This is a genomic window from Nocardioides dilutus (genome assembly GCF_054779555.1).
In genome coordinates this window covers 727731-838646 of sequence record NZ_BAAGYA010000001.1, presented here as the reverse complement: position 1 = coordinate 838646, position 110916 = coordinate 727731, and the positions used below count along the sequence as shown (strand labels likewise).

Annotated in this window: 115 protein-coding genes and 1 tRNA gene (2 of these 116 running past the window's edge); 58 read left to right on the top strand and 58 right to left on the bottom strand. The window is 71.5% G+C overall.

Annotation, left to right across the window (positions count from 1 at the left end; genetic code table 11):
- A protein-coding gene (gene recD / locus ACYVC6_RS04140; RefSeq protein WP_460711253.1) for an exodeoxyribonuclease V subunit alpha crosses the window boundary here: on the top strand, positions 1-1314 show its 3' portion. It extends 483 nt beyond the left edge of the window; the window shows 1314 of its 1797 coding nt (coding positions 484-1797); the start codon falls outside the window, past its left edge; it ends in the stop codon at positions 1312-1314.
- 45 nt (positions 1315-1359) lie between these two features.
- Positions 1360-1971, top strand: coding sequence for an ACT domain-containing protein (locus tag ACYVC6_RS04135; protein ID WP_460711251.1), 612 nt, complete (start codon positions 1360-1362; stop codon positions 1969-1971).
- A gap of 74 nt (positions 1972-2045) precedes the next feature.
- On the opposite strand, the gene ACYVC6_RS04130 is transcribed toward ACYVC6_RS04135, so the two are convergent.
- Genes ACYVC6_RS04130 through ACYVC6_RS04120 form a run of 3 tightly spaced genes read right to left on the bottom strand, consistent with a single transcriptional unit; the run spans position 2046 to position 4460 of the window.
- Positions 2046-2513, bottom strand: coding sequence for a nitroreductase family deazaflavin-dependent oxidoreductase (locus ACYVC6_RS04130; protein ID WP_460711249.1), 468 nt, complete (start codon positions 2511-2513; stop codon positions 2046-2048).
- A 37-nt stretch (positions 2514-2550) separates the two neighbouring features.
- Positions 2551-3135, bottom strand: a complete 585-nt coding sequence (locus tag ACYVC6_RS04125; RefSeq protein WP_460711247.1) for a hypothetical protein — start codon at positions 3133-3135, stop codon at positions 2551-2553.
- 26 nt (positions 3136-3161) lie between these two features.
- The gene (locus tag ACYVC6_RS04120; RefSeq protein ID WP_460711245.1) at positions 3162-4460 is read right to left on the bottom strand and encodes an MFS transporter; all 1299 of its coding nucleotides are present in this window, start codon (positions 4458-4460) and stop codon (positions 3162-3164) included.
- A gap of 42 nt (positions 4461-4502) precedes the next feature.
- Here ACYVC6_RS04120 and ACYVC6_RS04115 point away from each other — a divergent pair, with 42 nt between their 5' ends.
- Entirely contained in the window at positions 4503-5420 is a 918-nt protein-coding gene (locus tag ACYVC6_RS04115; protein ID WP_460711242.1) for a 1,4-dihydroxy-2-naphthoyl-CoA synthase, read from the top strand.
- Between the two features lie 22 nt (positions 5421-5442).
- On the opposite strand, the gene ACYVC6_RS04110 is transcribed toward ACYVC6_RS04115, so the two are convergent.
- From ACYVC6_RS04110 to ACYVC6_RS04095, 4 genes are read right to left on the bottom strand one after another with little or no spacing between them, the layout of a single operon-like run.
- Positions 5443-6612 carry a vanadium-dependent haloperoxidase gene (locus ACYVC6_RS04110; protein WP_460711240.1) on the bottom strand — a complete coding sequence of 390 codons (1170 nt, stop codon included), beginning with the start codon at positions 6610-6612 and terminating at the stop codon, positions 5443-5445.
- 46 nt (positions 6613-6658) lie between these two features.
- On the bottom strand, positions 6659-7471 hold the full coding sequence (locus tag ACYVC6_RS04105) for a hypothetical protein (RefSeq protein ID WP_460711238.1): 813 nt from the start codon (positions 7469-7471) through the stop codon (positions 6659-6661).
- On the bottom strand, positions 7464-8003 hold the full coding sequence (locus ACYVC6_RS04100; protein ID WP_460713303.1) for an RNA polymerase sigma factor: 540 nt from the start codon (positions 8001-8003) through the stop codon (positions 7464-7466). Before ACYVC6_RS04100 ends, ACYVC6_RS04105 begins: the two co-directional genes overlap by 8 nt.
- Before the next feature lie 6 nt (positions 8004-8009).
- Positions 8010-8639: a hypothetical protein gene (locus tag ACYVC6_RS04095; RefSeq protein ID WP_460711236.1), complete on the bottom strand. Its 630-nt coding sequence runs from the start codon at positions 8637-8639 to the stop codon at positions 8010-8012.
- A 211-nt stretch (positions 8640-8850) separates the two neighbouring features.
- Here ACYVC6_RS04095 and ACYVC6_RS04090 point away from each other — a divergent pair, with 211 nt between their 5' ends.
- The 4 genes from ACYVC6_RS04090 to ACYVC6_RS04075 are packed head-to-tail and all read left to right on the top strand — an operon-like array spanning position 8851 to position 11930.
- Entirely contained in the window at positions 8851-9654 is an 804-nt protein-coding gene (locus tag ACYVC6_RS04090; RefSeq protein ID WP_460711234.1) for a hypothetical protein, read from the top strand.
- Between the two features lie 43 nt (positions 9655-9697).
- Positions 9698-10654 carry a class I SAM-dependent methyltransferase gene (locus ACYVC6_RS04085; RefSeq protein WP_460711232.1) on the top strand — a complete coding sequence of 319 codons (957 nt, stop codon included), beginning with the start codon at positions 9698-9700 and terminating at the stop codon, positions 10652-10654.
- 10 nt (positions 10655-10664) lie between these two features.
- Entirely contained in the window at positions 10665-11351 is a 687-nt protein-coding gene (locus ACYVC6_RS04080) for an NAD-dependent deacylase (protein WP_460711230.1), read from the top strand.
- An 18-nt stretch (positions 11352-11369) separates the two neighbouring features.
- A complete protein-coding gene (locus tag ACYVC6_RS04075) occupies positions 11370-11930 on the top strand; it encodes an HAD family acid phosphatase (RefSeq protein WP_460711228.1) in 561 nt (186 codons plus the stop codon).
- A 3-nt stretch (positions 11931-11933) separates the two neighbouring features.
- On the opposite strand, the gene ACYVC6_RS04070 is transcribed toward ACYVC6_RS04075, so the two are convergent.
- The gene (locus ACYVC6_RS04070; protein WP_460711226.1) at positions 11934-12698 is read right to left on the bottom strand and encodes a TetR/AcrR family transcriptional regulator; all 765 of its coding nucleotides are present in this window, start codon (positions 12696-12698) and stop codon (positions 11934-11936) included.
- Between the two features lie 100 nt (positions 12699-12798).
- Between ACYVC6_RS04070 and ACYVC6_RS04065 the strand changes: the two genes are divergently transcribed.
- Complete coding sequence (locus ACYVC6_RS04065; protein WP_460711224.1) at positions 12799-14988, top strand: MMPL family transporter; 2190 nt, start codon at positions 12799-12801, stop codon at positions 14986-14988.
- A 41-nt stretch (positions 14989-15029) separates the two neighbouring features.
- Positions 15030-15767 carry a hypothetical protein gene (locus ACYVC6_RS04060; RefSeq protein ID WP_460711222.1) on the top strand — a complete coding sequence of 246 codons (738 nt, stop codon included), beginning with the start codon at positions 15030-15032 and terminating at the stop codon, positions 15765-15767.
- Here the strand turns inward: ACYVC6_RS04060 and treZ are convergent.
- The 5 genes from treZ to ACYVC6_RS04035 are packed head-to-tail and all read right to left on the bottom strand — an operon-like array spanning position 15764 to position 23642.
- Entirely contained in the window at positions 15764-17509 is a 1746-nt protein-coding gene (treZ, locus tag ACYVC6_RS04055) for a malto-oligosyltrehalose trehalohydrolase (RefSeq protein WP_460711220.1), read from the bottom strand. The genes ACYVC6_RS04060 and treZ overlap by 4 nt on opposite strands.
- The gene (gene treY / locus ACYVC6_RS04050; RefSeq protein WP_460711218.1) at positions 17506-19638 is read right to left on the bottom strand and encodes a malto-oligosyltrehalose synthase; all 2133 of its coding nucleotides are present in this window, start codon (positions 19636-19638) and stop codon (positions 17506-17508) included. Before treY ends, treZ begins: the two co-directional genes overlap by 4 nt.
- Positions 19635-21824 (bottom strand): glycogen debranching protein GlgX, encoded by a 2190-nt coding sequence (gene glgX, locus ACYVC6_RS04045; RefSeq protein ID WP_460711216.1) that lies wholly within the window; start codon positions 21822-21824, stop codon positions 19635-19637. The genes treY and glgX overlap by 4 nt, the downstream gene beginning before the upstream one ends.
- Before the next feature lie 49 nt (positions 21825-21873).
- Positions 21874-22680 carry an ABC transporter permease gene (locus ACYVC6_RS04040; RefSeq protein WP_460711214.1) on the bottom strand — a complete coding sequence of 269 codons (807 nt, stop codon included), beginning with the start codon at positions 22678-22680 and terminating at the stop codon, positions 21874-21876.
- Positions 22677-23642, bottom strand: a complete 966-nt coding sequence (locus ACYVC6_RS04035) for an ATP-binding cassette domain-containing protein (RefSeq protein WP_460711212.1) — start codon at positions 23640-23642, stop codon at positions 22677-22679. The genes ACYVC6_RS04040 and ACYVC6_RS04035 overlap by 4 nt, the downstream gene beginning before the upstream one ends.
- A gap of 70 nt (positions 23643-23712) precedes the next feature.
- Here ACYVC6_RS04035 and ACYVC6_RS04030 point away from each other — a divergent pair, with 70 nt between their 5' ends.
- The 9 genes from ACYVC6_RS04030 (at position 23713) to ACYVC6_RS03990 (ending at position 30792) form a co-directional block, all read left to right on the top strand.
- Positions 23713-25176 carry an MDR family MFS transporter gene (locus tag ACYVC6_RS04030; RefSeq protein WP_460711210.1) on the top strand — a complete coding sequence of 488 codons (1464 nt, stop codon included), beginning with the start codon at positions 23713-23715 and terminating at the stop codon, positions 25174-25176.
- A 50-nt stretch (positions 25177-25226) separates the two neighbouring features.
- Positions 25227-25538: a hypothetical protein gene (locus ACYVC6_RS04025; protein WP_460711208.1), complete on the top strand. Its 312-nt coding sequence runs from the start codon at positions 25227-25229 to the stop codon at positions 25536-25538.
- Between the two features lie 90 nt (positions 25539-25628).
- Positions 25629-26399, top strand: coding sequence for a VIT1/CCC1 transporter family protein (locus tag ACYVC6_RS04020; RefSeq protein WP_460711206.1), 771 nt, complete (start codon positions 25629-25631; stop codon positions 26397-26399).
- A 12-nt stretch (positions 26400-26411) separates the two neighbouring features.
- Positions 26412-27041: a LysE family translocator gene (locus ACYVC6_RS04015; protein ID WP_460711204.1), complete on the top strand. Its 630-nt coding sequence runs from the start codon at positions 26412-26414 to the stop codon at positions 27039-27041.
- Positions 27038-27628, top strand: a complete 591-nt coding sequence (thpR, locus tag ACYVC6_RS04010) for an RNA 2',3'-cyclic phosphodiesterase (protein ID WP_460711203.1) — start codon at positions 27038-27040, stop codon at positions 27626-27628. Before ACYVC6_RS04015 ends, thpR begins: the two co-directional genes overlap by 4 nt.
- A 19-nt stretch (positions 27629-27647) precedes the next feature.
- Complete coding sequence (locus ACYVC6_RS04005; RefSeq protein WP_460711201.1) at positions 27648-28790, top strand: Re/Si-specific NAD(P)(+) transhydrogenase subunit alpha; 1143 nt, start codon at positions 27648-27650, stop codon at positions 28788-28790.
- Positions 28787-29101 (top strand): NAD(P) transhydrogenase subunit alpha part 2, encoded by a 315-nt coding sequence (locus ACYVC6_RS04000; protein WP_460711199.1) that lies wholly within the window; start codon positions 28787-28789, stop codon positions 29099-29101. Before ACYVC6_RS04005 ends, ACYVC6_RS04000 begins: the two co-directional genes overlap by 4 nt.
- A complete protein-coding gene (locus ACYVC6_RS03995; RefSeq protein WP_460711197.1) occupies positions 29098-30492 on the top strand; it encodes an NAD(P)(+) transhydrogenase (Re/Si-specific) subunit beta in 1395 nt (464 codons plus the stop codon). Before ACYVC6_RS04000 ends, ACYVC6_RS03995 begins: the two co-directional genes overlap by 4 nt.
- Before the next feature lie 87 nt (positions 30493-30579).
- Positions 30580-30792 carry a hypothetical protein gene (locus ACYVC6_RS03990; protein WP_460711195.1) on the top strand — a complete coding sequence of 71 codons (213 nt, stop codon included), beginning with the start codon at positions 30580-30582 and terminating at the stop codon, positions 30790-30792.
- Between the two features lie 7 nt (positions 30793-30799).
- Here the strand turns inward: ACYVC6_RS03990 and upp are convergent, their stop codons facing one another.
- The gene (upp, locus tag ACYVC6_RS03985) at positions 30800-31441 is read right to left on the bottom strand and encodes a uracil phosphoribosyltransferase (RefSeq protein ID WP_460711193.1); all 642 of its coding nucleotides are present in this window, start codon (positions 31439-31441) and stop codon (positions 30800-30802) included.
- A 64-nt stretch (positions 31442-31505) separates the two neighbouring features.
- Here upp and ACYVC6_RS03980 point away from each other — a divergent pair, with 64 nt between their 5' ends.
- From ACYVC6_RS03980 to ACYVC6_RS03970, 3 genes are read left to right on the top strand one after another with little or no spacing between them, the layout of a single operon-like run.
- Positions 31506-32021, top strand: coding sequence for a tRNA adenosine deaminase-associated protein (locus ACYVC6_RS03980; RefSeq protein ID WP_460711191.1), 516 nt, complete (start codon positions 31506-31508; stop codon positions 32019-32021).
- 39 nt (positions 32022-32060) lie between these two features.
- A complete protein-coding gene (locus ACYVC6_RS03975; protein WP_460711189.1) occupies positions 32061-32507 on the top strand; it encodes a nucleoside deaminase in 447 nt (148 codons plus the stop codon).
- Between the two features lie 49 nt (positions 32508-32556).
- Positions 32557-33792, top strand: a complete 1236-nt coding sequence (locus ACYVC6_RS03970) for a hypothetical protein (RefSeq protein WP_460711187.1) — start codon at positions 32557-32559, stop codon at positions 33790-33792.
- Between the two features lie 6 nt (positions 33793-33798).
- On the opposite strand, the gene ACYVC6_RS03965 is transcribed toward ACYVC6_RS03970, so the two are convergent.
- Genes ACYVC6_RS03965 through ACYVC6_RS03955 form a run of 3 tightly spaced genes read right to left on the bottom strand, consistent with a single transcriptional unit; the run spans position 33799 to position 36301 of the window.
- Positions 33799-34443, bottom strand: coding sequence for a 3-oxoacid CoA-transferase subunit B (locus ACYVC6_RS03965; RefSeq protein ID WP_460711185.1), 645 nt, complete (start codon positions 34441-34443; stop codon positions 33799-33801).
- Complete coding sequence (locus tag ACYVC6_RS03960) at positions 34440-35102, bottom strand: 3-oxoacid CoA-transferase subunit A (RefSeq protein ID WP_460711183.1); 663 nt, start codon at positions 35100-35102, stop codon at positions 34440-34442. Before ACYVC6_RS03960 ends, ACYVC6_RS03965 begins: the two co-directional genes overlap by 4 nt.
- A complete protein-coding gene (locus tag ACYVC6_RS03955; RefSeq protein ID WP_460711181.1) occupies positions 35099-36301 on the bottom strand; it encodes a thiolase family protein in 1203 nt (400 codons plus the stop codon). Before ACYVC6_RS03955 ends, ACYVC6_RS03960 begins: the two co-directional genes overlap by 4 nt.
- A 70-nt stretch (positions 36302-36371) precedes the next feature.
- Between ACYVC6_RS03955 and ACYVC6_RS03950 the strand changes: the two genes are divergently transcribed.
- Complete coding sequence (locus ACYVC6_RS03950) at positions 36372-37253, top strand: LysR family transcriptional regulator (RefSeq protein ID WP_460711179.1); 882 nt, start codon at positions 36372-36374, stop codon at positions 37251-37253.
- Here the strand turns inward: ACYVC6_RS03950 and ACYVC6_RS03945 are convergent.
- Together ACYVC6_RS03945 and ACYVC6_RS03940 are read right to left on the bottom strand one after the other, a co-directional pair.
- Positions 37250-38674, bottom strand: a complete 1425-nt coding sequence (locus tag ACYVC6_RS03945; RefSeq protein ID WP_460711177.1) for a sensor histidine kinase — start codon at positions 38672-38674, stop codon at positions 37250-37252. The two genes, ACYVC6_RS03950 and ACYVC6_RS03945, sit on opposite strands and share 4 nt — an antisense overlap.
- Entirely contained in the window at positions 38674-39396 is a 723-nt protein-coding gene (locus ACYVC6_RS03940) for a response regulator transcription factor (RefSeq protein ID WP_460711175.1), read from the bottom strand. Before ACYVC6_RS03940 ends, ACYVC6_RS03945 begins: the two co-directional genes overlap by 1 nt.
- A 138-nt stretch (positions 39397-39534) precedes the next feature.
- Here ACYVC6_RS03940 and ACYVC6_RS03935 point away from each other — a divergent pair, with 138 nt between their 5' ends.
- From ACYVC6_RS03935 to ACYVC6_RS03910, 6 genes are read left to right on the top strand one after another with little or no spacing between them, the layout of a single operon-like run.
- Complete coding sequence (locus tag ACYVC6_RS03935) at positions 39535-41088, top strand: efflux RND transporter periplasmic adaptor subunit (protein ID WP_460711173.1); 1554 nt, start codon at positions 39535-39537, stop codon at positions 41086-41088.
- A complete protein-coding gene (locus ACYVC6_RS03930; protein ID WP_460711171.1) occupies positions 41085-41840 on the top strand; it encodes an ABC transporter ATP-binding protein in 756 nt (251 codons plus the stop codon). Before ACYVC6_RS03935 ends, ACYVC6_RS03930 begins: the two co-directional genes overlap by 4 nt.
- Positions 41837-43147 carry an ABC transporter permease gene (locus ACYVC6_RS03925; RefSeq protein WP_460711169.1) on the top strand — a complete coding sequence of 437 codons (1311 nt, stop codon included), beginning with the start codon at positions 41837-41839 and terminating at the stop codon, positions 43145-43147. The genes ACYVC6_RS03930 and ACYVC6_RS03925 overlap by 4 nt, the downstream gene beginning before the upstream one ends.
- Before the next feature lie 8 nt (positions 43148-43155).
- Positions 43156-43680 (top strand): hypothetical protein, encoded by a 525-nt coding sequence (locus ACYVC6_RS03920; RefSeq protein ID WP_460711167.1) that lies wholly within the window; start codon positions 43156-43158, stop codon positions 43678-43680.
- 43 nt (positions 43681-43723) lie between these two features.
- Positions 43724-44116 carry a hypothetical protein gene (locus tag ACYVC6_RS03915; RefSeq protein ID WP_460711165.1) on the top strand — a complete coding sequence of 131 codons (393 nt, stop codon included), beginning with the start codon at positions 43724-43726 and terminating at the stop codon, positions 44114-44116.
- A gap of 21 nt (positions 44117-44137) precedes the next feature.
- A complete protein-coding gene (locus tag ACYVC6_RS03910; RefSeq protein ID WP_460711163.1) occupies positions 44138-44548 on the top strand; it encodes a response regulator transcription factor in 411 nt (136 codons plus the stop codon).
- 25 nt (positions 44549-44573) lie between these two features.
- On the opposite strand, the gene pcaDC is transcribed toward ACYVC6_RS03910, so the two are convergent.
- From pcaDC to pcaH, 4 genes are read right to left on the bottom strand one after another with little or no spacing between them, the layout of a single operon-like run.
- Positions 44574-45764 carry a bifunctional 3-oxoadipate enol-lactonase/4-carboxymuconolactone decarboxylase PcaDC gene (gene pcaDC, locus ACYVC6_RS03905; protein ID WP_460711160.1) on the bottom strand — a complete coding sequence of 397 codons (1191 nt, stop codon included), beginning with the start codon at positions 45762-45764 and terminating at the stop codon, positions 44574-44576.
- Complete coding sequence (locus ACYVC6_RS03900) at positions 45761-46978, bottom strand: lyase family protein (protein ID WP_460711158.1); 1218 nt, start codon at positions 46976-46978, stop codon at positions 45761-45763. Before ACYVC6_RS03900 ends, pcaDC begins: the two co-directional genes overlap by 4 nt.
- Before the next feature lie 4 nt (positions 46979-46982).
- Positions 46983-47507 (bottom strand): protocatechuate 3,4-dioxygenase subunit alpha, encoded by a 525-nt coding sequence (gene pcaG / locus ACYVC6_RS03895; protein ID WP_460711156.1) that lies wholly within the window; start codon positions 47505-47507, stop codon positions 46983-46985.
- Positions 47504-48271 carry a protocatechuate 3,4-dioxygenase subunit beta gene (pcaH, locus tag ACYVC6_RS03890; protein WP_460711154.1) on the bottom strand — a complete coding sequence of 256 codons (768 nt, stop codon included), beginning with the start codon at positions 48269-48271 and terminating at the stop codon, positions 47504-47506. Before pcaH ends, pcaG begins: the two co-directional genes overlap by 4 nt.
- 62 nt (positions 48272-48333) lie before the next feature.
- Here pcaH and ACYVC6_RS03885 point away from each other — a divergent pair, with 62 nt between their 5' ends.
- The 3 genes from ACYVC6_RS03885 to ACYVC6_RS03875 are packed head-to-tail and all read left to right on the top strand — an operon-like array spanning position 48334 to position 50892.
- On the top strand, positions 48334-49122 hold the full coding sequence (locus ACYVC6_RS03885) for an IclR family transcriptional regulator (RefSeq protein ID WP_460711152.1): 789 nt from the start codon (positions 48334-48336) through the stop codon (positions 49120-49122).
- 33 nt (positions 49123-49155) lie between these two features.
- Positions 49156-50331 (top strand): 4-hydroxybenzoate 3-monooxygenase, encoded by a 1176-nt coding sequence (locus tag ACYVC6_RS03880; protein WP_460711150.1) that lies wholly within the window; start codon positions 49156-49158, stop codon positions 50329-50331.
- A gap of 21 nt (positions 50332-50352) precedes the next feature.
- On the top strand, positions 50353-50892 hold the full coding sequence (locus tag ACYVC6_RS03875) for a cupin domain-containing protein (protein ID WP_460711148.1): 540 nt from the start codon (positions 50353-50355) through the stop codon (positions 50890-50892).
- On the opposite strand, the gene ACYVC6_RS03870 is transcribed toward ACYVC6_RS03875, so the two are convergent.
- Positions 50889-51359, bottom strand: a complete 471-nt coding sequence (locus ACYVC6_RS03870; RefSeq protein WP_460711146.1) for a MarR family winged helix-turn-helix transcriptional regulator — start codon at positions 51357-51359, stop codon at positions 50889-50891. The genes ACYVC6_RS03875 and ACYVC6_RS03870 overlap by 4 nt on opposite strands.
- 106 nt (positions 51360-51465) lie before the next feature.
- On the opposite strand from ACYVC6_RS03870, the gene ACYVC6_RS03865 reads away from it, so the two are divergent.
- Positions 51466-51840: a DoxX family protein gene (locus tag ACYVC6_RS03865; RefSeq protein ID WP_460711144.1), complete on the top strand. Its 375-nt coding sequence runs from the start codon at positions 51466-51468 to the stop codon at positions 51838-51840.
- Between the two features lie 35 nt (positions 51841-51875).
- Here ACYVC6_RS03865 and ACYVC6_RS03860 read toward each other — a convergent pair whose 3' ends face one another.
- Entirely contained in the window at positions 51876-52526 is a 651-nt protein-coding gene (locus tag ACYVC6_RS03860; protein WP_460711142.1) for a TetR/AcrR family transcriptional regulator, read from the bottom strand.
- 110 nt (positions 52527-52636) lie between these two features.
- Here ACYVC6_RS03860 and ACYVC6_RS03855 point away from each other — a divergent pair, with 110 nt between their 5' ends.
- Complete coding sequence (locus ACYVC6_RS03855) at positions 52637-53611, top strand: NAD(P)-dependent alcohol dehydrogenase (protein ID WP_460711140.1); 975 nt, start codon at positions 52637-52639, stop codon at positions 53609-53611.
- Here ACYVC6_RS03855 and ACYVC6_RS03850 read toward each other — a convergent pair.
- Positions 53601-54281 carry a VC0807 family protein gene (locus ACYVC6_RS03850; RefSeq protein WP_460711138.1) on the bottom strand — a complete coding sequence of 227 codons (681 nt, stop codon included), beginning with the start codon at positions 54279-54281 and terminating at the stop codon, positions 53601-53603. The two genes, ACYVC6_RS03855 and ACYVC6_RS03850, sit on opposite strands and share 11 nt — an antisense overlap.
- 307 nt (positions 54282-54588) lie before the next feature.
- Here ACYVC6_RS03850 and ACYVC6_RS03845 point away from each other — a divergent pair, with 307 nt between their 5' ends.
- Positions 54589-55521, top strand: a complete 933-nt coding sequence (locus tag ACYVC6_RS03845) for an MBL fold metallo-hydrolase (protein ID WP_460711136.1) — start codon at positions 54589-54591, stop codon at positions 55519-55521.
- A 3-nt stretch (positions 55522-55524) separates the two neighbouring features.
- On the opposite strand, the gene ACYVC6_RS03840 is transcribed toward ACYVC6_RS03845, so the two are convergent.
- The gene (locus tag ACYVC6_RS03840; protein WP_460711134.1) at positions 55525-56679 is read right to left on the bottom strand and encodes an alpha/beta hydrolase family protein; all 1155 of its coding nucleotides are present in this window, start codon (positions 56677-56679) and stop codon (positions 55525-55527) included.
- A 182-nt stretch (positions 56680-56861) separates the two neighbouring features.
- On the opposite strand from ACYVC6_RS03840, the gene ACYVC6_RS03835 reads away from it, so the two are divergent.
- Together ACYVC6_RS03835 and ACYVC6_RS03830 are read left to right on the top strand one after the other, a co-directional pair.
- On the top strand, positions 56862-58043 hold the full coding sequence (locus ACYVC6_RS03835) for a fatty acid desaturase family protein (RefSeq protein ID WP_460711132.1): 1182 nt from the start codon (positions 56862-56864) through the stop codon (positions 58041-58043).
- A gap of 67 nt (positions 58044-58110) precedes the next feature.
- Entirely contained in the window at positions 58111-58344 is a 234-nt protein-coding gene (locus ACYVC6_RS03830) for a hypothetical protein (protein ID WP_460711130.1), read from the top strand.
- Between the two features lie 21 nt (positions 58345-58365).
- Here the strand turns inward: ACYVC6_RS03830 and ACYVC6_RS03825 are convergent, their stop codons facing one another.
- Positions 58366-59019 carry a response regulator gene (locus tag ACYVC6_RS03825; RefSeq protein WP_460711128.1) on the bottom strand — a complete coding sequence of 218 codons (654 nt, stop codon included), beginning with the start codon at positions 59017-59019 and terminating at the stop codon, positions 58366-58368.
- On the bottom strand, positions 59016-60215 hold the full coding sequence (locus tag ACYVC6_RS03820; RefSeq protein ID WP_460711126.1) for a sensor histidine kinase: 1200 nt from the start codon (positions 60213-60215) through the stop codon (positions 59016-59018). The genes ACYVC6_RS03825 and ACYVC6_RS03820 overlap by 4 nt, the downstream gene beginning before the upstream one ends.
- Before the next feature lie 141 nt (positions 60216-60356).
- Between ACYVC6_RS03820 and ACYVC6_RS03815 the strand changes: the two genes are divergently transcribed.
- The gene (locus tag ACYVC6_RS03815; protein ID WP_460711124.1) at positions 60357-60746 is read left to right on the top strand and encodes a hypothetical protein; all 390 of its coding nucleotides are present in this window, start codon (positions 60357-60359) and stop codon (positions 60744-60746) included.
- A gap of 57 nt (positions 60747-60803) precedes the next feature.
- Here the strand turns inward: ACYVC6_RS03815 and ACYVC6_RS03810 are convergent, their stop codons facing one another.
- The 12 genes from ACYVC6_RS03810 to ACYVC6_RS03755 all read right to left on the bottom strand — a co-directional run bounded on the left by ACYVC6_RS03810 (position 60804) and on the right by ACYVC6_RS03755 (position 73366).
- Positions 60804-61184, bottom strand: a complete 381-nt coding sequence (locus tag ACYVC6_RS03810) for a Rieske (2Fe-2S) protein (protein WP_460711122.1) — start codon at positions 61182-61184, stop codon at positions 60804-60806.
- Positions 61185-61540: 356 nt separating this feature from the next.
- Positions 61541-62110: a TetR/AcrR family transcriptional regulator gene (locus ACYVC6_RS03805; RefSeq protein WP_460711120.1), complete on the bottom strand. Its 570-nt coding sequence runs from the start codon at positions 62108-62110 to the stop codon at positions 61541-61543.
- Between the two features lie 25 nt (positions 62111-62135).
- On the bottom strand, positions 62136-62990 hold the full coding sequence (locus tag ACYVC6_RS03800; protein WP_460711118.1) for a redoxin domain-containing protein: 855 nt from the start codon (positions 62988-62990) through the stop codon (positions 62136-62138).
- Positions 62987-63793, bottom strand: a complete 807-nt coding sequence (locus ACYVC6_RS03795) for an SDR family NAD(P)-dependent oxidoreductase (protein ID WP_460711117.1) — start codon at positions 63791-63793, stop codon at positions 62987-62989. Before ACYVC6_RS03795 ends, ACYVC6_RS03800 begins: the two co-directional genes overlap by 4 nt.
- Before the next feature lie 517 nt (positions 63794-64310).
- Positions 64311-65630 carry a DUF222 domain-containing protein gene (locus tag ACYVC6_RS03790; protein WP_460711116.1) on the bottom strand — a complete coding sequence of 440 codons (1320 nt, stop codon included), beginning with the start codon at positions 65628-65630 and terminating at the stop codon, positions 64311-64313.
- An 88-nt stretch (positions 65631-65718) separates the two neighbouring features.
- Positions 65719-66594: a fumarylacetoacetate hydrolase family protein gene (locus ACYVC6_RS03785; RefSeq protein WP_460711114.1), complete on the bottom strand. Its 876-nt coding sequence runs from the start codon at positions 66592-66594 to the stop codon at positions 65719-65721.
- A complete protein-coding gene (locus tag ACYVC6_RS03780) occupies positions 66591-67346 on the bottom strand; it encodes an SDR family NAD(P)-dependent oxidoreductase (RefSeq protein ID WP_460711113.1) in 756 nt (251 codons plus the stop codon). Before ACYVC6_RS03780 ends, ACYVC6_RS03785 begins: the two co-directional genes overlap by 4 nt.
- 26 nt (positions 67347-67372) lie before the next feature.
- Complete coding sequence (locus tag ACYVC6_RS03775; RefSeq protein WP_460711112.1) at positions 67373-68428, bottom strand: ABC transporter permease; 1056 nt, start codon at positions 68426-68428, stop codon at positions 67373-67375.
- 2 nt (positions 68429-68430) lie between these two features.
- Positions 68431-70020, bottom strand: coding sequence for a sugar ABC transporter ATP-binding protein (locus ACYVC6_RS03770; RefSeq protein WP_460711111.1), 1590 nt, complete (start codon positions 70018-70020; stop codon positions 68431-68433).
- 1 nt (position 70021) lies between these two features.
- Positions 70022-71182, bottom strand: a complete 1161-nt coding sequence (locus ACYVC6_RS03765) for a sugar ABC transporter substrate-binding protein (protein WP_460711110.1) — start codon at positions 71180-71182, stop codon at positions 70022-70024.
- A gap of 161 nt (positions 71183-71343) precedes the next feature.
- Complete coding sequence (locus tag ACYVC6_RS03760) at positions 71344-72363, bottom strand: dihydrodipicolinate synthase family protein (RefSeq protein WP_460711108.1); 1020 nt, start codon at positions 72361-72363, stop codon at positions 71344-71346.
- A gap of 22 nt (positions 72364-72385) precedes the next feature.
- Positions 72386-73366 (bottom strand): ornithine cyclodeaminase family protein, encoded by a 981-nt coding sequence (locus ACYVC6_RS03755; protein ID WP_460711106.1) that lies wholly within the window; start codon positions 73364-73366, stop codon positions 72386-72388.
- An 86-nt stretch (positions 73367-73452) separates the two neighbouring features.
- Here ACYVC6_RS03755 and ACYVC6_RS03750 point away from each other — a divergent pair, with 86 nt between their 5' ends.
- The gene (locus tag ACYVC6_RS03750) at positions 73453-74229 is read left to right on the top strand and encodes a GntR family transcriptional regulator (RefSeq protein WP_460711104.1); all 777 of its coding nucleotides are present in this window, start codon (positions 73453-73455) and stop codon (positions 74227-74229) included.
- On the opposite strand, the gene ACYVC6_RS03745 is transcribed toward ACYVC6_RS03750, so the two are convergent.
- From ACYVC6_RS03745 to ACYVC6_RS03715, 7 genes are all read right to left on the bottom strand, one after another.
- Complete coding sequence (locus tag ACYVC6_RS03745) at positions 74154-74909, bottom strand: SDR family NAD(P)-dependent oxidoreductase (RefSeq protein WP_460711102.1); 756 nt, start codon at positions 74907-74909, stop codon at positions 74154-74156. The two genes, ACYVC6_RS03750 and ACYVC6_RS03745, sit on opposite strands and share 76 nt — an antisense overlap.
- 8 nt (positions 74910-74917) lie before the next feature.
- Positions 74918-75868, bottom strand: coding sequence for a VOC family protein (locus ACYVC6_RS03740; RefSeq protein WP_460711100.1), 951 nt, complete (start codon positions 75866-75868; stop codon positions 74918-74920).
- 75 nt (positions 75869-75943) lie between these two features.
- The gene (locus ACYVC6_RS03735; protein ID WP_460711098.1) at positions 75944-76717 is read right to left on the bottom strand and encodes an SDR family NAD(P)-dependent oxidoreductase; all 774 of its coding nucleotides are present in this window, start codon (positions 76715-76717) and stop codon (positions 75944-75946) included.
- On the bottom strand, positions 76714-77121 hold the full coding sequence (locus ACYVC6_RS03730) for a VOC family protein (protein ID WP_460711096.1): 408 nt from the start codon (positions 77119-77121) through the stop codon (positions 76714-76716). Before ACYVC6_RS03730 ends, ACYVC6_RS03735 begins: the two co-directional genes overlap by 4 nt.
- Positions 77122-77131: 10 nt before the next feature.
- A complete protein-coding gene (locus ACYVC6_RS03725; protein WP_460711094.1) occupies positions 77132-78514 on the bottom strand; it encodes an aldehyde dehydrogenase family protein in 1383 nt (460 codons plus the stop codon).
- Positions 78514-79494 carry a fumarylacetoacetate hydrolase family protein gene (locus ACYVC6_RS03720; protein WP_460711092.1) on the bottom strand — a complete coding sequence of 327 codons (981 nt, stop codon included), beginning with the start codon at positions 79492-79494 and terminating at the stop codon, positions 78514-78516. Before ACYVC6_RS03720 ends, ACYVC6_RS03725 begins: the two co-directional genes overlap by 1 nt.
- A 5-nt stretch (positions 79495-79499) precedes the next feature.
- Complete coding sequence (locus ACYVC6_RS03715; protein ID WP_460711090.1) at positions 79500-79790, bottom strand: putative quinol monooxygenase; 291 nt, start codon at positions 79788-79790, stop codon at positions 79500-79502.
- Between the two features lie 183 nt (positions 79791-79973).
- Here ACYVC6_RS03715 and ACYVC6_RS03710 point away from each other — a divergent pair, with 183 nt between their 5' ends.
- Both ACYVC6_RS03710 and ACYVC6_RS03705 read left to right on the top strand, forming a co-directional pair.
- Positions 79974-81107: an FAD-dependent monooxygenase gene (locus tag ACYVC6_RS03710; protein WP_460711088.1), complete on the top strand. Its 1134-nt coding sequence runs from the start codon at positions 79974-79976 to the stop codon at positions 81105-81107.
- The gene (locus ACYVC6_RS03705) at positions 81107-82462 is read left to right on the top strand and encodes an FAD-binding oxidoreductase (RefSeq protein ID WP_460711086.1); all 1356 of its coding nucleotides are present in this window, start codon (positions 81107-81109) and stop codon (positions 82460-82462) included. Before ACYVC6_RS03710 ends, ACYVC6_RS03705 begins: the two co-directional genes overlap by 1 nt.
- Here the strand turns inward: ACYVC6_RS03705 and ACYVC6_RS03700 are convergent.
- Positions 82459-83388, bottom strand: a complete 930-nt coding sequence (locus ACYVC6_RS03700; RefSeq protein ID WP_460711084.1) for a LysR family transcriptional regulator — start codon at positions 83386-83388, stop codon at positions 82459-82461. The genes ACYVC6_RS03705 and ACYVC6_RS03700 overlap by 4 nt on opposite strands.
- 14 nt (positions 83389-83402) lie before the next feature.
- On the opposite strand from ACYVC6_RS03700, the gene ACYVC6_RS03695 reads away from it, so the two are divergent.
- Positions 83403-84365, top strand: a complete 963-nt coding sequence (locus ACYVC6_RS03695; RefSeq protein ID WP_460711082.1) for a LysR family transcriptional regulator — start codon at positions 83403-83405, stop codon at positions 84363-84365.
- A gap of 74 nt (positions 84366-84439) precedes the next feature.
- The gene (locus ACYVC6_RS03690; protein WP_460711080.1) at positions 84440-85372 is read left to right on the top strand and encodes an MBL fold metallo-hydrolase; all 933 of its coding nucleotides are present in this window, start codon (positions 84440-84442) and stop codon (positions 85370-85372) included.
- A 4-nt stretch (positions 85373-85376) separates the two neighbouring features.
- Here the strand turns inward: ACYVC6_RS03690 and ACYVC6_RS03685 are convergent, their stop codons facing one another.
- Positions 85377-86399: a LacI family DNA-binding transcriptional regulator gene (locus ACYVC6_RS03685; RefSeq protein WP_460711078.1), complete on the bottom strand. Its 1023-nt coding sequence runs from the start codon at positions 86397-86399 to the stop codon at positions 85377-85379.
- A 185-nt stretch (positions 86400-86584) separates the two neighbouring features.
- Between ACYVC6_RS03685 and ACYVC6_RS03680 the strand changes: the two genes are divergently transcribed.
- The 13 genes from ACYVC6_RS03680 to ACYVC6_RS03620 all read left to right on the top strand — a co-directional run bounded on the left by ACYVC6_RS03680 (position 86585) and on the right by ACYVC6_RS03620 (position 101508).
- A complete protein-coding gene (locus tag ACYVC6_RS03680; RefSeq protein ID WP_460711076.1) occupies positions 86585-88105 on the top strand; it encodes a sugar ABC transporter ATP-binding protein in 1521 nt (506 codons plus the stop codon).
- The gene (locus ACYVC6_RS03675; protein WP_460711074.1) at positions 88102-89181 is read left to right on the top strand and encodes an ABC transporter permease; all 1080 of its coding nucleotides are present in this window, start codon (positions 88102-88104) and stop codon (positions 89179-89181) included. The genes ACYVC6_RS03680 and ACYVC6_RS03675 overlap by 4 nt, the downstream gene beginning before the upstream one ends.
- Entirely contained in the window at positions 89178-90248 is a 1071-nt protein-coding gene (locus tag ACYVC6_RS03670) for an ABC transporter permease (protein ID WP_460711072.1), read from the top strand. The genes ACYVC6_RS03675 and ACYVC6_RS03670 overlap by 4 nt, the downstream gene beginning before the upstream one ends.
- 23 nt (positions 90249-90271) lie before the next feature.
- The gene (rhaS, locus tag ACYVC6_RS03665) at positions 90272-91312 is read left to right on the top strand and encodes a rhamnose ABC transporter substrate-binding protein (protein WP_460711070.1); all 1041 of its coding nucleotides are present in this window, start codon (positions 90272-90274) and stop codon (positions 91310-91312) included.
- Positions 91313-91402: 90 nt separating this feature from the next.
- The gene (locus tag ACYVC6_RS03660) at positions 91403-91747 is read left to right on the top strand and encodes an L-rhamnose mutarotase (RefSeq protein WP_460711068.1); all 345 of its coding nucleotides are present in this window, start codon (positions 91403-91405) and stop codon (positions 91745-91747) included.
- Positions 91748-91786: 39 nt separating this feature from the next.
- Positions 91787-92950, top strand: a complete 1164-nt coding sequence (gene rhaI, locus ACYVC6_RS03655; RefSeq protein ID WP_460711066.1) for an L-rhamnose isomerase — start codon at positions 91787-91789, stop codon at positions 92948-92950.
- Positions 92951-92956: 6 nt separating this feature from the next.
- A complete protein-coding gene (locus ACYVC6_RS03650) occupies positions 92957-94996 on the top strand; it encodes a bifunctional aldolase/short-chain dehydrogenase (protein ID WP_460711064.1) in 2040 nt (679 codons plus the stop codon).
- Positions 94997-95003: 7 nt separating this feature from the next.
- On the top strand, positions 95004-96383 hold the full coding sequence (locus tag ACYVC6_RS03645; RefSeq protein WP_460711062.1) for a rhamnulokinase: 1380 nt from the start codon (positions 95004-95006) through the stop codon (positions 96381-96383).
- 8 nt (positions 96384-96391) lie between these two features.
- Positions 96392-97618 (top strand): alpha-hydroxy acid oxidase, encoded by a 1227-nt coding sequence (locus ACYVC6_RS03640; protein WP_460711060.1) that lies wholly within the window; start codon positions 96392-96394, stop codon positions 97616-97618.
- 118 nt (positions 97619-97736) lie between these two features.
- Positions 97737-98339: a TIGR03086 family metal-binding protein gene (locus ACYVC6_RS03635; RefSeq protein WP_460711058.1), complete on the top strand. Its 603-nt coding sequence runs from the start codon at positions 97737-97739 to the stop codon at positions 98337-98339.
- Between the two features lie 24 nt (positions 98340-98363).
- A tRNA-Ser gene (locus tag ACYVC6_RS03630) sits at positions 98364-98453 on the top strand.
- A gap of 134 nt (positions 98454-98587) precedes the next feature.
- Positions 98588-99997: an AAA family ATPase gene (locus ACYVC6_RS03625; protein WP_460711056.1), complete on the top strand. Its 1410-nt coding sequence runs from the start codon at positions 98588-98590 to the stop codon at positions 99995-99997.
- A gap of 233 nt (positions 99998-100230) precedes the next feature.
- On the top strand, positions 100231-101508 hold the full coding sequence (locus tag ACYVC6_RS03620) for a nucleoside hydrolase (RefSeq protein WP_460711054.1): 1278 nt from the start codon (positions 100231-100233) through the stop codon (positions 101506-101508).
- A gap of 37 nt (positions 101509-101545) precedes the next feature.
- On the opposite strand, the gene ACYVC6_RS03615 is transcribed toward ACYVC6_RS03620, so the two are convergent.
- Entirely contained in the window at positions 101546-101845 is a 300-nt protein-coding gene (locus tag ACYVC6_RS03615; RefSeq protein WP_460711052.1) for a hypothetical protein, read from the bottom strand.
- Between the two features lie 121 nt (positions 101846-101966).
- Here ACYVC6_RS03615 and ACYVC6_RS03610 point away from each other — a divergent pair, with 121 nt between their 5' ends.
- On the top strand, positions 101967-102728 hold the full coding sequence (locus ACYVC6_RS03610) for a crotonase/enoyl-CoA hydratase family protein (protein ID WP_460711050.1): 762 nt from the start codon (positions 101967-101969) through the stop codon (positions 102726-102728).
- An 18-nt stretch (positions 102729-102746) separates the two neighbouring features.
- On the opposite strand, the gene ACYVC6_RS03605 is transcribed toward ACYVC6_RS03610, so the two are convergent.
- Positions 102747-103067 carry a hypothetical protein gene (locus ACYVC6_RS03605; RefSeq protein WP_460711048.1) on the bottom strand — a complete coding sequence of 107 codons (321 nt, stop codon included), beginning with the start codon at positions 103065-103067 and terminating at the stop codon, positions 102747-102749.
- 110 nt (positions 103068-103177) lie between these two features.
- Here ACYVC6_RS03605 and ACYVC6_RS03600 point away from each other — a divergent pair, with 110 nt between their 5' ends.
- Together ACYVC6_RS03600 and ACYVC6_RS03595 are read left to right on the top strand one after the other, a co-directional pair.
- A complete protein-coding gene (locus ACYVC6_RS03600; protein WP_460711046.1) occupies positions 103178-104044 on the top strand; it encodes an AAA family ATPase in 867 nt (288 codons plus the stop codon).
- Positions 104045-105427, top strand: coding sequence for a vWA domain-containing protein (locus ACYVC6_RS03595; RefSeq protein ID WP_460711044.1), 1383 nt, complete (start codon positions 104045-104047; stop codon positions 105425-105427). It abuts the gene before it with no gap.
- On the opposite strand, the gene ACYVC6_RS03590 is transcribed toward ACYVC6_RS03595, so the two are convergent.
- The 6 genes from ACYVC6_RS03590 to ACYVC6_RS03565 form a co-directional block, all read right to left on the bottom strand.
- The gene (locus ACYVC6_RS03590) at positions 105424-106737 is read right to left on the bottom strand and encodes a hypothetical protein (protein WP_460711042.1); all 1314 of its coding nucleotides are present in this window, start codon (positions 106735-106737) and stop codon (positions 105424-105426) included. The two genes, ACYVC6_RS03595 and ACYVC6_RS03590, sit on opposite strands and share 4 nt — an antisense overlap.
- Positions 106734-107675 (bottom strand): hypothetical protein, encoded by a 942-nt coding sequence (locus tag ACYVC6_RS03585; RefSeq protein ID WP_460711040.1) that lies wholly within the window; start codon positions 107673-107675, stop codon positions 106734-106736. The genes ACYVC6_RS03590 and ACYVC6_RS03585 overlap by 4 nt, the downstream gene beginning before the upstream one ends.
- A gap of 5 nt (positions 107676-107680) precedes the next feature.
- The gene (locus tag ACYVC6_RS03580) at positions 107681-108061 is read right to left on the bottom strand and encodes a hypothetical protein (RefSeq protein ID WP_460711038.1); all 381 of its coding nucleotides are present in this window, start codon (positions 108059-108061) and stop codon (positions 107681-107683) included.
- A gap of 36 nt (positions 108062-108097) precedes the next feature.
- Positions 108098-109468 (bottom strand): hypothetical protein, encoded by a 1371-nt coding sequence (locus ACYVC6_RS03575; protein WP_460711036.1) that lies wholly within the window; start codon positions 109466-109468, stop codon positions 108098-108100.
- Entirely contained in the window at positions 109465-109941 is a 477-nt protein-coding gene (locus ACYVC6_RS03570) for a hypothetical protein (RefSeq protein WP_460711034.1), read from the bottom strand. Before ACYVC6_RS03570 ends, ACYVC6_RS03575 begins: the two co-directional genes overlap by 4 nt.
- Before the next feature lie 65 nt (positions 109942-110006).
- Positions 110007-110916 carry the 3' portion of a pyridoxal phosphate-dependent aminotransferase gene (locus ACYVC6_RS03565; RefSeq protein WP_460711032.1) on the bottom strand. Its footprint extends 275 nt past the window's final position, so the window shows 910 of its 1185 coding nt (coding positions 276-1185); its start codon lies beyond the right edge, outside the window; the stop codon is at positions 110007-110009.

Here is a 110916-nt window from a genome sequence, read left to right as displayed (position 1 = left end):
CCCGCAGCGGGCTACGACGAGCAGCGCGCCGCCGCCCGGGTGGCCCTGACCCACGCCACGACCGTGCTCACCGGTGGCCCCGGCACCGGCAAGACGACGACGGTCGCGGCCCTGCTCGCCCTGTGCGCCGAGCAGGCGGAGCTGGCCGGCGACCCACCGCTTCGGATCGCTCTCGCCGCACCCACCGGCAAGGCGGCCGCGCGTCTCCAGCAGGCGGTGGAGCACGAGGTCGCCGACCTGCCCGCCGCCGACCAGGCCCGGCTCGCCGGCGTCCGTGCGGTCACCCTCCACCGGCTGCTCGGCGCCCGCCCCGACACCTCGTCGCGGTTCCGCCACCACCGCGACAACCGGCTCCCGCACGACGTGGTCGTGGTCGACGAGACCTCGATGGTGTCGCTGACGATGATGGCCCGGCTGCTCGAGGCCGTCCGGGGCGGCAGCCGGCTGATCCTGGTGGGCGACCCGTTCCAGCTCGCGTCGGTGGAGGCCGGCGCCGTGCTGGCCGACCTGGTCGACGCCGTGCAGCAGAAGACCCGGATCGCGGTCGCCGCGCTGGTCACCTCCCACCGCTTCGGGGAGTCGATCGGTGGGCTGGCCGAGGCCGTCCGCCGGGGAGACGCCGACGAGGCCGTTGCGCTGCTGGAGGCCGGCGGTGACCACCTGGCCCTGATCGACGTCCCCGACCCGGCCGCCGCGATCCGGGGCCTGGTCGCGCCACACGCGCTCGAGGTGGTCAGGGCCGCCGAGCGCGGCGATGCCCCCCTGGCCCTGTCGCTCCTGGAGCAGAGGCGGCTGCTCTGCGCCCACCGCGAGGGCCCCTACGGCGTACGCCACTGGAACACACAGGTCGAGCGCTGGCTCGGCGAGGACACCGGTGAGCCGATCTGGTCTAGCTGGTACGCCGGCCGGCCGCTGCTGGTCACCGCCAACGACTACGGCATCGGCATCTACAACGGCGACGTCGGGGTCGCCGTCCGGCCACCCAGCGCCAGTGCGTCTCGCGCGCTGCGGGCCGCGATCGACGCGAGCACCGGTCTCCTCGACCTGGCCACCAGCCGGGTGGCGCAGGTCGAGACCATGCACGCGCTGACCATCCACAAGAGCCAGGGCAGCCAGGCCGACGAGGTCGTCGTGGTGCTGCCGCCCCCCGAGTCCCGCCTGCTCACCCGCGAGCTCTTCTACACCGCCGTCACCAGAGCCCGCACCCGGGTGGTCGTCGTGGGCTCGCCGGAAGACGTACGCGCGGCGATCCAGCGCCGAGCCGTGCGCGCGACCGGTCTCCGGCAGCGGCTGGCCGGCCCGTCCACCCCCTGACCACCCCGAAACCTCTTCGACACGGGGCTCACGTAGCGTGATCGCGTGCCCTACCTCCTGCGCGTGGAGCTCCCCGACGTCCCCGGTTCGTTGGGGCGCGTGGCGACCGCGATCGGTGAGGCCGGCGGCGACATCGAGGCCATCGAGATCGTCGAGAAGCGCCACGACGACGGCACCGCTGTCGACGACGTGCTGCTCGAGATGCAGGGTGGCGCCATGCCGGACTCCATCGTCTCGGCGTGCAACAGGCTCGACGGCGTGCAGGTGCTGTGGATCAACCGCTACGCCGCCGGCGGCAACCTGTTCCTCGACCTCGAGGCCGTCGAGGAGCTGACCACCGACCCCGAGAAGGCTCTCGACCGGGTCGTCGACCTGTTGCCGGACGTGTTCCGCGCCGACTGGGCGGTGCGGGTGCACCGGCTGCACGGAGTCACCCAGCGCACCGGGGCGGCCCCCGCGGACCTGCCGTTCGTCGAGCTCGAGACCGCCGCCCGCGTCGACCTGGACGGTGACGAGGTCAACATCTACGCCGGCGCTCGCATCGACGGCAACGAGCTCATCGTGCTCGGCCGCCGCGGCGGACCCGAGTTCGTCGACGCCGAGCTGGCCCGGCTGAGCCACCTGGTGTCGTTGGCCGCCTCGTTGTCGCGGCCGTAGCTTCTTCCGTCCCAGCCGCAGCTTGCGAGGTCTCGTGACGGTCGCTGCGCGACCTCCTCGACCACCGCCACTCGCTAGCTCGCTGCGCTCGCTGCGCTCGTTACCCGCTCGAGCAGGAACACCGGGATCTCCCGGTCCGTCTTCTCCTGGTAGTCCGCGTAGGGCGCGAACTGCGCCACCGCGCGTTCCCACCATTCGGCCCGCTCCTCGCCCTCGGCGAGACGTGCGACGTACTCGTGCGGCTCGGGGCCGTCCTGGAGGTCGACCCGCGGGTTGGCGAGGAAGTTGTGGTACCACTCCGGGTGGTCGGGGGCGCCGCCGTAGGACGCGATCGCCGCGTAGACACCGTCGTGCTCGACGCGCATCACCGGGTTCTTCCGGAGCTTGCCGCTCTGGTGGCCGACCGAGGTGATCACCACGATCGGCCACTCCGGGCGGCCACGGAGGATGTTGGCCCGCTCGCCGCCCGAGGCCTCGTACTCCTCGACCTGGTCGCGGACCCACTTCGCCGCGCTGGGCTCGTACTCGCCTTGCAGGGTCATGACAGTCCGGAACCCGATCGGCCCCCGGGGCATTCCTCTACTGCTCGACGCGCAAGCCGGGGGTGGTGTCGAACCAGTCGCCGGTCGTCGCCGCCGGGTCGCCGTCGTCCCAGTGGGCCGCCTTGAACTTCCGTGTCGAGGCGTAGCTGGTGATGTAGCCCCTGCCGTCGAGGAAGCGCGAGCACCGGTTGGGCAGCTTGTACTTGATGAGGTCCTTGTCGAAGTCCGGCTTGATCTTGATGCCGCGGCACTTCTCGGCGTGGTAGCCGTCGAACTCGTCATCGGGCCCGAACACCCAGTTGACCTTCCTGATCTTGCCCTTCTCGTTGATCCGCAGCTCGAGGAAGTTGCCGTATCGGGGCGAGAACGGGTCGTCGTTCGGCTGGTTGTAGAACTGGACGAACAGCCGGAGCCGCTTCTGGCGACGCAGGTCCTTGAAGCGCAGCTTGGCGGTCGCCCCTCTGCTGTTGTAGGTCACCGTGAGGGACTTCATGTCGATGTCCTTGTGGACGACGTCGAACTCAGAGGTGTCCTGGACGGTCTCGCGGCCGGCGTTCGCCGGCGCCGGGACCAGGGCGAGCGAGGCGGCCAGCACCAAGGCCGCCAACCGAGAGATGCGCATGGGCCACGGTAGTACGGAAGTGGCCCTCAGCGGACGCCGCGGATCCGGGTCACGAACACCGAGCCGAGCACGCTGGCGAGGAACGCGACGGCGTAGACGACGAGGTAGCCGGTCGAGAACCCCTCGCCGTCGGTGTCGACGGCACCACCGGTGGCCTCCACTACCGCCAGCAGGACACCCGCCAGCACCGGTGCGAAGACCTGGGGCAGGGCGTTGGCGATGTTGATGACGCCCAGGTCCTTGGCCCGGTCCTCCGCCCCGGGCAGCACCTCGGTGATCAGGGCGAAGTCCACCGAGGTGTAGATGCCGTAGGAGCACCCCATCACCGCCGCGGCCGCGACCGCCATCGGCCAGCTCTGGCCGGCGCCCAGCAGCAGCGACGCGGACCCGGCCACCAGGCCGGACCAGATGACGAAGACCTTGCGCCGCCCGAGCCGGTCGCTCCAGGCCCCGAACACGACCGTTGTCAGCACCAGGGTCCCGGCGTAGATGGCGGTGAGGGTGAAGACCCGGTCCTCGGCCTGGTCGGAGGTGAAGCCGAGCACGTCCTGGAGGAAGTAGAGGAGGTAGAGCAGGCCCAGCGCGTTGCCGAGGTTGACCAGGAACCGGGTCAGCCAGGCCCAGGCGAAGTCCGGGTGCTCGCGCGGCGAGATCCAGAACGAGCGCAGGAAGCGGCCGGCGTCGAAGGGCTCGCGATACGCCACCGGCAGCGCGGCGTCGTTGGCGTTGAAGCAGAACGGGGCCACCGTCAGGAGCAGGAACGCCGCCGTCGCGAGGTAGCCGGTGGCGATGCTGCCGGTGGCGGCCGCGATGCCCGTCCCGCCGACCACCCCGATGGTCTGCGCGACCGCGACGATGCCACCCACCCGGCCGCGCCGCGAGACCGGGACCTGGTCGGGGATCATCGCGGTCACCGCGGCGAGCAGCGCGTTGAGCGACGCCTGTACGCCGCACCAGCCGACGACCATCCACCACACGCTGTCGGCTGCGGACAGGAACGCGAGGGCCAGAGCGCCGCCGAGCGCGCCGCCGATGATCCACGGCAGCCGCCGACCGGCCCGCAGCGTCGTCCGGTCCGAGAACGCCCCCGCGACCGGGTTGCAGATCACGGAGGTGAGCGCACCGAGCCCGGTGACGAGCGCGAGCACCTGCTCCTTGTTGGCGGGGTCGATCGCCTCGGCCTGCTGGGCGAGCAGCACCTGGATCGGGCCGAAGAACCCGGCCCACAGCCCGATGCTCGCGACGGTCAGCAGGCCGACCCAGCGCGCGCCCGGGTTGTCGGTGGGCTCGGCCAGCGCCCGCGGCAGCGCAGTGGGGGTGCTCACCGGGACATTCACCCACAACCGCCGGGACTACGGTGAGCAATCGTGAGTGCCCTAGACGGAGTGTCGGAGACCTTCGACCCGCAGGCCTGGGACGACGTCCCCGGCTTCACGGACCTGACCGACCTGACCTACCACCGGGCGAAGGCCCACGGCACCGTCCGGATCGCCTTCGACCGGCCCGACGTCCTCAACGCGTTCCGGCCGCACACCGTCGACGAGCTGCTCCGGGTGCTCGAGCACGCCCGGACCTCCAGCGACGTCGGCTGCGTGCTGCTCACCGGCAACGGGCCGAGCAGCAAGAACGGCAAGCGGTCCTTCTGCACCGGCGGTGACCAGCGGATCAGGGGACGCACCGGCTATCAGTACGCCGAGGGCGAGACCGCCGAGACCGTGGACAAGGCCAAGCTCGGGCGGCTGCACATCCTGGAGTGCCAGCGGCTCATCCGGTTCATGCCCAAGATCGTCATCTGCGTCGTGCCCGGCTGGACGGCCGGCGGCGGCCACAGCCTGCACGTGGTCTGCGACCTGACGATCGCCAGCGCCGAGCACGCGCGGTTCAAGCAGACCGACGCGGACGTCGGCTCCTTCGACGGCGGGTTCGGGTCTGCCTACCTCGCCCGCCAGGTCGGCCAGAAGTTCGCCCGCGAGATCTTCTTCCTCGGCCAGGAGTACTCCGCCGACGACGGCGTCCGGATGGGCGCGGTCAACAGGGCGGTGCCGCACGCCGAGCTCGAGGCGACGGCGCTGGAGTGGGGCCGGCTGGTCAACGGCAAGTCCCCGACCGCTCAGCGGATGCTGAAGTACTCCTTCAACCTCATCGACGACGGCCTGGTCGGCCAGCAGCTGTTCGCCGGCGAGACCACGCGCCTGGCCTACATGACCGACGAGGCCGCCGAGGGTCGCGACCAGTTCCTGGAGAAGCGCGAGCCGGACTGGTCGCCGTTCCCTTGGTACTACTGAACGTCCGCGCGCATGTGCGGCGTCAGCCGCAGGCCTGCCGAGCGACAGAGTGGCCGATCAGGTACGCGTCGTCCATGGCGTCCCGGAAGTGGATCCCGCCCCAGATGCGGGACATGAACGCGTCGTGCTCGAGCGTGTCCAGGCTGCTGTACGTGCGCCGGGAGCCGGCGCCGTTCAGGGTCAGCGGGATGTCACCCAGGTGGCAGCGAACCGTCTCGGCGAACGCGCCGGTCAGCGTCCCGTGGCCGCTCGGCCAGTCGGGGTAAGGCGGGACGGGCAGCACCGGCGTCCAGTCGGGCACCGGTTGGGTGAGCGGGTCTCCGTCGTCGGAGGTGATCGCCGCCGTCGGACGCCAGAATCCCTCGGTGAGCTTGTGACGCCAGGTCTGGCGCATGCCCTCGGCCGTGGCGCGATCCAGGTCCGCGAAGAGGTCGGTGGTTTCCTGAAGTCTCAGCGGATGCGCCCGGAGGTGGGCGATCAGCGCGTTGCGGTAGAGCGCGAAGGCCGGGACGTTGAAGAACGTCGCGGTCGCCGCCTTGTCAGGGTCCGCGCCGGCCCGGCCCTCGTCCCGGACCTCGGCCAGGTCGGCGCGGTAGGCGGGGCTGCCGACGGGGTCGGGGCCGTCGACGACAACCGGGCGGCCTCCGGCGATCCGGTCGACGAAGCCGTACCACGGCACAGCCATCGGCCGTGGGTCCGCCCAGACCCCGATGCCTGGCTGTCTGCTGTAGACGATCGTCGGGTCCCCCCGCCCATCGTCGGCGCGCGAGGCGATCACTGCGGCAGCGGCCTCCGCCCCGATAGCGACTCCGGCGTCCTGTGCGGGACCGTCGGGGACGTCGGAGAGGCTCTCGTCGAGCTTGGCGTCGAGGGTGCCGGCCGACGCCGGGAAGTACTCCGCGAGGACGTCGTGGGCGGCACGGGCCACCGCCGCGGCCTCGGAGGAGCTCGCGGTCTTGAGTGACTTCCCGACCGCCCTGTCGACCGCCGTGCTCGTGAACGACAGGTACATGCCCTGGGCTGGCGAGAACGGCACCGTGGTCAAAGCGGTGGCCTGCCAGACAAGCGCGATCTCCGCGGGTTCAAGCGGCTCTGCGGCCGCTCCCTCCGTGCCGGGAACGGCGACGAAGACGAGCCCGGCGGCGACGGCTGCTGATGTGAGGACAGCCACTCGGCGATGTATGAGGTTCATGCGTTTCTCCTTCTGTGAAGTCTGGGCCGCCCGCGTGACCTGGCGGCTACTTCTGGATCTGGATGGAGTCGAGGACCTGCTGCAGCTCGGCCATCTCCTCCGGAGACATGCCGCCGGGCCGGTAGTGGCTGGTGAACACCGCGCGTTCGCCGTCCACGTCGACGACGTAGATCCTGAGCAGGCCGTCGGGGGCCAGCCACAGGTAGTTCTTGGGTCCGTTGAGCCAGATCTGGACTCCGGTCCCGGGCCCCACGAAGCAGTCCCTGGTCTGCAGACGGTCGGGGACCCGCAGGTCGACCCGGGTCGCGGGGTATCCGCCCAGGGTGGTCTCCACGGTGGTCTTGGCCGGGCCGGTCTGGGCGAGCAGCGCGTCGACCAGGTCCTCGACGCCGGGGCCGACCTGGACCTCGGCGCCCTTTTCGCCGCTACAGGCATCGGCGTAGATCTTGGTCACCACGAACGGTTGGATACCGAACTCGTCGTCCTGTTCGCTGTTGGTGTCGAACAGGTTGCCCTCTCGGACCCTCCAGTCCTCCGGGAAGGTGATGGTGAAGTCCACCGCCGACCACATGCTCCTCGGCACCAGGTAGGTCCCCGGTCCGACCACCCCGTCCTCGCTCGGCAGCGACCGCGGCGGCTGGTCGACCACGGGGGGCGCGCCGGAGTCGTCGCGGTCGAAGGTCCGCAGGCCGCCCAGCGCCCCGAGCAGCACGACCACGACTGCCGCCGCGGCCCAGACGGTCTGGGTCCGGCGGCGCCGGACGCCCCGGCGCTCGATGGGCTCGAACTGCGGCGGTTCGACGGCCTCGGACGCGACGTGGGCGATGTCGGAGCGAAGCAGCCGGTCGAGGTCAACCACGGTGAGCCTCCTCACTGGAGTCGGGAAGGTCAGCGAGCAGGACGGCCAGCGCAGCTCGTCCTCGAGAGAGCCGGGACTTGACCGTCCCGACGCTGGCACCCGTGGCGCCGGCCACCTCGTGGATCGGGAGGTCGGCCAGGTAGAACAGGGCGATCGCCTCGCGCTGTGCCGTCGGCAGTCTGCGCAGAGCGGCCATCAACGCCATCCGTTCGTCGTCGAGCGCCGGCGGGCCGGCTCTGTCGTGCTCCCGGTGCACGAGCCGCATGCTCCTGCGGTGGCGCGTGCGGCTCACGTTGACCGCCACCGTCCGCAGCCAGGCCTCCGGGTTGTCCAGCCGCGCGAACGTGCGCTGGTGCTGCACGGCTCGGGCGAAGGCCTCGGCAACGACCTCCTCCGCCTCGGTCAGGTCGCCGCACACGGCGTACAGCTGTCCGACCAGGCGACGGTACGACGCCTCGAAGACAGCGCGCACGGTCTGCACGTCGGCGGTGCGTGGCACACCAACGACCGGTTGCATCGGGTGCGCGACCATCACGGCCTACTTCTGGATCTGAATGGAGTCGAGGACCTCTTGCAGCTCGGTCTGGTCCTCCTGGGAAGTATGCGCGGGCCGGTACTGGCTGGTGAACACCGCGCGTTCGCCGTCCACGTCGACGACGTAGATCCTGAGCAGGCCGTCGGGGGCCAGCCACAGGTAGTTCGTGGGTCCGTTGAGCCAGATCTGGACTCCGGTCCCGGGCCCCACGAAGCAGTCCCTGGTCTGCAGACGGTCGGGGACCCGCAGGTCGACCCGGGTCGCGGGGTATCCGCCCAGGGTGGTCTCCACGGTGGTCTTGGCCGGGCCGGTCTGGGCGAGCAGCGCGTCGACCAGGTCCTCGACGCCGGGGCCGACCTGGACCTCGGCGCCCTTTTCGCCGCTACAGGCATCGGCGTAGATCTTGGTCACCACGAACGGTTGGATACCGAACTCGTCGTCCTGTTCGCTGTTGGTGTCGAACAGGTTGCCCTCTCGGACCCTCCAGTCCTCCGGGAAGGTGATGGTGAAGTCCACCGCCGACCACATGCTCCTCGGCACCAGGTAGGTCCCCGGTCCGACCACCCCGTCCTCGCTCGGCAGCGGGGCCACCGCGGCCGACGACGTCTGCGAGGTTTCAGCAGGTGGTGTCACCTGCGGAGCACCAGCATCTGCGTCGCCTCGGCACGCGGACAGGGTCGCGGTCAGCAGCAGGCCGCACACGACGGCGCCTGCGGGTGAGGGTGGCGTTCCCCGGAATGGCTTCCATGTCATGCCCCCACGACCAGCCAAGGGGCTGAAAGGTTGCATGGATCTTCTTCGTCAGGTCGTGCATCCTTTCGGGCGACTCGGCAGTCGTGTGGTCATGAACCTGAACCTCCGACTGGGGACGGTGTCGGTGCGCGGCGGGCCCGAGCTGGCCGGCCTGCTGCTGGTTGTCAGCCTGGCCGGATGCGGGGGCGACTCCGAGCCTTCGGCGGCGGCACCTGTGCGCTCAGCGTCGCCGCCGGCGGGGGCGACAGCCTCCACCACACTCCTCTCGATCCCCGAGTGGGATGCCCAGGATGAAGGTGCGCACGTACCGATCGAGCCGGGCACCTATCTGATCCCGAGCTCGGACTGGTCGGTCGCGAGCTTCACGGTCACCTTCCCGGAAGGCTGGACGGTGCAGTACGGCCACGTGTACGCCAAGCACTCCGATCAGCCTGACGAGTTCGGGTTCTACGGAGTCGTGGTCGAGGAGATCTTCGCGGACACGTGCCGAGGAGAAGGCGGACCGACCAGGGCCGTCGGGCCAGGCGTGGACGCCCTCGTCACCGCCTTGCGGGAGCAGAAGGGCGGGGCGCTGACGACGAATGTCACGGAGACTACGTTCGGCGGCTACCCAGCGACCCGCCTCGACCTCAGGATCCCGGAGCGCCTTGATCTCAGCAGGTGCCAGATGGCCGAGTACGGGTTCACCGGGCTCCAGGTCTGGTACAGCGAGCCCACGGACAAGTACTTCGTCCTCCTCCCCGGTGGCGCCGCGACGGTGTACGTCGTCGACGTGGAAGGAGAGCGCCAGGTGTTCCTGACGCAGGTCGGCAACCCCGACTCGGAGGCCGACCTGGCCGAGCTCGAGACGGTGCTGGACTCGATCGACATCGAAGGACAGACGGCTCCTGGGTGAGCAGCGCCCTCGGTTGTACCGGGGCCAGACCTATCCTGTCTCGGTGTTGGACCTGATGACGCTCGTCGCGGAGGGCGCGGTCGTCTGCCCGCGCTGTGGCGCCGTCCTCGGGGCGGACACGGGTGGCTGGCGCTGCTCCAACACCGCCTGTGCCCACGCCACCGACCTGTTCCCGGTCGTCGCGGGCGTGCCGGCCCTGGTCGACTTCGAGCACAGCGTCCTCTCGGCCGAGTCGCTCACGGCCACCTCGGCCGCCTCCCTGGTCACTCGCCCGGACCGTCCCGGCGTCGTCAAGCGGATGCTCCACCCGGCCAACAAGCAGGCCCCGCGGCTCGCCGGCCGGATGGTCGACCTGCTGCTGGCCGACGCCGCCGCGACCGGCCGCCGCCCACGCATCCTGGTCATCGGTGGCGGCACGGTGGGCGACGGGTTGGAGGCGTTGTACGCCGACCAAAGGGTCGATCTGGTCGCCTTCGACGTCTACGCCAGCGCCAACGTCCAGCTGGTCGCCGACGGTCACCGCATCCCGTTCGCCGATGGGGTTGTGGACGGCGTGATCATCCAGGCCGTGCTCGAGCACGTCCTCGAGCCGACCGTGGTCGTCGGCGAGATCGGGCGCGTGCTGCGCGACGGTGGCCTGGTCTACGCCGACACGCCCTTCATGCAGCAGGTGCACGAGGGGGCCTACGACTTCACCCGCTTCACCGAGTCCGGCCACCGCTACCTGTTCCGCGAGTTCGAGGAGGTGGAGAGCGGCCAGGTGGCGGGCGCGGGGACCTCGCTGCGGTGGTCGGTGAACTACTTCGTCCGAGCGCTCACGCGGTCCGCCACGCTCGGCCGGCTGGCCGGCCTGGCGTTCTTCTGGCTGAGCCACCTCGACCGGTTCCTGGACCCGAGACACTCGCTCGACGGCGCCAACAGCGTCTTCTTCCTGGGCCGCAAGGGCGGGCCGGCGATGACGCCGCCGGACGCCATCGCGCACTACCACGGCGGGATGTGATGTCGCACCGATGAAGGTGGTCGTCCTCACCGGAGCCGGCATCTCCGCGGAGAGCGGGGTGCCGACGTTCCGCGACGCCGACGGCCTGTGGGAGGGCCACCGGGTCGAGGACGTGGCGACGCCGGAGGCCTTCGCCCGCGACCCGGCCACGGTCCAGCGGTTCTACGACGCCCGCCGCGCCGCTCTCGCCGCGGTCGAGCCCAACCCGGCGCACAGGGCCCTGGCCCGGCTCGAGCAGTGGCTGCACGACGACCTGCTGGTCGTGACCCAGAACATCGACGACCTCCACGAGCGCGCCGGGTCGACCCGAGTCCTGCACATGCACGGTGAGCTGCTCTCCGCGCTGTGCGGGGCCTGCGAGACGCGCACGCCGTGGCATGACGACCTCGGCCACGGGCCGGAGTGCCCGCAGTGCGCGGCCGCCGACCTACGGCCGGACGTGGTCTGGTTCGGCGAGGTGCCCTACGAGATGGAACGCATCTTCGACGCCCTGGAGGTCTGTGACCTGTTCGTGTCGATCGGCACCTCGGGCGCGGTCTACCCGGCCGCCGGCTTCGTCAGGGCCGCCCGCGCCTACGGCGCCCGGACCCTGGAGCTCAACCTCAAGCCCAGCGAGGGCAGCCTGTTCTTCCACGAGTCGAGGCAGGGGCCGGCCGGCCTGCTCGTGCCCGCATGGGTGGACGAGCTGCTCGCCTGAGGCGGTTACGGTGCGGGTATGACGAAGCTGGTCGCACTGCTCACGCTCCTCACCCTCGCACTCGGCTCCGCAGCCGGTCCGGCTTCGGCCGCGGAGCGCAAGGTGCCCAGCCGCGAGCAATGGCTCAAGGACGTCAGCAAGGTGATGAAGGGCTCGGGTGCCTACCTGCGTGAGCGCACCGAGTCCGGCGACACCGGCCTCGCGGTCAACTTCGACATCGACAACTCCTCGATCGCGTCCTACTACGACGGCCCCCAGGCCGGCGCGATCCCCCGGATCCTCAAGTTCGCCACCGTCGCCCAGGGACTCGGCGTCGCCCTGGTCTTCAACACCGGACGACTCAATGTCCAGCGTCAGCGCACCCGCACCCAGCTCAGCGACGCCGGATACGACGTCGCGGCCCTGTGCATGCGGAGGAAGGGCGAAACGATCCGGCACGGCAAGCAGCGCTGCCGCAACCGCTTCATCGCGGCCGGCTACACCCTGATCGCCAACGTGGGAAACAACCCGACGGACTTCACCGGCGACGGTTACGAGAAGGCCTACCGGCTCCCCAACTACGGCGGCGAGCTCGGCTAGGGGCTAGCCCCGTGCCAGCCGATCCCGCATGATCCGCTCGAGCCGGTCGACGTCCTGCTCGAGACCCAGCTTGGGCGCGAAGCCGCGCACCGCCTGGATGAACATCTCGCCCGACTCGATCACCCGCGGGTCCATGTGGCCGAACACCTCGAGGGCGACCACGCCGTAGAGCACTGTCCATCCCTGCATGTAGAGCCACGCGAGACCCCGGTCCTCCTCGGCCAGGTCGTCGACCTTCGCGGGGATCAGCGGGTCGAGCACCGCCTCCCGCACCGCGGGCGGGAGCTCGTCGAGAGACGGGATGGGATGACGGTTGTGCTCCCACAGCGCGCGCATCTGTCCGGTCATGAGATGGCCCGAGCTGGCCTGGGTGATGAGCTCACGCCGGATGCAGTTGGCGTCGGCCACCGGGTTGGCGAAGACCAGCCCGAACTCGCGGGGGTTGGCCAGGGCCCACATCCTGAACTCCATGCTGGAGGCGACCAGCCGGCCCGCGTAGTCGTCCTCGGGCAGCGCGTCCGCAGCGGCTGCGAAGGTCACGGTGGCCGCCTTGTCGATCTCGAACGCGACCAGGTCGACGAGCTCCTGGTAGTTGGCGACGTAGCGGTAGAGCGCCGGTGCGGTCAGGCCCATCTTGGTCGCGACCGCACGCAGTGACAGCTCCGCTCCCTCGGCGAGCAGCTCCCGGGAGGCGGCGACGATCTCGTCGTAGGTCGCCTCGCGCTGGCGTTCCCGCCGGGACTGGGCGGGGGTCTGGACCTGGGTCACGCATTCCTCCCCTGGGTGGTTGACAGCCGGAGTTTACACCGTTTACGGTGAACGCCGTTCACTTACTTTACATCAATCACTGGAGTTGTGGGGAGTCACCATGATCGAGCGTTGGGGGTCCTTCGTGGCCCGTCGGTCGCTGGCCGTGCTGCTGGCCGGGCTGGTGGTCGCGGTGGCGGCCGCGGCGTACGGCTTCGGGGTCTTCGACTCGCTGTCGCGGGGCGGTTTCGACGACAAGGACTCCGAGTCCGCGCGCGAGCTGGCCCTCGAGCAGGACACCTTCGGCAACCAGGGCGTCGACGTCGTCGCGATCTACTCCAGCGAGGACCTCACCGCCTCCGACCCGCAGTTCCAGGCCGAGGTGCAGCGCCTGGTCGAGAGCTACGCGCCGGGCACCACCAGCCGGGTCGTGCCCTACTACGCCGCCCCCGACCCGTCCGAGCTGGTCAGCGAGGACGGCCACGCCGCGCAGGTGCTGATCTCGCTGGCGGGCACCAGCCAGGACGACTACCTCACCAGCTACGACGAGCTGGCGCCGACGCTCGAGGCCGATCGCGAGACGGGCCTCGAGACCAACGTCGCGGGCGCGTTCGCGGTCTTCGACGACGTCAACGAGATCACCAGCAAGGACCTCAAGCGGGCCGAGATGATCTCGATGCCGATCGTGCTGATCCTCGCGCTCCTCATCTTCGGAAGCCTCGTCGCGGCCTCGATGCCCGCCCTGGTCGGCCTGCTCGCGATGGTGGGCGCCCTGGCCCTGGTGCGGGTGATCACCGGTTTCACCGAGGTGTCGATCTTCTCGGTCAACGTCATCTCGCTGCTGGGCATCGGGCTGGCGATCGACTACGCGCTGTTCGTGGTCAGCCGGTTCCGCGAGGAGCTGGCACAGCTGCCGTCCGACGATCCCGACGCCGCGGCCACCGCGATCCGCCGCACCATGTCGACGGCCGGCCGCACCGTGCTCTTCTCCGGCCTGACGGTCGCCGCCGCGATGTCGAGCCTCCTGATCTTCCCGCAGGCGTTCCTCAGGAGCATGGGCTACGGCGGCATGGCCGCGGTCCTCGTCGCGATGCTCGCGGCCCTGACCGTGCTCCCGGCGGCACTCCGGCTGCTCGGGCGTCGCGTCGACGCCGGCCGGCTGCCGTGGCGCCGCCGTCGGCCCGTCGTCGTCGAGGACGAGCACGGTCGCTGGGCGGCGCTGGCCCGAGGGGTCATGCGCCGGCCGTGGCTCGTCATCGCCGTGACGGTCACCGGGCTGCTGCTCATCGCCTCGCCGTTCCTCGGGGCCACCTGGGGCAGCGTCGACCACAAGGTGCTGCCCGAGGACGCACCGGCCCACGTGGCGGCGGCGAAGCTCTCGGAGTTCGGCCCCGAGACGTCCAGCGCCGAGCTGCTGCTCACAGGTGCGTCCGAGGCCGACGTCTCGGCGTACGCCGGCGACGTGGCCGCGCTCGACGGGGTTCTGGACGTGCAGCCGGTCGCCGCGGAAGAAGGCAGCGCGCTGCTGCGCGCCACCTGGGAGGGCAACTCGCAGACCGAGGCCAGCCAGGCCCTCGTCGAGGACATCCGGGCGGTCGACCCGGCGTCGGGCCAGGTGCTGGTGGGCGGTCAGTCCGCGGCGACCGTCGACCTCATCGACTCGGTGGGCTCCCACCTGCCGACGATGGGGCTGATCGTGGCCGGGGTGATGCTGCTCCTGCTGTTCCTGGCCTTCGGTTCACTTGTGCTGCCGGTCAAGGCGGTCGTGATGAACCTGTTCTCCATCACCGCCTCGTTCGGGGTCGTCACCTGGATCTTCGCCGACGGACACCTTTCCGGGCTGCTCGGCTTCTCGCCGCAGGGGTTCCTGGACGCCACCAACCCGATCCTGATGCTGGCCATCCTGTTCGGTCTCTCGATGGACTACGAGGTGTTCCTGCTCTCGCGGATCCGGGAGCAGTGGGACCGCAGCGCCAAGGGCCCGGGCGACAACGACCTGGCCGTGGCCACCGGCGTGCAGAAGACGGGCCGGATCATCACCAGCGCCGCGGTGCTCCTCGCGGTCGTGATCGGGGCGTTCGCCACCAGCGGCATCGTCTTCATGAAGATGCTGGGCATCGGCATGCTCGTCGCCCTGCTCGTCGACGCCACCATCGTCCGGGCCCTGCTGGTCCCCGCGACGATGAAGCTCCTCGGCCGCTGGAACTGGTGGGCACCGGCCCCGATGGCCCGGTGGTGGAGCCGCTACGGGTTCCGTGAGGACGAGGCCCCGCCGGCTCCCGACCCGGACCGCGAGCTGGCGTCCGTGTGACCGTCTCTGTGACCGGGCCGGCCACCCCCTAGGGTGACCCAATGCGCTCACGAGCACGGGGATCCCTTGTCGTCGTGACGGCCCTCGCGGCTGTCCTCACCGGCTGCGGTGACAGTGGCGACGGCGGCGGGGAAGACGGAGGGGACTTCGCCGGGCAGTCCGCGGACAAGATCGCCGAGGCCGCCAAGGACGCCATGGGAGACCTCACGGGGGTCACCATCGACGGCACGCTGAGCTCGGACGACCAGGTGATCGACATCGAGATGTCGATCGGCGAGGGCGGCAACTGCTCCGGATCGTTCGGCACCCAGGGCGCGACCGCAGAGATCCTCGGCGTGGACGACACGACCTGGTTCAGGCCCGACGAGGCGTTCTGGGAGCTGTCCGCCGGCCCCGAGGCCGCACCGCAGATCATCGCGGCCGTCGGGGACAAGTGGGTGACGCTGCCCGCCGACGACACCTCGTTCAAGCCGTTCTGCGACCTCGAGGAGTTCCTCGGCGAGCTGATCGACGACAAGGGCGCCAAGTACGAGAAGGGCGAGCTCAAGGAGATCGACGGCGAGGAGACGATCGAGATCATCTCCGACCGGCCGGAGCAGGGCACCTCGAGCGGCTACGTCCTCGTGGACGGCGACCACTACCTGGTCAGCATCGTCAAGGAGGAGGGCGAGGACCCGGGTGAGGTCACGTTCTCCGGCTTCAACGAGCAGCCGGACGTGGAGGCACCCGCCGAGGACGAGCAGATCTCCCTCGACGAGCTGGAGTCCGGCGGCTACTAGACCTGGCCCACGAGGCAGCCGGCGTGCGGAGGCAGGGTGACCGAGCCGTCCCGCAGGTCCACGCCTGACTCCGTCTCGAAGAGCAGCTCGCCCGCGGCGACGTCGACGACCTGCTGCTGCTCGCCGAAGTTGACCACCACGGTGAGCCCCCCGCGACGCATGGTGAACACCCGTGTCTCCTCGTCGGCCGTGCACTCGGCGAACGTCGGTGAGGTGAGCTCGGCATGCTCCCGCCGCAGCGCCGCCAGCCGTCGGTAGACCGACAGCATCCGTCGGCCGCGAGGGGTGGCCGGCTCCGACCAGTCGAGCTTGGAGCGGTCGTACGTCGCCTCGTCCTGCGGGTCGGGCACGGTGTCGGGGTCCCAGCCGTGCCTGGCGAACTCGGCGAGCCGGCCCTCCGAGGTGGCCCGGCCGATCTCCGGGTCGTTGTGGCTGGTGAAGAACTGGAACGGCGTCGAGGCCGCCCACTCCTCGCCCTGGAACAGCATCGGGGTGAACGGCGAGCACATCGTCACGAGCGCGGCGCACGCCAGCTGGTCGTCGTCGAGCGCCTCGGTCAGCCGGTCCCCGGCCGCGCGGTTGCCGATCTGGTCGTGGTTCTGGCTGCAGATAACCAGCCGCCACGGCGGTACGGCGTCGGTGTCGATCGGGGCGCCGTGCTCCCGCTCGCGGAACGACGACCACGTGCCGTCGTGGAAGAACCCGCGCTCGCAGACCTTCACCAGGGCGGCGAGCGGCGCGAAGTCGGCGTAGTAGCCGTGCGTCTCACCTGTGAGGGCGACATGCAGGGCGTGGTGGAAGTCGTCGCTCCACTGCGCGGCCAGTCCGTAGCCCCCCTCTCCACGCGGCGTGATCATCACCGGGTCGTTGAGGTCGGACTCCGCGATCAGCGTCAGCGGCCGGCCCAGCTCGGCCGCCAGCGCGTCGACCTCCGCCGACATCTCCGCCAGCAGGTGCACCGGCGAGGAGTCGACCAGCGCGTGCACGGCGTCGAGCCGGAGGCCGTCGACGTGGTAGTCCGCCAGCCACATCCGCACGTTGTCGAGGATGTAGCGGCGCACCTCGGCCGAGCCCTCGCCGTCGAGGTTGACCAGGTCGCCCCAGGTGTTGCGACCGGTCTTGAGGTAGGGACCGAACAGCGGCAGGTAGTTGCCCGACGGGCCGAGATGGTTGTGCACGACGTCCTGGACGACCCCCAGCCCCGCCTGGTGGCAGGCGTCCACGAAGCGTTGGTAGGCGGCCGGGCCGCCGTAGGTCTCGTCGACGGTGAACCAGCCGACGCCGTCGTAGCCCCAGTTGTGCGTGCCGTCGAACCCGTTGACGGGCATCAGCTCCACGAGGCCGACACCCAGGCTCAGCAGGTGGTCGATCCGGCCGATCGCGGCATCCAGCGTGCCCTCGGGGGTGAACGTCCCGACGTGCAGCTCGTAGACGACGGCCCCCTCGAGGGGGCGCCCGGCCCAGTCTCCGTCGCCCCACTCGTACGCCGCGAGGTCGACGGTGCGCGAACGCTCGTGCGGCCCGTCGGGTTGGCGGCGCGACCTCGGGTCGGGCAGGACGCGGTCGGACTCGTCGAGCAGGTAGCCGTAGTCCACCTCGCCGTCGGGCACCGGCCCGGCCGGGGTCCACCAGCCATCCTCGCTCCGAGCCATCTCGACGACGTCATCCCCCACGGCGAGCCGCAGCCGGTGGGGGAGCGGCGCCCACACGTCGAACCGGCCGCGCTCCGGCGCCGAGGTCATGAGTCGCGCACCAGGAGCGCGACCGGGTAGGGCCCGAGGAGCTCCGTCATCCGGTGGCTCGCCGGCCTCCCGGTGAGCACGTCGGTCCAGGTGCCCGCCGGCAGGGCGAGCTCGGTGTCCCCCCAGCCACGCGCAGCGAGCCCGACCGGCAATCGGGTGGCGACCGCGACGACGCCGCCGCGGTCGAAGGCCAACACGTGCTCGGCGGCCTCACCGGCCGCGGCCACGGGCGCGTAGGTCGTGAAGAGCTCGGGCCGGTCGCGGCGCAGCGTGAGCGCGGAGAGGACGACCGCGGCCTTGAGCCATGCCGGGTCCTCAGCGCCGTCGAGCACGGCGGCTCGGTGGGCGAAGTCGACCGGACGCCGGTTGTCCGGATCGACGAGGCTCTGGTCCCACAGCTCGGTGCCCTGGTAGACGTCCGGGACGCCCGGCATGGTCAGCGCGACCAGCTTGGCGGCGAGCGCATTGCTGCACGCCGGGCCGTCGACCCGGTCGGAGAGCTCGCCGAGGACCGCCACCACCCGGTCGTCGTCGAAGGCGGCGTCGACGGCGGCCCGCATGGCCGTCTCGTAGTCCTCGTTGGGGTCGGCCCAGGTGGTGCGGTCACCGGCCTCCCGCATCGCCTTCTCGGCGTAGGCGTGCAGGCGGTCGCGCAGGGCCGGCTGGGGGGACCCGGACCAGACGCCCAGCACGGCCTGCCACAGCAGCGACCCGAAGGCCTGGTCCGGCACGGGCACCAAGCGGAGCAGCTCGTCGAGGGCCGCCTCCCACGCGGTGGGGATCTCGGCGAGCACGGTGAGCCGCGCCCGGGTGTCCTCGCTGCGCTTGGTGTCGTGGGTCGTGAGGGCGGTCATCGCCTGCGGCCACTCCGACTGGCGCCGTGCCAGCGCGGTGTGGAAGTCCGCGACCGGGACCGAGAACACGCTCGGGTCCCCGCCCACCTCGTTGAGCGAGGTCAGCCTCGGGTAGCGGTAGAACGCGCAGTCCTCGACGCCCTTGGCCATGACCATCCCGCTGGTCTGCTGGAAGCGAAGGGCTGCCGGATGCCGTCCGTCGCGCAGCATGGGCTGGATGCGGTCGAACGCCGGCTCCAGGTCGGGCCGGCGGCGGCGCGCGTCGGCGAACGCGTGGTCGAGGTGGGCCCGACCCTCGGGCAGGTAGGAGCGGTAGACCGGGAAGCAGGCGAGCAGCTCGGCGACCGCGTCCACCAGGGACGGTGGCTCCGGTCGGGTGCTGCCCTCGACCTCGGCTCCCGACAGGTCGCGCACGATGCGGCGTACCTCGGGGTGCAGGGCGCGGTCGGCGACCGCGCGCTTGGTGCCGTGGACGAGGTCCGCCCAGTCGGTGGGGGCGCCGAGGCTCTCGGCCAGCCGGGTCAGGGGCTCCTCCCCCGCCGGGTCGGTCAGCACCCGGTCGACCAGGGCCAGCGCGTCGTAGCCCGTCGTGCCGGCGGTCGACCAGGACGTCACGAGCCCTTCGCCCGGCTCGAGGATCTTCTCGACCACGACGTAGGCGTCCCCGGTCAGGGTCGCGAGGTCGTCGAGGTAGCCGCCGGGGTCGCGCAGGCCGTCCGGATGGTCGACCCTCAGCCCGTCGACCAGGCCCTCGTCGAACCAACGGCGGATCTCGACGTGGCTGGCGTCGAAGACCTCACGGTCCTCCACCCGGATCCCGGCCAGCGAGTCGATGGTGAAGAAGCGGCGGTAGTTGAGGTCCGCACCGGTCCGGATCGAGCCCCCGCCGGCCGTCCAGTCGACGTCGAAGAAGCCGGCGTAGGCCGACTCGCGGCCGTGCTCCAGCACGTCGGCCCACCAGGGGTTCGCCTCCGGGGTGGCCACGCCGACGTGGTTGGGCACGATGTCGACGAGCACCCCCATGCCCAGCCCGCGCGCCTGCGCGGAGAGGGCGGCCAGTCCGTCGGCACCGCCGCGGGCCTGGTCGACGCGGTCGTGCCGGACCACGTCGTAGCCGTGCTCCGAACCCGGCTCCGCCTCCAAGATCGGAGAGAGGTAGACCCAGTCGACGCCGAGCTCGTGGAGATAGGGCAGCACGGCCGCCGCCGCGTGCAGGTCGAACGACGGCGAGATCTGCAGCCGATAGGTGCTGGCGGGGGCGCGGGCGGGGGTCACTTCGTGCGGGTACCCACCGGGGCCTGGGCGGCGACGGACGCGGCCACGGACAGGTCAGGCTCGGCCTCGGGCGTGGAGTGCTGCCGAAGGACGAGCACGCTGCGGTGCTCCATGTGGAAGGTGCTGCCGGCCGCGCAGGTCGCGGCGGCGTCGGCGGTGCCGCCGGTGTTGATGACGACGTCCCAGGCCGCGGCGTACTCCTCGGGCGGCAGGGTGAGGTCGACCGACCCGTCGGCGTTGAAGTAGATCAGGAAGTGGTCGTCGTGGATGGTCTCCCCGCGGGCGCCCTTGCCGGCGATGCCGTCGCCGTTGAGATACATGCCGATCACCTGGTCGTCGCCGGCCCAGTGGTCGTCCTCCATCGCGTGCCCGTCGGGGTGGAGCCACACGATGTCGTTGAGGCGCTCCTGGCCCTTGGGGCCAGTGCGGACCGTGGAACCGGTGAAGAAGCGCTTCCGGCGGAACGTGGGGTGGCTCTGGCGCAGCTGGACGACGGCGGCCGTGAACTCGAGCAGCGGGCGGTCGATGTCGTCCCAGTGCACCCAGCTGAGCTCGTTGTCCTGCGCGTAGGTGTTGTTGTTGCCGTGCTGGGTCCGGCCCAGCTCGTCGCCGTGGAGGAGCATCGGCACCCCCTGACTGAGCAGCAACGTGGCCAGGAAGTTGCGCTGCTCGCGGGACCGGGCGGCCAGGATCTCCGGGTCGTCGGTCGGCCCCTCGACGCCGTGGTTCCACGACCGGTTGTGGCTCTCGCCGTCCTTGTTGTTCTCGCCGTTGGCGTCGTTGTGCTTGTCGTTGTAGGACACCAGGTCACGCAGCGTGAACCCGTCGTGGGCGGTGACGAAGTTGATGCTCGCGAACGGACGACGCCCCGAGTGCTCGTAGAGGTCGGAGGAGCCGGCCACCCGGGAGGCGAACTCCCCCAGCGAGGGCTCGCCACGCCAGAAGTCCCGGACCGTGTCGCGGTAGGCGCCGTTCCACTCCGACCACTGCGGCGGGAACCCGCCGACCTGGTAGCCGCCGGGCCCGATGTCCCAGGGCTCGGCGATCAGCTTGACCTGGCTGACCACCGGGTCCTGCTGCACGAGCTCGAAGAACGTCGCCAGCCGGTCGACGTCGTAGAACTCGCGGGCCAGGGTCGAGGCGAGGTCGAAGCGGAAACCGTCGACGTGCATCTCGGTGACCCAGTAGCGCAGCGAGTCCATGATCAGCTGGAGCGAGTGCGGGTGGCGGACGTTGAGGGAGTTGCCGGTGCCCGTGTAGTCCATGTAGTAGCGCGGGTCGTCCTCGACGACCCGGTAGTAGGCCTGGTTGTCGATGCCCTTCATCGACAGCGTCGGCCCGAGGTGGTTGCCCTCGGCGGTGTGGTTGTAGACCACGTCGAGGATGACCTCGATGCCCGCCGCGTGCAGCGACTTGACCATCGACTTGAACTCCTGGACCTGCTGGCCGAGGTCGCCTGTCGAGGAGTAGTCGGAGTGCGGCGCGAAGAAGGCCAGTGTGTTGTAGCCCCAGTAGTTGCGCAGGCCCTTGTCGAGCAGCGTGCTGTCCTGGATGAACTGGTGGACCGGCATCAGCTCGATCGCCGTGATGCCGAGCTTGGTGAGGTGGGCGATGACGGCGGGGTGCGTCAGCGCGGCGTAGGTGCCGCGCATCTCCTCCGGGACCTCGGGGTGCAGGTAGGTCAGCCCCTTGACGTGGGCCTCGTAGATGACCGTCTGGTTGTAGGGGATCGCCGGACGCCGGTCGCCCTCCCAGTCGAAGAACGGGTTGATGACCACGCCATAGGTCATGTGCGGGCCGGAGTCGTCGTCGTTGCGCGAGTCCGGGTCGCCGAAGTCGTAGCCGAAAAGCGCCTGGTCCCAGTCGATCTCCCCCGTGGTCGCCTTGGCGTAGGGGTCGAGCAGCAGCTTCGCCGGGTTGCAGCGCTGGCCCTTGGTCGGGTCCCACGGCCCGTGGACGCGATACCCGTAGCGCTGGCCGGGCTGCACGGTCGGCAGGTAGCCGTGCCAGACGAAGGCGTCGACCTCGCTCAGCTCGACCCGGGTCTCCACGACCTGACCCCCCGCGCCGAGGTCGAACAGGCACAGCTCGACCTTCTCGGCGACCTCGCTGAACAGCGCGAAGTTGGTGCCGCTGCCGTCGAACGTCGCCCCCAACGGGTAGGCGTTGCCTGGCCAGGTCTCCATGCTCCGCACCCCTCCGTAAGACCCCCGATTGGAACGATCAAACCACAGGTCAGCGGCTGGCCGTCCTTTGGTAGCGGCTGATCGACAGGGGCGCGAACACCCCGATGATGAGGGCCACCCACGCGAGCGTGTAGACCTCGGGATGCTGGAGAGCCCAGACATCGGGCACCACCGCGTCCGGGCCGAGGTTGCCGAACCTCTCCCGGGCGACCTGGGCCACGGCGGAGACGGGGTTCCAGTTGGCGAACGTCGCCAGGGCGCTCGGCATGTAGCTCGTGGAGACGAACGTGTTGGCCAGGAAGGTCACCGGGAAGATCACGATGAACGAGGCGTTGTTGACGACCTCGGGAGTCCGGACCACCAGCGCGACGAAGGCCATGACCCAGGAGATGGCATAGGCGAACAACAGGATGAAGAGGAACCCGAGGACCGCATCGACCACCGACGTGCGGATCCGCCAGCCGATGAGCAGGCCGGTCGTCGCCATCACCACGAGGCTGAGCACGTTGATGCCGACGTCGGAGGCGGTGCGGCCGGAGACCACTGCGGAGGACGACATCGGCAGCGACCGGAACCGGTCGATGATCCCCTTCTGCAGGTCCTCGGCCAGGCTGTAGCCGGTGAACGTGGCCCCGAAGATCACGGTCTGGACGAAGATCCCCGGCGTGAGGAACTCGCGGTAGCCCACGCCGGTGTCCTGGGTGCCGATGGCTCCGCCGAACACGAACGCGAACAACAGGACGAACATGATCGGCGAGATGAGCGTGAAGACCAGGAGGTCAGGCACGCGCAGGATCTTCTTCAGGTTGCGCCGGGTGATGGTGACGGTGTCGCCGACCGCTTCGACCACGTTCATGACCGGTCCTCCTCGGTCTCGTCCACCGCACCGTGACCGGTGAGGTGCAGGAACACGTCGTCCAGCGTGGGCCGGCGCAGTCCCACCTCGTCGAGGCGCACGCCGTCGGCGTCCAGTCGCCTCAACAGCTCCACGAGGTCCTGGGACCCGCCGTCGACGGGAATGGTGAGCCGGCGGCTGCGCTGGTCGGGCCGGGCCTCGCCGACGCCGAGCCCGCGGGCAGCGGCCACCGCTCGGTCGAGGTCCACCGGGTCGCTGAGCGTCGCCTCGATGCTCTCGCCGCCGACCTGCGACTTGAGCTCGTCGGAGGTGCCGAGTGCGATCACCCGGCCGTGGTCGATGACCGCGATCCGGTCGGCGAGCCGGTCGGCCTCCTCGAGGTATTGCGTGGTGAGGAGCAGCGTCGTGCCGCCGGCCACGAGGTCGGCGATCACGTCCCACATGCCTGCCCGGCCGCGGGGGTCGAGCCCGGTCGTGGGCTCGTCGAGGAAGAGCACGGGCGGCGCGGCCACGAGCGCCCCGGCGAGGTCGAGCCGCCGGCGCATCCCCCCGGACCACCCCTTGACGACCCGCCCGGCCGCCTCGGTGAGGTCGAAGCGCTCGAGCAGCTCCTCGGCCCGCGCCCGGCTCGCGCTGGCGCCGAGGTGGTAGAGCCGGCCCACCATCTCGAGGTTCTCGAACCCGGTCAGGTGCTCGTCGACGGCGGCGTACTGACCGGAGACGCCGATCCGGCGGCGCAGCTCCTGACCGTCCCTGACCACATCGAGCCCGAGCACCGTCGCGGTGCCCGCGTCGGGCTTGAGCAGGGTGGTGAGCACCCGGACCGCTGTCGTCTTGCCGGCGCCGTTGGGGCCCAGGAGACCCATGACGGTCCCCTCCTCGACCTGGAGGTCCAGCCCGCCGAGGGCGACCACGTCGCCGTAACGCTTGTGAAGCCCCGAGGCCTCGATCACGTTCGCCACGACTCCATGCAAACATCCCCTGCCGACACCCGGAGGAATGGACCCCGTTGACGATGGGTTGGGACACAGCGTGACGTCCACGCCGCCGGTCAGCCGCGCCGACGTGGGCCTGCGCAGCGAGCGCGGGCCGGTCCTGCTGGCCGTGATGCTCAGCGTGGGGTTGGTCGCCATCGACGCCACCGTGCTCGCCACCGCGGTCCCGGCCGTGGTCGAGGACCTCGGTGGGTTCACCCAGTTCCCCTGGCTGTTCTCGGTCTACCTGCTGACCCAGGCCGTCACGGTTCCGCTCTACTCCAAGCTGGCCGACCAGTACGGCCGCAAGCCGATGATGCTGACCGGCCTCGGCATCTTCCTGCTCGGGTCGCTGCTGTGCGGGCTGGCGTGGAACATGACCTCGCTGATCGCGTTCCGAGCGGTCCAGGGCATCGGCGCGGGCGCCGTGCAGCCGATCGGCATGACGATCGTGGGTGACATCTACTCGATCCAGGAACGGGCCAAGGTACAGGGCTACCTCGCCGGGGTGTGGGCGCTGTCCGCGGTGGTCGGCCCGACGCTGGGCGGTCTCTTCTCGGACTACATGTCCTGGCGCTGGATCTTCCTCGTCAACCTGCCCGTCGGCGCGGCCGCCCTGTGGATGTTCCTGCGCCGTTTCGAGGAGAGGGTGGAGCCGGCCCGGCACCGGATCGACGTGCTGGGCTCGCTGCTGCTCACGGGCGGCGGCCTCACCCTGCTTCTCGGGCTGCTCGAAGGCGGGGTCCGGTGGTCGTGGTCGTCGTCGACCAGCATCGGTCTCTTCACCGCCGCGGCGGCGATGCTGTCGGCGTTCGTGCTGGTCGAGCGCCGCGCCAGCGAGCCGGTCCTGCCGCTGTGGGTCTTCCGGCACCGGGTGATCCTCCCGGCGACGCTGACCGCGCTGGTCGTCGGCGTCCTCCTCATCGGGCTCACCTCCTACATCCCGCTCTACGGCCAGTCCGTGCTCGGCCACAGCGCCCTGGCGGCCGGCTTCGCCCTGGCCGCCCTGACGCTGGGGTGGCCGCTGTCGGCGGCCAACGCCGGCCGGCTCTACCTCACCATCGGCTTCCGCTCGACGATGGTCCTCGGTGCCGTCCTCGGTCTCGCCGGGTCACTGCTGCTGCTCACGCTGGACGGCGACAGCTCGCTGTTCCACCTCGCGGTGCCGTGCTTCGTGATGGGGATGGGGTTCGGCTTCGCGGTGGCGCCGTCGGTCATCGCCGCCCAGTCCGCGGTCGGCTGGGAGTCGCGTGCGGTCACCACCGGCGTAACCATGTTCGCCCGGACCGTCGGCAGCGCGATCGGTGTCGCGGTCTTCGGAGCCCTGGTCAACGCCCGGGTCACGGACGCCGCCGGCCTCAGCGGCCCCGACCTCGAGCACCTGTCCCCGGAGATCCTCGAGCCCGCGATCCGGACCGTGTTCGTGGGGTCGGCGATCGTCGCGGTCGCCCTGGTCGCGGTGAGCCTCCTGATGCCGCGCCGGATCCATACCGAGGAGTCGGCCCAGGAATCCGGCCAGTGACCGTCTAGCGACCCCTTTTCAAGCTGGCTCGGCAGTTGGATGATCGGCGCATGACCACGCCGGCGATGCCGCCGTTCGCGCGGGCGCACCACGTGCCCGAGGCGGTCTACGGCCTGGCCGCGGCCGTCGCCCTCCTCGGCGCCAACGCCGCAGGCATGGCGGTGTGGTGGTGGGGCGAACAGGGCACGAGCACGCCGACCCGCACCTGGATGGCCGGCATCCTCACCGCGCTGCTCGTCGGGTGCGCCCTGTCCCTGATGGTGCGGCACCCGATGGCTCGGCGGGCGGCGGTCGGCGCGCTCGCACTCGCGGTCGTGGCTGACGCGATCCTTGTCGGTTACCAGCTGGCGGGCCTGCGCTGACGACCGAGCCGGTCGACGTCAGGACCGAGAATTCCTGAGCACAGCCTGTCCTTCGTTGCAGCACCGGCCGTCGGTCGCGACGATCGAGCCATGACCACGGACGCGCCGGACATCGACCCGGGGTTGCCCGACGAAGGCGCACTGGGCGACCTGCAGGCCCAGCCGCACGATGACGAACCGCACGAGGCCGGCTTCCGAGGACGCCTCAACTGGCTACGCGCGGCCGTGCTGGGCGCCAACGACGGCATCGTGTCGACCGCCGGGATCGTGGTGGGCGTCGCGGGCGCCACGCCCGACCGGACCTCGATCGCGATCGCGGGCATCGCGGGGCTGGCGGCCGGCGCGCTGAGCATGGGGACCGGCGAGTACGTGTCGGTCAGCACGCAGCGCGACTCCGAGCTGGCCCTGTTGGAGAAGGAGCGTCGCGAGCTGCGCGAGGAGCCGGAGGAGGAGCTGGAGGAGCTCGCCGGCCTCTACGCGGCCAAGGGTCTGACCGAGGACCTGGCTCTGCAGGTGGCCCTCCAGCTCACCAAGCACGACGCGCTGGGTGCCCACGCCGAGGCCGAGCTGGGGATCGACCCCGACGACATCACGAACCCGTGGAGCGCGGCGTTTGCGTCGATGGCCGCCTTCACCCTGGGCGCCCTGCTCCCGCTGTTCACCATCTTGCTGGTCGGTGCCGACACACGGGTCGCCGTGACGGTCGTGTCGGTCGCGGTGGCGTTGGCGCTCACCGGCTGGAGCAGCGCCAAGCTGTCCTTCGGACCCGCGGGCCGGGCGGTCGTCCGCAACGTCGCCGGCGGCACCATCGCCATGCTCGTCACCTACGGAATCGGCTCGATCGTCGGCACCCAGATCTGAGACCCTGCGGGCATGCTGACCATGGAGCAGGCCGCGACCTTCGGGGTCGCCTCGGTCCTCCTGACCCTGATCCCCGGCCCGACGGTGCTGTTCGTCATCGGGCGGTCGCTCTCGCTCGGCCGCCGGGCCGGCCTGTGGAGCGTCGTCGGCAACACCCTGGGCCTGCTGCCGATCGTGGTCGCGGTGGCGTTGGGTGTGGGGGCGCTGGTCGCCGACTCGGTGGTCGTCTTCACCGTCGTCAAGATCATCGGTGCGGCCTACCTCGTCCACCTCGGTGTGCAGGCCATCCGGCATCGCGGCGCGGACGTCGACGCCGTCGAGACGGCACCGCGCAGCACGCTGCGCATCGTCCGGGACGGGTTCGTGGTCGGGGTCAGCAACCCCAAGGCGGTCGTGTTCCTGGCGGCTGTGCTTCCTCAGTTCGTCGACCACTCGGCGGGCGGGGTCACCGGCCAGCTGCTCGCCCTCGGCCTGGTCTTCATGGCCGTCGCGCTGGTCTCCGACAGCGCCTACGCCTACGCCGCGGGCACGGCTCGCGAGTGGTTCAGTGGCTCGCCCCGCCGGCTGTCACGGATGCAGGGCACCGGCGGGCTGATGATGATCGGGCTGGGAGGGTCGCTGGCGCTCACCGGCCAGAAGTGACCAGGTCACGTGGAGTGAGCCGGATGTTCGTGGCGGTCCAACCGCCCGACGAAGCGGTCGAGCACCTCGATGAGTTCCTCGACGTACGCCGCGAGGCCGCCGACTTCCGGTGGGCGACGACCGAGCAGATGCACGTGACGCTGGCCTTCCTCGCCGCGGTGCCCGAACGCCGGGTGGACGACCTTGTCGAGCGGCTGGCGCGCGCTGCGACAAGGCGCACTGCATTCGACACCCGCATCGCCGGCGGCGGCGCCTTCCCCGGTCCTGTGGACGCCAGGGTGCTCTGGGCGGGCCTCGAGCTCGACGAGCACGGCCGGACCGAGCTGGCCCGGCTGGCGACCGGTGCCCGGGCCGCGGCGGCCAGGGCCGGGATCGAGGTCAGTGGTGGCCGCTTCCGGCCACACGTCACGGTGGCCCGGCTCCGCAGACCCGCCGAGGCCACCCGCTGGGTGCGCCTGCTCGAGGGCTACGCCGGGCCACCCTGGCGGGCAGACCGGATCGAGCTCGTCGAGTCCTTCCTCGGCCAGGGGCCGCGTGGACGTCCCCGTTACGAGACAGTCGACACATTCCCGCTGACGTCCCCCTGAGGTAGGTAGGGTCCGCCACGTGAAGATCGCCGTAGCCAAGGAGACCCGGGAGGGCGAGACCAGGGTCGCGATGGTCCCCGAGCTGGTCGGCAAGCTGACCAAGCTGGGCTATGACGTCGCGGTGGAGCCCGGGGCCGGTCTGCACGCGCTGGTCTCCGACCAGGAGTTCACCGACGCCGGGGCGAGCCTCGACGGCGAGGCCATCGCCACTGCCGACGTGGTGCTCTCCGTGCAGCCGCTGGCCCCGGACGCCGTCCGTCGCCTGCGTCGCGGCGCCGCGACCATCTCCTTCCTCCCCGTCAACCAAGAGCTCTCCCTGGTCGCCGACCTGCGCGACGTCGGCGCCACCTCGTTCGCGATGGAGCTCGTGCCGCGCATCTCCCGCGCTCAGTCGATGGACGCGCTGTCCTCGCAGGCGCTGGTCTCCGGCTACCGCTGCGCGATCGTCGCTGCCGGGATGCTGCGCCGCTTCTTCCCGCTCAACATGACTGCTGCCGGAACCGTCCAGCCCGCCGACGTCGTCGTCCTCGGCGCCGGGGTCGCCGGACTCCAGGCGATCGCGACCGCGAAGCGGCTGGGCGCCGTCGTCCGTGCCTACGACGTCCGCGCGGCCGCCGCCGAGGAGATCCGGTCGATGGGCGCCAAGTCGATCGACCTCGACCTGGACACCCTCGAGGGCACCGGCGGCTACGCCCGGGAGATGACGGAGGACCGCGCGGCCCGCCAGATGGAGCTGCTGACGCCGTACGTCGCCGAGGCGGACGCCCTGATCACCACCGCCGCGGTCCCGGGTCGCAGGGCTCCGCTGCTGGTGACCAGCGCGATGGTCGAGCAGATGAAGCCGGGATCGGTGGTCGTCGACCTCGCGGCCGAGACCGGGGGCAACGTCGAGGGAGCAGTCGCCGGCGAGGTCGTCCGGATCGGCAACGCCCAGGTGTGGGGCGGCAAGAACGTGCCCTCCCAGATGCCCGGCCCCGCCTCCAAGCTCTACGCGCAGAACCTGGTCAACATCCTGACCCTGATGACCACCACCGGCGAGGACGGCGTGGGGTCGTTCACCCCGGACTTCGAGGACGAGATCGTCGCCGGCGCGTGCGTCACCCACGACGGTGAGGTCCGGCACGAGGCCACCCGCGAGGCCCTACAAGGAGGCCCGGCATGACAGAAGGCGTCGTCTGGCTGACGATCTTCATCCTCAGCGTCTTCGTCGGCATCGAGGTCATCTCCAAGGTGTCCTCGACCCTGCACACCCCGCTGATGTCCGGGGCCAACGCCATCCACGGCGTGATCCTGCTCGGGGCCATCCTGGTGACCGGCAGCACCGACAACAACGTCGCGCTGGTCGTCGGGCTCGTCGCCATCGTGCTGGCCGCGGTCAACATGGTCGGCGGCTTCGTGGTGACCGACCGGATGCTGCAGATGTTCGTGCGCAAGAAGCCTGCCAAGGTCGAGGCCGGGAAGGGCGACGCATGATCCCCACCTGGGCCCAGCTGCTCTACCTCGCCGGCGCGGTCGCCTTCATCCTCGCCCTCAAGGGGCTCTCGGGGCCGAAGACCGCCCGGGCCGGCAACCTCATCGGTGCCGGTGCCGCGGTCCTCGCCTGCGCGATCCCGTTCTTCTACGTCGACGACATGCAGCACGTCCCGCTGATCCTGGCGGCGATCGCCGTCGGCTCCGCCGGCGGCTTCTACGGCGCCCGGGTCGTGCAGATGACCCAGATGCCACAGATGGTGGCGCTGTTCAACGGGGTCGGCGGCGGCGCCGCTGCGCTGGTCGCGCTCGTCGAGCTGCACGAGATCGTGGAGCTCGACCACCTCGGCCTGGATGTCGAGACCTTCGTGCTCGTCGCGACCGCGTTCACGGTCCTGGTCGGGTCGGTCTCCTTCGCGGGCTCGATCGTCACCTTCGCCAAGCTCCAGGACCTGATGACCTCGCGGCCGGTGGTCTTCCCCGGCCTCCCGGTCGTCTTCGGCGCCAGCCTCATCGGCGCGGTCGTGCTGAGCGTCCTGCTGGTGCGCGAGCCGTCCATGACCATCGGCATCGTCCTGGGGCTGGTCGGGCTGCTGGTCGGCGTGCTCCTGGTGCTGCCCGTGGGCGGCGCCGACGTCCCCATCGTCATCTCGCTGCTCAACGCGTTCACCGGCCTGACCGTCGCCGCCGGCGGCTACGTCCTGAGCAACACACTGCTGCTCGTCGCCGGCACGCTCGTCGGCGCGGCCGGCACGTTCCTCACGCTCCTGATGGCAGGCGCGATGGGCCGCTCGGTGGCAAACATCCTGTTCGGTGCACTCAAGGGTGGCTCGACCCTCGGTGCGGGCGAGGCCTCGGACCGGCCGGTCCGCTCCGCGGGTCCCGAGGACGTGGCGATCCTGCTCGGCTACGCCGACAAGGTGATCATCGTGCCGGGCTACGGCCTCGCCGTGGCCCAGGCCCAGCACACCCTGCGCGAGCTCGTCGACGTGCTGGCGGCGCGCGGCACCGAGGTCGACTACGCGATCCACCCGGTCGCGGGCCGGATGCCCGGCCACATGAACGTGCTCCTCGCGGAGGCCCAGGTCCCCTACGAGCAGCTCATCGAGATGGACGACATCAACGGTGAGTTCAAGAACACCGACGTCGTCCTGGTCGTCGGCGCCAACGACGTGGTCAACCCGGCGGCGCGAAACACGCCCAGCGCCCCGATCTACGGAATGCCGATCCTCAACGCCGACGAGGCGAAGCAGGTCGTCTTCCTCAAGCGGTCGATGCGGCCCGGCTTCGCGGGTATCGAGAACGAGCTCCTCTTCGACCCGACGACGACGCTGCTCTTCGGCGACGCCAAGGACACGCTCGGCAAGGTGCTGAGCGCCGTCAAGGCCCTCTGATCCGGCTTCTTCCGTCCAGACGTTTACACCGCCGGGGATCGCGGTACACCCTGGATCAGGGAGGGACTACCCCCCGAAGGTGGTCCGATGCTGAGCCACGACGCACCGAAGAACGAGGCACCGAAGACCGAGGCACCGAAGAACCTGGTCGAGGAGTCCTACGAGGCCCTCAAGGACCCGGAGCGCGGCTACGAGAGGCGCGACGCGGTCTGCGGCGCCATCGGGCTGCTGGTACTCCTGCTGATGCTCCTGATCGCCACCGGCACGGTGCCGCTCTACGACTGGCCGGCCCGGGCATAGGAACCTGCTAGCCGACGACGCCGTACAAGCGGTCCCCCGCGTCGCCGAGGCCGGGGACGATGTAGCCCTTGTCGTTGAGCCGCTCGTCCATCGCCGCCGTCACCACCGTGACCGGGGTGTCGAGCCCGGCGAGCTCCCTCTCGAGCCGCGCGCACCCTTCGGGAGAGGCCAGCAGACACACCGCGGTGATGTGGTCCGCGCCGCGCCTGGTCAGGAAGTGGATGGCCGCGGCGAGGGTGCCGCCGGTGGCGAGCATCGGGTCGAGGACGAAGCACTGGCGCCCCTCGAGGCTCTCGGGCAGCCGCTCGGCGTAGGTCACCGCCTCGAGCGTCTCCTCGTCACGTGCCATCCCGAGGAAGCCGACCTCCGCCGTCGGCAGCAGCCGCATCATCCCGTCGAGCATCCCGAGCCCGGCCCGCAGGATCGGCACCACGAGGGGCTTGGGTGCCGCGAGCCGCACGCCCGTTGTCGGGGCGACCGGCGTGACGATGTCGACCGGCTCCACGCGCACCTCTCGGGTGGCCTCGTAGGCGAGCAGGGTGACGAGCTCGTCCGCGAGGCTGCGGAACGTCGGGGAGTCGGTGTCCTGGTCACGCAGAGCCGTCAGCTTGTGGGCCACGAGAGGGTGGTCGATGACCTGGGTGCGCATGGCGGAAACCCTAGTGGGCGCTATACCTCTGGCCGCGTGGGCAGGTGTCTGACACTGTTGAGGGGTGACCACCGTGCCCGGCCCCGGAGCAGACGACGGCGTGGACTTCGCCGTCGCCGCTTTCCGCGCCGACGGCGAGTGGCGCGTCGAGGACCTGACCCACGACCACCTCGGTGACATCGCGACCCTCGCCTCCGCTCTGCGGCGCTTCCCCGGTGACGCCGGCGCGCTGGCCATGGTCGCCATCGACGAGGACTTCTTCGTCCTGGTCCGCGTCGAGGGCGCCGACACCCGGGTGCTGCTGTCGGACATCACGGCCGCCGACGAGTGGGAGCTGGCCGGCTCCGCGATCGAGCACCTCGGACTGCCGGCGCCCGACGGCCTGGGCGACGACGACGACGTCGAGCCGGTCCCTGCCGGCCACCTCGACCTGCTCAGCGACCTCGGCATGCCGGCGATGGATCTCGGGGTGCTGCTGGACGACCCCGACCTCTACCCCGACGAGATCCTCTCCGAGGTCGCCGGCCGGCTCGGCTTCGGCGAGCAGTTCGACGACATCGTCGGCTTCGCCTCGGCCTGAGGCGGGCGGGCCGTGCAGGTCGACCCCTGGTTGGCACCCATGCGTGCCGCGCTGGACGAGGCGCGCGCCGCGCTGGCCACCGGCGACGTGCCGGTCGGTGCGGTCGTGACCGACCCCGACGGGCAGGTGATCGGCCGCGGCCGCAACGTCCGCGAGGCCACGGCGGACCCGACGGGCCACGCCGAGATCGTCGCCCTCCGCGAGGCGGCCACCCATCGCGAGGGCTGGCGGCTCGAGGGCTGCACGCTCGTCGTGACGCTGGAACCCTGCACGATGTGCGCCGGGGCCGCGGTCCTCAGCCGGGTGGACCGGGTCGTCTTCGCGTCGTTCGACCCGAAGGCGGGCGCGGTCGGCAGTCTCTGGGACGTGGTCCGGGACCGCCGGCTCAACCACCGGCCCGAGGTGGTGAGCGGCATCCTGGCCCACGAGGCGTCCACCCTTCTGGGTGACTTCTTCGCAGCACAGCGGGAGACAGCAGCGGAATAGGGCACCTAGGCCATACCCGTCCTTGGCGGATCGGGGTAAGAATGCGCCCATGGGAGGGTTTCCGCTGTCGCGCGCGCTGGTCGCGGCCGGCTTCGCTGCGGCGGTGACGGTGGGGCTGTCCGCGCCGTCCTACGCCGACGACACCGTCGTGGTCCGCGGCACCGCCTTCCCCGATGCGTCGACCCAGCTGGCCTATGTGGGCTGCACCGACCTGCTCGCCCCCGACGAGGGGTGGGGTCAGCAGGCGCCCCAGCCCTACATCGGCCGGGGACCGGGTCAGGCGCCGGCCGGCCAGCGCAGCCTCGGCTACGACCTGACCGGCGGCACCGCGATCGGCTCCCAGCACGTCGTGTCCTCGATGGTCGCCACCACCACGGCATCGCTCAGCGTCTTCGCCGAGGAGGGTGCCCAGGGTCTGGCCGTCGCCGGCTACCAGGAACCCGCGGACGCCGGGACGCACCTGATCTGGTTCGGCATCGCGCCGGTCGCTGCCCCCGCCGGCGTCTGGCACACCGTCGACGCGGCACCGCTGGCCTACACCTGGACCAAGTACGACATGTCGACCCGCACTCCGGTGGCAGTGCAGCCGACCGCCGCGGCCCAGACGCTCGCCGAAATGGCTGCGGCGCACGGCGGTGACGGCCCGGGCCTCTACGCGATCACCTTCGGGTGCGACGGCGCGCCGTTCTCGATGGACGCGATGCGCATCGGGTCCCCCGGTCACGTGACGACCTACGACATCGAAGGCCTTGCGACCTCCCTGTCGATGTCGGGGTCGACGACCCACGTCACCGCCGGCCGCGACGTGATCCTGCGCGGCGTCCTGCGCTCGTCGACCGGCACCCCGATCCCGGCGGCGACGGTGATCCTCGAGCGACGCGTGGGCGAGAGCGGACCGTGGGAGGCCGTACGCGTGGTCGCCGCCGACGACGCCGAGGTCGTCGCCCGGCTGTCCCCCACGCAGACCGCGGACTACCGCTGGAGGTTCGTCGACCGCCCGCTGGCCGAGGGCACCGTGTCCCCGACGTTCTCGGTCACGGTGTCCGAGCCCACGCCGGACCCGACACCCGCACCAGAACCCACGCCGGACCCCACCCCGACACCCGCACCGACACCGACACCGACACCGACACCCACACCCACACCCACGCTGCCGCCGCCGCCGTCGCCGTCGGAGACGCCCGCGCAGGAGCCGGTCCCGGCAGACACCCCCTCGGAGGGGGTGTCCCCCGAGGTTGCGACCGGTTCGCCCACCGCGACCGGACAGCCGTCACCGGACGCCTGATCGAGTTCAGCCCCGGAGCACCTGGACGCGTTCGGTCAGCTCAGCCTCGGAGATCCCGTAGGTCTCCCTGATGCTGACCCCGTCGGCGGTGATGTCGAAGGACGCGACGTCGGTGTAGACGCGGTCGACGCAGCCGAGACCGGTCAGCGGGTAGGTGCACTCGGGCACCAGCTTGGGGCTGCCGTCCTTGGCGAACAGCGTCATCATCACGAGCACGCTCCGGGCCCCGATGGCCAGGTCCATCGCACCGCCGACGGCGGGGATGGCATCGGGTGCCCCGGTGTGCCAGTTGGCCAGGTCGCCGCCGGCCGAGACCTGGAAGGCGCCGAGCACGCACACGTCGAGGTGGCCGCCGCGCATCATTGCGAAGGAGTCGGCATGGTGGAAGTAGGAGGCCCCGGGAAGCTCGGTCACGGGCTGCTTGCCGGCGTTGGTCAGGTCCCAGTCCTCCTCGCCCGGGACCGCGCCCGGGCCCATGTGCAGCATCCCGTTCTCGGTGTGCAGCACCACTCCCGACTCCGGCGCCAGGTGGTCGGCCACCAGGGTGGGTAGGCCGATCCCGAGGTTGACGTAGGACCCCGGCGCGATGTCGGCGGCGACCAGCGCGGCCATCTCCTGCTTGCCCAGCGGCTTGCTCAGCGGCGTGCTCATACGGTCACCACCCGGTCCACGAAGATGCCGGGGGTGACCACGGCCTCCGGGTCGATCCCGCCGGCCTCGACGACCTCGGCGACCTGAGCGATCACGGTGGTCGCGGCGGTGGCCATGACAGGACCGAAGTTGCGGGCGGTCTTGCGATAGACCAGGTTGCCGACAACGTCGGCCCGATGGGCACCGACCAGCGCGACGTCACCATGGATCGGATACTCCAGCACGTAGGTGCGGCCGTCGATCACCCGGGTCTCCTTGCCCTCGGCCAGCGGCGTGCCCACCCCGGTGGGGCAGAAGAACGCGCCGATGCCGGCGCCCGCCGCCCGCATCCGCTCGGCCAGGTTGCCCTGCGGCACGAGCTCCAGCTCGACCTTCCCCTCGCGGTAGAGACCGTCGAAGACCCACGAGTCGTGCTGGCGGGGGAACGAGCAGATCATCTTGCGCACCCGGCCCTCGGCGAGCAGGGCCGCCAAGCCGGTGTCGCCGTTGCCGGCGTTGTTGCTGACGACGGTCAGGTCCGACGCCCCCCGGCGGATCAACGCGTCGATCAGCTCGACCGGCATCCCCGCCATCCCGAAGCCGCCGATCAGCACGGTCGAGCCGTCGGCGACGTCGGCGACCGCTGCGTCGGCGTCCTCGAAGAACGTGGTGCCGCTCATGCCGTGCTCGCCGGGTTGTCCAGGACGACAGCCAGCGCCTGGCCGACCCCGATGCAGATCGCGGCGACCCCCCAGCGGTCGCCGGACTCGCGCAGCCGGTGGGCGAGCGTGGCCAGGATGCGTCCGCCGGAGGCGCCGAGCGGGTGTCCGATCGCGATCGCGCCGCCCTTGGCGTTGACGATCTCGGGGTCGATCATCCCTTCCTTCAGCCAGGCCTCGACGCAGGCGAGTGACTGGGCGGCGAAGGCCTCGTTGAGCTCGACGGCACCGACCTCGGCCCAGCTGATGCCAGCCCGGGCGAGCGCCTTGTGCGCCGCCTCGACCGGCGCGAAGCCGAAGTCCTGCGGCGCCAGCGCGTGGGTGCCCCGCCCGGCGATCCTGGCCATCGGCTCGAGGCCTCCGAGCCGCGCCGAGCCGGCGGCCTCCGAGCCGATCAGCAGGGCCGAGGCGCCGTCGTTGAGCGGCGAGGCGTTGCCGGCCGTGATGGTGCCGTCCGGACGGAACGACGGCTTCAGGCCGGCCAGCTTCTCGACCGTGGAGTCCGCCCGGATCCCCTCGTCGCGGGCGAGCTCGTCGAGAGGCGCGACCAGCTCGTCGTAGAAGCCGGCCTCCCACGCCGCGTGGGCCAGGACGTGCGAGCGGACCGCGAACTCGTCCTGCCGTTCACGGGAGATCCCGAACCGGTCGGCGAGCAGCTCGTTGGCCTCACCGAGGGAGACCGTCCACTCGGCCGGCATCCGGTGATTGACCAGCCGCCACCCCAGGGTGGTCGACACGGCGGTGACGTTGCCGGCGGGGAAGGCCCGCGACGGCTTGGGCAGCACCCACGGCGCCCGGGTCATGGACTCGACGCCCCCGGCCAGGACGACCTCCGCGTCCCCGGACTCGACGGTGCGCGAGGCCTGCATCGCCGCGTCGAGGGAGGAGCCGCACAGCCGGTTGACCGTCACCGCGGGAACGGAGACCGGCAGGCCGGCCATCAGCACGGCCATCCGGCCCACGTTGCGGTTGTCCTCGCCGGCCTGGTTGGCACAGCCCCACACCACGTCGCCGATCGACTCGGGGTCGAGCGCCGGCGCCTTGGCCAGGACGGCTGTCACCGCGGTCGCAGCGAGGTCGTCGGGACGTATGTCGGCGAGCGCCCCGCCGAACCTGCCGAACGGCGTACGAGTGGCGGCATAGAGGAAGGCGTCGGTCACCCTGGCAGGGTAGGCCGAGGACGTCGATGTATTCCAAGGCTGAATGTTGATCGATTGATAGCCTGGATGCATGGATCTCGAACGGCTCCGCTCGTTCGTGGTCCTCGCCGAGCAACGCCACTTCGGCCGTGCGGCGCAGCAGCTGAGGATCGCCCAGCCCGCCCTCTCCCGTCAGCTCCAGGTGCTCGAGCGCGAGGCCGGGACCGCGTTGGTGCTGCGCTCGACCCGGAGCTTCGAGCTCACCGAGGCCGGCGAGCTCCTGCTGGGCCGCGCACGCCAGCTGCTGGACGACGTGCGTCGGACCCAGGAGGACCTGCGGCTCGTGGCCCAGGGTCGGATGGGCGTGTCGTCGGTCGGCTTCGTCGGCACCGCGACCTACGATCTCCTCCCCCGGGTCGCCAGGCTGGCCAGGGCGGAACTCCCCGATCTCGACCTGCACGTGCACGGCGAGCTGTTGGCCCCCGATCTGGTCGACGGCCTGCTCGACCGGACCTACGACGTCGCGGTCACCAGACCCGTCGGGCCGGGGCGGGGGATCCTCACCAGCCTCCTGCGCCGGGAGCGGCTGGTGGCCGTCCTGCCCGCCCACCACCGGCTCGCCGATCGGCAGCGCATCGCGCTGCGTGACCTCGCCGGGGAGACCTTCGTGATGCACCCACTGGCACTCGCGTCGAGTCTCACCGAGGCCGTGCTGGCCGCCTGCTCCCGGGAAGGGTTCACACCGCCGGGCATCGTCGAGGTGACGGAGACGTCCACGCTGGTCGTGTCGGTCGCGGCCGGGCTCGGCGTCGCCGTGGTCCCGCAGCCCGTGCGCACCCTGAGGCTCGACGGCGTGAGCTATGTGTCACTGCGCGAGGCGCCGTCGATCGACCTCTGCGTGGCCGTCCGCGAGGACGACGCGCGGCCCTCGACCGGTCGGGTCGCCGACCTCATCGGTCGTTCGATCCACTAGGACCTGTGTCTCGGCAGGCACACCCGGAAGGTGGTGCCGTCGGCCGTGCTCCGACAGGTCACCGACCCGTCGTGCGCGTGGACCAGGGACTTGACGATGGCCAGGCCGAGGCCGGTGCCGCCCTGGCTCCGGTCCCGACCCGGGTCGGCCCGGTAGAAGCGATCGAACACCCGCGGCACCACCTCGGCCGGCATGCCGGGGCCCGCGTCCGCCACGGCGAGCTCGACCACGTCGTGACGCACGTGCACCGACACCACGACGGGCGACGACACAGGCGTGTGGTCGAGTGCGTTCTCGAGCAGGTTGGTGACGACCTGGCGCAGCCGAGCCTCGTCGCCCATCACGACCGGCGGCTGGTCGGCGGGGCTGTGCCTGAGCGTGATGTCGCGCTCCGGCTGGCGGGCCTCGGCGTCGATGACGGCGTCCGTCGCCACGCTCAGCAGGTCGACGGGTCGTCGTTCGAGCGGCCTGGCCTGGTCGAGGCGCGCGAGCAGCAACATGTCGTCGACCAGCACCCCCATCCGCGTCGACTCCGACTCGATCCGACCCACCAGGGTGTCGAGGTCGCGTCCTTCGCGCATGAAGCCGTTGCGCCACAGCTCGGCGTGCCCACGGATGGTCGCGAGCGGCGTACGCAGCTCGTGGCTGGCGTCGGAGATGAACCGGCGCAGGGTGTTCTCGGACTCGGTCCGGGCGCCGAAGGCCCGCTCGATCTGGCCGAGCATGCCGTTCAAGGCACCGGCCAGCCGTCCCACCTCGGTCTTCTCGCGGAACGACGGCACTCGCTCGGACAGGTCTCCCTCAGCGATCCGCTCGGCGGTGTCCTCGATCCGGGTGAGCGGTCGGAGCCCGAGGCCGGCGATCAGCCAGGCGGCGACGCCGGTGAGCGCCAGCACCAGGACGCTGATCAGGGCGGCGATCCGGGTCAGTCTGCTGACCGTGGCGTCCGCGTCCGCGAGCGAGACCGCCAGCACGAGACGCTGGCCGCTGGTCTCCTCGCTGATCACGCGCAGGCGCCACCTGTCCTCGTGGTCGAGCGACGGCACGGTGAGGACGTCCGTCGTCGTCGTCGGCAGCGAGGCCAGGTCCGGCGCGGCGTCCCCCAGGTCAGGCCCCAGCGAGCACGCCACGTCGCCCTGGGCGTCGAGGACCAGGAGGACGAAGTCGCTGCGCAGTCCGCGAGGGTCGCGTGGGTTCTCGCAGAGCTCGTCGGGCGGCGGTCCGGAGGTCGGGGGACCTTCCGCCGATGCGGGGTCGCCCGCTGAGATGGAGGCGACCTGGCCGTCGACCCGGTCGACGAGGTAGGAGCGCAGCAGCAGGATGCCGGTCACGTTGGCGACGGCGAGGCCGATGGAGACGAGCAGGACCATGCCGAGCACGAGGCGGGCGCGGATCGAGATCCCCGTCGAAGGTCGCGACATCATCCCGGCCTGGTCCGCAGCACGTAGCCGACCCCGCGCACGGTGTGGATCAGTGGCGGGTGGGCGGCGTCGACCTTCCGGCGCAGATAGCTGATGTAGGACTCGACGACGCCGGCGTTGCCGTTGAAGTCGTAGTGCCAGACGTGGTCGAGGATCTGCGCCTTGGTCATCACGCGGCCCGCGTTGCGCATCAGGAAGCGGAGCAGGGAGAACTCGGTGGGCGAGAGGTCCACGAGCTCGCCGGCCCGCCAGACCTGGTGCTCGTCCTCGTCCAGGACGAGGTCGGCGTAGGTGAGCCGGTTGGCCGGGCGTTCCTCGGTCGACGGGTGTGTCCGGCGGAGCACGACGCCGACCCTGGTCACGACCTCCTCGAGGGAGAAGGGCTTGGTGACGTAGTCGTCGCCACCGAGGGTCAGCCCGGCGATCCGGTCCTCCAGGGCGTCCCGAGCGGTCACGAACACGGCGGCCATGTCCGGGTTGACCGAGCGGAGGCGGCGCAGCAGGTCGAAGCCGTCGGTGTCGGGGAGCATCACGTCGAGCAGGGCGAGGTCGACGCGGTGCCTGCGCGCCAGCTCCAGGGCCTCTGACCCCTGGCTCGCCCGCAGGACGCGGTAGCCGACGAAGCCGAGGCTCATGGAGAGCATGTCGAGGATCGGCGCCTCGTCCTCCACCACCAGGATCTGCACGTCGGCCGCCGCGGGGTCAGGCGCGATCGTCCCCATGGTCGTCGACCCTGCGGGGCCAACCTGCGAACGTCCTCGGAGAACCCTGGCAGTTCCCTGTGAGCGAACCGTGGACTGCCAGGGAACTGGCAGAGCCGTCCCAGCGCGGTCGTAGGTTGCCCGGCCAGCCTCGGCTCCGTGAGTGCCGACAACCCCGCTCCTGTCCTCCCCGGTTCTCGGTGGCGCGGCCGCTCGGGCCTCGTCGTCAACGCGGTGATCCTGCTCGCGGTGCTGATCGTCGCGGCGCTGACCGTGTGGACGGTGCGCGGCTCCGACGACGAGGGTGGCGCCGGGGACACCCAGACGGCCACCGTCGACACGGGCGACGTGACGGCGACCGTGTCGGCGAACGGCAACGTCGCCTCGGGACGCACGGTCAACGTGGACTTCGAGGGCAACGGCGGCGTCGTCCAGGCGATCTACGTCAAGGCGGGACAGAAGGTCCGCAGGGGGCAGGTCATCGCCCGCGTCGACCAGACCTCGGCCAGGCAGTCGCTGCGGATCGCGCGGGCCCAGCTGTCCTCCGCGGAGGCGTCGTACGCCACGACCGTCGAGGGCCAGACCTCGCAGGAGCGGGCGCGCGACGCCCAGACGGTGCGTCAGGCGGAGCTGCAGGTGCGCACGGCGCGAGAGAATCTCCGGGCTGCCCAGCAGAGTCTGTCGCTCACGCGTCAGCAGCAGAACGCCGCGCTGCGCCGGGCGCGCACCTCCCTCCAGCGGGCCGAGGAAGCCCTCGCACAAGCCAGTGCGGCCCACCAGGCCAACCCGACGGCCGAGACCCAGCAGGCCGTGACCGAGGCCCGGGCCACCGTCTCCGCGGCCCGCACCTCCTTGGTCCAGACCCGGGACACCCGGGCCTCGAGCCTGCTGCAGGCGCGCCAGCAGGTCTCGTCGCAACAGCAGCAGCTGTCCTCGGCGCAGGCCAGTCTGGCCTCCACCAAGGCCGGCGTGGCGGTCAACCAGCAGGCGCCCCGGTCCGGCACCGTCGCCGCGGCCCAGGCGCAGATCGAGAACGCGCGGGTCGGCGTCGACCAGGCGCTGACCACCCTCGAGCAGACCACGCTCCGGGCCCCGGTCGCCGGGACGGTCGCCCAGGTCAACGGCTCCGTCGGCCAGCCCTCGACGTCGACCGGCTCGAGCACGTCCACCACGACCGACTCGTCGTCCACGACGTCCAGCACGGGTTTCGTGACCCTGACCAACGTCAAGCTCCTCCAGGTCACGGCGGACGTCGCCGAGGCCGACATCGCCGACGTCGCGGTCGGCCAGCCGGCGACGATCACCCTGTCCGCGAGCGGCGAGACGTTGCAGGGGTCGGTGACCGCGGTGGACGCGGTCGAGACGGTGACCAACAACGTCGTCGAGTACGGGGTGACGGTCACGCTCGAGAACGCCAAGGGCGTCAAGCTCGGGCAGAGCACGCAAGTGGTCGTGACCACCGGCTCGACGCAGGGGGTCCTGCGGGTGTCGAGCAGCGCACTGACGACGATCGGCGGGCGCACCACGGCCACCGTGCAGCACGACGACGGCACCACCAGCACGGTGACCGTGGTGACCGGACTGGAGGGGGACGGCTTCACGGAGATCCTGGACGGTCTCGCCGAAGGTGACGTGGTCGTCCTGCCCCAGCAGGCCGACTCCTCAGGTGGCTTCACCTTCCCCGGCGGCGGCGGGCTCGGGGGGCTCGGATGACCGAGGCCCGCCGTCGCCGGCACACCGTGGAACTGAGCGGCCTGCACAAGATCTACGGCCACGGCGATGTCGAGGTACGCGCTCTGGACGGCGTGGACCTGCAGATCGAGCACGGCGACTACGTCGCGGTCATGGGACCGTCGGGCTCCGGCAAGTCGACGCTGATGAACATCATCGGCTGCCTCGACGTGGGCACCTCGGGCCGCTACCTGCTCGACGGCATCGACGTCCGCCGACTCGACGAGTCTCGGCTGTCGCTGGTCCGCAACCGCAAGATCGGCTTTGTCTTCCAGAGCTTCAACCTGGTCGCCCGCACCTCGGCCCAGCGCAACGTCGAGCTCCCGCTCGCCTACGCCGGTGTCCGTGCGGCCGAGCGGGCCCGACGCGCCGCGGCTGCGCTCGCCCGGGTGGGGCTGTCCGACCGCGCCCACCACGTGCCCGCGGAGCTGTCCGGGGGCCAGCAGCAGCGGGTCGCGGTCGCGCGGGCGATCGTCACCGAGCCCGTGCTGCTGCTCGCCGACGAGCCGACGGGCGCGCTCGACAGCCACAGCACCGCCGACGTCCTGGGTCTCTTCGACGAGCTCGCCGTCGGAGGCCGCACCGTGGTCGTCATCACCCACGAGGACGAGGTCGCCGCGCATGCCAAGCGGGTGATCCAGATGTCGGACGGGCGGATCGTCGCCGACGTGCGCCAGGCCGAGGTGCACGAGCCACCCCCGCGGTGGAGACCGGCCGAGGTGCCGGTCGCATGAACGTCCAGGAGAGCGCACGCTTCGCCTGGCAGGGCGTCACCGCCAACAAGACCCGCTCGGCGCTGACCACGCTGGGCATCCTCATCGGGGTCGCGGCAGTGATCGTCCTGGTCGCGGTCGGGACTGGCTCGAGCCGAGCCGTGCAGGAGTCCATCAGCTCGCTCGGCAGCAACACGCTGACGGTCACGGCCAGCGCCGGCGGTGGCGGCGGTCCGGGTGGCGGTCCCGGTGGCGGCTTCGCCGGGCCGCCGGGCGGTGGTGGGTTCCCGGGTCTCGGCGGAGCCGAGACCACGACCAGCGAGACCGCCACGTCCACCCGGGCAGCCGAGATCACGATGGAGGACGCCGAGGCGATCGCCACCAGTGAGGACACCACCCATGTGCTCGGCGTGGCACCAGTGGTCAGCGCACAGTCGGTCACCGCGACGTACGAGGGCGCCTCTCACGACGTCAGCACGTTCACCGGAACCACCGCGAGCTATCTGCTGATCGACAACTCCGAGGTGCAGTACGGCCACACCTTCACCGACGACGACTACACCTCACACCGGCGGGTCGCCCTGCTGGGCCGCACGGTGGCCGAGGAGCTCGTCGGTGACGACGTCAGCGAGGCGATCGGAAAGCTCGTCTCGTTCAACGGGTTCCAGTTCGAGGTCGTCGGCGTGCTCGCCGAGAAGGGCAGCACAGGTCCGCAGGACCAGGACGACCGGGTCATCGCCCCGGCCACGTCCGTGCGCGACACGCTGTCGGGGTACGGCCCCCTCGACTCGATCTCGGTCAAGGCCAGCTCCGCCGACGCGGTCGAGGACGCCCAGGCCGAGGTGGAGGCCGTCCTCGACGCCCGCCACGACGTCACGTCGTCCAGCCGCGACTACAGCGTCAGCAGCGCGTCGTCGATCCTCGAGGCGGCGACGTCGTCCAACGAGACGTTCACGGTGCTCCTCGGTGCGGTGGCGGCGATCTCCCTGCTCGTCGGCGGCATCGGCGTCATGAACATCATGCTCGTCACCGTCACCGAGCGCACCCGCGAGATCGGCATCCGCAAGGCCATCGGAGCGAGCAAGGGCGACATCATCGGCCAGTTCCTCGCCGAGGCCGTCCTGCTCTCGTTGTTCGGCGGTCTCGTCGGCGTCGCCGCCGGCCTGGTCGGGTCGCAGTTCACGATCCTCGGCGTCGACCCCGTGGTCGCTCCCTACTCGGTCGTCCTCGCCTTCGGAGTCGCCATCCTCATCGGCCTCTTCTTCGGCCTCTACCCCGCCAACCGGGCCGCCTCGCTGCGCCCAATCGAAGCCCTGCGTTACGAGTGAGGACCCACATGACCCGCAACCCCAGCGACGAGTCCATCCTCGAGGAGGAGTGGCTGGCCGCCCCACGACGGCGCTCGCGACTGCGAACGGTCCTCGCCGGCCTGCTCGCCGCCTCGGTCTGCTTCCTCGGCGGGACCCTGGTGCAGAAGCACTTCGGCACCGACTCGTCTGCGGCCGCGGCCGGACCTGCAGGGCTGCCCGAGGGGCTGCCCGAGGGCTTCCCCGGAGCCGGTGGCCAGCTGCCCGGCGGGGGCGGCGTACCCACGAGCGCGGACGGTCCAGCGGACGCCACAGCGGAGGGCGCGGCGGACGACGCGGGCGCCGTCGTCGGCACCGTCGTGGGCATCGACGGCGAGGTGTGGATCGTCGAGGACCTCGGCGGAGAGCGTCACGAGGTGCTGGTCACCGACGACTCCGACGTGGTGCGCGAGACCCCCCTCACCCGCGACCAGGTCGCCGTGGGCGACCGCGTCGACATCTCCGGCACGAGGAGCGACGGCCAGCTGACGGCCGAGGACGTGACCTTGCGCTGACCACCACGACGCCCCACCCACCAGCACCACCGAGAGGAACGACATGACCATGCTGCAGCCCATCGCCGTCGCCACCGCGCTCGGCGTCCTCGCCCTCGTCGGCTGTGGCTCCGACGAGCCCGATGCCGCCGACGACACCGGCACGACCCAGACCGACCGGCCGAGCGGGGCTCCGAGCGGCGCCCCCGGCCTCGGCAACGTGGACCTCGAGGCGATCCAGGAATGCCTGGCCGCGGCCGGGCTGGACGACGCACTGCCGACCGACCTGCCCACCGACATGCCCACCGACTTCCCCACCGACGGCACCCCGCCGGAGGGCTTCCCGTCCGGCGGACCCGGCGGCGGTCTGGGGGCCCTCCAGGACCCGGAGGTGCAAGCGGCCCTCGAGGCGTGTGGGATCGACCTCCCCCAGGCTCCCGGCGCAGGTCAGTCCTAGCAGGCTGGGGAGGGCAGGGTCATGACCGCCGCTCGTCGCGGCATCGCGTGGGGGGAGGTCGGCTCCCCGCCCAGGCTGCTGGTGGTCGAGGACGACCGGAGCATCGCCGAGCTCATCGCCTTCTGGTTCCGGTCGAGCGGCTGGGACGTCGCCGTCGCGCACTCGGGCCCCGAGGGCGTGGCCCAAGGGGTGGCGTTCCATCCGGACGCGGTGGTCCTGGACGGCATGCTCCCCGGCTACGGCGGGCTGGAGGTCATGCGTCGTCTCCGGGTGACCAGCCCGAGGCTGCCGATGGTGCTCAGCACCGCCATGGACTCCGACGAGGACCGGCGCGCGGCCCTCGACGCCGGGGCGGACGCCTACCTGGTCAAGCCCTGGTCGCTGCAGACCCTCCAGGAGACCGTGGAGTCGCTGGCCGGGCGGCCCCGATGAGGGTCCGACGCGCCGTCGCCGGTCTCTAGTCCTCGAAGACCTGCTGGGCGATCCGGAACGCCGTGTTGGCGTCCGGGACCCCGCAGTAGACCGCGGTCTGCAGCAGGATCTCCTTGATCTCGTCGTGGGTGAGCCCGTTGCGCACCGCCGCCCGCAGGTGCATGGCGAGCTCCTCGTGGTGGCCCCGGGCGATGAGGGCGGTGAGCGTGATGATCGAGCGGCTGCGCCGGTCCAGGCCCGGCCGCGTCCAGATGCCGCCCCAGGCGTAGTCGGTGATGAGCTCCTGGAAATCGCGGGTGAACTCGGTGGTGCCGGCGATGGCCCGGTCCACGTGCTCGTCGCCGAGCACCTCCCGCCGGACCTTCATCCCTGGTGAGATCTCCTCGGCGGCGTCCGGGTCGTCCGACCCGAGGACGTGCCGCCGAATCAGCGCTGCGACGTCCTCGGGCCGCTCCGCGGGCGCCAAGTGCGAGGTGTCAGCCAGCTCGACCAGCGCGCCGCGGCGTACGCCGGTGGCGATGGCCTCGAGGTGCGCCACGGTCGTGACCGGGTCGTCGGCGCCGGCCACGGCCAGGAGCGGGACGTCGATCTCGCCGAGCCGGTCCCGCACGTCGAAGCCGGCCAGCGCCTCGCAGACCCGGACGTAGCCCAGGTCGTCGGCGTCCTGGAGCGCGTGCAGCAGGCCCGACACCGTCCCCGGGTCTCGGTCGGCGAAGCCCGGCGCGAACCACCGGCCCGCGGCCGAGCCGACCAGGGCCGAAGTGCCGGAGGCCTGGACCTGGCCGATCCGGTCGGCCCACACCGACTCGTCGCCGATCCTGGCGCCCGTGCAGAGCAGCACGGCCGACCCCACCCGCTGCGGGGCGTCGAGCAGCAGCTGGAGGCCCACGCAGCCACCGACCGAGACACCGGCGTAGGCGAACGGGGCGCCGGGCCGGTGGTCGGGCCCGCCGCGCTGGGCCTGCACCTCGTCGACCACGGTCAGCACGCCGGCGGCGAGGTCGGCCATGGTGATCGGCTCGTCGGGCACCGACCGGTTGTGGCCGTGCCCGGGAAGGTCCCAGGCGAGCACGTCGAAGTGGTCGGTGAGGCCCGCGGCGGCCTCGGTCCACAGCGTCGTCGCCGAGGTGCCCAGCGACGGCCCGAGCACCAGCAGCGGCAGCTCGGCCCGGTGCGCCGCGCCGGTCATCCGGACCGCGGTGATGGCAGGGGTCACGGGATGGTCTCCACGGGGGTCTCGGTGAGCGTGACCTTGGCCCGCTCGAGGACCGAGTCGACGAGCTCGGTCGCGATGCCGAGGTAGGCGAACGACGGCACCTTGCCCGCGAGCTCGGCCATCGACCACTGCTCGGCACCGACCGACTCGCGGGCCGCGTGCAGGGTCGTGGCCATCCGGCCCTGGTCGACCTCGAGGTCGGCGACCAGGTCGAAGGCGTGGGAGCCCGCGACCAGGGTGCGGCGCACGAGCTCGCGCAGCGTCGCCCACTCGGCGTGCCACGCGCCGTCGGCGCGCTCGTCGTTGTGCTGGGCGGCGGCCAGATGGAGGGTCGCGCCCAGCATCGGCGTGGTCATCGCGGCCCTGCGGACCAGGACCGACAGAACCGGGTTGTGCTTCTGCGGCATCGTCGACGAGCCGCCGCCGGTCCCCTCGCTGAGCTCGGCGATCTCGGGACGGCTCAGGGTCAGCACGTCCTCGGCGATCCGGCCCCACGCGTCCGTGCAGCGGACCAGCGCATCACCGAGTCGGGTGACGGGGGTGCGCCTGGTGTGCCACGGCGCGGACGGGGCGAGGTCGAGCCGCTGGGCGACCTGCAGGACGAGGTCCTGGGGACTGCCGCCGAGCTCCACGACCGCGGCGTGCGTGCCGGCCGCCCCGCCGATCTGCACGGGGAACACCAGGCGCTCGAGGTCGTCGTAGGCGTCGAGGACGCCGGCCAGCCACTGCGCGGCCTTGAGCCCGAAGGTCGTCGGCACGGCGTGCTGGGTGAGCGTGCGGGCCACCATGGGCGTGCCCCGGTGGGTGGTGGCCAGGACCGCGAGCCGCTCCGCCTGTCCGCGGATGTCGACCTTGAGCTGGGCGACCGCGTCCTGCGCCATCAGCATGAGTGCGGTGTCGACGACGTCCTGGCTGGTCAGGCCCCGGTGCAGCCAGGCCGCTGCCGTGGGCCGCTCGTCCTCCAACGTGCTGCGCAGCAGTCCGACCAGCGCCCCCGCCGGGTTGCCACCCGCCTCGGTCTCCTCGGTCAGCCACTCCTCGTGGTAGTCCTCGATCAGGCCCGAGAGATCGGCGCGCGCATCCCCGGGAGCGATGCCTGCCTCGACGAGCACGTCGAGCCAGACCATCTCCACCGCGAGCATCGCCTCCCGGAAGGTCTGGTCGCTGAAGTGCTCGTCGGCGCGATGGTCGCCCGGCCAGAAGGAGTAGCCCACAGCGTCAGTGTCGCGGATAGGTGAGGAACACGGTCTCGCCCTCGCCCTGGATGCGGATGTCGAAGACGAAACCGGACGCGTCACGCTCCGCGACGAGCGTGCCGCGCCGCTCGGGGTCGACGGTGGCGAGGAACGGGTCGTCGGAGTGCTCCGGGAGGTAGGCCCGGGTGAAGAGCCGGTTGAGCAGCCCGCGGGCGAAGACGGTCAGGGCGAAGAAGGGCGCTCCAGGGGTGAGCGTGGAGAACGAGTAGTGACCCGTGTCGTCGGTCGAGGCTCGGCCCCAGCCGGTGAACGTGAAGCCGTCGCGACGCAGCGAACCGGCACCGGACGGTACGTCGCCGTCGGGCGCGGCCTGCCAGAGCTCGATCAGCGCGTCGGGCACCGGGTCACCGTGGCCGTCGAGCACGCGTCCGTGCAGCTGGACCGCGTCGGGGTGGCCGGCTGGGACCAGCACCGAGTCGCCGTCGAACGGGAGTGCGTAGCCGAAGAACGGGCCGATCGTCTGGCCTGGGGTGGGGATCAGAGTCATGCGTCGACGTCCTCCTCGAGCGGCGTCCGGTGGGTGCCGGTCAGCACGATGTCCCAGCGGTAGCCGGTGCACCACTCGGGCTGGGTCACGTCGTGGTCGTAGGTCGCGACCAGCCGCTCGCGGGCGGCCGGGTCGACGATGCCCTGGTAGATCGGGTCGAGGGCGAACAGCGGGTCTCCGGGGAAGTACATCTGGGTGACCATGCGCTGGGTGAACTCGGTGCCGAAGAGCGAGAAGTGGATGTGCGCCGGCCGCCAGGCGTTGCGGTGGTTGCGCCACGGGTAGGGACCGGGCTTGATGGTCGTGAACCGGTAGACGCCGTCGTCGTCGGTGAGGCAGCGCCCGGTGCCGGTGAAGTTGGGGTCGATCGGGGCCGGGTGCTGGTCCCGCTTGTGGATGTATCGCCCGCCGGCGTTCGCCTGCCAGATCTCCACCAGTTGGTGGCGCACCGGTCGCCCGTCGCCGTCGACGACCCGGCCCGTGACGACCATCCGCTCGCCGATCGGCTCACCGCGGTGCTGGATCGTGAGGTCGGCCTCGAGGGCGTGGACGTCCTGGTGCCCGAACGCCGGCGCCCACAGCTCGACGCCCTCCGGGTCCGCGTGGTGCAGGTCCTTGGTGGGATGGCGTAGCAGGCTGCTGCGGTAGGGCGGGTAGTCCAGGCGCGGCTGCGTCTCGGGCCCGGTCTCGGCTCGCGCCGCGACGTACTCCTTGGCGATGGCCGCGATCTCGTCGTCGACCTCGGCCTGGGTGGACAGGTTCACGCCAAGTGACGCTAGGGGCCAGGGGCCCTCACCCCTAGCGCTTGCTTCCGTTGAGTGGAAGTGTGAGGACGAGCATGGCCGGCCGCACCTCCACTCCTGGCGCCAGCGTCACCAGCAGGGCGCTGGCACTGCTCGGCGCCTTCGACGAGAAGCACCGCCGGCTGTCGCTGACCGAGCTCGCAGCGCGGGCTGAGCTCCCACTGCCCACCGCGCACCGGCTCGTCGCCGAGCTCGTCGACTGGGGCGCGCTCGCGCGCACCACCGACGGCCGCTATGTCGTGGGGCGCAGGCTGTGGGACCTCGGGCTGCTGGCGCCCATGCAGACCGGCCTGCGCCAGCTCGCCTCGCCCTATCTGCACGACCTCTACGGCGCGACGCTGGCCACCGTCCACCTCGCCGTGCGCGACGACCTCGAGGTCCTCTACGTCGACCGGCTCGCGGGTCACGCATCCGTGCCGGTGGTGAGCCAGATCGGGTCGCGCCTGCCCATCCACGCGACGGGGGTCGGGAAGGTGCTCCTGGCGCACGCACCGCCGGAGGTCCAGGCGCGGGTGCTCGGGGCGAGGCTGGCGCGGCTGACGCCGTACACGATCACCCAGCCGGGGGCGTTGCGCCGCCAGCTCTCGCGGGTGCTGCGCGACGACTACGCGACCACGGTCGAGGAGATGTCGCTCGGCGCGTGCTCGGTCGCGGTGCCGATTCGGCGCGACGAGTCAGTGGTCGCCTCCTTGGGCATCGTGCTGCCGCGCCTCGGCAAGGACCGGCCCCGCCTGGTGGCCGCGCTCCAGGTCGCGGCGCGCGGCATCGGACGCTCCCTGAGCGAGCTTCCGGCCAGTGGAAGTGGGTCGTAGGCCCTCCCGCCCCGGCGGCGCCAGACTGACCGCATGAGAACCGAGGTTGCGATCATCGGCGCCGGACCGGCCGGGCTGCTGCTCGCCCACCTGCTGGCCGCCGACGGCATCGAGTCGGTGGTCGTCGAGAGCCGCAGCGAGGAGTACGTCGCGGCGCGGATCCGCGCCGGGATCCTCGAGCAGTCGACGGTGGACCTGCTGCGCGACAGCGGCCTGGGTGACCGGCTCGAGCGCGAGGGCGACGAGCACCGCGGGATCTACCTCCAGTGGCCCCACGAGCGCCATCACCTCGACTTCGTGGACCTGACCGGCCGCTCGGTCTGGGTCTACGGGCAGACCGAGGTGCAGAAGGACCTCGTCGCCGCGGCCCGGGCCCGGGGCCAGGAGATCCACTACGAGGTGAGCGACACCGCGCTGCACGACCTCGAGTCCGAGCGGCCGTCGGTGACCTTCACCGACTCGTCGGGGGCCGCCCAGCGCCTCGAGGCCGACGTCGTCGTCGGGTGTGACGGCTCGTTCGGCCCGTCGCGCACCTCGGTTCCTGAGCCCCTGCGGCGTTCGTGGGAGAAGGTCTACCCCTACTCCTGGCTCGGGGTGCTCGCCGACGTCGCGCCCTCGACCGACGAGCTCATCTATGCCTGGCATCCCGACGGGTTCGCCTTGCACTCGATGCGCTCGGCCACGGTGTCCCGGCTCTACCTCCAGGTGCCCAGCGAGACCCCAGTCGAGGAGTGGTCCGACGACCGGATCTGGGAGGCCCTGGCCACGCGCCTGGGCCACGGCCAGGACGGCTGGACGCTGACACCGGGCCCGATCACCGAGAAGTCGGTGTTGCCGATGCGCTCCTTCGTCCAGTCGCCGATGCGGTACGGCCGGCTGTTCCTCGCGGGCGACGCCGCCCACATCGTGCCGCCGACGGGAGCCAAGGGCCTCAACCTCGCGGCCGCCGACGTGGGCCTGCTCGCACCCGCCCTCGTCGCGCTGCTGCGCAAGGGGGACGACGGCCTCGCGGCGGCGTACTCCGACACCGCCCTGCGCCGGGTGTGGCGGTGCACCCACTTCTCCTGGTGGATGACCACCATGCTGCACACCAGCGGCGACCCGTTCGACGCCCAGCTGCAGCTGTCCCAGCTGAGGTGGGTCACCTCGAGCGAGGCCGGCGCGACAGGCCTGGCCGAGAACTACGCCGGCCTCCCGATCGGTTTCTGACCCCACAACCCCGGGAGCCCCATGTCCACCGTCCCCCGCCGAGTCGTCACCGGCCACACCGCCGACGGCGTCTCCGTCGTCCTCTCCGACGGGCCGGTCCCGGTCAGCCGTGAGCTGCCCGAGGACGGCGTCGCGTTCCACGAGGTCTGGAACACCACGGGGGCGCCAGCGCCGCTCACCGCGGCCGAGGATGCCGACCCGACCGAGCGCGAGCTGGCCGTGCCTCCCCCGCCGCTGGGGACCAAGATCCGGATCAACGAGTTCGCGCCGGGGTTCCTGGACGAGCGCGGACTGCAGTCCCCGATGCATCGGACCGCGTCCGTCGACTACGGCATCGTGCTCGAGGGCGAGATCACCTTGGTCCTCGACGACTCCGAGGTGACCCTGCGGGCGGGCGACATCGTCGTGCAGCGCGGCACCGACCATGCTTGGGCCAACCGCGGCGACACCGTGGCCCGGGTCTGCTTCGTGCTGGTCGACGGTGAGTTCACCCCGGAGCTGGCGGCGACGCTGCCCGACGGCGCCCTCGACCGGCTGTCTCGGAAGGGCCCCCGGGACTAGGGCGCGTCGCCGGGGACCAGCCCCGCCAGCAGCTTGTCGCCGATCCGGCGCAGGTCCACGAGGTCGCGCGCGGTGAGCCGGTCGATCACCAGCTCACGCACACTCTCGAGGTGGTGTGGCCAGGCCTCCTCGAGCCGGCGCAGACCGGCGGCGGTCAGGGTCACCAGCCCGACCCGGGCGTCCTCACCGGCGGCCCGACGCACGACGAGGCCGTCGTCCACCAGTCCGGCGATGATGCGCGTCAGCCGGCTCGGCGAGACCGTGGCCCCGAAGGCGAGGTCGCCCATCCGCAGCGTCCGCTCCGGCGCCTCCGACAGCCGCATGAGCACGCCGTAGCGGGTCAGTGAGATGTCGCTGCGCCGCTCCAGCTGGTCGTCGATCGCGCGGGGCAGCAGGACCATCAGCTTCGCGAGCGACCGCCAGGCGGCCTCCTCGGACTCGGTCAGGGGCACCGGCTTCGACGTCACGCCTCCAGTCTCCGCCAAAAACTTGCGATAGCAAGGAATAGGGCCGCGGGATCACTTGCTAGAGCAACTATTCCGCCCGCAAGCCCTCAGCGAATCGAGCATCACGATGGACGTCCTCACCTGGATCCTCTCCGGCCTGCTGGCCGCGGTCTTCCTCGCCGCCGGCCTCAACAAGCTCGCCGGCCCGCGGGAGCGGCTGCTCGCCAACCCCCAGATGGGCTGGGTCGAGGACCTCACGTCCCCGCAGGTCAAGGCGATAGCCACGCTCGAGGTGCTCGGCGCCGTCGGAGTGGTGGTGCCGTGGCTCGTCGACGTCGCCCCGGTCCTCAGCCCGGTTTCCGCGCTCGGCCTCGGCGCGATCATGCTCGGTGCGCTGGTCACCCACCGCCGCCGGGGAGAGCTCGCCAAGGTCGGCCCCCTCAACGGCGCCCTCCTCGTCCTGGCCGTCGGGGTCGCGGTGCTGCGGTTCGCCCAGCTCTGACCGCCGAGCCCACGGCTTGTCCCCGCCGCCTCGGCTCAGCGCCCCCGGCTGCGCAACGCCTCCAGGCCGTCAAGGACCAGCTCACGGCCGATCTCGAACTCCTCACCGAAGTCGTAGCCCGGCTGCATGACATGCTCCTTCGCGATCTCCGTCATGTAGGGGTAGGCGCCCTCGAAGGTCGCCATGATCCCCCTGGCCAGCTCACCCGCGTCCTCCGGCCTGCCGATCGGGAGCGAGGTCTCCTGCACGGCGAACCCGTAGACGTAGCTGTCGATCAGCGCGTAGGCGTGGGCCGCCGCGGCCACCGAGAAGCCACCCCGACGCAGGGTCGCCAGCGTCGCTTCGTGCCGGCTGAGCGACGCGGGGCCCGGCGTGGTGCGCGACTCCATCAGGGCGATCGCCCACGGGTGGCGCCGCAGCGCCTCGCGCGCCGAGCCCATCCGGCGGGAGATCTCGGGGCGCCACGGTCCCTCGGGCGACGGCGGGTCGATCTCGGCGAAGACCAGGTCGACCAGGCCGTCGAGGATCTCCTCCTTGGTGGAGACGTAGTGGTAGACGGCCATCGGTGAGGCACCGAGGCGCTTGGCGACCGACCTGATCGTCAGGCCTGCGAGGCCGCCCTCGTCGGCGGTCTCGAGGGCTGCCTGCAGCACCCGGTCGCGGCTCAGCTGTGTCTGTCGCGGCAAGTCGTCATCCTTCCGGGTCGGCCTTCCGGGGTGGCGGTCTCGTACTTTGTACAGTACCGTGGCTTTACTAAGTACGAAACCCCGACGCGACAACGACCCTAGGAACCGCCATGAGAGCCATCACCCAGGACGCCTACGGCCCGCTGGAGGTCCTGCAGCCGGCCGACCTCCCCCGCCCGACGATCTCGCCGGACGAGGTGCTCGTGGAGGTGGCCGCCGCCGGCCTCGACCGCGGCACCTGGCACGTCATGCACGGCAAGCCCTACCTCGCTCGCCTCGCTCTCGGTCTGCGCCGGCCGAGGCGGCGGGTGCCCGGGCTCGACCTGGTCGGGACCGTGGCCGAGGTGGGCGCGTCGGTCCCGGGCTGGTCGGTCGGCGACGAGGTCTACGGGATCGGCAAGGGCAGCTTCGCGGAGTACGCCGCGGCCAATCCCGGCAAGCTCTCCCGCCGCCCGGCCGGGCTGACCGACGAGCAGGCCGCCGTCGTTCCCGTCTCGGCACTGACCGCCTGGCAGGCCGTCACCCGCGCCGGCCGGGTCGAGCCGGGACACCAGGTGCTGGTGACCGGAGCCTCCGGCGGCGTCGGCACCTATGCCGTGCAGGTCGCGGTCGCCCTCGGCGCCGAGGTCACCGCGGTCTGCAGCGCGGGCAAGGCCGACCTCGTCCGCTCACTGGGCGCCACGCACGTCCTGGACTACGCGACCGACGATCTCGCCGACGGCACCAGGCACTACGACGTCATCGTGGACATCGCCGGCAACACGCCGCTCAAGCGGCTCCGCCGGGTGCTCAGCCCTCGTGGCCGGGTCGTGATCGTCGGCGGCGAGACCGGGTCGGCGCTCGCAGGCGGGCTCGGGCGACCGATCTGGGGCGCCCTGACCTCACCGGTGCGCAAGCAGAAGGTCGTCATGTTCCTGGCCAAGGAGACGGGCGCCGACCTGGGCCCGATCACCGACCTCATCGAGTCGGGGCGGCTGACCCCGGTCGTCGACACCGTGTTCCCGCTGGAGAAGGCGGCCGACGCGATGGCCCACCTGGAGTCCGGCCGGACCCGGGGGAAGATCGCGATCTCGGTCAGGCCCTGACGAGGACCTTCTTGGGAGCGAGCATGCCTTCCTTGCGGGCGACCAGCACCGCGGCGGCGATGGTCACAGCCGTCGCGAGCACGTTGAAGGTCACCACGGAGACTCCCTGGACGAGCACGAAGGTCTCCAACGACTGCGAGTAGAGGAGCCAGAGCACGAAGACCGCCTTGCCGAGACACAGGGTCGCCCACATGATCGTGAGGTTCCGGAAGAGCCGCTGGACCCGCGGTCGCAAGGACAGCTCCTTGTCCATCGGGTAGAAGTCGCCGGCGAGGCGGGCCACCATCGGCCGGGCCGAGGCGAGCGAGAGCAGGAACGCCGCGCCGACGACGGCGTCGCTGATCACCGGCTGGAGGAAGTAGAGGAAGGTGCTGTCCGCGGCCAGGGCGATCAGTGTTCGGCCGGTCAGGATCGTGGCGGTCAGGATCAGCAGACCGGAGGTGCGCCGGCCCGTCAGTGCCCGGAACGCGATCGCCCCGTAGGCCCAGCCGAGCGCCGCGACCATCGCGGTCCAGACGCCGGTGGTGGCGAAGAAGGCGTAGAAGAGCGCGATCGGCACGACACAGGCGACCAGCAGGCTCTGCGCGACCCGGCGGACGATCTCGCCGAGGTGCGGACGTTGGGCAGGCTCCAGCCCGGTCTCGGTGGGGGAGAGGCCGGGGGGAGCCATGTGGCCGACTCTCGCCGAAGCAGCGGGAGCGCGGGACGGAATCACGGAAACCGGGACCCACTGGTCCTGACCTGCTCGTCCACCGCTCGTGCAAATCTCGGCGGTTCTCGCACCTGATGCCACCGGCGCGCCTATCCTGCTCCGCTCGCCGTCCGAGATGTCGACCACCAGTGACTCCAATACACCCTGCGTTGCCGTGCTGTGTGCAAGGGCATGTCCCGGGTGAGATCTCTACCCAGGACACCACACAACCGGCGCGGGACCGCAAACGGCGACTCCCCATCCCAGGGCTGATTAGCCTGCTGGCATGCGCCTGAAGCTCGGCCGGCCGGACATCGAGCACTACCGACAGCGCTTCGACGTCCCCGCCGCCGAAGGCGACCTCGCCGTCACCTTCCTCGGCGTCGCGACGCTGCTCTTCGACGACGGCGAGTCGGCGGTGCTGTTCGACGGGTTCTTCTCCCGGCCGTCGCTGCTCAAGGTCGCGCTGCGGCCGATCCCCCCGGACCACGACCGGATCGACGCAGCGCTCCATCGCATCGGCTTCGGCGACGGACGACGCCGGCTCGGCGCGGTGGTCCCCGTGCACACGCACTTCGACCACGCCATGGACTCGGCCGTCGTCGCGGGGCGGACCGGCGCGACGCTGGTCGGTGGCGAGTCCACGGCGAACGTCGGCCGCGGCGGCGGCCTCGCCGACGACCGGATCCAGGTCGTCACCGACGGCGAGCGGGCGACGTACGGCGCGTTCACGCTCGACTTCGTGGTCTCGGAGCACTGCCCGCCCGACAGATTCCCCGGCACCATCGACGCGCCGGTCGTGCCGCCGGTCAAGGCCACGGACTACCACTGCGGTGAGGCCTGGTCGGTGCTCGTCACGCACACCAGCGGCCGGTCGGCCCTCGTCCAGGGCAGCGCCGGCTTCGTGCCCGGCGCCCTCCAGGGCCGGAGCGCGGACGTCGTCTACCTCGGCATCGGCCAGCTCGGCGTCCAGAGCGAGGACTACATCCGCACCTACTGGGCCGAGACCGTCACCGCCGTCGCCGCCAAGCGCGTCGTGCTCATCCACTGGGACGACTTCTTCCGCGGCTTGGACAAGCCGTTGCGTGCTCTCCCCTTCATGGGTGACGACCTCGACGTGACCATGCGGGTCCTTGGGGAGCTGGCGGCACAGCAGCAGGTCGCGCTCCACCTCCCCACGGTCTTCCGGCGCGAGGACCCCTGGACGGACCTGGGCTGAGCGTCAGGCCGACAGCTCGGCCAGGGTGTCCTCGACCCAGTCGGCGACGAAGGCGTTGATGTGCGGCATGTGGTCGAGCCCCACGTGCTCGGCGGCACCCTCGTCCACGGTGAAGATGCGCAGCTCCCGCTTCGGGCTGTTGACCGCCTGGTCGTACGACTGGTGGGCGTAGTCCACAGAGATCTGCCGGTCGTTCTCGCCGTGCGCGATGAGGAAGGGGACGGTGATCTTCTCCACGACGCCGTTCAGGTGGATGCCCTCGGCGTACTCGATGAACTTGTCGACATCGTCGAAGCCCCACACCCAGAGCACGTGCTCCCAGTAGTGCGGGACGGGGTTCTCGCCCTCGCGCTGGAGCCGCTTCTTCTGCACCTCGCCCCAGTTGTGGTTGGCGCCCCAGACGGCGACGAACCTGAGCCGCTTCTCGTACGCCGCCGCGCGCGGGCAGTAGTAGCCACCGAGGCTCCATCCGGCCAGGCCGATCCGGTCGGCAGCCACGTCGCTGCGGGTCTCGAGGTAGTCGACGCAGGCCGAGGCCCAGTCCTCGGTCTCGATGCGCGCCTTGAGGTCCTGGAAGCGCAGCGCCTCGCCCGAGCCGGGGCAGTCGACCATGAGCACCGACACCCCCCGCGCCCGCATCTCCTGCGGCCAGCCGGAGGTGTACATGTGCTCCTTGGTGGAGTCCAGGCCGTTCCACATGACCACGCACGGCACCGGCTCGCCGTCGGTGCTCGCGTTGGAGAAGTAGGCCGGCAGCGTGGTCCCCTCGAAGGGGACCTCGACCCGGGTCGTCCACGGATCCGCGATCTCGAAGACCTTGGCGAAGGCGTCCAACGCCTGCTGGTAGAAGGCACGACGGTCCGGGTCGGCGTTGCTCAGCATCCGCTCCGCCTGGCAGACATAGAGCCCGGAGCGGTACCACTGCTGGCCGGCGGTGCGCAGGTGGCCGGCGGCCTCGGAGGCCCGGGCCTGGGCGGCCACCTGGTCGGCCACCGCCTTCCACGACTGCATGAACAGGCGGCTCCCGGAGTCGACGTCCGGCGCCTCCCGGGCCGGCCGGCAGGCGCGGTCGACCTCGTCGATGGCGCCGCCGTTGTTCAGGGTCGCGCACACCCCGAGGTTCCAGATGTACTTGGGCCCGGTGAAGTACTCGAACATGGCTCCGACTGTGGCCCGTGGCGGCTCCGCCCGGAAGCCGGACGTCGTGATGCCGGTCATCGGTGGGCGCGATGCCTGCCGATGACGACTGCCTATCCTGGGCACACAGTGGCATGCTGGAAGGAGTCACCCTTGTCCCCGCTGGCGTCTTCACTCTCGCGCCCAGGAGAACGGTGACTCGCATGTCACAGACCCAGCAGTCCCGAGCCACGCAGTCACCAGCCGGGCACCTGAGCGCCGACGACGTCGCGAACATCGAGCGCGAGCTGGACGCACTGCGACAGCGCGTTCTGGACAGCCGGGGCGCCCGCGACGCGGCGTACATCCGGCGCGTGATCCTCGTGCAGCGCAGTCTCGAGCTGGGCGGTCGCCTGGTGCTGCTGGCGGGCCGTCGCCGCCCGGCGTGGCTCCTGGGCACCGCAGCCCTCTCGCTCGCCAAGATCCTCGACAACATGGAGATCGGGCACAACGTGCTGCACGGCCAGTGGGACTGGATGCGTGACCCGAAGATCCACTCGACGACGTGGGAGTGGGACCACACATCGCCGGCCCGTCACTGGCAGCGGACCCACAACGACACGCACCACAAGTTCACCAACATCGTCGGCAAGGACAACGACCTGGGCTGGGGCATCATGCGGGTCGACGAGAGCCAGCCGTGGCAGCCGAGGCACCTGGCGCAGCCCGTCGTGAACTTCGTGACCGCGTGCATCTTCGAGTGGGGCATCACGACCTACGACCTCGACCTCGGCGCGACCCTGCAGGAGAGGCGCAACCCGTCACCCGAGACCCGGGTCCGGCTGCGCGAGGCCATGCACAAGGCCGGCCGCCAGCTCGCGAAGGACTACCTGGTCTACCCGCTCCTGTCCGGGCCGGGCTTCCGGCGCACGCTCGCGGCCAACGCCACGGCCAACCTGGTCCGCAACCTGTGGAGCCACTCGGTGATCATGTGCGGGCACTTCCCCGAGGGTGTCGAGACCTTCGAGCAGGAGGTCCTCGACGAGCACGAGACGCGCGGCGAGTGGTACCTGCGGCAGATGCTGGGCTCCGCGAACATCTCCGGCGGCCCGTTGCTGCACCTGATGACCGGCAACCTGTCGCACCAGATCGAGCACCACATCTACCCGGACCTGCCCAGCGTCCGCTACGGCGAGGTCGCCGTCGAGGTCGAGGACCTCTTCGAGCGCTACGGGCTCAGCTACAACGCCCGCCCGGTGGTGCGCCAGGTGGCCTCGGCCTGGCACCGGGTGGTCCGGCTGTCGCTGCCGAACGGCTGGCTCGAGGAGACCAACCGCAGAAACCTCGGGCGCCAGCTGGTGGCGCTCGGCCGGATGGTGAGGCGCGGAGTCCCGAACCCGGAGTGAGGCGAGGCGGCCGCGTCGGCCCGGAGCTGTCGGTGTCACCACCTACTGTCAGCCCGGTGATGACTCCATGAGCAAGGAAGCAGCAGTCCGGGCGATGCGGGAGGCCCGTTACGCCCGGAGGTCGGCCACCGCGCCGCTCCCCGCCAAGCCGTTGAAGCTGGTCAAGCCGGGCGCGGAGCTCCCGGTCGCCCCGCCCGTCGTGGACACCTCGGCAGCCGAGCTCTGCGGTCACCGGTCGATGAACGGCCGCACCTGCACCCGCGAGCAGGGCCACACGGCCAAGAGCCACCGCTACGGCTGACCCTCGTCCGCCCACCTCGGGTCAGGGGCTGACCAGCCCCGACTCGTACGCCGCGATGACGGCCTGGACGCGGTCGCGCACCCCGAGCTTGGCCAGGACCGTCGCCACGTGCGTCTTCACGGTGCCCGGCGAGACCCCCAGCTCCGCGGCGATCTCGGCGTTGCTCTGGCCCCTGGCCAGGTGGACCAGCACCTCGCGCTCGCGTGGCGTGAGCGCGAGGTCGGGGACCGCGCGGACCGGGCCCCGGTGGTCGCGGAAGTGCGCCACCACCGCGGCGGTGACGGCCGGGTCGAGACGGCTCTCGCCGCGCGCCACCGCGGCGACGGCCTCGAGCAGGTCCTCCGCGCGGACGTCCTTGAGCAGGAAGCCCGCGGCACCCGCGGCCAGCGCCGCGAAGACCAGGTCGTCGGTGCCGAAGGTCGTGAGCACGAGGACGCGCGTGCCGGGCAGCTCCGCGGTGATCCGCCGCGTGGCCTCGATGCCGTCCATCTCCGGCATCCGCAGGTCCAGCATCGCCACGTCGGGCTGGGTCCGGTGGGCCTCGGCCACGGCTCGCACGCCGTCGCCGACCTGCGCGACGACGACGAAGTCCTCGCGGCTCCCCAGCATCGTCACGATGCCGTCCCGCACGAGCTGCTGGTCCTCGGCGACCAGGATCCGGGTCCGCTCGGTCATACCCGAGCCCCCGAGCGCAGCGGCAGCCGAGCGGACACGACGTACTCGTCGCCCCGCACCCCGGCCTCGAACGTCCCGCCCAGAGCGGCGGCCCGCTCACGCATGCCGGCCAGTCCGCGGCCCGCGGCCCGAGGGTCCCGATCGGCTCCCGACGCCGGCTCGTGGGAGTTGGCGACCGTGAGGCACAGCCGCGAGCCGCTCAGCTCGAGCTCGACACGGGTCGGGACCAGGCCCTGGTGACGCATCACGTTGGTGAGCGCCTCCTGCACGATGCGGTACGCCGCCAGACCGGCGCTGGAGCCCGCGACCGGGTCGCCGGTCAGCAGCTCCGGTGGCCTGCAGACCAGGTCGACGGGCAGACCCGCCTCCTTGACCCCCTCGACCAGACCCGCCACAGCCGCCAGTCCGGGCAACGGCGCGTGCAGCTCGCCGGCCCCGTCGCGGAGGACCCCGAGCATGCCGCGCAGCTCGGTCAGCGCCGTGCGGCCGGACTCCTCGATGGCGGCCAGCGCGTCGCCCGTCCTGCCCGCCTCCGCGCCGAGCCGCAGCCGCTCGGCGCCGGCCTGCACGACCATGACCGACACGGCGTGCGCCACGACGTCATGCATCTCGCGGGCGATCCGGTCCCGCTCGGCCTGGGCGCTCTCGGCGGCCGCGGTCCGTGCCTCCACCTCCAGGAGCGCGGAGCGGCCCGCGTGCTCGGCGGCCACCTCGGTGCGGCGGCGCACGAACGTGCCCGCCGCCCACGCTCCGGCCCATAGCATCCACGGCCAGAAGTCGTCAGGATGCCCTTCCTCCGTGACGATCCACGCGACGCCCGTGAGCACGGCGGTGACCGCGCCAGTGGCCACCGCCCGGACCCCGCGGGTCAAGGACGAGGCCGTGTAGAGGGCGACGAGCACCGGCAGGATGGCCAGCTGCGGGGCGAACTCCCCCGTCGCCACCGCACTCACGGCGAAGTGCCCTGAGCAGACCACCACCGCGACCAGGGCTGGGTGCGACCGCCGCCAGGCCAGCGGCACGGCGACGACGACGGATCCGAGCAGCAGCGGTCCGCGCGGTGTCATGTCGGCGTTCGGTGCGACCTCGGTGACCAGCAGCACCAGGAACAGCGTGGCCAGCGCGGCGTCGACGGCCGACCAGCCAGCCGGTCGCCGGTCGGCCGACCAACGCGACGCGGACAGGGTCTCGGTCACGCCTGAATGCAACCGCGTCGGTGCCGCTCCGGCCTCTGCCGGACGGGCTAGTCCCGCCGGTGGTCCTCGCCCGGACGGCAGAGGGCGATGGAGGTCGCGCGGCCGATGGCGCGCGCTCGTCGCGCTCCTAGCGTCGACGGCATGACAACTCTCAGAAGGACCTTCATCGCCCTGTCCCTCACCTGCGGCGCAGCCTGGCTGCTCAAGCAGGTCGCCATCGTCGCCTCCGGAGGAGGGGACGCCGAGTCGACGCTGATCGCCGCCCTCTGGGCGACCGGGATGATCACGTTCGTCCTGGCCTCCGCGACCGGAACCGCGCTAGTGCTACGCGCGCTGCCCACGTGGGCGCGCGTCGTCGTCGGCATCGTGGCCGCGCCGGTCTCGTTCCTGGTCCTCGGGGCCCTCGACCCCGTCGTCGACGCGATCTACACGGCCGACGGCTGGTTCGCCCAGGAGATCCCGCTCGTGCTCGCCGCGCTCGTCATGGCAGCTCTGGGTGCGCGGACGCTCAGCGGCACCCGCGACGCCTGAGCTCCCGGCGCTCTGGCCCCGTCCAGCCTTTCGATCCCGGCGCTGGCCGGTGGTCGTTCAGAGCTCGACGTACACCTCGTCGCCCTCGACCACGACGTCGTACGTCGTCAGCGGCGATGGCTTCCTGCCGAGTGCGATCATCCTGCGCGACCAGCGCGGCATGTCCCTCCCGGCGAAGCCGGGCGCCCAGTCGAGGTTCTCGCCCGATGCGAGGTCGAACCGGGAGTTGTGCCACGGGCAGACGACCTGGCCGTCGGCGTACCTCACGCCACCTGGCCCTTTGGTGAGCGAGAGGCCCAGGTGGGGACAGCGATTGCGGGCCGCACAGAGGGAGTCCCCGGCCAACCCGACCACGACGGGCGTGCCCGCAACATCGACGGCGTGCAGCTCGCCGTCGGCGAAGTCCGCCACGCTGCCGACCCTGACTCGACCAGGCATGTCACGTCTCCTCACCTCGGGTGGGTGGTTCCGTTCTACCAGTGGGACGTGGTTGAACGTGGCTGTCGTGTGTGGCGGCAAGCCCGGTGAACGAGAGCGCGATCCCGGCAGTAGGGCTGGTTCAGCCTTGGCGTCAGCCGCGCGTGAGCCGACCGTCAAACGCGGCGGAGTAGGCGCATCGCCGAGCAGCAGATCCGGTCAGGGATCGTCATGCGGACCTTGCCGATCCGTTAACGGGTTGTGCAGGCAGCGCGGTGCGAGTCGCGCGACATCAGCTCTGCGTGGTTGGTGGGCAGGTCAGAGATTGCGCTCGTGCTCAGCACCTTCGGCGGGCCGAAGTTGGGCCGGAACGTGGCTCAGTCGCCGTCGCGCAGGGCGAGCAGCTCCACCTCGGCACGCTCGCACTCCGCGCGGAGCACCTCGGCGTCGCCGAGGGCGTGGGCTAGTACTGTCGCGCCCTGCATTTTGGCGACGAGTTGGGTCGCGGCGTCGACGGGGCGCGGGTGAGCCATGGCGGAGTAGTTGACGGCCGCCCAGGCGATGGTGGCGGCGAAGATCTCGCCGGCCTCCGCGCCGAGGTCCGGACTGGTCCTCGTGAGGTCGCTGCAGAGCCCGCCGATGGGGCAGCCTCGCGCGGTCAGCAGGTCTGCGCCTTCGCTGGCATGGCGGACGAAGCTGATCAGCCGCTGCGCCGGGTCATCGCTTTCCGCGTCCCAGCGCCTCCGCAGGGCGTCGTACTCCTCTCGGCGTGTGCCGACGACGGCCGCGGCGAGCTCGTCCCTGGACTTGAAGTAGTAGTAGACGTTGCCGATCGGTACGTCGGCTTCCTCGGCGATGATGGCCAGCGTTGCGTTCGACAACCCGACCCGGTGGCTCAGCTCGGTCGCCGCGGCGACCAGGCGCTCGCGCTTGTCCTTGACGGGCATCGTCTTCCTCCGTGGGCGGGGTCGGTCAGAGGGCGATGACAAGAATGATCGCCGCGACAGCAGAGGTGGCCGCGACCAGCAGCGCGGCGGCAAGCGGGCCGCGACGTTCGACCGGGACCGACGGCATCAGCCTCGAGAGACTGGCCAGGACGGCGAGCGGCGGGGCGGCCCGCCAGACGTCCCGCTCGATCTTGCTGCCTCCGGCGCGCACGATGCCGGGCAGGTGCCCTACTGCGCGCATCAGCGGGCCGACCATGGCGCGACTCGTGCCCCGCACCTCCGCGCCGGCGAGAAGGGCGGTGACGGCTCGACGCAAGCCGGCGTCGTCGTTGGCCCAGTGGGCGCGGTACGCGACGGTGCCGTCCGGTCGGACGAGGTAAGCGGAGTTCGGCTTGGGGCTGAACCGGCGGTGGACCGTGCCGTCGATGTCGTCGACCGCGACCTCGTACGCGATCCCGTGGTGCTGCCTCAGCGCCTCGGCGTGGGCACGCTTCTGCGCGGGCGTGCTCGGCTGCGGGATCAGGTCGCCCGGGTGGGCTTCGCGGGTGTTGATGAACACGAAGCGTACGTCGTCCCCGAACTCGCGGTGGAGCTGCGCGAGCCGCGGAGCCGCGCTCTCGGTCACGGGGCAGGTCCGCGACCCGAAGACCATCAGCACCGGTCGCGACCCAAGGGTGGAGTCGGAGAACGTGCCGCCGTCGAGGAGGTCCACGGCGAAAGCGGGCACCTGGTCGCCGGGGCCCGGGTCCTGCGAGCTGAACCACAGGTCGTCGATCAGCAGTCCGGTACGAAATGACTCGAAGCGATAGGCCGGTCCGGCGTCGTGGGATGGGCGCGGCATGGCAGGGCCGCCGGTGGAAGCGGAGCTGCGCAGGGTCATTGGTGGTCTCCTCTGGGGGGTGCGGTCAGGACGTGTGGTCGTGCGTGGGCATGGGCTTTGAGGGAACGGGTGACGCCGAGCAGTCGGACGGCGGTCTCGCTGAGGCGACGGGAGGCGGTGCCAGCCCGGCCGCCCGGGGCGATCACGACCTCGCTCCGCCTGCGCTCCATGGCACGGACGATCCGGCGGGCGGCGCGGGTGGCGGTGACGCTTGGCATCCACGGAAGCTCGCCGACCATGCTCGCGTCGAGGCGGTCCAGCATCGTGTCGCCGCGGAGCGGCCCCGGGATGGCGGTGGTGACGTGAACGCCGGACCCGCGCAGCTCCAGCGACAAAGACCAGCCCACAGATCGCAGGGCCGCCTTGGTCGCGCCGTACCCCGCCAGGTACGGCGACCCGGCGAGGCCGAAGGTCGAGGAGATGTTCACGATGCCTCCGAACCCGCGGGCGACCATCTCAGGCAGCACGGTCCGGGTGAGGAGAAGCGGCGCGGTGAGGTTGGTGGCGATGACGGACTCGAGCTCGTCGGGCGAAGACTCGGCGACCGAGCCCACTGTGGCGACGGCTGCGTTGTTGACGAGGACGTCGATCTTCCCCCACCGGTCCAGGGCGTCGTCAACCAAGCGCCCCCTGTCCGCCGCGACGGTGACGTCGCCGGGGTGCACGGACGTAGAACCCTTGCCGAGTCGCGCGGCCACCTCGAACAGGGCGGCGCGGTCGCGCCCGCCGAGGGCGACGCGGTAGCCGCGCGAGACGAGAGTCGTGGCGATCGCCGCACCAAGGCCGCGGGAGGCACCAGTCACAACCGGAGGAAAGGGCGTCATGACTTGCATGTTAGTCAGACAACTAACTAACATCAAGTCGGGATGCAGACGCCTCCATGGTCCAGCGTTGTCGGCGCTCAGTGGGGGCGCCCGAGCCGGTCGCCTTTTGGGGGCGGGGCGACCCTCGGCCCGCTGCGACGGGGACACAGCCTCGAAGCGCGCCGCGGGCAGGACGCTGCAGAACAGCGCAGGGCCACGCGCCGTCATGCCGAGCGCAAATGGGACGTCCGGCTCCGCGCCATCGACCACCTGCTGCATCCCCTTTGCGCGCGTCTTGTCACCGTTGCCGAGCATCCGCTGGGAGCTGCGAGACCTGGTTGCCGACTAGCGCAACGCCAGGACGCACTGCGGTTGGGCCTCGATGCCGCTTCCAGCTCGTCCTAGGTTTGCCCCTGAGTGGCCTGTTGACGCCTGTCTGAGTCCTCAACGCGGAAGCCGCCGCGTCATCGTGGGCGGAAGGACGCATGCCGCTCGGCCTGGGCGTTGTTGGTCTGAGTCAGGCGGCCCAGTCGAGCCGGATCTCGGGCAGGTTGCGGTAGATCTCGACCACGAGCGGGAGGTCGCTGGTGCAGCCTTTGAGGGCTCGGGTGCCGGTGTGGTCGACGAGGTAGTGGCCGCCGTGGGGGTCGCGCCAGAGATAGATCCCGGCGAAGGGCTGCCGCATCTGCCAGCCGCCGTGGGTCTTGATCCGGTGGTGGGTGGTCGTCATCGGGCCGTAGTTGCCCACTCCTGAGACACCACCCTGGTCGTGCGGGATGGTGTGGTCGACCTGCTGCTGGCGCGACAGGCTGGAGGAGAACGGGAAGACATCGGCCGGCGTCATCAGATGCACGGCCTGTCTATGTCGATCCGGGATCTCGTAGGCATCGACCGGCGCCATCCCCTCCAGGTCGAGGACCGGGGTGATCTTGAACCGGCACATCGGGCCCAGGACGTCGCGGACCCAGGCCTCGGTGACCGGGCCGTGCCCCTCGAGCCGGGCGATCCCGGTGCTGTCGGCGCCCGGGTAGAGGTGGACGTAGAGGTTGACCACCGGGGCACGGTCGTCCAGCTTCGCCCCGGGGTCCTGGTCGGCGCCGGGGGTGAGCAGCATCAACACCGCCTGGACGGTGCGTTCGTCCTCGGTCAGGTCGGGGAAGTCCTCGGCGATCGCCTCGCTGTAGGCATCCACGCTCGCGGCGATCTGCTCGATCACCGGGACCGGGCCGCGGACCAGGAAGGAGGCCATCCCGTGCGCCTCGGCGCGGAGCTTCTTCGCGAACGTCGCCTTGCGGGCGCGTTCTTCCTTCTCCCGGGCCACCGCGGGGTTGGCCTTCGCGATCGCCGCTACGACCAGCGCCTCGAACCTGGTCCACGGGATCCGCCCGTCCGCGGACTCGGCGACCGCGGCGTCGACATATGCGGCCTCCTCGGCCGGCAGGTCACGGGTCTGCCGCACCACGAACCGGGCGTAGGAGGCCTTCACCTCGCCCGCCTCCACACGCGCCCACAACCGCGGCGACCGGTGCACCAGGTCCAGCGCGTCGGCCATCAGCTGACCCGCCGCGAACGTGGTGATCCCCATCCGGGCCCCCAACGCGGCGGCGGCGAACTCGGTCACCTCCGGGGTCCCGTCCCCGCCATAGCACCGGGCCCGCTCCCGCCCCGGCCGGTCACGGTCCCGCGGGTCCAGCCGGTCCCGGGAGTGGATCAGCGCCCACTTGTAGGCACCCCTCAGCTGGTCGACCTGAGCGGTCCGCTCCCGCTCGGCCGCGTCGCCGGCAAAGGCGAGGACATCGTCCCCACCCATGTCGTCCAACGCCGCCGTCCCGACCATGCGCCAACCCAAACAGAGACCACCGACACTGAGGGTCCGGCCGCCGCGGGTCTTCCACACCCCTGCCGTCGCGGCTTCGAGAGGCAGCTCAGCTGACCGTCGGACTGACCCGTCCGGACAGGGCCCCGAGCCCCTCGACCTCCAACCGGACGACGTCGCCCGGTTCGAGCGGCGGCGGAGTCCGGGAGCCGTTCCGACCCCAGAGCTCGGCCAGGCAGCCACCGCCACCGGTCGTACCGGAGGCCAACAGGTCGCCGGCGACCACCAGGGAGTCGCGCGAGGCGTGGCTGATCATCTGCGCGAACGACCAGCCCATCGACGACAGCCGGTCGCGACCGACGAGCTCGGCGTTGACGTACGCCCGGCACTCCAGGTCCAGCGAAGGCAACTCGTCGGCGGTGACGATCGTGGGGCCGATCGAGGTCGCGAAGTCCTTGCCCTTGGCCGGGCCCAGCCCGACCTGCATCTCACGCGCCTGGAGGTCGCGAGCGGACCAGTCGTTGACGATGGTGTAACCGAAGATCGCCGTCTCGGCCTCCTCCTCCGTGACTGAGCGGCAGTCGGCGCCGACGACGACGGCGACTTCCATCTCGAAGTCGAGAGCCCGGCACGAGGCCGGCCGTGGGATCGCCTCGCCCGGTCCGTAGAGCGCGTGCGGGTTGGTGAAGTAGAAGTGCGGCGCGTCGTACCACGCCTCCGGGACGCCGGTGGCGTTGTCGATGGAGCGGCGCACGCCCTCGACGTGGGACTCGAAGGTCACGAAGTCGCGGATGCTCGGTGGCTTGTAGGGCAGCAGCAGGTCCGACTCCGCGAACGGGACCGGCTCGTTGCGGACCGCATCGGCACCGACCTCCAAGGCGCGCTCCAGTCCGAGCTCGACCATCTGCAGGACCGAGAGCGGCAGCAAGTAGGCCGCGTCGCCCTCGAGCACGGCCGCCCCCTGGCGCAGCGTGGCGAGCCTCATGCGGGAGGACGGGTCGCGTCGGCGATGCGCTTGTGCGAGACGTGCGCGGTCAGGCCTCCGTCGATGACGATCTCGGCGCCGTTGTAGTAGGCGGAGTCGTCGGACACGAGGAACACGATCGTGGGCGCGATGTCCGCGGGCACGCCGACCCGCCCCAGCGGGATCTCGGCCAGCGCCGCGTCGGTGAACGCCGGCGACGCGTCCGCCATCAGCGGGGTGTCGACCAGGCCGGGCATCACCGCGTTGACCCGGATCCCCCGCTCCCCCAGCTCGAGCGAGGCGGACCGGGTCAGACCGCGCAGCGCCCACTTGCTCGAGGTGTAGGCCGCCGCCGCGTGTCCGGACATCGCCGCGACCGAGCAGATGTTGACGATCGAGGAACCCCGCGGCATCAGCGGGACCAGGGCCTGGATGCCCAGCAACGGACCGGTCACGTTGATCTCGAAGGTGCGGCGCCAGGTCTCCACGCTCACGTCGGGTAGCCGCTCTCGGGCGGCGACCCCGGCGTTGTTGACCAGCGCATCGACCCGGCCGTGCTGCTCCTCCAGCCACCCGGCGAGCGCGGCCCAGTCCGACTCCGAAGTGACGTCGAGGCGACGCTGCGTCACTCCTGCGGCAGCAGGCGCCGCGAAGTCGAGCACGTCCGTCGCCACGACCTGAGCCCCGGCAGCGGCCAGCGCGTCGACCTCGGCCGCGCCCTGTCCACGCGCGGCGCCGGTGACGACGACGACCTTGCCGTCCAGCCTTCCCACGTCGATGTCCTCTCCGGGTTCGGCCGTCACTGACGCGAACGGCGCCGGGCGCCCAGCCAGGTCGACAGGCCGACCGCGATGAGGAGTGCGATGCCGTTGAAGACCGGCGAGACCCACGAGTCGGCACCCGAGAGGGTCAGTCCGGAGACCGAGAAGGACACGAAGAGCGCGCCGATCACCGTGCCGACGACGTTGAAGAAGCCGGGCCGGATCGCCGTGGCGCCGAGGAAGACCGCAGCCAGCGCCGGGAACAGCAGCGCCGTCCCGGAGTCCGCGGTCGCCGAGCCCGTGCGGGACAGCTGCAGGACTCCGGCGGCACCGGCGATGGTGCCGGCGATGACGAACGCCAGCAGCACGTTGCGCCCGACGCGCAGGCCGACGAGCCGCGCGGAGACGGGGTTGGAGCCGACCGCGTAGAGCGAGCGACCGTAGGGCGTGTGCGACAGGACGTACCACGCGACCAGCGCTACGACCGCGACCACGGCCGTCACCTGGGGCAGGCCGGCGATCTTCGAGGAGCCGAAGATCCGCAGGTCCGGCGAGATGCCCTGGAAGATGGTCTGCCCGCCGGTGTACCAGAGGATGATCCCGCCGAGCAGGGTCGCGACCCCGAGTGTCGTGACGAACGGGTTCATCCCGAACACCGTGACCGCGACTCCGTTGACCAGCCCGACCAGTGCACCCATGGCGAGGCAGGCGATGACGCACACGGACAGCGGCATGTCGTGGCGCGCCATCAGTCCGGCGGCCAGCACCATCGAGGCGGCCGTGGTGGCGCCGAGGGAGAAGTCGATGTGGCCGGCGACCAGGGGGAAGACCGCGGCGATCGCGATCATCAGGACCGCGGTCTGGCCGCCCAGCACGACGTTGACGTTCGAGAGGGACGCGAAGATGTCACCGCTCTTCGGCGAGACCGAGAAGTAGAGACAGATGCCCGCGGTGAGCAGCAGCAGCGCGTAGCGCTCGGCCAGCCCGAGCAGCGGGATCCGTTGCTCGACCGGCACGTGCACGGGCTCCACCCGGTGTGGGGCGTGCTCCTCGACCTCGGGCGGAGCGGGGAGTGGCTGGTTGTCAGTGCTCACGCTCATCGTTCCTCCTGCTGGGCACCGGTCGACCGGAGCAGCTTGCGGGTCAGTACGTCGGGATCGAGACCGTCGGCGTCGAGCTCCTCGTCGGCCCGGCCCTCGCGCAGGATCACGATCCGGTCGCAGAGGGCCAGCAGCTCGCTGGCGTCGGAGGAGGCGACGAGGACGGCGCTGCCGCGGCGCGCCGCCTCGCGGATCGTGGCGTAGATGTCGACCCTCGACATCACGTCCACTCCTTGTGTCGGCTCGTCGAGCAGCAGCAGGGCGGGGTCTCGCTGCAGCCAGCGCGCCAGCACCACCTTCTGCTGGTTGCCGCCCGACATGGAGGAGAAGAGGGCCGAAGGACCGGCGGCCTTGACTTTGAAGTCGGCCATCAGCCGGCGACCCACGTCGCTCTCCCGGCGCCGGTTCATGCCACGTATCCCCCAGTAGCTGCGCAGGTGGGTCACCGACAGGTTGTCGGTGATGGCGAGATCGGGGAACGCCGCTTCCCGTCCGCGGTCCTCGGGCACGTAGGCGACCCCCGCGACCATTGCGTCGGCGACGCCATGCGGCCGGTAGCGCCGCCCGTTGAGGGTGACCTCGCCGGCATCGGGCTGCCGGTCACCGAAGAGCATGCGCAGCAGGGTCGAACGACCGGAGCCGACGAGCCCCGCGATCCCGACGATCTCGCCCATCCGGGCCTCGAGGTCTACGCCGCGCAACGGCCCGCCGGCCAGGCCGCGCACGCGGAGCCGCTCGCGCGAAGTGGCGGTCGTGTCGCCGACCGGGCGCAGCGCGTTGACGGCGCGGCCGGCCATCAGCTCGACGAGCTCGTCCTCGGTGGGGCTCGCCTCGACGAGCGTCGAGACGGTGCGGCCGTCGCGGAAGACCGTGAAGTCGTGGGCGACCTCGAGCACCTCGGTCATCCGGTGCGACACCATCAGCACGGTCTGCCCGAGCTCGGCCCGGCGGCGCAGCTTGGCGAGCAGCAGCGCGGACTCGTGCTGGGCCAGCGACGCGGTCGGCTCGTCGAGGACGAGCACGAGGCCTTCGTCCGCAGCCGCCGGGCGCCCGCCCGAGCCGGCGTCCTGGAGCGCCCGGGCGATCGCGACCATGGTGCGGTCGGCCGGCCGGAGCTCGTTGATCGGCGTCCGGGGGTCGACGTCGAGCTCGTAGTCCTCGAGCACATCCCGCACCCGGGCGTGCAGCGACCCCCAACGGATCGCCGAGCCGGCCCGGGTCGGGTAGCCCGCGTCGAACGCGAAGTTCTCCGCGATCGACAGGCCCTCGAACAGGCCGAGGTCCTGGTGCACGAAGCGCAGCCCGGCCTCCCGGGCGTCGGCCGCCGTCCAGGAGGCGAGGTCCTGGTCGCGACCGGCGACCTGCACCCGGCCGGCGTCGGCCTGGTGGACCCCGGCGAGCACCTTGATCGCGGTGCTCTTGCCCGAGCCGTTGCCCCCGAGCAGTGCGTGCACGGTGCCGGGTCGCACCGCCAGCGAGGCGTCGTCGAGGGCCAGGGTCGCGCCGAAGCGCTTGGTGAGACCCGCCACGGAGAGCGCCGGGACGCTCCCCGTGACGGGTGACACCGAGCCGGGCAGCAGGGTCATGTCAGCTGACGCCCCACAGCGCCTTGTACTCGGACTTGAAGTCGACGTTGCCCTGGTAGTCCCCGCCCTCGGCGGGGAGATTGTTGTCGGCGTCGACCATTTGGAAGCCGTCTCCCTCGACGACCGGCTCCTCGCCGTTCAGCACCCGAATGGCCGTGTCGACCGAGCCCCAGGCACCCCACTCGGTCGCGTAGCCCAGCACGCCGTTCTGTCCTGCGTCGGTCCGGACCAGCTCCATGTTGGCAGCGTCACCGAAGCCGGACGCGACCACCAGGTCCGCCTGCCGGCCGGAGGCGACGACGGCCTGGGCGAAACCGGTCGGCATCCAGCCGCCGACGGGCACGTAGACGGCGTTTGCCTCGGTGGCCTTCTGCAGCGCGGACGCGAACTTGTCGGTGGCGGTGCCGCTGACGAAGTCGTTGTTGGCGAGCTCCAGGGTGTCGACCACCTCGCAGTCCTCGCAGGTGGCGAGCTCGGTGTTGAAGCCCTCGGAGAGCCACGGGCCCCAGAGCGGGTCGGTGAACTTGACCTCGAGCACCTTGGCCGCCGCGTCGGTCGAGCCGATCAGGTAGTCGGCGGCCGTGGCGCCGGCCTGCGCCCAGTAGTCCTTGACCGAGAGGCCCTCGAGCTGGAGCCGCTCGCTGGCCCACAGCTTCTCGCCGCCGACGGAGTCGCAGTCGGCGCCGCCGCCGCCGATCACCTGGACGCCGGCCTGCTTGGCCTCCTCGAACGGCTGCTGGATCGCCGGGCAGTCGATGCCGATCGGGATGATCACCTCCGCACCGGCACTGGTCGCCTGCCGGACGCAGTTGCCCCAGCCGTCCGGGTTGAGCTGACCGTCGCAGGTCTTCGCGGTCCAGCCGACGAGCTCGGCCGCCTCGACGGCCGCCGCGGTGGGCGTGGCGCAGGACGGCACCTGCTGGCCGCACGAGACGACCCAGAGGTTCACGCCGGGCTTGGGCGTGGTCGGCGTGGTCGGCGTCGTGCCGGTCGTTCCCGCGAACGCCGCCTCCAGGGCCTCCTTGGCGGTGTCGCTCGTGGCGTCCTGGACGGCGCTGTCCCCGTCCGCGGTGCCCTCCGAGCACCCGGCGGCGAAGAGCGCGACCAGCGCGACCCCCACCAGTGCCAGGGACGTGCGGCCCGGCGTCGACTTCCTGCTCATGCGTAGCTCCTTCGTGTGTGGCGGCCTTGCCGCCTGGATGTTGCTGATGTGAGCCCGATCACCACCGTGCGAGGGTGACATCGCGGGAGGCCACCCGGAACGGGCCGCGTGCGGATGGCAGGCATTCGCCGACCCAATGGGGGCTCGTGCCTGCCCAGGACTCATCCGGGGTTGCGACCGACGAAGAACTCGCGGAACGGATCCGGCGTCGGTTCGAGTCCGGCGTCCACGAGACCCTTGCGCAGGGCGGCCATCTGGGCGTCGTGGATGCGTTGCGTGGGCAGCCGCAGCGGGCCGCCGTTGTAGCCCTGCAGCCAGCCCTGGAACTTCCACGCCTGTCGGTTGATGAACGCCCCTCCGTGGAGCGCGGGCGACAGGCTCGCCTTGATCTTGCGGGCCGGGTGCAGCTGCCAGTAGATCTCCGTGGCCGCGTCGTACTGCCCCGTCCTGAGCAGCTCCATCACGCGAGGGATGGTCGGGCCGTAGTACTCGTGGTCGCTCGTCGCGGACAGCTGGATCGGCATGACCTGACCGAGCGGGATGAGCTCGCTCTCGATGGGCACGGAGATGACCACCTCGTCGCCGAACAGGCGGTGGCACTCGATCACGCCCTGGATGCCGGGGAAGCCTCCCTCTGCCTTGATCACCGCGATGTTCGGGCAGTCGTCGAGGAGCCGTCGGACCAGCCGGGCCGGAATGTCGGAGGGATGGATGCGGGAGCTGAAGCCCCACAGGAACATCGGGAACAGGATGACGGCCAGGTCCGTGGCGTCGCACACGGCCTTCGTGTAGTCGTAGATCTCCTGCTCGGTCTCCGGGTAGAAGTTCGGTGGGTAGGAGAGCAGCACCAGCTCGGCACCTGCTCTCTCCGCGCCTTGCACGGCCTCGATGTTCTGCTCGAGGTCGCTCCAGCTGCCGTGATGCACGACCACGAGGTCGTCGCCGGCCTCGTCGCGCATGATCCGCAGGAAGTCGAGGTACTCCGGCAGCGTGATGCTCACCTCGGACACCCCGAGGGTCCCGAGGAAGCCGTGCTGCTTGGCGAGGCGTACGTCGTGGCGCACGGCCACCTCGTTGAGCCCCCGTAGGTCACTGGTGAACGACGGGATCGTGCAGCTCACGGCGCCCACGAGCTTCTCGCGGGCCCAGTCGCGGGCCTCGGTCCGGGTGTAGGTGGGCATGGTCACGCCTCTCGTGGTCGGGTCACTTCTGCTGGGGGTGGATGTCCACTGGGAGCCGCGCCCCCAGGCCGAGGCGTTCGGCGTTCCGCGCGCACATGGCCGCGACCGCAAGGTCCTGGACCGCGGATCCGACCGACTTGTAGAGCGCGATCTGCTCGCTGTGGGTGCGTCCGGGATGCCGCCCGCCCACCAGGTCGGCGAGCGAGACCGTCTTGGCGGCGACGTCGACGCCGGCGTCTCGTGCCGCGATCAGGTCGCCCGTGTCGTCCAGGACCTCGTCACGGGCATCGGCGACCACGAAGTCCGCACGCGCCAGGACGTCGGCGTCGACCTCGCGCTGCTCGGGGAGGGTCGAGCCGACCGAGACGACGGTGGCGCCCGGGCGCAGCCAGGCGCCACGGAGCGTCGGGGTCTCGTCGCGGGACCGGGCAGCGCAGATGACCAGTGACGCGGCCTCGACCGCGGACTCAGCGGACTCGGCAGCGGTGATCGGCACCGGCAGGTCGGCGAGGTCGGCGACGAACCCGGCACGGCTCTCGCTCCGGGGGCTGTAGGCCTGCACCGCCTCGAGGTCGCGGATCGCGGCGAGGGCCCGCACGTGGTTCCTCGCCTCGAAGCCCGAGCCGATGACCGCGACGCTGAGCGGACCCGGGCCGCCCAACGCGTCGGCCACCAGGGCCGAGGTCGCCGCGGTGCGGAACCCGGTGACCGAGTGCCCGTCGAGGATGGCGACGAGCTCCGCGGTGCGCTGGTCGAACAGCGTGATCAGGTAGGACACCCGCCCGGCACCCGGTGCGGCCGCGATGAGCTTGAGGCCCATCAGCCCTGGCTCCGCTGGAACCCCGCTCAGCGTGCGCAGCCAGCCGTGGTCGCCCCGAGCCATCGTCCGGCCCGGGAAGCGGGCGTCGTCCGGGTCTGCCGCATAGGCCTCCCGGATGGCGGCGACGGCCAGGCTCCACTCGAAGACCTCGCGCACCGTCTCGTCGTCCAGCACCCTCGTCATGAGCATATTGGACATTGGATATTCTTGTTCGGGAAGCCGGCCAGGGCGCATGCCTGGCATCAGCGACGGCTGGGGAGGTGCGGGACATGGCCGGGATCCACCGACGGATGGCCGACGAGGTGTTCGACCGGCTGCACGAGCGCATCATCACGGGCGACCTGGCCCCCGGGGACCGGGTCGACTCCACTGAGATCGCCGGGTCGCTGGGGGTAAGCCGGACCCCGGTCAGGGAGGCGATCCTCCGGCTCGATGCCCAGGGTCTGGTCGAGCGGCAGCCCTACCGTGGGGTCGTCGTCACCGCCGTGGACGAGGCGGCGGCCGAGGAGGTCGCGGCGCTGCGCATCCACCTCGAGACCCTCGCGGTCCGGGCGGCGGTCCCGCGGCTGCAGGCAGCAGACCTGGCGCGTATGCGCGATCTCCACCGCGAGCTCGAGACCGTGATCGCGGGACCCGACGCGCAGCGAGGGTTCGCCGAGCTCAACCGGGAGTTCCACCTCACGCTCTACAGGGCCGCCGGGTCTCCGACCTTGGTCCGGCTGCTGAGCGAGCTGTCGGGGCGGGCCGAGCGGATGCGCCTGCACTTCGACGTACGCCAGGGCCGGGCGCTGGACGACCACGCCGGGATCCTGGCGGCATGCGGTGCCGGCGACGTCGAGGAGGCCGTCGCCGCCACCCGCGAGCACATCCTGGGCGCCTTCCTGATGATGATGCCGGAGGGGTACACACCCACGGCGGGATCAGTTCTGGAGATCGCTGTGGCGACCAGCGCAGGGTCGCCCGGCGAGGGTCACGCGACCACTCCACCCCCGGGGAGCACCGCGGACCAACCACCGTCCACGACGAGGTTGGCCCCGGTCACGTAGGACGCCTCGTCGGAAGCGAGGAAGAGCGCGCACCGCACCGCCTCCTCCGCCCGGCCAATTCGGCCGAGCGGTATCGCCGCGGCGATCGCTCGCATGGGATGGTCCTGGGCCAGCAGGTCACCGCGGGTCGCCGGCGTCTCGATCATCCCTGGACTCACGCAGTTGACCCGGATCCCGTACGGCGCGCCCTCGGCCGCCAGCTGCTGGGTCAGTGCGATGACGCCGGCCTTGGTGACTGTGTGGGCCACCCTGCCGTTGGTCATCGAGCCCCTCATGCCGGCGGTCGAGCCCACCAGGACGACGGCAGCGTCCGCGGACGCTTTGAGATGCCGCCAGGCGTGCTTGACCGGGTAGAAGACGACGTCGAGCTCGTGGCGGAGCACGAAGTCCCACTCCTGGGCGGTGACCTCCTCGAGTGGGTGGAAGCGGGTCGCACCCGCATTGGCGTAGAGGATGTCGATGCGCCCGTGCTCCTCGGCGGCGCGATCGACCCACTGCCGGACCGCGTCCTCGTCGGTGAGGTCGACGCGGGCCACCCCCGGGGCTTCCTTGACGTCGCAGCCGACGACGGTGGCACCCTCGGCGGCGAAGAGCTCGGCCGCGACCGCGCCCTGCCCTCCGGCGGTCCCGGTGATCAGGGCGACCCGGCCGGCCAGGCGACCTCCGGACGGCGCGGTCATCTCCGGCCTCAGACCGGTGGCGCGACGAAGAGGCCCCGGTCCGGGTCGTTGAAGCTCTCCCTGGCGATGATCTCCGACATCGGGTCGGCGGTGCCCCAGACGTCCTGGGTCATCGGGTCGGCGATGTCGTAGACCGAGGGGTGCCACGGGTCGGTCTCGATCTTCTGGAGCTCGGTCGTGTACTCCATCGTGTTGCCGCTCGGGTCCAGGAAGTAGGAGAACGTGTTGTTGCCGGCGTTGTGGCGGCCCGGCCCCCAGATCTTCTTGATCCCGGCACGCATCACCCGCCCGGTGCCGCGCATGTATTCGTCGAGCCCGCGCATCTCGAACGACACGTGGTGGACCGAGGGGTGCGGACCCTGGGCGATCGCCAGGCTGTGATGCCAGTCGTTGCAGCGCAGGAAGTGCATCAGCTCGCCCATGTGCTCGCTCCAGAGGCTGTCGGACAGCTTGAAGCCGAGGGTGTCGACATAGAAGTCGCGGGTGGCGTTGACGTCGTTCGAGTTCATCACCGCGTGCGAGATCCGGACCGGGATGGCCTCGCCCTCCTCGATCGCCCGGTGCTGCCGGGTCTCGACGTCGGCGCTGATCTCGACCGTGCGACCGTCGATGTCGAAGAAGCGGAAGCCGTAGCCGCCACCGGCGGACTGGAGCTTGTCGGGCTCGCTGACGATCTGGACGCCCTCGCGGCCGAGCCTGGCGGCCAGCGCATCGACGGCCTCCGGGCTCTCGGCCCCGAACGCCACCAGGTCGAGCCGCTTCTCCTCGGACTTGCGCAGCCGGACGACGTACTGCTCGGGCGAGCCCTCGGCCGCGAAGTAGGAGAGACCGGAGTCGGTCCCCTGCTCGGTGAGGCCCCAGGTGTCGCGGTAGAACGCGCGCTGGGTCTCGTAGTCGGTGACGGCGAGGTCCACGTGGCGTAGGTGGGTGATGCCGTGCTCGTTGAGGTGGCTGCTCATGCTCGCGACGCTACGAAGGATCCGCCCTACCTGGAACGCGCCAGGTGTGATGCCAGCCATCCACGGCATCGGCGGTCAGCCGAGGACCGACCCGCCGCCGTCCACGACGATGTTGGTGCCGCTGACCCACGACGACTCGTCGGAGGCCAGGAAGATCGCCGCGTTCACCACGTCCGCAGCCTGGCCGTGCCGGCCGAGCGGAATCCGGTCGAGGACGACCCTCCGCATCCGCTCGGACGGGTCGGCCAGCATCGGTGTGGTGTTGGGGGTCTCGACCAGGCCCGGGCTGATCGCGTTGGCGCGGATGCCGTGCGGCCCACCCTCGACGACGAGCTGCAACGTCAACGACAGCACGCCGCCCTTCGCCGTCGAGTGCGCGTTCTGCGGCATGAACTCCACGCCGCGCAGCGCCGCGATCGAGCCGACGTTGATGATCGAGCCACCGCCGTGCGCCTTGAGGTGCGGCCACGCGGCCCGCACCGTGTAGTAGACGAGGCTCAGCTCGTTGCGCATCGTGAAGTCCCACTCCTCGACGCTGAGCTCGTCGATGGCGCCGAACCGCTGCGCGGACGCGTTGTTGTAGAGGACGTCGATGCCGCCGTACGTCGCCACCGCCGCGTCCACCCAGGCGCGGGCGGCGTCGGCGTCCCCGAGGTCCACGCCACCCATGCAGGTGATCTCGCCGCCCTCGGCACGCACCGCGGCCTCGGTGGCCGCCGCCCCTGCGGCGGACAGGTCGCATCCCACGACCCGTGCCCCCTCGGCCGCGAACATCGACGCCGCGACGACACCGATGCCGCCACCGACACCGGTGATGAGTGCGATCTTGCCGGCGAGACGGCCGGTCATGCACGGCTCCGGTCGAGCAGCTCGACGAGGTTGCCCTCCGGGTCGGCGACGTAGGCCATCCGGACGCCGGGCTCGGGCGAGGGCCGTGGGGACATCCGGTCGGAGGCCCCAGCCGTGACCAGGGCGGCGTACGCCGCGTCGACGTCGGCGACGTCCAGGGCAAAGTGCCCGAAGCCCCGGGTCAGGGCGGCGTCGACCGGGTCCTTGGCCTGGAGACCCGCGACCGAGCCGGGTCGGTGCAACAGCTCGAGACGCCAGCCGTCGGGCGAGCGCAGCATGACTCCGGAGAAGTCGACGTGGTCCAGGGCGAACTCGAGCTCGACCCTCAGGTCGAAGGCCGAGCAGTACCAGCGCGTCATCGCCGGCAGGTCGGCGACGTTGAGGCCCACGTGGTCGAACCTCATCCCGCGAACCTCATCCGACGAACATCGTTCTGACGTTCGTGAACTCGCGGGTCCCCTCGGCCGAGAGCTCGCGGCCGTAGCCGGAGCGGCCGACGCCGCCGAACGGCAGCCGTGGGTCGGAGGCGACCATCGCGTTGACGAACAACGCTCCGGACCTGATCCTCCGACCCACGGCCAAGGCGTGCTCCGCATCCCCCCAGACCGAAGCACCCAGGCCGTATTCGGTGTCGTTGGCCAGTCGGATTGCCTCGTCGTCGTCCCGGGCCCGGACGATCGAGGCCACCGGGCCGAAGGTCTCCTCGACGAACGCGGTCATCCCCGGCACGACGTGGTCGAGCACGGTCGGCTCGAAGTAGAAGCCGGGTGCGTCGACCGCGGACCCGCCGCAGACCAGGACCGCGCCCTGGTCGACCGACGCGGACACCTGCGCGGCGAGTCCGTCGCGCAGGTCGTCGCGGGCCATCGGCCCGACCGTCGTCACGGGATCGGTCGGCGAGCCGACGACCAGCGCCCCGACCCGCTCGACGAACAGCGAGACGAACTCGTCGGCCACCGACCCCGCCACGATGAAGCGTTTGGCGGCGATGCAGCTCTGCCCGGCGTTGCCGAAGCGCGACTTCACCGCGGCGTTCGCGGCGGCGACCAGGTCGGCGTCGTCGAGGACGACGAAGGGGTCGGAGCCACCGAGCTCCAGCACCGCCTTCTTGAGGAACCGCCCCGCCGCGGCGCCCACGGCCTCGCCGGCTCGCTCGGAGCCGGTCAGGGTGACGGCGGCCACGCGTGGGTCGCCGATGATCCGCGGGGTCATCTCGCCCAGCTGCGAGTCCGCGAGCACGACGACACCGAAGAGACCGTCCGGCGCACCGGCGTCCTCGAACAGCGCGGCGATCGCCAGCGCGGAGCCGGTCACGTTCGGCGAGTGCTTGAGCACGCCTGCGTTGCCGGCGACCAACGCGGCGCACGCGAAGCGCAGCACCTGCCAGAACGGGTAGTTCCAGGGCATCACGGCGAAGACGACGCCGAGCGGCTCGTAGGACACCCACGAGCGCGAGGCCGCGGACGCGAGCTCGTGGTCGGCCAGCCAGCCCGCCGCCGAGTCCGCGACCACCTCGCAGTTCCACGCGCACTTGTCGACCTCGGCCAGCGCCTCGGTGAGCGGCTTGCCCATCTCGGCGGTGATCAGCGCGGCGTACTCCTCCCGGCGCTCGGTCAGCAGCTTGCCGACCGCGCGCATCAGGTCTGTTCGCTCAGCCAGCGGTCGCGTCGACCAGGAGCGGTACGCCGCGTCGGCGGCCGCCAGGACGGCATCGACCTCGGCCTCGCCGTGTGCGTCGTACGTGGCCAGGTCGGCCCCGGTGGCGGGGTCGACCGTCGTGATGGTCGGGCCGGACATCAGACCGCTTCCACGACTCTGCGCCGCGCGGCCGGCACGGGGGGCACGGTCTCGGTGTCGACGACGACGGTGTTGCGGATGGTGCCGAGCCGCTCGATCGTCATCTCGACCACGTCGCCGACCTGGAGCGGTGGCGGGGTCAGGGTTCCGGTGCGCCCCCACGACTCCGCGAGCGACCCACTCGCACACGTACCGGACGCGAGCACCTCGCCGGCCTTGACCCAGGAGGCGCGGGAGGCGTGGGAGACCAGCTCCTCGAAGGTCCACCCCATGTGGCCCGACCGGTCACCGCCCACCCGCTCGCCGTTGACCTTGACGGTCATCTCGACGTCGAGGAAGCCATCGGCGTCCCGGCAGCCGTCGAGCTCGTCGGCCGTGACGACCCAGGGGCCGATCGTGGTGGCGAAGTCCTTGCCCTTGGACGGACCGAGCCTGAGCTTCATCTCCTTGCCCTGGACGTCGCGTGCCGACCAGTCGTTCATCACGCAGTAGCCGCCGATGGCGGCACCGGCCTCCTCCGGGGTCACGTTGCGGACGTCGCGGCACACGACCGCTGCGATCTCGAGCTCGAAGTCGAGCCGCTCGGTGCCGGGCGGCATCGCGACGTCGTCGTAGGGGCCGGTCACCGCGTGCGGGGCCATGAACAGGAAGGCGGGGGCCTGGTACCACTCCGGCGGCGGGCCAGGGTTGCCCTGCCCGCGCTCCATCCCCTCGACGTGGGCCTCGAAGGTGAGGAAGTCACGCATCGCGACGGGGTAGACCGGCGGCAGCAGGACCACCTGGTCGGAGGTGAAGCCGTCGCCCTGGGCGGCGACGTCGGCCGCCTCCTCGCGATCCGCCGGGTCCGCGGCGAGCAGCGCGACCAGGTCGGTGCCGTCGGGGAACGGGTGGACCCACCAGCTCGGGCCGTCACCCACGACGAGCCCGGTTCGGCGGGTCCCGACCGGCTCGTCGGTACGCCGGAAGGCGGCCAGCTTCACCTGGATCAGCCGATCGTCTCGAAGAACGCGCGCTCGCGGTCGGCCAGCACCGGGATCGCCTGCTGGAGGGCGTACTCCTCGAAGTGCGCAGAAGCGCCGTGCGCGGCGTAGGCCTCCTCGTCGTCGTAGATCTCGAAGAGCCGGAAGATCCCGGGCTCGGCGGGGTCCTGGTAGGCCTGGTAGAAGCGGTTGCCCAGCTCCTCGCGCGAGGGCGGGGTGAGCTTGGCGATCGCGTCGCGGACGACGTCCTCCTTGCCCGGCTGGGCGGTCCAGGTCGCGCAGACGACGTAGGCCATGGATGCTCCTCGTGCTGGGGTTCCGGTGGGGGGCGGGCGAGCGGCTCACTCACGCTAGGCCCGGGTCCGCGCGGGCGGGAAAGAGCGGACGCCGATGGCTGGCATCACGGCGACCAGGGTTCCGGCGCAGCCGTCGGGAGAGTTTCCTGTGACCGACCGCACACAGTCGTCAAGGAGTCCCTCATGCCCGAGTCCCAGGTCAGCCGAGTCCTCGTCGTCGGCGGCGGTATCGCCGGCGGTGTCCTGTCCCTCGCCCTGGCCCAAAGGGGTGTCGAGGTCGTGCTCGTCGACCTGCGGCGCACCCTCGGCGGGGTCGGGCACGGCATCACCCTGCAGGGCAATGCCCTCAAGGCGTTCCGGGCGGTCGGCATCTACGACCGCCTCGCCGAGCGGGGCTTCCCGTTCAGCCACCTGCGGCTCAAGACCGCAGACGGGCACGTCATCGCCGAGATCCCGACGCCCCCGATGGGGGGTCCGGACCTGCCCGGCACGATGGGCGCGGTCCGCGGCGACATCGCCGACATCCTCGCCGAGGAGGTGGCCGCCGCCGGGGTCGACGTACGGCTCGAGACGACGGTCACCGACATCGACGACCGCGGTGACTGCGTCGTCGCGACCCTGTCCGACGGCAGCACCGAGACGGTCGACCTCCTGGTCGGTGCCGACGGCATCCGGTCCAAGGTCCGCGCCATGATCGGCATCGAGGCCGAGCCGGAGCCGGTGGGCATGGGGATCTGGCGCACCGTCGCCGAGCGACCGGCCGAGATGGACTGCTCCGAGATGTACTACGGCGGCCCGAAGTACAAGGCCGGCTACACCCCCATCTCCGAGGACCTCTGCTACGCGTTCCTCCTCGAGGAGAACCTCGACCGCTCCTTCGTCGGCGAGGGCCCCAACGGCGCCCTGCTCAAGGAGCGCGGCCAGGGCTACGGCGGCATCTGGGGCCAGGTCCGCGACAGCCTCGCCGACGACGCGATCGTGAACTACCAGTGGATCGAGGCGATCCGCGTCGACTCACCGTGGTACCGCGGCCGGACGATCATCATCGGCGACGCGGCGCACGCATGTCCCCCGCTGGTCGCGCAGGGGGCGGCGATGTGCGCCGAGGACGCCGTGATCCTTGCCGAGATGCTCACCTCCGGCGACAAGGTGGAGGACGTGCTGCCCGGGTTCATGGAGCGTCGGTTCCCGCGGGTCAGCATGGTGCTCGACGCCAGCCTGACCCTCGCCGAGTGGGAGATCCACCCGGACACACCGGGCGCCGACCCGGGCCGGGTCATGGGCCAGACGCTGCACGCGCTGGTGGAACCGGCCTGATGGCCCTGCCGCTGGTGGGGCGCGGGGAGGCAGGGTTCGAGGAGGCCCGGTTCGCCCGGGTCTTCAACCGGCGGCTGACCGGCCGGCGGCCGGCCGCGGTCGTCCGGCCCGAGACCGAGGCGGAGGTCGTGGCCGCCGTCCGCCTGGCGCGGGAGCGCGGCTGGCAGGTGGCGGTCCGGTCGGGCGGGCACAGCTGGGCGCAGTGGTCGGTGCGCGACGACGCCCTGGTGATCGACCTCGGCGCCTTGCAGGACATCTCCTACGACGAGCAGAGCGGGATCGTCTCCGCCGGTCCGGCGACCAAGGGCGGTGCCGACCTCTCCCCCTTCCTGGAGTCGCGAGGCCGGTTCTTCCCCGGCGGTCACTGCCCCACGGTGGGCATCGGCGGCTTCCTGCTGCAGGGCGGCCAGGGCTGGAACGCCCGCGGCCTGGGCTGGGCGGCCGAGTACGTCGAGGCCGTCGACGTCGTCACCGCTGCCGGCGAGCTGGTGCGCGCCTCCGCCACCGAGAACAGCGACCTCTTCTGGGCGGCCCGCGGGGCGGGGCCGGGCTTCCCCGGCGTCGTCACCCGGTTCCACCTGCGCACGCTCCCCCGGCCGGGTCATGTCGCCCAGACCGTGCACGCCTACGCCCTCGACGACTTCGACGAGGTGATGACCTGGCTGCACGAGACGCACGCCTCGGTCGCCGACACCGTCGAGATCGTGGCGCTCACCAAGACCGACCCGACCCTGGCGCCCACCCCGGTCCTGCTGGTCACCGCCCTCGCCCTGGTCCCGTCAGCGGCCGAGGCCTCCACGGCCCTGGCGCCGTTCCGACGGTCCCCCGCCATCGACCGGGCGCTGCTGGTGCTCGACGCCGTCCCGACCACGCTCGGCGAGCAGCGCGAGCGACAGCTCGCCGACAACCCGGAGGGCCACCGCTGGGCGGTGGACAACGCCTGGCTCAGCGGTCCCGCGTCGTCCGTGGTGCCGGCGATGCGGCGCGCCTACACCACCCTGCCCACCGACAAGTCGTTCACCATCTGGTTCTCGATGGCGCCGCTGCGCCCGCTGCCCGACATGGCCTTCTCGCTGCAGTCGGAGATCTACCTGGCGTCGTACGTCGTGTGGGAGGCGCCGGAGGACGACGAGCGCTGCGTCGCGTGGCTCGACGGCGCGATGGCCGACCTGCAGCCGGTCACCGTGGGCCAGTACCTCGGGGACAGCGACCTGTCCCGCCGTCAGGTGCGGTTCATGTCCGACGAGGCGTGGGCGAGGTTCGAGTCGATCCGCGCGGCCCGTGACCCCGATGTCCTGTTCGTGGGCTATCTCGCGGGTGCCGACGGGCCGACGAACCGCAACCACTGGGACTAGGGAGTGGCCCCCGCGCCGGTCAGCTCGTCGCGCACGGCGTCCAGCCGGCCGAACAGCCAGCGGTGCGCCGGGTCGGAGAGCCGGTCGTGGTCGAACCAGTAGCCCTCGGCCAGCACGATCTCGCCGAACGGCGGTTCGACCACCACCAGCGGGCTGTCGTCGCGCACCTGCATCCGGGCCAGCAGCTCCGGCACGACGGCGACCATGTCGGTGCCCTCGATGACGAACGGCAGCGGCAGGAAGCCGTAGACGGTCAGCGCGATGCGCCGGTCGATCCCCAGCTCTCCGAAGGCCCGGTCCACAGGCGTCAGCACGCCCGGCCCGAAGGACGCTGCGGCGTGCGGCAGCACGGTGAGGTCCTCCCGGGTGAGCCGGCCTCCCGCCAGGCGCGGGTTGGAGCGGTCGGCGATGACGACCATCCGGTCCCGCCACAGCGGTCGCGACTCACCGGGGAAGCCGTAGCCCATCGGCGCGATCAGGGCGTCGTGCTCGACCAGCGCCGTCGACGACGTCGTGACGTACGGCCCCAGGTGCCCGATCGAGAGCCGCACGCCGGGCGCCTCGGCCTCAACCAGGCGCACCAGCGGTTCGTGCACGACCGCGATGGCGTAGTCGCTCATCGCGAGCCGGAAGGTGCGCGACGACGTCGCCGGGTCGAACTCGTCCTCGAGGTGCAGCGCGGAGCCCATCAGGCGCAGCGCGTGCTGGACCTCGGGCAGCAGGTCGCGGGCGAACGGCGTCAGCTCGTAGTCGCGCCCGGCCCGGACGAGGAGCTCGTCGTCGAACCGCCGCCGCAGCCGCGCCAGCGCCGCGCTCATCGCCGGCTGGCTCAGCTCGAGCCGTTGCCCGGCCCGGGTCACGTTGCCCTCCTCGAGCAGCACCTTGAGCGGCAGCAGCAGGTTGAGGTCCGTCCCTCCCAGCGCCATGCGGTCACACTAGAGTGACGGCGGTCACTCGAGGAGGAGTCCTGAAGGAACGGCTGCGCGAGGTCGACGCGAACCTCCTGCTCTCGCTCCACGCCCTCCTCGAGGAGCGCAACCTCACCCACGCCGGCGAGCGGATGACGATGAGCCAGCCGGCGATGAGCGGTGCCCTGGCCCGGCTCCGCAAGCACTTCGACGACGAGCTCCTGGTCCGCTCGGGTCGCGGCTTCGAGCTGACCCCGCTGGCCGAGCAGATCCGGCCGGTCGTTGCCGAGGCGGTGGAGGCCGCGGAGGCCCTGCTCGGCACCCAGCGTGCCTTCGACCCGGGCAGCAGCACCAAGCGCTTCACCGTCAGCATGTCCGAGTACGCCATGACCGTGCTCGCCGAGCCGCTCATCAACGCGCTCGCCGAGCAGGCCCCCGGCTGCACGGTCGCCCTCGACCCCTACGACGTACGGCCCGACGAGTTCGAGGCGCAGCTCATGCGCCGGGACCTCATCGTCGGCCCCCTCGGGTTCGACTTCCCAGGGCGGCTGCAGCCGGTCTTCACCGACGAGCTGGCCTGCCTGGTCGCGCGGGACCACCCTCGCCTGAAGGACGGCGCGCTCACCCTCGACGACCTGCAGCACATGCCGCACGCGGTGGCCGAGTTCGCCGCGGCGGGTGAGCGGCGCCGCCCGCTCGAGGTCGAGCTGGATGCGAAGGGCGTCCACGACCGGGTCGTGCTGGTCCGGGTCGCAAGTCTGCTGACGCTCCCCTTCGCCGTCTCCGGCACCGACATGTGCGCGTTCGTGCCTTCCCGGCTGGCACGGCGCTGCCTCGACGTGCTCGACCTGGTGATCGCCACCACGCCGCTCGACCCGATCACCATCACCGAGGCCGCGCACTGGCACCCCCGCCGTGAGAACGAGCCCGCGGTCGTCTGGCTGCGCCACCTTCTCTACGACGTCGCCATCACCCTGGAGGACGCGCGCGGCTGAGCGGATGTCAGGGATCGTCCTCGACGATGGCCACGGCCCTTGTCGTCCCGGCCCCCGTGCGGCTGACTGGTGCCATGACGTGGGACGACGGCACGCCGTACGTCGAGCAGCTGGCGCCCGGCGTGCATGCCTACGTCCAGCCCGACGGCGGCTGGATGGTCAACAACTGCGGAGTCGTCGTCGACGACGCCGGCGCGGCCGTGCTGGTCGACACGACCTCGACGGAGCGCCGCAACCGGGCCGTCCTGGCCGAGGTGGCCAAGGTCAGCACCGGCGCGCCGTACGCCGTCGTGAACACCCACCACCACCCCGACCACACCTACGGCAACGGGTTCCTGCCCGCGGAGACGCTGGTCATCGGCCACGACAAGTGCCGCGAGAAGGTGGTGGAGGCCGGGCTCGAGGCGACCAGGGTCATCACCGCGCCGGACTACGGCGACCTGGTGCTGCGCCCGCCGGAGATCACCTTCTCGGAACGGATGACCCTGCACCTGCGCGACCGGACCGTCGAGCTGCTCCACGTCGGCGTCCCGGCGCACACGACGAACGACGTGCTCGTGTGGCTGCCCGAGCACAAGGTGCTGTTCAGCGGCGACCTCGGGTTCAACGGCGGGCAGCCCTTCGTGCTCGAGGGGTCCGTCGCCGGTTTCCGCAGCGCGATCGCGCAGATGCAGGAGCTCGCGCCCGAGGTGCTGGCGCCGGGCCACGGCCCGGTCTGCCGTGGCGAGGAGGTGGCCGCCCTGCTCTCCGGCATGGACGACTACCTCGCCTTCGTCGAGCATGTGGCCGCCGAGTCGCACGCCGCCGGGCTCACGCCGCTCGAGGCCGCGCACAAACACCGCGACAATGCCTACTCCAGCTGGGCGGAGACCGAGCGCTTCGTCGGCAACCTCACCCGCGCCTACGCGGAGATCGACGACCCGGACAACTGGGCGCCGCTGACCGTCCCCCAGGTGTGGCCGGACATGGTCGCCTTCCACGGCGGCCCGATCGCCTGCCACGCCTGAGCGCTCACGACCGGGTCGACTCGCGCGCCACCAGCTCGGGGGTGAACAGCACCTGCCGGTGCTCGTGCTCGGGGTTGGCTGACTCGTCGAGCACGAGCTCGGCGGCGGCGCGGCCGAGCTCGCGGCGTGGCTGGCGGACCGAGGTGAGCGGGACGGCGGCGGCGGCCGCGAACTCGATGTCGTCGTAGCCCACGATCGCGAGCTGCTCGGGCACCTGGACGCCGGTGCCGATGGCGTGCTGCAGCAGGCCGAGCGCCGTGAGGTCGTTGCCGCAGAAGGCCGCTGTGGGACGGCGCCCGCCCGGCAGCCCGGACAGCCGGGCCCCGGCCTCGCGCCCACTGGCGACGTCCAGTGACTCCGTCTCCACGAAGACGAGGTCCTCCGCCGGCAGCCCCGCATCGGCCCACGCATCCCTGGCTCCCTGGAGCCGCTCGCGCACCTGACCGAGGGTGAGCGGTCCGCCGACGAACGCCACTCGTCGGTGGCCGCGGTCGATGAGGTGCTCGGCGGCGAGCCGACCGCCGAGCAGGTCGTCGACGGAGACCGAGCAGAAGGACCGGTCGGAGCGGGTGCGGTCGACGATCACGACCGGCGTGCCGCGCCGGCGTACCTCGTCGAGCTTCGCCGAGTCGGGGTCGACCGGCGTGACCAGGATGCCCTGGACGCGCTGCTGCTGGAGCAGGTCGAGGTGGGCGACCTCCCGCTCGGTCCGCTGGTTGCTGTTGCACAGCACCACCGACAGGTCGACGGCCTCCGCCGCAACCTCGATGCCGTGTGCGACGTCGGTGAAGAACGGGTTGCCGGCGTCGAGCATCACGTAGGCGAGCGTCCGGCTGGTCCCGGCCCGCAGCTGGCGCGCCGACTCGTTGCGCACGAAGCCAAGCTCGGCCATCGCCTTCTCCACCCGGTCCCGGGTGCTGGCACTGACCCGCTCCGGGCGGTTGAGAACGTTGGAGACGGTGCCGAGCGAGACGCCCGCCAGCGCGGCGACGTCCTTGACCGAGGAGGAGCGCGCGCCGTTCGCCATTGGCACTCCTCCCACTCAGCCGTCCACTCAGGCGTTGAAACGTTGGTCACACCGTAGTGGGTCCGCTGACCTGGTGCCGTCGTCAAGGGTGATGACACTGCATGTCACCTGGGGGTTGACACTGTGATGGCAGTCACCTACGGTCCTCCGCAAGAAGTGAAACCTTTCAATCCGAGGACGAAGACATGCCCAGCTCCCCCGCGACCCCGGTGGTCGAGCTGGTGGGCGTGCAGAAGTCCTTCGGCGCCGTCCGGGCCCTGCGCTCGGGCAGCCTCAGCGTCCGGGCCGGCTCGATCCACGCGCTGGTCGGCGAGAACGGCGCGGGGAAGTCCACGCTGGTCAAGATCGTGGCCGGCGTGCACCGCCGCGACGCCGGCACGTTCCGGTTCCAGGGCGAGGACGTCGACTTCGGCTCGACCGCGGAGTCCAAGTCGGCCGGCATCGCGGTGATCTACCAGGAGCCGACGCTGTTCCCCGACCTGTCGGTCACCGAGAACATCTTCATGGGCCGCCAGCCCCTGCGCGCCGGCCGCCGCATCGACCGGAGCGCCATGTACGCCGAGGCCTCGGCGCTCTTCGCCCGGCTCGGCGTCAGCCTCGACCCGCGCCGGCCGGCCCGCGGGCTCTCCATAGCCGACCAGCAGATCATCGAGATCGCCAAGGCGATCTCCCTCGACGCGAGCCTCCTCGTCATGGACGAGCCGACCGCGGCGCTCAGCGGGGTGGAGGTCGAGCGCCTGTTCGCGATGGCCCGCAGCCTGCGCGACGAGGGACGCGCCCTGGTGTTCATCTCCCACCGCTTCGACGAGGTCTTCACGCTGTGCGACACGGTCACGGTGATGCGCGACGGTGACTACGTCTCCACACAGGCCATCGCGGACACCACCGTCGACCAGCTCGTGTCGCTGATGGTCGGGCGGGAGGTGGCCGACCTCTTCCCGAAGACGCCGGCCCCGATCGGAGACGTCCTCCTCGAGGTCGAGGACCTGCAGTCGCCCGGCAACTTCCACGACATCAGCTTCCAGGTCCGCGCCGGCGAGATCGTCGGTCTCGCCGGCCTCGTGGGCGCCGGCCGCAGCGAGATCGCGAGGGCGGTCTTCGGGGTCGACGGCTACACCTCGGGCTCGGTCCACCTTGACGGTCGCCCGGTGCCGAAGTCCTCGCCCCGGGCCGCGATCGACGCCGGCATGGCCTACGTCCCCGAGGACCGGCGCAAGCAGGGCCTCGTCGTCGACGCCTCCGTCGCTCGCAACGTCGGGGGCGTCATCCGCAAGGGCCTGGCGAAGGCCGGCCTGGTCACGGCGGCCATGGAGAACCGGGCCGCGGCGCCGTGGGCCTCCCGGCTGGCGGTCAAGACCAGCGCCCTGGACATGGCGGCGAACACCATGAGCGGCGGCAACCAGCAGAAGGTCGTCCTGGCCAAGTGGCTGGCCACGAACCCCAAGCTCCTGATCATCGACGAGCCGACCCGTGGCATCGACGTGGGGACCAAGGCCGAGGTCCACCGACTGCTCTCCGAGCTCGCCGGCCAGGGACTCGGGATCCTGATGATCTCCTCCGAGCTGCCCGAGGTCCTCGGCATGGCCGACCGCGTCCTGGTCGTCTGCGAAGGGCGGATCAGCGCCGACCTCGACCGCGCCGAGGCGACGCCCGAGACGGTCATGCACGCAGCCACCCATGCGCCTACTGGGGAGGCGGCCCGGTGAACAGCACCGACCTCAAGCACGCCGACGGCACCGACGTCACGGTCGGTGAGGCGCTCCTGGTCGAGCCGAGCTCGATGTCGGCGGGACGCCGTGCGTTCACCACCGTGGTGAGGTCGCGCGAGTTGTCGATCCTCCTGGTGCTGGTCGCCGTCACCGTCGTGGCCACGGCCAAGAACGACAGCTTCCTCTTCAGCTCCGACGGCTGGCGCAACTTCCTGCTCAACCCCTCGCTGCTCCTGCTGCTGGCGGTCGGGCAGGCGGTCGTGATCATCACCCGGAACGTCGACCTCTCGGTCGGGTCGGTGATGGCGCTCTCGGCCTACCTGACCGGGCGGCTCTTCATCGACCAGCCCGGGATCCCGGTCGTCGCGGTCTTCGCGGCCTGCATCCTGCTCGGTGCGCTGCTGGGTCTGGTCAACGGTGCGCTGGTCGCGTTCTTCAACGTCCCGTCGCTCGTCATCACGCTCGGAACGCTCTACATCTACCGCGGGATCATGCTCACCTGGGCGGGCAGCGACCGGATCAACGCCGGCGACATGCCCGCCGGCTTCCTCTCCCTGGGCACGAAGGCCTACGCCACGGTGCCGGTGCTGACCATGATCGCGGTCGTCGTCCTGGTCGCGGTCGGCTACTACCTCCACACCGCACGCGGCGGGCGCGAGCTCTACGCCCTCGGCTCGGACCCGGACGCCGCCGTGCTCTACGGCCTGCGCGTCAAGCGCCGGCTGCTCGCGGCGTTCGTCCTCAGCGGCGCGCTCGCCGGTCTCGCCGGGGTTCTCTACACCGCCCGCTACGGCACCGTCAGCTCGAGCGTCGGGTCGGGCATCGAGCTGCAGGCGGTGGCAGCCGTCGTCATCGGCGGGGTGGCGATCTTCGGCGGGAGCGGGACGGTGTGGGGCGCGGCCATCGGCGCGTTCCTGCTCGTCACGATCAACCGCGCCCTGCCCAGCCTCGGCATCGAGGACTTCTGGCAGCGCGCCGTGATCGGCGCCCTGATCCTCGGCGCGATCGTCCTCGACCGGGTGCTCGCGCTGCGCCAGGCCCGCAAGCTCGCCGAGGCGAGGGAGCTCTCATGACGACGTTCACCACGCGGTCCACCACAAGGTACGCCGACTACGCCCAGCCCGCCTGGCGCCGGCTCCTGCTCACCCGGGAGACAGCGGTGATCGCCCTGACCGTGGCGGTCATCGTCTACTCGCTCGCCAACGTCCCCAACTTCGACGGCCCGCTGACCCTCAAGTTCCTGCTCCAGGACATCGCGCCGATCCTGCTGATCGCCCTGCCCATGACCGCGGTCATCATCACCGGTGAGATCGACCTGTCGGTCGCGAGCGTGGTCGGCCTGAGCAGCGTGCTGCTCGGCGTGCTGCACGAGCACGACGTCCCGATGCTCGTGGCCGCGCTGGTCGCCCTCGCCGTCGGGACGCTGTGCGGTGTGCTCAACGGCTTCCTCGTCGCCTACGTCGGCCTGCCGTCGCTGGCGGTGACCATCGGCACCCTCGCGCTCTTCCGCGGCATCGCCGTCGGACTGCTCGGCACCAAGGCCGTGACCGGGTTCCCCGACACCTGGACCGATCTCGCCACTGGGACGATCGGCACTTCGAGCATCCCGCTGGTCATGATCCCGTTCGCCGTGCTGGCCCTCGTGTTCACGCTGCTCCTGCACTTCTCGACCTTCGGGCGCGGTGTCTACGACATCGGGCTCAACGACGAGGCCGCCCACTTCACCGGTGTCGACGTCGCTCGGACCAAGTTCATCCTCTTCGTGCTGTCGGGCGCCGTGTCCGCGCTGGCCGGCATCTACTTCACGCTCCGCTTCGGCAGCGCGCGCGGCGACAACGCCAGCGGCCTGGAGCTCCAGGTGATCGCAGCGGTGCTGCTCGGCGGGGTGTCGATCTTCGGCGGCCGCGGACGCCTCCACGGCGTGCTCGCCGGAGTGGTGCTCATCGGCGTGATCGCGAGCGCACTGCGCCTCGAGGGCGTGACCGTCAACGTCACCAACATCATCATCGGCGCCCTGCTGGTGCTCTCGGTCGTCTCCACCAGCGTCCTGGCGCAGGTCTCGGCCAGGTCCCGACGTACCCCGGCTCCGGGCTCCCCGGAACCGACCTCTCCCGAGCACGCGGCACCAGCCGGCGTATGAGGAAACAACGAAAGGTAGATCAGATGAAGCAACACTCGAGGCGGACGGCGTCCTTCGCCGCCCTCGCCCTCGCGGCTGCCTTGGCCCTCACCGGCTGTGGTGACGACAGCGACGACGGCGGTGACGGCGGCGGTGACGGCGGCGGCGACCTGAGCATCACCATGCTGCCCAAGAACCTGGGCAACGCCTACTTCGACACCAGCACCACCGGCGCCAAGGAAGCCGCGGAGGAGCTCGACGCCAGCCTCGAGGAGGTCGGCCCTGACACCGCGAGCCCGGACGCTCAGGTGTCCTACATCAACACGGCCGCCCAGCAGGGCGTCAGCGCGCTGCTCCTCTCCGCCAACGACCCCGACGCGCTCTGCGACGCGGTCGCCGAGGCCCAGTCGGCCGGCACCAAGGTCGTCACCTTCGACGCCGACACCAACCCCGACTGCCGCGACCTGTTCATCAACCAGGCCACCGCCGAGGGAATCGCCCAGAAGCAGCTGGAGCTGATCTCGGAGCAGATCGGCGGCGAGGGCGAGATCGCGATCCTGTCCGCGAGTGCCAACGCGACCAACCAGAACGCCTGGATCGAGATGATGGAGGCCGAGCTCGAGTCCAACCCCGACTACGCCGGCATCACGCTCGTCGACACGGTCTACGGCGACGACGAGGACCAGAAGTCCTTCGACGCCACCGAGGCCCTGCTCCAGAACCACCCCGACCTCAAGGGGATCATCTCGCCGACCACGGTGGGAATCGCGGCCGCGGCCCGCTACCTCTCCGAGTCCGAATACAAGGGCAAGGTCGCGCTGACGGGCCTGGGCACGCCCAACCAGATGCGTCCCTACGTCGAGGACGGCACCGTCGCGTCGTTCGCACTGTGGAACCCGGGTGACCTCGGCTACCTCGCGACGTACGCCGCGGTGGCCCTGGTCAACGGCGACATCAAGGGCGAGGAGGGCGACACCTTCGAGGCCGGCAAGCTCGGTGAGTTCGAGGTCGGCGCCGACGGTGAGGTGCTGCTCGGTGAGCCGTTCACCTTCACCGCGGACAACATCGGCGACTTCGACTTCTGATCCGTCAGGTCGGAGAGCGACGACCCGTCCGGCCGGCACCCTCCTCCGCCGGCCGGACGGGGCACCACCACCCAGAGCAGGGAGACAGAGATGCGCGTGTGCTTCCAGCTCCAGGTCAAGCGGGATCGGATCGACGAGTACCGACGGAGGCACGCGGCGGTGTGGCCCGAGATGCTGCGGGCCCTCGCCGACACCGGGTGGCGCAACTACTCGCTGTTCCTCCGCGAGGACGGGCTGCTGATCGGCTACGTCGAGACACCTTCGCTCGAGGACGCCCTCGCCGGGATGGCGGCCACCGACGTCAACGCCCGGTGGCAGGCCGAGATGGCCGAGTTCTTCGAGGAGCTCGACGGCGTGCCGCCGGACCAGGGCTTCCTCGTCCTCGAGGAGGTCTTCCACCTCGAGGACCAGCTCCCCCCACGCTCTACCCATTGATGCGGACCAACTGATGCGACCAACGATGCGAGAAGTGAGATGAAGACGTTCAGCCAGATCAGCCACCTGCTCGAGGGGCAGGCGATCGAGGTGCCGTCGTGGGCCTACGGCAACTCCGGCACCCGGTTCAAGGTGTTCGGCACCCCGGGCACGCCCCGCACGGTGCAGGAGAAGCTCGCCGACGCCGCGATGGTGCACCGGCTGACCGGCCTGGCCCCCTCGGTGGCGCTGCACATCCCGTGGGACCTGGTCGACGACTTCGCCGCGCTGCGCTCCTACGCCGAGGACCTCGGCGTCGCGATCGGGACGATCAACTCCAACACGTTCCAGGACGACGACTACAAGTTCGGCGGCCTCACCCACCTCGACCCCAAGATCCGCCGGAAGGCGATCGACCATCACCTCGACTGCGTCGACGTGATGGACGCGACCGGGTCGCGCGACCTGAAGATCTGGCTCGCCGACGGCACCAACTACGCCGGCCAGGGCGACCTGCGCGGCCGTCAGGACCGGCTCGCCGAGTCGCTGGCCACGATCTACGACCGCATCGGCCCAGGGCAGCGGCTGGTGCTCGAGTACAAGTTCTTCGAGCCGGCGTTCTACGCGACCGACGTCCCCGACTGGGGCACCGCGTACGCCCAGGTGGCCGCGCTCGGCGACCGCGCCGTCGTCTGCCTCGACACCGGCCACCACGCGCCGGGCACCAACATCGAGTTCATCGTCATGCAGCTGCTGCGGCTCGGAAAGCTCGGCTCGTTCGACTTCAACAGCCGCTACTACGCCGACGACGACCTCATCGTCGGCTCGGCGGACCCGTTCCAGCTGTTCCGGATCATGTTCGAGGTGATCCGGGGCGGCGGCTACGGGGAGGGCTCCGAGGTCGCGTTCATGCTCGACCAGTGCCACAACGTCGAGCAGAAGATCCCCGGGCAGATCCGGTCCGTTCTCAACGTGCAGGAGATGACCGCCCGCGCGCTCCTCGTCGACCTCGACGAGCTCGCCGCGGCCCAGGACGACGGTGACGTCCTCGGCGCCAACGCGCTGGTGATGGACGCCTTCTACACCGACGTACGCGCCGACCTCGCCACGTGGCGCGAGGAGCGTGGCCTGCCGGGAGACCCGATGCGCGCCTACCGCGAGAGCGGCTACCAGGAGCAGATCGAAGCCGACCGCGTGGGCGGCTCACAAGCAGGATGGAACTAGTCCCTCATGACCTACACCGGCACACCCACCGAGCTCATCGCCAGGTCGAACAGACTGGGCGCCGACCCGACGAACACCAACTACGCCGGGGGCAACACCTCCGCCAAGGGCACCGAGACCGACCCGGTCACCGGCGAGCCGGTCGAGCTGCTCTGGGTCAAGGGCTCCGGTGGCGACCTCGGCACGCTGACCGAGTCGGGTCTGGCCGTGCTGCGGCTGGACCGGATGCGCGCACTCGTCGACGTGTACCCCGGCCTCGAGCGCGAGGACGAGATGGTCGCGGCGTTCGACTACTGCCTGCACGGCAAGGGCGGAGCCGCGCCCTCGATCGACACCGCCATGCACGGCCTCGTCGACGCCGCGCACGTCGACCACCTGCACCCCGACGCCGGCATCGCGATCGCCACCGCCGCCGACGGTGAGGCCCTGACGAAGGAGATCTACGGCGACCGCGTCGTCTGGGTGCCGTGGCGCCGGCCCGGCTTCCAGCTCGGCCTGGACATCGCCGCGATCAAGGCGGCCAACCCGCAGGCCGTCGGCTGCATCCTCGGCGGCCACGGGGTGACGGCCTGGGGCGACACCTCCGAGGACTGCGAGCGGAACTCGCTGTGGATCATCGGGGCCGCGGCCGACTACCTCGCCGCGCACAGCAAGGCCGAGCCGTTCGGGCCCGTGCTCGACGGCTACGCCGCACTGCCGGACGCCGACCGTCGTGCTCGGGCGGCCGCGCTCGCGCCGACCATCCGCGGCATCGCATCGGCAGACCGGTCGATGGTCGGGCACTTCACCGACTCCGACGTCGTCCTGGACTTCCTCGCCGCCGCCGAGCACCCGCGGCTCGCCGAGCTGGGCACCTCGTGCCCCGACCACTTCCTGCGCACCAAGGTCAAGCCGCTGGTGCTCGATCTCCCTCCGACCGCCTCCGTCGAGGAGTCGGTCGCGAGGCTGCAGGAGCTCGCGACGGCGTACCGGGCGGACTACCGGGCCTACTACGACCGGCACGCCACCCCGGACTCCCCTGGCATCCGCGGCGCCGACCCGCTCATCGTGCTGGTGCCGGGCGTGGGCATGTTCAGCTTCGGCAAGGACAAGCAGACCGCGCGCGTGGCCGGCGAGTTCTACGTCAACGCCATCAACGTGATGCGCGGAGCCGAGGGCGTCTCGACGTACGCCCCGATCGACGAGTCCGAGAAGTTCCGGATCGAGTACTGGGCTCTCGAGGAGGCCAAGCTCCAGCGGATGCCTGCGCCCAAGCCGCTGGCGACCCGGATCGCCCTCGTCACCGGTGCGGCCGGGGGCATCGGCAAGGCGACCGCCAAGCGCCTCGCCGCCGAAGGTGCCTGTGTCGTGGTCGCGGACCTCGACGGCGAGAAGGCCGCCGCCGCGGCCGCTGAGATCGGTGGTCCCGACGTGGCCGTCGGCGTCGCGGCGGACGTGTCCCGCGAGGACGCCGTCCAGGCGATGGTCGACGCCGCGGTGCTGGCCTTCGGCGGCCTCGACCTGGTCGTCAACAACGCGGGCCTGTCGCTCTCGAAGTCCCTGCTCGAGACCACCGAGGCCGACTGGGACCTCCAGCACGACGTGATGGCCAAGGGGTCGTTCCTGGTCACCAAGGCCGCGGCGAAGGTGATGATCGAGCAGGCGATGGGCGGCGACGTCGTCTACATCTCCAGCAAGAACTCGCTGTTCGCCGGTCCCAACAACGTCGCCTACGGCGCCGCGAAGGCCGACCAGGCCCACCAGGTGCGGCTCCTTGCCGCCGAGCTCGGCGAGCACGGGATCCGGGTCAACGGCGTCAACCCCGACGGCGTCGTTCAGGGCTCCGGGATCTTCGCCGGTGGCTGGGGCGCCAACCGCGCCGCCGTCTACGGCGTGGAGGAGAAGGACCTCGGCGCCTTCTACGCCCAGCGCACGATCCTCAAGCGCGAGGTGCTCCCCGAGCACATCGCCAACGCGGTCTTCGTGCTCTGCGGCCCCGACCTGACCCACACCACCGGCCTGCACGTCCCCGTGGACGCCGGCGTCGCCGCCGCGTTCCTGCGATGACCGTGCCATGAGCGTCACCGTCGCCGCGGTCGACCTGGGCGCCTCCAGCGGCCGGGTCGTCGTCGGGCGGGCCGGCCCGGACGAGCTGTCCATCGAGACGGTCGCCCGCTTCCCCAACGGACCCGTCCAGCACGCCGACGGGCTCCACTGGGACCTGCCGGGGCTGCTCGAGCACAGCCTGGCCGGCCTGCGCGCGGCCGGCCCGGTGGCGAGCATCGGCGTGGACTCGTGGGCCGTCGACTACGGCCTGCTGCGCGCGGGCGAGCTGCTCGACCTGCCGTGGTGCTACCGCGACCCGCGCACCGAGGCCGGCGTCGCGGCGGTGCACGGCCAGGTGACGCCGGAGGACCTCTACGCCCGCACGGGCCTGCAGTTCCTGCCGTTCAACACGATCTACCAGGTCGCGGCCGACAACCGGCTCGCCGAGGCCGACCGGCTGCTGCTGGTGCCCGACCTGATGACGTGGTGGCTCACCGGCCAGGCGGTGTGCGAGCGCACCAACGCCTCCACCACGGGTCTCCTCGACGTGCGCACCGGCGACTGGGATCCCGAGCTGCTGGCGCTGGTCGGCCTCGACCGCACTCAGCTGGGCGAGCTGGTCGAACCGGGCACGGTAGTGGGCACCCGCGATGGCACACCGGTGGTGGCCGTGGGCTCCCACGACACCGCGTCGGCGGTGGTGGGGGTGCCGATGACCGAGCCGGACGCGGCGTACGTCTCCTGCGGCACGTGGGGGCTGGTGGGCGTCGAGCTCGAGGAGCCGGTGCTGAGCGAGGCGAGCCGGCTCGCCAACTTCACCAACGAGGGCGGCGTCGACGGGCGGGTCAGGTTCCTCACGAACGTGATGGGCACCTGGTTGCTGTCCGAGACGATGCGGGCTTGGGGCGAGACCGACCTGACGTCCTGGCTCGCGCGGGCGGCGGCGTACGGCGGGCCGGTGCCGGTCTTCGACGTCCAGGACCCGCGCTTCCTCCCGCCCAACGACGCCCACAGCGACATCCCCGCCCGGATCGCCGACTGGTGCCGGGAGCGCGACCGGCCCGGGCCCGAGGGGCAGGTGGCAGTCGTCCGCAGCATCGTGGCCAGCCTCGCCGACGGGTTCGCCGCCGCGGTCGAGCAGGCCGCCTCGCTGTCGGGCCGGGACGTGCGGCGTGTGCACGTGGTCGGCGGCGGCGCGCAGAACACCCTGTTGTGCGCGCTGCTCGCCGACCGGCTGGGGCTGCCCGTGCTCGCGGGCCCCGTCGAGGCGACCGCGTTGGGCAACGTCCTGGTGCAGGCTCGCGCGAACCATGCTCTGTCCGGCAGTCTCGAGGCGCTGCGGTCGCTCGTCGCCCGCACCCACCCGCCCGTCCACCACCTCCCCACGAAAGCTGGAGCCTCTCGGTGAAGCGTCAAATGCCTAGGGCGCACGACCTGCGGCCGCTGCTGCAGTTCAAGAAGCCCGAGCTGTCGGCCAAGCGTCGGCGGCTCGAGAAGGCACTGACGATCGAGGACCTGCGCCGGGTCGCCAAGCGGCGCACGCCCAAGGCGGCGTTCGACTACACCGACGGCGCCGCCGACGGCGAGGTGTCCCTCGCCCGCGCCCGTGAGGCGTTCGGCGACGTCGAGTTCGTGCCGTCGATCCTGCGCGACGTCTCGACGGTCGACACCTCGCGCGAGGTGCTGGGCCGGCGGGTGGCCCTGCCGTTCGGGATCGCCCCGACCGGCTTCACCCGGATGATGCACACCGAGGGTGAGATCGCGGGCGCGACTGCGGCCACCGCAGCCGGCATCCCGTTCTCGCTCTCGACGATGGGGACCACCTCGATCGAGGACGTGGCCGCCGCGGCGCCTGCTTCGGCGGGCGGGCGGAACTGGTTCCAGCTCTACATGTGGAAGGACCGCGACCGGTCGATGGCGCTGGTCGACCGCGCGGCCAAGGCCGGGTTCGACACCTTGCTGGTGACCGTCGACGTCCCGGTGGCGGGCGCCCGGCTCCGCGACGTACGCAACGGGATGACCATCCCGCCGCGGCTCTCCGCGCGGACGGTGGCCAACGCGATCCCGCGCCCCGCCTGGTGGTTCAACTTCCTCACCACCGAGCCACTGGCGTTCGCCTCGCTCGACTCGTGGTCGGGGACGGTGGCCGAGCTGCTGGACACGATGTTCGACCCGACGGTGACGTATGAAGACCTCGCCTGGATCCGCGAGCAGTGGCCCGGCAAGGTCTCGGTCAAGGGGGTGCAGAACGTCGCCGACGCCCGCCGCCTCGCCGACGCGGGGGTGGACGCGATCGTGCTGTCCAACCACGGCGGCCGCCAGCTCGACCGCGCGCCCGTGCCGTTCCACCTGCTGCCGTCGGTCGTGAAGGAGGTCGGGAGCGACCTCGAGGTCCACCTCGACACCGGGATCATGTCCGGCCAGGACGTCGTCGCCGCCCTCGCCCACGGCGCCCACTTCACGCTGATCGGACGGGCCTACCTCTACGGGCTGATGGCCGGCGGCCGGGACGGCGTCGACCGCACCATCGAGATCCTCCAGGGCCAGATCGAGCGGACCATGCGCCTGCTCGGCGTCCGCACCCTCGACGAACTCGGCCCCGAGCACGTGGTGCAGCTGCGTCGCCTCGGTCCGCGGCGATAGTCCCAGACCTTCGGCACAGACGTTCGGCACGGGGACACGCCGAACGGCTGTGCCGAAGGTCAGGGACTATCCGCCGGCCGGCCGATGAGTCCGGTCGCCTTCGTAGGTCAGAGCCGCCATGACCACTCTCGACTTCGGCCCGACGACGAGCGCGCTGGCGGCACTGGTCCGCGGCGTCGGTGACCATCAGCTGGGCGACCCGACGCCGTGTCCCGACTACTCCGTCGCCGACCTGTGCGACCACATCGGTGGCCTCGCGTTCGCGTTCACGCTGGCCGCCCGCAAGGAAGAGATCCCCGGCGGCGGCCAGCCGTCGGCCGACGGCTCCCGGCTCGAGGACGGCTGGCGCGCGCGGATCGCCGCCCAGCTCGGCGAGCTCGCCGTCGCCTGGAAGGACAAGACGGCGTACGACGACCTGACCATGGCGGGCCCGGTCGAGATGCCGGGCCCGATTGCCGCCCTCGTCGCCCTCGACGAGGTGACCGTGCACGCCTGGGACCTCGCGGTCGCGACCGGCCAGCCCTACGCCGCCGACCCTGCGGCCGTCGAGGCGTGCGCGGGCTTCGTGGCCCAGTTCGACGCCCCGACCGACGGCACCCTCTACGGGCCGCCCGTCGACGTTCCCTGGGACGCACCGGCCCTGGACCGGCTGCTCGGCGCGACCGGGCGCGACCCGCGCTGGTGCCCTCCGTCGGGGTCGGACAGCAATTCGGCGGCGTGAGACCCAACCGGTAATCTCTCCGGCGGTGGCGTGTCCGAGCGGCCTAAGGAGCACGCCTCGAAAGCGTGTGTGGGTGCAAGCCCACCGTGGGTTCAAATCCCACCGCCACCGCCACACCTCGGCGGCATCCGTGCAGGTCAGCGACTTGCGAGGATGCCGCCGAGTCGTGTTTCGGGGGCTTGTCGTCACGGCGTGCCCGCCCGACGAGGTCGCTGTCGCCGCGGCCACGATCCACTAGGTTCGCCGTCGTGCCGACCCGCGACGAGCAGGACGAGGAACTGCGCACTGCGTTGACGCGGCTGGTCAAGCAGCTGCTCCACGAGGAGCCGGAGGCCAGGCGCGGGAACGACCTGATGCCGGTCCTGGACGCGCACCTCGGAGTCGCAGCCGATGAGCTGCCGGTGGTGGTCGAGCCGATCTCGGGGCACCGCTGGGCCGACACGGACATCGCGCTGGCCTCGATCGTCGCGCGCGACCCGGAGGCCACGCTCGTGGGAGTGGGAGGTGGCGACCAGCGGCACCACAGCTCCTTGGGCGACCTGATGTCCCAGGCCGAGTGGGGCCGGTTCCGCAGTGGGCAGGTCGACCGCCTCAACGTGGCCACCGGGCCCGACTCCGAGCGGGCCACGGTCTCCTTCGGTCTGCACTTGTTCGACCACGACGGCTCGCCGCTCGTCGTGCTCCAGCGGGTCGGCAGCCCGCAGTACGGGTCCGAATCCCGACTGGAGGTGCTGGCGACCGATCCGGACGCATGCGCGACGTTCCTCGCTGAGCTGCGCGAAGAGGCGATGCGGCACAGCGTGCTCCGCCGCCAGGTCATCAGCTTCAGCGGGAATCCCTACGAGCGATCGATGTCCGACCTGAGCTTCCACCACCGCCCGGACCTACCGGCCAGCCAGGTCGTGCTGCCCGAGGGCACGCTGCAGCAGGTACGCGCTCACGTCGTCGGCCTCGCCGAGCACCGCGGGCGCCTGCGTGAGAAGGGCCAGCACCTCAAGCGGGGCATCCTGCTCTACGGCCCGCCGGGCACCGGCAAGACGCACACGGTGCGCCACCTGTTGAGTGCAGCACCGGAGGCCACCGTCGTGTTGCTGAGCGGCACCCAGATGGCGCACGTGGCCGCGGCCGCCCAGATCGCCCGAGCGCATCAGCCGGCCATCGTCGTGATCGAGGACTGCGATCTGATCGCGGAGGACCGCGACCACCACCACTACGGCGGAGGTCCCTCTCCCCTGCTCTTCACGCTCCTGGACGCGATGGACGGACTCGACCCGGACGCCGACGTGGTCTTCCTGCTGACCACGAACCGCGCCGAAGCGCTGGAGAAGGCGCTCGCGCAGCGACCCGGGCGCGTGGACCTCGCGGTGGAGATCCCCCTGCCGGACGAGCCCGCTCGACGCGCGCTGATCGATCTGTACGGCGCCAAGGTGGCGTTCTCGCCGGACGCCGTGGCCCGGGCCGCCCGGGACTCGGTCGGCACCACGGCCTCCTACGCCAAGGAGCTCGTCCGTCGAGCCGTGCTGCACGCCGCCATGGATGGCCGCGAGCCCGGTGACGATGACCTGGCCGCCGCGACAGCGGAGCTGCAGTCCGACTCGGCGGCGCTGACGCGTGCGTTGCTCGGGTCCGGCGAGCACTCCATTGCCTCCGACCTGTAGTGCGGATGCCGAAGACCCAGGTCCCCACGGAGTCACGACCAAGGGCCCTGGCGGGACCGGCCGCGCGCGGGCATCGTCGGTAGGGACTGCGAAGGGTGGTCCTCATGGCCACGCGGTGGCGGCTCTTGTGCGCGGCGTTGTTGACGATCTCACTGGCTACGGCCTGCGGTGACGCCGGCGACGTGTCCACGGGGAGCTCTCCGAACAGCACATCCGGTGCCGGGATGCCGGTTGTGGTCGACACGGACCTGGCGGTCGACGACCTGGTCGCGTTGGCGTTCCTGCTCTCGTCGACAGAGGCCGACGTCCGGGCAGTGACGGTGTCGGGCACCGGAGAGGTCCGCTGTCCGCAGGGCCTGAAGGTGATCCGCAGCCTGCTCGCCGTCACCGGCGACGATGACACCCCGGTGGCGTGCGGGGGCTCGACACCGCTGGCCGGAGACCATGAGTTCCCAGCGGAGTGGCGTGACCTGGCCGACAGTGGCTGGGGCCTGGACCTGTCGGCGGCGACGGCGCCGGCCACCGATCGCACCGCCGTCGACTTGCTCCAGGCCACCCTGGCCGAGGGACGGGTCACCCTGCTCACCCTCGGCCCGCTGACCAACGTCGCTGAGACCTTCCGCGCCGACCCCGGCCTGGCCGAGGAGGTGGCGTCGATCGTCGTGATGGGCGGTGCCGTCGACGTCCCCGGCAACGTGTCCGGTGACAGCATCGGGACGTCCAACGCCGAGTGGAACATGTACGTCGACCCCACCGCTGCGGCGGAGGTGCTCGCCTCGGGGGCACCGATCGTGCTGGTGGGCCTCGACGCCACCGACCAGCTCCCGATCACCGGTGACTTCGTCGAGCTGCTCGGCGCGAACACCCACACGGCGGCCGCGAAGCTCGTGGACCAACTAATCCGCAACAACCCGCAGGTCTACAGCGGCGAGGCCTACTTCTGGGATCCGCTGGCGGCCGCCGTCGTGGTGGACCCCGGGCTGGTCGACGCGGAGGAGGCGACTGTCAGCGTCATCACCGCGCCGGGGCAGGACAACGGCAGGACGGTCCGCCGCGACGACGGGGCCGCGGTGACGCTCGTCGGCCGACCGCGCCCCTCCGCCTTCGAGGAGCTGCTCCTGCGCACCCTCGACCAGGTCGAGCCGGATGCTGCCCTCGCCCGACCGCCGGTTCCGGTCGGAGATGCGACGATCCGCTTCGACGGGAGCGCGTGCGGCTACGACGGTCCGGCGTCGGTGCCCAGCGGACGCATGCGGTTCACGTTCGAGTCGACAGACCCTGCCTGGACCGGGGCCGTGGTGGGCCTGACCGGTGAGCTGACCATCGAGAAGATAATTGCGTGGCTCGAGGCACACCCCGACAGCCAGGAGCCGGTGCCCGGAGTGGACCGGGCGACTCCGGTGCAGGCCGGATTCACCATGTTCGTAGACGTGGCCTCACCACAGGTGGCGGTGGTCTGCGCCTCCGAGGCACCCATCCCGCTCGTCGCCGGCACCATCGACGTCGAGTGAGCACCGTCTGCTCGTGCCGGGCGCGGTGACCGACCGGTCAGGTGCCGGTGAGGTCGGCGTACTCACCGCGCTCGCTGCTGCGCGGCGGCCGGAAGGCGCCGATCACCAGCACCACGAGCCCGCCACCGATCACCGCGGCGCCGAGCACCAGCCCGGCCGGACGGATCCGGTCGCCGGAGAGCACCGACGACTCCGCCGCCCGGTCCGACGCCGCCTGGCTGGTCGCCGCGCCGCCCACGAAGAGGGCACCGAGAACGGCGAGCACGACGAGCAGGCTGACCCTGGCGAGCTGGCGCACGACCAGGTCACGCCACTGGTCCACGGTGCGGTGTCGCATGACGTACCTCCCCATGAGTCGTCGGATCAAGTGTGACCAGCGCTCGTCGAGGATGCCTTCCTCCGTTCGGACATTTCTCCCAGGACGCCAGGACGGTCCGGCTGTGGAAGATTCGGGCCTCATGAACGTGCGCATCGAGACCGACGGCCCAGTCACGACGGTGGTCATCGACCGCCCGGAGGCTCGCAATGCCGTCGACGGCCCCACTGCCGAAGCCCTGGCCGACGCCTTCCGGGCCTTCGACGCCGACCCGGCGGCGTACGTCGCCGTGCTCACCGGTGCGGGGGGAACGTTCTGCGCCGGCGCGGACCTCAAGGCGATCGGTACGCCGTCCGGCAACCAGGTGCGGCCGGTGGGCGAGGGCGACGGCCCGATGGGCCCCACTCGGATGCGGCTCGGCAAGCCGGTGATCGCGGCGATCGAGGGCTACGCCGTCGCCGGCGGGATCGAGCTGGCGATCTGGTGCGACCTTCGGGTGGCCGCGCAGGACGCCACGCTCGGTGTCTTCTGCCGTCGGTGGGGGGTGCCGCTCATCGACGGCGGCACCGTGCGGCTGCCGCGGCTGGTCGGCACCGGGCGCGCCCTCGACCTGATCCTCACGGGTCGGGCGGTCGGCGCCGCCGAGGCGCACACCATGGGACTCGTCGACCGGGTCGTGCCCAGCGGGCAGGCCCGGCAGGCCGCCGAAGCGCTGGCCCACGAGCTGGCGGCGCTGCCCCAGGACTGCCTGCGCAACGACCGGCTCTCGGTGCTCGAGCAGGAGGGCCTGGCCGAGCAGGAGGCCCTGCGGGCCGAGCTCGAGCACGGGATGCGGTCGCTGAGCTCCGGGGCGCTCGAGGGTGCGGCTCGGTTCGCGTCCGGGGCCGGACGCCACGGGACCTGAGTCCGGCCATTGCGGGGATCAGTCAGGACAGACGACGACGAGGGTGCCGGGGCGCTCGCCCCGGAAGATCCTCCAGCCCCGCTCGAACGACACCGCCTTGGTCTCGCCCCGCGGGGTCCGCACGATCGTCTTGCCCGATGCACCGGCGCAGCGCGAGTCGGTGCCGGCCCGCTCGGCCAGCCGGGCGGAGGCATCGGTGGAGCTCGGGCGGTCACCGGCAGGGTTGGCGATGGCGCCGCCGAGGGTGAGCGCGATGGCGGTCCCCGCCAGAGCAGTGGTCGCGGCCATCTTGACCGCGCGCACCGCCAGGACCGCGCGTCGGCTCGGCTGGCGGATCATCTGTTGAGCTCCCCGTGGGTGTGTGGATCGCCCTCGACGGAGGGCCTCATGGAGTCCAACGAGGACGAGCCCACAGGGGTACGGCGACGGGTGGCTGCGAGGATGAGCCCATGACGTGGTTCGCCTCACCCGACGACGCCGGGACGCGGCTGGGCGAGGTGGGCTACCTGGCCGACCCCGCCACCGCGACGACGGCCTACCTCGCCGGCGCGCTCGAGAAGCCCCTCCTCGTCGAGGGACCCGCCGGAGTCGGCAAGACCGAGCTGGCCAAGGCGGTGGCGCGGGCGACCGGCGCCGACCTGGTCCGCCTCCAGTGCTATGAGGGCCTCGACGAGGCCCGGGCGCTGTATGAGTGGAACTACAAGAAGCAGCTGCTGCGCATCCAGAGCTCGCAGGGTGACGACCAGACCTGGTCGGAGACGCACGACGACATCTTCAGCGAGGAGTTCCTGCTCACCCGGCCGCTGCTGACCGCCATCAGCCGCGAGGAACCCACCGTCCTGCTGATCGACGAGGTCGACAAGACCGACGTCGAGGTCGAGGGCCTGCTGCTCGAGGTGCTCTCGGACTTCCAGGTCACGATCCCCGAGCTGGGCACCGTCGCCGCCGTACGCCGCCCGCTCGTCGTGCTCACCTCCAACGCGAGCCGCGAGCTGTCCGAGGCCCTCAAGCGGCGCTGTCTCTACCTCCACCTCGACTACCCCGACGCCGAGCGGGAGCGCCAGATCGTGCTGTCGCAGGTGCCCGAGCTCGAGGCCAAGGTCGCCGAGCAGCTGGTCGCCACCATCGGCCGGCTCCGCGAGCTCGAGCTCAAGAAGGCGCCGTCGATCGCGGAGTCCGTCGACTGGGCGCGGACCCTCATCGCGCTGGAGATCCACGACCTCGACGACAAGGCGGTCGACGACACCCTCGGGGTCGTCCTCAAGCACTCCTCCGACCAGGACCGGGCGGTCCGCGAGCTGCGGCTGCGCAAGTAGATGAGCACCAGCGGGCTGGTCGACCGGCACATCGCCTTCCTCGAGGCGCTGCGCGGCGCGGGCCTCTCGGTGTCGCTCGCCGAGGATCTCGACGCGGTCGCGGCACTGTCGGCACTGCCGTGGGACCACCGAGCCACCGTGCGCGACGCCTACGCCGCCACGCTGGTCAAGAAGCAGGTCCAGCGGCCGACCTTCGACACGCTGTTCGACGTCTACTTCCCGGCGCTCGTCGGTGAGGGTGTGCAGGGGTCGGAGACGGGGGGCGGCGACGACGCCGGTCCGGTGCGCGACAACGCCGAGGCGCTCGCCGAGTTCCGCGAGCAGTTGCTCGAGGCGCTCGCCGCCGGCGACGAGGAGCAGCTGGCGCGGCTCGCCGTCGAGATGGTCGGGCGGTTCGGCGCGATGCCGGGCCGAGGGCCGGGGCTGTCGAGCTGGTCGGCCTACACCGCGCTGCAGCGAGTCGCCCCCAGCCACCTGGTCGACAAGATCGTGGCGGCGCTGCTGGCCGAGGGAAGGACCGAGGAGGAGGCGGCGCGCGTGGCCGGACGGCGGGTCGGCGCGTTCACCCGCCAGGTGGAGGCCGACGCCCGGCGCCGGATCGCTGAGGAGAAGGGACCCGACCACGTGGCCAACGTGGCGGTGAAGCCCAGCATCGACCGGCTCGACTTCACCACGGCCCGCAAGGCCGACCTGGAGGAGATGCGCCGCGAGATCTACCCGCTGGCCCGCCGGCTCGCGACCCGGCTGACCAAGGAGCACCACGCCCGCCGCCGCGGCCCGCTCGACTTCCGGCGTACCGTCCGGGCCTCGATGTCGACCGGCGGCGTACCCCTGGTCACCCACCACCGACCCAAACGCCCGCACCGCACCGAGCTCGTCGTGCTCTGCGACGTGAGCGGCTCGGTGGCCAGCTTCGCCCAGTTCACGCTGCTGCTGGTGTTCGCGCTGCGCGACCAGTTCCAAAAGGTCCGCGCGTTCACGTTCATCGACCACGTCCACGAGGTCACCCACCACTTCCGGCCGGGCGCCGACGTCGCCGACGTGATGAGCGACCTGGCGGCCTCGACCGCCCACGCGGCGCTCTGGGGGCGCACCAACTACGGCCGGGCGTTCACCAAGTTCACCGAGGAGCACGCGGACGCGCTGGGCCCCAAGTCCTCGCTGCTCATCCTCGGCGACGCCCGGTCCAACTACAGCGACCTCGCCCTCGACCGGCTGCAGACGATGGCCGGCGCCGCCCGGCACTCGTGGTGGCTCAACCCCGAGCACCGCCGCCACTGGGACACCGGCGACTCGGTCGCCGGGAGGTACGGCGAGATCGTGCCGATGGTCGAGTGCCGCAACCTCACCCAGCTCGGGGAGTTCGTGCACGACCTCGTCTAGGTCGAGTCTCCAGGCGCGAGGTAGCCCCAGGCGCGCAACCGGTCGAGCTCGGCCGCGAGGTCGGGGTGGTCGGCCACCGCCTCGTCGGCGGCGCGCGCCCCGGCCAGGTAGGCCTCGCCGGGCGCGGCACCGGTGGTGTCGAAAACCACGTCGGTGCGGTTGGCGGCCCCCGCGTTGAGCAGGGACCCGAGCAGGGCGACCGGGTCGTCGCGGTCCTCCAGCGACAGCACCCGGACCGAGTCGGGGATCCGCGGCACGTGCGCGGAGGGTGCTCCGGCGGTGACCACGGCGTCGACCGTGAACGCGCCCGACGGCGGGGCCGCGGCCAGCTCGGCGGCCAGGACGCCGCCGTGGCCGATGCCCACCAGGAGCACCCGGGCGTCGTCGTCGCCGTCGAGGGCGGCCTCGATCGTGCGCACCGCACCCAGGCGGTAGGCGGCCAGGTCGGCCCCGACCAGGTGTGGGCCGCCGGCCGTGGCCTCAGGTGCCGCGGGCGAGCCCAGCAGCACCAGGTAGCGGCTCGGCGCGGTGCGCTGCACCAGCACGAGCTCACCGGCCAGGAGCACCGCCGACATCAGGTCGGCCAGCGAGCGAGGGGTGGCGAACGGCGCCGAGGTGACGTCGCCGGGCGTGGTGTCCGCTGGGCCTGTGGTGGGGTCGGCGGGGTCGACGAGCGCGCCGGCCACGTCACGCACCGCGGCCGCGGCGTCGTCACGCATCGGCGTGACCCCGATCGCCCGCAACCCCCCAGCCGCTGCGCGGCGGCCGGGCTCTCCGGACAGCAACCCGGCGGTCAGGAGGGCACGCAACTGGAGGCCGTCCAGCAGCCCGCCGCCGGTGGTGACGTGGTCGAGGAGCTCGGGGTGTCCGGCGGCGAGCTCGGACAGGTAGGCCGCGACCTCGTCGCGGTCGAGCGCGCCGGTCTCGACGAGGCCGGCGCTCACCACCGCCCCACCGAGCTCGACGGCGGGCGCGAGATAGCCCACCGCACGCCCGGCGATGGAGCCGAGGGTGGCCGACGCGATCGTGCGCAGGCCGTCGATCCACTGGTAGGTCACCACCGTCGCCCGCACCACCAGGGCGTCCGCGTCGAGCTCGAGGGAGCGGGTCAGCAGGCCGTGCTTGCCGGTGGTCGCCGCGCGGACGGCCTCCTCGGCCCGGGCGTACGTCGCGGGCGCCAGCTCAGCGGTCTCGGTGACCGCCGGGTCGCGCAGCACCTCGGCGCCCAACCCGGCCCTGGCGCGCAGCTCGGCACCGGCCGAGTCGAAGGAGTCGGCGAGGGCGAGGAGCCGGTCATAGGTCTCTCTCATGTCCCGGGCGTCCTGACGGCAGCGAGGACCGGTGCGAGGTCGGTCGCGAGGTCCTCGGGGATGACCCGGTGGACCTCGACGTGGAGACGGCCGTCGACGGTGTGTGGGCGGACCGCGCGCCAGCCGTCGCCGACCAGGGTCCACGCGACCACCCCGACCGTGGTCGCCGCTGCCCCCGAGACATCGGCCACCAGCGCCCGTAGCCGGCCCTGCGGCTCGCCCGCGAGCGCGGTCAGCACCGTGCCGACCTCGATGTCGGTGAGCAGGTCGCCGGTCTCGTCGGTGACCCGGCCGCGATGCTGCGCGGCCAGCACCGGCAGCAGGTCGGAGCGATGGGAGCGCACGGCCTCGACACCTGCGTCCGCCAGCTCGTGCGGCAGGTCGACGAAGCCCGGGACCCGCGACTCCCCCAGCGGCAGGTCCTCGGGGATCACCGCCACCCGGCCCAGCTCGTCGGCCCAGGCCCAGGTCGGGAACCACGCCAGCTCGAACACCAGCCCGTCGGCGGTCGACAGCGACGCGACCGCATCACCCGACTGGCGGTGCCACGCTCGCGCCTGCACGCCTCCTGCGACCACGTCCAGGTCGAGCGCGAACCTCGGTGTCGCCAACAGCCCGACCGCCCCGAGCAGGCCGCGGTCGACCTCGCCGCCGACGAGGAGCCCGCGCCGGGTGAGTGTCTCGACCGGGGGCGCCAACCGGGCCAGCGCAGCCTCGTAGGCCGCCGAGTCCTCCTCGGTGGCCACACCACCGAGCCGGCCCGCGAGCCCCGAGTCGCCCCCCGACGGTGGCGTGGTGAGGTCGAACGGCAGGGGCGCGCCGCCGGCCGCCTGGGCCGCGTGAAGCAGCTCGGGGAGGGTCAGGCCGACCCGGCGCGGCAGCCCGTCGAGGAGGTCGCGCGGACCGGGCCGGGGCGGTCCGAGGTCGATGGTCGGCACGGGTCTCAGCTCTCCGGCTGACGGCGGGGCAGCGTGACGCCCAGCCAGTCCTTGTGGCCGGGTGCGGGCCCGTCGAAGCCGTCCAGGACACCGTCGGCGACCAGCGCCCGGCTGCGGCGCTCGGTGACGTCGATGGCCTCCTTGCGGACGTCGACCTCCGCGCTGTGTGCCTCGAGGGAGTCGGCCGCGGTCTCGTGGCGTGCGGCTGCGTCCCGCAGCTGGGCGGCACGCTCACGGGCTCGCTCACGCATCGCGTCCGCGGCCCGCCCACTCCAGTGCAGCGTCTCGGACCGGGCGACGAGCTGGTCGGCCAGGGCGCGGATGTCGTCACCCTGCTCGCGCAGCCGGGCGGCGTGCTTGCGCACCACGTCGCTCTCGCCGTACATCCCGCGCCTTCTTCCCGAGCCTGCTGCGAGCAGATGTTACGGCGCCCGGGTGATCTGGAAGACCTGGCTGGTGACCTGGCCGCCCGAGCCCAGGAACCCGTGCTCGTGGAGGCTGCCCACGCTGGTCACCACCGAGGGATGCGTGGAGGCGTCGACCGCGGCGCCGCCCTCGACGTAGACGTCGTAGTCGTGGTGGGCCTCGATCCCGGGCCCCGGCTCGGCGTCCACGACCACCGTGGTCTGCTCGACCGACGGCGGGTTGGGCTCCCCGTCGAGCTGCGGCACGAGGTCGCCGTGCTGCTCGATCGAGAGCACGTTGAGGCCTGCCGGGTAGCCGCCGACCTGGGCCGTCGGGGACCCCGCGGTCACCACGTCGGTGACCGTGTAGCCGCTGTCACCCGCGGCGATCGCGACAGCCTCCATGCCGCCTTGTGAGTGCCCGACGATCAGGACCGGCTCGTCCGCCCCGATGCCCGCCTCCGCCATCGCCTGCAGGATGCCCTGCTGGTAGTCGTCGACCTCACCCGCGATCAGGCCGAGGTTGGTGCCCAGGTCGCGGACGTCGTCGTCGGCGGTGGTGGGCAGGGTCAGCAGGTCGTCGGTGCCGGGCAGGTTGACGATGTGCACGACCTGGCCGCCGACCGTGGTCACCGTCTGGACCTCGATCGTGCCGTTGGCGGCCGAGTCGGCGCCCTGGGACAGTGCGGCGATCTCGGCAAGGTGGTCGAGCAGGTCCTCGACGCTGGACGGCTGGTGACCCGAGGTCGTCTCGAGGAGCTCCACCACCGGGTCGCCGTCGGGGTAGAGGTCTTCCAGCACGTCCGCGGCCTGGTTGGTGGTGAACGTCGGCAGCAGACCGCCGGTGAAGCCGGCGAGCAGGCCGCCGCCGCCGTTGACGACGTGCTGGACGAGCAGCGGGTTGTCCGTCACCAGGTCCTCGAGCCCGTCGACCAGACCCTCGCCACCCATCGCTACCGCGATGGGGAGACCCGCGACCAGGGCCGGCGCACCGAGCGCCAGCGCCATCCCGAGCTGGCGGCCGAGGAGGTAGTCGATGACCTCGAACGCGTCGTGCCGGGCGTCGTCGGCGCTTTCGAAGAAGGCGACCGAGCCGCGGATGGCGACTGCGTCGGCCTCCCAGGCCGTGCACTCGACTAGGAGCCCGTCGGGCCCGGTCGTCGCCGCGACCACGGCGGCCTCGGCCAGGATCGCTGTGCCCGGCGAGAGGATCGAGGACTCCAGGAGGTCGTCGTCGACCAGGGTGCGACCACCGGTGCGGGCCATCGCGCGCAGCCGGTCACCGGCTGAGTCGTAGGTGTCGGCGAGCCCCCGCATCGCGGCGTAGGACGCCTCGAGGCCGTGGGAGCCACCGCTGACCTGGAGGATGACCGCCGGGTCGTCGGTCATGCCGCAGCTCTCAGGTCCAGGCCTGGCAGATCAAGGCTGGGCAGATCAAGGCCCGGGAGGTCGACGGTCAGCCAGTCCTTGTGGCCCGACGGCGGCGGCACGAACCGGTCCAGCAGGTCGTCGAGCGGATCGACCAGCCCCCCGACGAGGCCGAGCACGCCGGCGATCCGGTCCCGGGCGGCCGCGACCAACGCCATCACCCGCTCCTCGATCAGGGCGATCAGCCGCTTGACCCGGTCGACCGCCGCCGCGTGGTCGTCGAGTGCCGAGGCGGCGTCGTCGTGGAGCCGTGCGGTCCGTTGCAGCTGACCGACCCGGTGGCGGGCCAGACAGCGCATGGCGTCGGCGGCCACGCCCTGCCACGGCACCGCCTCCGCGCGGGCGAGCAGCGTCTCGGCCTCCCAGCGGATGTCGTCGCCCTGCCGGCGCAGGCCGCGGGCCAGCGCCCGGATCGCTTCGGTGTCGCCGTACATGTGGTCCTCCCGAGAACTCGTTCGGGGAACCGGATGCCCGCGCGACGGCCCGGCGAAACGACGGCCTAGAGGACTGTGGACAGCCGGGCCAGTCCTTCCTCGATGTCGGACTCGGGACCAGCGAAGCTGAACCTGACGAACCGGTGGCCGGCCTCGGTGTCGAAGTCGACGCCCGGGGCCACGGCCACGCCGGTGCGGGCCAGGAGGTCGTGAGCCCACGGCATCGTGTCGTCGGTCAGGTGGCCGACGTCGGCGTAGACGTAGAACGCGCCGTCGGCGGGCGCGAGGCCGGTGATGCCCAGCTCGGGCAGGGCGTCGAGCAGGAGGCGGCGGTTGCCGGCGTACCGCTTCACGTGCCCGTCCAGCTCGTCGTAGGACGCCGGGTCGAACGCCGCGAGACACGCGCGCTGGGCGATCACCGGCGGACAGATCGTGAAGTTGCCAGTGAGCACGTCGACGGCCCGGCGCAGCCGGTCGGGCACCAGCATCCAGCCGATCCGCCAGCCGGTCATCGAGAAGTACTTGCTGAAGCTGGCGAAGACGACGGCCTCGCGGCTGGTCTCCCAGGCGCTGCGGGCGAGCTTGTCGCCGCCGTCGAGTGGCGCGTACTCGATGCCGTGGTAGATCTCGTCCGAGACGAGCTGCACCTGGTTGTCCTCGCACCAGGTCGCGAGCGCCCACAGCTCGGTGGGCAGCAGCATGGTGCCCGTCGGGTTGGCCGGGCTCGCCACCACCAGCCCGTGCAGCGGCTGCGCCTCGTGCAGCGCGGCGACCTGCTCGACGGTCGGCTGGAACCTGGTCTCCGGGCCGGTCGGGACCTCCACCACCTCGATGCCGAGGGCGGTCAGCACGTTGCGGTAGCAGGGGTAGCCGGGCCGGGCCATCGCGACCCGGTCGCCCACCTCGAACGCCGCCAGGAAGGCGAGCAGGAAACCGCCGCTGCTCCCGGTCGTGACCACGACGTCGTCGGCGTCG

Coding starts and splice junctions, on each gene's coding strand:
- ACYVC6_RS04130 (WP_460711249.1), bottom strand. CDS start 2,513: ATGACCCTGCAAGGCGAGTACGAGCCCAGCGCGGCGAAGTGGGTCCGC.
- ACYVC6_RS04125 (WP_460711247.1), bottom strand. CDS start 3,135: ATGCGCATCTCTCGGTTGGCGGCCTTGGTGCTGGCCGCCTCGCTCGCC.
- ACYVC6_RS04110 (WP_460711240.1), bottom strand. CDS start 6,612: ATGAACCTCATACATCGCCGAGTGGCTGTCCTCACATCAGCAGCCGTC.
- ACYVC6_RS04100 (WP_460713303.1), bottom strand. CDS start 8,003: ATGGTCGCGCACCCGATGCAACCGGTCGTTGGTGTGCCACGCACCGCC.
- ACYVC6_RS04090 (WP_460711234.1), top strand. CDS start 8,851: ATGAACCTGAACCTCCGACTGGGGACGGTGTCGGTGCGCGGCGGGCCC.
- ACYVC6_RS04080 (WP_460711230.1), top strand. CDS start 10,665: ATGAAGGTGGTCGTCCTCACCGGAGCCGGCATCTCCGCGGAGAGCGGG.
- ACYVC6_RS04075 (WP_460711228.1), top strand. CDS start 11,370: ATGACGAAGCTGGTCGCACTGCTCACGCTCCTCACCCTCGCACTCGGC.
- ACYVC6_RS04065 (WP_460711224.1), top strand. CDS start 12,799: ATGATCGAGCGTTGGGGGTCCTTCGTGGCCCGTCGGTCGCTGGCCGTG.
- ACYVC6_RS04060 (WP_460711222.1), top strand. CDS start 15,030: ATGCGCTCACGAGCACGGGGATCCCTTGTCGTCGTGACGGCCCTCGCG.
- treZ (WP_460711220.1), bottom strand. CDS start 17,509: ATGACCTCGGCGCCGGAGCGCGGCCGGTTCGACGTGTGGGCGCCGCTC.
- glgX (WP_460711216.1), bottom strand. CDS start 21,824: ATGGAGACCTGGCCAGGCAACGCCTACCCGTTGGGGGCGACGTTCGAC.
- ACYVC6_RS04040 (WP_460711214.1), bottom strand. CDS start 22,680: ATGAACGTGGTCGAAGCGGTCGGCGACACCGTCACCATCACCCGGCGC.
- ACYVC6_RS04025 (WP_460711208.1), top strand. CDS start 25,227: ATGACCACGCCGGCGATGCCGCCGTTCGCGCGGGCGCACCACGTGCCC.
- ACYVC6_RS04020 (WP_460711206.1), top strand. CDS start 25,629: ATGACCACGGACGCGCCGGACATCGACCCGGGGTTGCCCGACGAAGGC.
- ACYVC6_RS04015 (WP_460711204.1), top strand. CDS start 26,412: ATGCTGACCATGGAGCAGGCCGCGACCTTCGGGGTCGCCTCGGTCCTC.
- ACYVC6_RS04000 (WP_460711199.1), top strand. CDS start 28,787: ATGACAGAAGGCGTCGTCTGGCTGACGATCTTCATCCTCAGCGTCTTC.
- ACYVC6_RS03995 (WP_460711197.1), top strand. CDS start 29,098: ATGATCCCCACCTGGGCCCAGCTGCTCTACCTCGCCGGCGCGGTCGCC.
- ACYVC6_RS03990 (WP_460711195.1), top strand. CDS start 30,580: ATGCTGAGCCACGACGCACCGAAGAACGAGGCACCGAAGACCGAGGCA.
- upp (WP_460711193.1), bottom strand. CDS start 31,441: ATGCGCACCCAGGTCATCGACCACCCTCTCGTGGCCCACAAGCTGACG.
- ACYVC6_RS03975 (WP_460711189.1), top strand. CDS start 32,061: ATGCGTGCCGCGCTGGACGAGGCGCGCGCCGCGCTGGCCACCGGCGAC.
- ACYVC6_RS03970 (WP_460711187.1), top strand. CDS start 32,557: ATGGGAGGGTTTCCGCTGTCGCGCGCGCTGGTCGCGGCCGGCTTCGCT.
- ACYVC6_RS03965 (WP_460711185.1), bottom strand. CDS start 34,443: ATGAGCACGCCGCTGAGCAAGCCGCTGGGCAAGCAGGAGATGGCCGCG.
- ACYVC6_RS03960 (WP_460711183.1), bottom strand. CDS start 35,102: ATGAGCGGCACCACGTTCTTCGAGGACGCCGACGCAGCGGTCGCCGAC.
- ACYVC6_RS03950 (WP_460711179.1), top strand. CDS start 36,372: ATGGATCTCGAACGGCTCCGCTCGTTCGTGGTCCTCGCCGAGCAACGC.
- ACYVC6_RS03945 (WP_460711177.1), bottom strand. CDS start 38,674: ATGTCGCGACCTTCGACGGGGATCTCGATCCGCGCCCGCCTCGTGCTC.
- ACYVC6_RS03940 (WP_460711175.1), bottom strand. CDS start 39,396: ATGGGGACGATCGCGCCTGACCCCGCGGCGGCCGACGTGCAGATCCTG.
- ACYVC6_RS03930 (WP_460711171.1), top strand. CDS start 41,085: ATGACCGAGGCCCGCCGTCGCCGGCACACCGTGGAACTGAGCGGCCTG.
- ACYVC6_RS03925 (WP_460711169.1), top strand. CDS start 41,837: ATGAACGTCCAGGAGAGCGCACGCTTCGCCTGGCAGGGCGTCACCGCC.
- ACYVC6_RS03920 (WP_460711167.1), top strand. CDS start 43,156: ATGACCCGCAACCCCAGCGACGAGTCCATCCTCGAGGAGGAGTGGCTG.
- ACYVC6_RS03915 (WP_460711165.1), top strand. CDS start 43,724: ATGACCATGCTGCAGCCCATCGCCGTCGCCACCGCGCTCGGCGTCCTC.
- ACYVC6_RS03910 (WP_460711163.1), top strand. CDS start 44,138: ATGACCGCCGCTCGTCGCGGCATCGCGTGGGGGGAGGTCGGCTCCCCG.
- pcaG (WP_460711156.1), bottom strand. CDS start 47,507: ATGACTCTGATCCCCACCCCAGGCCAGACGATCGGCCCGTTCTTCGGC.
- ACYVC6_RS03880 (WP_460711150.1), top strand. CDS start 49,156: ATGAGAACCGAGGTTGCGATCATCGGCGCCGGACCGGCCGGGCTGCTG.
- ACYVC6_RS03875 (WP_460711148.1), top strand. CDS start 50,353: ATGTCCACCGTCCCCCGCCGAGTCGTCACCGGCCACACCGCCGACGGC.
- ACYVC6_RS03865 (WP_460711144.1), top strand. CDS start 51,466: ATGGACGTCCTCACCTGGATCCTCTCCGGCCTGCTGGCCGCGGTCTTC.
- ACYVC6_RS03855 (WP_460711140.1), top strand. CDS start 52,637: ATGAGAGCCATCACCCAGGACGCCTACGGCCCGCTGGAGGTCCTGCAG.
- ACYVC6_RS03850 (WP_460711138.1), bottom strand. CDS start 54,281: ATGGCTCCCCCCGGCCTCTCCCCCACCGAGACCGGGCTGGAGCCTGCC.
- ACYVC6_RS03845 (WP_460711136.1), top strand. CDS start 54,589: ATGCGCCTGAAGCTCGGCCGGCCGGACATCGAGCACTACCGACAGCGC.
- ACYVC6_RS03840 (WP_460711134.1), bottom strand. CDS start 56,679: ATGTTCGAGTACTTCACCGGGCCCAAGTACATCTGGAACCTCGGGGTG.
- ACYVC6_RS03835 (WP_460711132.1), top strand. CDS start 56,862: ATGTCACAGACCCAGCAGTCCCGAGCCACGCAGTCACCAGCCGGGCAC.
- ACYVC6_RS03830 (WP_460711130.1), top strand. CDS start 58,111: ATGAGCAAGGAAGCAGCAGTCCGGGCGATGCGGGAGGCCCGTTACGCC.
- ACYVC6_RS03825 (WP_460711128.1), bottom strand. CDS start 59,019: ATGACCGAGCGGACCCGGATCCTGGTCGCCGAGGACCAGCAGCTCGTG.
- ACYVC6_RS03815 (WP_460711124.1), top strand. CDS start 60,357: ATGACAACTCTCAGAAGGACCTTCATCGCCCTGTCCCTCACCTGCGGC.
- ACYVC6_RS03810 (WP_460711122.1), bottom strand. CDS start 61,184: ATGCCTGGTCGAGTCAGGGTCGGCAGCGTGGCGGACTTCGCCGACGGC.
- ACYVC6_RS03805 (WP_460711120.1), bottom strand. CDS start 62,110: ATGCCCGTCAAGGACAAGCGCGAGCGCCTGGTCGCCGCGGCGACCGAG.
- ACYVC6_RS03800 (WP_460711118.1), bottom strand. CDS start 62,990: ATGACCCTGCGCAGCTCCGCTTCCACCGGCGGCCCTGCCATGCCGCGC.
- ACYVC6_RS03790 (WP_460711116.1), bottom strand. CDS start 65,630: ATGGTCGGGACGGCGGCGTTGGACGACATGGGTGGGGACGATGTCCTC.
- ACYVC6_RS03785 (WP_460711114.1), bottom strand. CDS start 66,594: ATGAGGCTCGCCACGCTGCGCCAGGGGGCGGCCGTGCTCGAGGGCGAC.
- ACYVC6_RS03770 (WP_460711111.1), bottom strand. CDS start 70,020: ATGACCCTGCTGCCCGGCTCGGTGTCACCCGTCACGGGGAGCGTCCCG.
- ACYVC6_RS03765 (WP_460711110.1), bottom strand. CDS start 71,182: ATGAGCAGGAAGTCGACGCCGGGCCGCACGTCCCTGGCACTGGTGGGG.
- ACYVC6_RS03760 (WP_460711108.1), bottom strand. CDS start 72,363: ATGCCCACCTACACCCGGACCGAGGCCCGCGACTGGGCCCGCGAGAAG.
- ACYVC6_RS03755 (WP_460711106.1), bottom strand. CDS start 73,366: ATGACGAGGGTGCTGGACGACGAGACGGTGCGCGAGGTCTTCGAGTGG.
- ACYVC6_RS03750 (WP_460711104.1), top strand. CDS start 73,453: ATGGCCGGGATCCACCGACGGATGGCCGACGAGGTGTTCGACCGGCTG.
- ACYVC6_RS03745 (WP_460711102.1), bottom strand. CDS start 74,909: ATGACCGCGCCGTCCGGAGGTCGCCTGGCCGGCCGGGTCGCCCTGATC.
- ACYVC6_RS03740 (WP_460711100.1), bottom strand. CDS start 75,868: ATGAGCAGCCACCTCAACGAGCACGGCATCACCCACCTACGCCACGTG.
- ACYVC6_RS03735 (WP_460711098.1), bottom strand. CDS start 76,717: ATGACCGGCCGTCTCGCCGGCAAGATCGCACTCATCACCGGTGTCGGT.
- ACYVC6_RS03730 (WP_460711096.1), bottom strand. CDS start 77,121: ATGAGGTTCGACCACGTGGGCCTCAACGTCGCCGACCTGCCGGCGATG.
- ACYVC6_RS03725 (WP_460711094.1), bottom strand. CDS start 78,514: ATGTCCGGCCCGACCATCACGACGGTCGACCCCGCCACCGGGGCCGAC.
- ACYVC6_RS03715 (WP_460711090.1), bottom strand. CDS start 79,790: ATGGCCTACGTCGTCTGCGCGACCTGGACCGCCCAGCCGGGCAAGGAG.
- ACYVC6_RS03710 (WP_460711088.1), top strand. CDS start 79,974: ATGCCCGAGTCCCAGGTCAGCCGAGTCCTCGTCGTCGGCGGCGGTATC.
- ACYVC6_RS03705 (WP_460711086.1), top strand. CDS start 81,107: ATGGCCCTGCCGCTGGTGGGGCGCGGGGAGGCAGGGTTCGAGGAGGCC.
- ACYVC6_RS03700 (WP_460711084.1), bottom strand. CDS start 83,388: ATGGCGCTGGGAGGGACGGACCTCAACCTGCTGCTGCCGCTCAAGGTG.
- ACYVC6_RS03690 (WP_460711080.1), top strand. CDS start 84,440: ATGACGTGGGACGACGGCACGCCGTACGTCGAGCAGCTGGCGCCCGGC.
- ACYVC6_RS03685 (WP_460711078.1), bottom strand. CDS start 86,399: ATGGCGAACGGCGCGCGCTCCTCCTCGGTCAAGGACGTCGCCGCGCTG.
- ACYVC6_RS03680 (WP_460711076.1), top strand. CDS start 86,585: ATGCCCAGCTCCCCCGCGACCCCGGTGGTCGAGCTGGTGGGCGTGCAG.
- ACYVC6_RS03670 (WP_460711072.1), top strand. CDS start 89,178: ATGACGACGTTCACCACGCGGTCCACCACAAGGTACGCCGACTACGCC.
- rhaS (WP_460711070.1), top strand. CDS start 90,272: ATGAAGCAACACTCGAGGCGGACGGCGTCCTTCGCCGCCCTCGCCCTC.
- ACYVC6_RS03660 (WP_460711068.1), top strand. CDS start 91,403: ATGCGCGTGTGCTTCCAGCTCCAGGTCAAGCGGGATCGGATCGACGAG.
- rhaI (WP_460711066.1), top strand. CDS start 91,787: ATGAAGACGTTCAGCCAGATCAGCCACCTGCTCGAGGGGCAGGCGATC.
- ACYVC6_RS03650 (WP_460711064.1), top strand. CDS start 92,957: ATGACCTACACCGGCACACCCACCGAGCTCATCGCCAGGTCGAACAGA.
- ACYVC6_RS03645 (WP_460711062.1), top strand. CDS start 95,004: ATGAGCGTCACCGTCGCCGCGGTCGACCTGGGCGCCTCCAGCGGCCGG.
- ACYVC6_RS03640 (WP_460711060.1), top strand. CDS start 96,392: ATGCCTAGGGCGCACGACCTGCGGCCGCTGCTGCAGTTCAAGAAGCCC.
- ACYVC6_RS03635 (WP_460711058.1), top strand. CDS start 97,737: ATGACCACTCTCGACTTCGGCCCGACGACGAGCGCGCTGGCGGCACTG.
- ACYVC6_RS03615 (WP_460711052.1), bottom strand. CDS start 101,845: ATGCGACACCGCACCGTGGACCAGTGGCGTGACCTGGTCGTGCGCCAG.
- ACYVC6_RS03610 (WP_460711050.1), top strand. CDS start 101,967: ATGAACGTGCGCATCGAGACCGACGGCCCAGTCACGACGGTGGTCATC.
- ACYVC6_RS03605 (WP_460711048.1), bottom strand. CDS start 103,067: ATGATCCGCCAGCCGAGCCGACGCGCGGTCCTGGCGGTGCGCGCGGTC.
- ACYVC6_RS03600 (WP_460711046.1), top strand. CDS start 103,178: ATGACGTGGTTCGCCTCACCCGACGACGCCGGGACGCGGCTGGGCGAG.
- ACYVC6_RS03595 (WP_460711044.1), top strand. CDS start 104,045: ATGAGCACCAGCGGGCTGGTCGACCGGCACATCGCCTTCCTCGAGGCG.
- ACYVC6_RS03590 (WP_460711042.1), bottom strand. CDS start 106,737: ATGAGAGAGACCTATGACCGGCTCCTCGCCCTCGCCGACTCCTTCGAC.
- ACYVC6_RS03580 (WP_460711038.1), bottom strand. CDS start 108,061: ATGTACGGCGAGAGCGACGTGGTGCGCAAGCACGCCGCCCGGCTGCGC.
- ACYVC6_RS03575 (WP_460711036.1), bottom strand. CDS start 109,468: ATGACCGACGACCCGGCGGTCATCCTCCAGGTCAGCGGTGGCTCCCAC.
- ACYVC6_RS03570 (WP_460711034.1), bottom strand. CDS start 109,941: ATGTACGGCGACACCGAAGCGATCCGGGCGCTGGCCCGCGGCCTGCGC.